Source organism: Planococcus liqunii (assembly GCF_030413595.1).
GTDB classification, from domain to species: Bacteria; Bacillota; Bacilli; order Bacillales_A; family Planococcaceae; genus Planococcus; species Planococcus liqunii.
Genome location: NZ_CP129238.1, coordinates 3,860,299 through 3,955,745, shown reverse-complemented (window position 1 = coordinate 3,955,745; position 95,447 = coordinate 3,860,299). Strand labels below are relative to the sequence as shown.

96 protein-coding genes and 2 riboswitches (1 of these 98 running past the window's edge) are annotated in these 95,447 nt (G+C 46.9%); of the genes, 69 read left to right on the top strand and 27 right to left on the bottom strand.

The genetic code is table 11. From position 1 onward, the window contains the following. The first annotated feature begins 577 nt into the window (after positions 1–577). The 15 genes from rpmH (at position 578) to QWY22_RS19475 (ending at position 14,271) form a co-directional block, all read left to right on the top strand. A complete protein-coding gene (rpmH, locus tag QWY22_RS19545; protein WP_006830546.1) occupies positions 578–715 on the top strand; it encodes a 50S ribosomal protein L34 in 138 nt (45 codons plus the stop codon). Positions 716–1,075: 360 nt separating this feature from the next. Continuing rightward, on the top strand, positions 1,076–1,417 hold the full coding sequence (gene rnpA, locus QWY22_RS19540; RefSeq protein ID WP_300982430.1) for a ribonuclease P protein component: 342 nt from the start codon (positions 1,076–1,078) through the stop codon (positions 1,415–1,417). Between the two features lie 61 nt (positions 1,418–1,478). After that, entirely contained in the window at positions 1,479–2,303 is an 825-nt protein-coding gene (gene yidC, locus QWY22_RS19535) for a membrane protein insertase YidC (protein ID WP_300982429.1), read from the top strand. Continuing rightward, positions 2,300–3,031 carry an RNA-binding cell elongation regulator Jag/EloR gene (gene jag / locus QWY22_RS19530; RefSeq protein ID WP_300982428.1) on the top strand — a complete coding sequence of 244 codons (732 nt, stop codon included), beginning with the start codon at positions 2,300–2,302 and terminating at the stop codon, positions 3,029–3,031. Before yidC ends, jag begins: the two co-directional genes overlap by 4 nt. 327 nt (positions 3,032–3,358) lie before the next feature. Continuing rightward, on the top strand, positions 3,359–4,744 hold the full coding sequence (mnmE, locus tag QWY22_RS19525) for a tRNA uridine-5-carboxymethylaminomethyl(34) synthesis GTPase MnmE (protein WP_300982427.1): 1,386 nt from the start codon (positions 3,359–3,361) through the stop codon (positions 4,742–4,744). Positions 4,745–4,766: 22 nt separating this feature from the next. After that, positions 4,767–6,656: a tRNA uridine-5-carboxymethylaminomethyl(34) synthesis enzyme MnmG gene (mnmG, locus tag QWY22_RS19520; RefSeq protein ID WP_036810857.1), complete on the top strand. Its 1,890-nt coding sequence runs from the start codon at positions 4,767–4,769 to the stop codon at positions 6,654–6,656. A gap of 302 nt (positions 6,657–6,958) precedes the next feature. Beyond that, the gene (rsmG, locus tag QWY22_RS19515) at positions 6,959–7,672 is read left to right on the top strand and encodes a 16S rRNA (guanine(527)-N(7))-methyltransferase RsmG (RefSeq protein WP_300982426.1); all 714 of its coding nucleotides are present in this window, start codon (positions 6,959–6,961) and stop codon (positions 7,670–7,672) included. Between the two features lie 109 nt (positions 7,673–7,781). Continuing rightward, the gene (noc, locus tag QWY22_RS19510) at positions 7,782–8,654 is read left to right on the top strand and encodes a nucleoid occlusion protein (RefSeq protein ID WP_300982425.1); all 873 of its coding nucleotides are present in this window, start codon (positions 7,782–7,784) and stop codon (positions 8,652–8,654) included. 171 nt (positions 8,655–8,825) lie between these two features. Then, positions 8,826–9,587: a ParA family protein gene (locus QWY22_RS19505; protein WP_036810866.1), complete on the top strand. Its 762-nt coding sequence runs from the start codon at positions 8,826–8,828 to the stop codon at positions 9,585–9,587. Continuing rightward, entirely contained in the window at positions 9,580–10,413 is an 834-nt protein-coding gene (locus tag QWY22_RS19500; protein WP_036810868.1) for a ParB/RepB/Spo0J family partition protein, read from the top strand. Before QWY22_RS19505 ends, QWY22_RS19500 begins: the two co-directional genes overlap by 8 nt. Before the next feature lie 73 nt (positions 10,414–10,486). Beyond that, the gene (locus QWY22_RS19495; protein WP_300982424.1) at positions 10,487–11,203 is read left to right on the top strand and encodes a DUF554 domain-containing protein; all 717 of its coding nucleotides are present in this window, start codon (positions 10,487–10,489) and stop codon (positions 11,201–11,203) included. A 109-nt stretch (positions 11,204–11,312) separates the two neighbouring features. Then, positions 11,313–12,122, top strand: a complete 810-nt coding sequence (locus QWY22_RS19490) for a mechanosensitive ion channel family protein (protein ID WP_300984440.1) — start codon at positions 11,313–11,315, stop codon at positions 12,120–12,122. A 41-nt stretch (positions 12,123–12,163) separates the two neighbouring features. Then, a complete protein-coding gene (locus QWY22_RS19485; protein ID WP_036810873.1) occupies positions 12,164–12,364 on the top strand; it encodes a DUF951 domain-containing protein in 201 nt (66 codons plus the stop codon). Positions 12,365–12,521: 157 nt separating this feature from the next. Then, positions 12,522–13,622, top strand: coding sequence for a redox-regulated ATPase YchF (ychF, locus tag QWY22_RS19480; protein WP_300982423.1), 1,101 nt, complete (start codon positions 12,522–12,524; stop codon positions 13,620–13,622). A 262-nt stretch (positions 13,623–13,884) separates the two neighbouring features. Continuing rightward, positions 13,885–14,271, top strand: coding sequence for a gamma-glutamylcyclotransferase family protein (locus tag QWY22_RS19475; RefSeq protein ID WP_300982422.1), 387 nt, complete (start codon positions 13,885–13,887; stop codon positions 14,269–14,271). Positions 14,272–14,291: 20 nt separating this feature from the next. Here the strand turns inward: QWY22_RS19475 and QWY22_RS19470 are convergent, their stop codons facing one another. Continuing rightward, on the bottom strand, positions 14,292–14,852 hold the full coding sequence (locus QWY22_RS19470) for a DUF3267 domain-containing protein (protein WP_300982421.1): 561 nt from the start codon (positions 14,850–14,852) through the stop codon (positions 14,292–14,294). Positions 14,853–15,026: 174 nt separating this feature from the next. On the opposite strand from QWY22_RS19470, the gene rpsF reads away from it, so the two are divergent. The 19 genes from rpsF (at position 15,027) to rlmH (ending at position 33,212) form a co-directional block, all read left to right on the top strand. After that, positions 15,027–15,314, top strand: coding sequence for a 30S ribosomal protein S6 (gene rpsF / locus QWY22_RS19465; protein WP_074511803.1), 288 nt, complete (start codon positions 15,027–15,029; stop codon positions 15,312–15,314). Positions 15,315–15,357: 43 nt separating this feature from the next. Further along, the gene (gene ssb, locus QWY22_RS19460) at positions 15,358–15,834 is read left to right on the top strand and encodes a single-stranded DNA-binding protein (RefSeq protein ID WP_074511801.1); all 477 of its coding nucleotides are present in this window, start codon (positions 15,358–15,360) and stop codon (positions 15,832–15,834) included. Positions 15,835–15,889: 55 nt separating this feature from the next. Beyond that, a complete protein-coding gene (gene rpsR / locus QWY22_RS19455) occupies positions 15,890–16,126 on the top strand; it encodes a 30S ribosomal protein S18 (protein ID WP_036810891.1) in 237 nt (78 codons plus the stop codon). A 179-nt stretch (positions 16,127–16,305) separates the two neighbouring features. Continuing rightward, complete coding sequence (locus QWY22_RS19450) at positions 16,306–17,256, top strand: YybS family protein (RefSeq protein WP_300982420.1); 951 nt, start codon at positions 16,306–16,308, stop codon at positions 17,254–17,256. A 14-nt stretch (positions 17,257–17,270) separates the two neighbouring features. Next, on the top strand, positions 17,271–19,247 hold the full coding sequence (locus tag QWY22_RS19445; protein WP_300982419.1) for a DHH family phosphoesterase: 1,977 nt from the start codon (positions 17,271–17,273) through the stop codon (positions 19,245–19,247). Continuing rightward, entirely contained in the window at positions 19,244–19,693 is a 450-nt protein-coding gene (rplI, locus tag QWY22_RS19440; protein WP_220629586.1) for a 50S ribosomal protein L9, read from the top strand. Before QWY22_RS19445 ends, rplI begins: the two co-directional genes overlap by 4 nt. Before the next feature lie 13 nt (positions 19,694–19,706). Then, positions 19,707–21,062 carry a replicative DNA helicase gene (dnaB, locus tag QWY22_RS19435; RefSeq protein ID WP_036811890.1) on the top strand — a complete coding sequence of 452 codons (1,356 nt, stop codon included), beginning with the start codon at positions 19,707–19,709 and terminating at the stop codon, positions 21,060–21,062. Between the two features lie 134 nt (positions 21,063–21,196). Continuing rightward, the gene (locus QWY22_RS19430) at positions 21,197–22,483 is read left to right on the top strand and encodes an adenylosuccinate synthase (protein ID WP_036810902.1); all 1,287 of its coding nucleotides are present in this window, start codon (positions 21,197–21,199) and stop codon (positions 22,481–22,483) included. Between the two features lie 114 nt (positions 22,484–22,597). Beyond that, positions 22,598–22,954 (top strand): hypothetical protein, encoded by a 357-nt coding sequence (locus QWY22_RS19425; RefSeq protein WP_300982418.1) that lies wholly within the window; start codon positions 22,598–22,600, stop codon positions 22,952–22,954. Further along, on the top strand, positions 22,872–24,302 hold the full coding sequence (locus tag QWY22_RS19420) for a peptidoglycan DD-metalloendopeptidase family protein (RefSeq protein WP_300982417.1): 1,431 nt from the start codon (positions 22,872–22,874) through the stop codon (positions 24,300–24,302). Before QWY22_RS19425 ends, QWY22_RS19420 begins: the two co-directional genes overlap by 83 nt. Positions 24,303–24,490: 188 nt before the next feature. Next, positions 24,491–25,198 (top strand): response regulator YycF, encoded by a 708-nt coding sequence (gene yycF, locus QWY22_RS19415; RefSeq protein WP_036810904.1) that lies wholly within the window; start codon positions 24,491–24,493, stop codon positions 25,196–25,198. A 5-nt stretch (positions 25,199–25,203) separates the two neighbouring features. Next, positions 25,204–27,027: a cell wall metabolism sensor histidine kinase WalK gene (walK, locus tag QWY22_RS19410; protein ID WP_300982416.1), complete on the top strand. Its 1,824-nt coding sequence runs from the start codon at positions 25,204–25,206 to the stop codon at positions 27,025–27,027. After that, on the top strand, positions 27,024–28,361 hold the full coding sequence (locus QWY22_RS19405; protein WP_300982415.1) for a YycH family regulatory protein: 1,338 nt from the start codon (positions 27,024–27,026) through the stop codon (positions 28,359–28,361). Before walK ends, QWY22_RS19405 begins: the two co-directional genes overlap by 4 nt. Next, positions 28,348–29,160: a two-component system regulatory protein YycI gene (locus tag QWY22_RS19400; protein ID WP_300982414.1), complete on the top strand. Its 813-nt coding sequence runs from the start codon at positions 28,348–28,350 to the stop codon at positions 29,158–29,160. Before QWY22_RS19405 ends, QWY22_RS19400 begins: the two co-directional genes overlap by 14 nt. Before the next feature lie 13 nt (positions 29,161–29,173). Then, complete coding sequence (locus tag QWY22_RS19395; protein ID WP_300982413.1) at positions 29,174–29,962, top strand: MBL fold metallo-hydrolase; 789 nt, start codon at positions 29,174–29,176, stop codon at positions 29,960–29,962. 138 nt (positions 29,963–30,100) lie between these two features. Further along, positions 30,101–31,303 (top strand): S1C family serine protease, encoded by a 1,203-nt coding sequence (locus tag QWY22_RS19390; protein ID WP_300982412.1) that lies wholly within the window; start codon positions 30,101–30,103, stop codon positions 31,301–31,303. Positions 31,304–31,425: 122 nt separating this feature from the next. Next, positions 31,426–31,929 carry a DinB family protein gene (locus tag QWY22_RS19385; RefSeq protein WP_300982411.1) on the top strand — a complete coding sequence of 168 codons (504 nt, stop codon included), beginning with the start codon at positions 31,426–31,428 and terminating at the stop codon, positions 31,927–31,929. A 549-nt stretch (positions 31,930–32,478) separates the two neighbouring features. Further along, on the top strand, positions 32,479–32,643 hold the full coding sequence (locus QWY22_RS19380) for a CxxH/CxxC protein (RefSeq protein WP_036810925.1): 165 nt from the start codon (positions 32,479–32,481) through the stop codon (positions 32,641–32,643). Between the two features lie 89 nt (positions 32,644–32,732). After that, a complete protein-coding gene (rlmH, locus tag QWY22_RS19375; protein ID WP_300982410.1) occupies positions 32,733–33,212 on the top strand; it encodes a 23S rRNA (pseudouridine(1915)-N(3))-methyltransferase RlmH in 480 nt (159 codons plus the stop codon). Between the two features lie 108 nt (positions 33,213–33,320). Here the strand turns inward: rlmH and QWY22_RS19370 are convergent, their stop codons facing one another. Next, entirely contained in the window at positions 33,321–35,246 is a 1,926-nt protein-coding gene (locus QWY22_RS19370; protein ID WP_300982409.1) for a sigma-70 family RNA polymerase sigma factor, read from the bottom strand. 629 nt (positions 35,247–35,875) lie between these two features. Between QWY22_RS19370 and arr the strand changes: the two genes are divergently transcribed. From arr to QWY22_RS19355, 3 genes are all read left to right on the top strand, one after another. Then, the gene (gene arr / locus QWY22_RS19365) at positions 35,876–36,289 is read left to right on the top strand and encodes an NAD(+)--rifampin ADP-ribosyltransferase (RefSeq protein WP_300984439.1); all 414 of its coding nucleotides are present in this window, start codon (positions 35,876–35,878) and stop codon (positions 36,287–36,289) included. Between the two features lie 181 nt (positions 36,290–36,470). Then, complete coding sequence (deoD, locus tag QWY22_RS19360; RefSeq protein ID WP_300982408.1) at positions 36,471–37,190, top strand: purine-nucleoside phosphorylase; 720 nt, start codon at positions 36,471–36,473, stop codon at positions 37,188–37,190. A 213-nt stretch (positions 37,191–37,403) separates the two neighbouring features. After that, positions 37,404–38,021 carry an NAD(P)-dependent oxidoreductase gene (locus QWY22_RS19355; RefSeq protein WP_300982407.1) on the top strand — a complete coding sequence of 206 codons (618 nt, stop codon included), beginning with the start codon at positions 37,404–37,406 and terminating at the stop codon, positions 38,019–38,021. An 89-nt stretch (positions 38,022–38,110) separates the two neighbouring features. Here the strand turns inward: QWY22_RS19355 and QWY22_RS19350 are convergent, their stop codons facing one another. Further along, complete coding sequence (locus QWY22_RS19350; protein WP_300982406.1) at positions 38,111–38,680, bottom strand: alpha/beta hydrolase; 570 nt, start codon at positions 38,678–38,680, stop codon at positions 38,111–38,113. A 37-nt stretch (positions 38,681–38,717) separates the two neighbouring features. On the opposite strand from QWY22_RS19350, the gene QWY22_RS19345 reads away from it, so the two are divergent. Both QWY22_RS19345 and QWY22_RS19340 read left to right on the top strand, forming a co-directional pair. Further along, entirely contained in the window at positions 38,718–39,668 is a 951-nt protein-coding gene (locus QWY22_RS19345; RefSeq protein WP_300982405.1) for a VOC family protein, read from the top strand. A 117-nt stretch (positions 39,669–39,785) separates the two neighbouring features. Next, positions 39,786–40,979, top strand: a complete 1,194-nt coding sequence (locus QWY22_RS19340; protein ID WP_300982404.1) for a DUF4317 domain-containing protein — start codon at positions 39,786–39,788, stop codon at positions 40,977–40,979. A 110-nt stretch (positions 40,980–41,089) separates the two neighbouring features. Here QWY22_RS19340 and QWY22_RS19335 read toward each other — a convergent pair whose 3' ends face one another. Together QWY22_RS19335 and fdhA are read right to left on the bottom strand one after the other, a co-directional pair. Continuing rightward, positions 41,090–41,506, bottom strand: a complete 417-nt coding sequence (locus QWY22_RS19335) for a GlcG/HbpS family heme-binding protein (RefSeq protein ID WP_300982403.1) — start codon at positions 41,504–41,506, stop codon at positions 41,090–41,092. Positions 41,507–41,554: 48 nt separating this feature from the next. Continuing rightward, positions 41,555–42,769: a formaldehyde dehydrogenase, glutathione-independent gene (fdhA, locus tag QWY22_RS19330; protein WP_300982402.1), complete on the bottom strand. Its 1,215-nt coding sequence runs from the start codon at positions 42,767–42,769 to the stop codon at positions 41,555–41,557. A 214-nt stretch (positions 42,770–42,983) separates the two neighbouring features. On the opposite strand from fdhA, the gene QWY22_RS19325 reads away from it, so the two are divergent. Continuing rightward, positions 42,984–43,355, top strand: a complete 372-nt coding sequence (locus QWY22_RS19325; RefSeq protein WP_300982401.1) for a winged helix-turn-helix transcriptional regulator — start codon at positions 42,984–42,986, stop codon at positions 43,353–43,355. A 450-nt stretch (positions 43,356–43,805) separates the two neighbouring features. On the opposite strand, the gene solA is transcribed toward QWY22_RS19325, so the two are convergent. Beyond that, entirely contained in the window at positions 43,806–44,948 is a 1,143-nt protein-coding gene (solA, locus tag QWY22_RS19320; RefSeq protein ID WP_300982400.1) for an N-methyl-L-tryptophan oxidase, read from the bottom strand. A 292-nt stretch (positions 44,949–45,240) separates the two neighbouring features. Further along, positions 45,241–45,345: riboswitch (SAM riboswitch) on the top strand. Positions 45,346–45,470: 125 nt separating this feature from the next. Between solA and QWY22_RS19315 the strand changes: the two genes are divergently transcribed. The 4 genes from QWY22_RS19315 to mmuM are packed head-to-tail and all read left to right on the top strand — an operon-like array spanning position 45,471 to position 48,756. Then, on the top strand, positions 45,471–46,286 hold the full coding sequence (locus QWY22_RS19315) for a transporter substrate-binding domain-containing protein (protein ID WP_300982399.1): 816 nt from the start codon (positions 45,471–45,473) through the stop codon (positions 46,284–46,286). A 21-nt stretch (positions 46,287–46,307) separates the two neighbouring features. Continuing rightward, positions 46,308–47,027: an amino acid ABC transporter permease gene (locus tag QWY22_RS19310; protein WP_300982398.1), complete on the top strand. Its 720-nt coding sequence runs from the start codon at positions 46,308–46,310 to the stop codon at positions 47,025–47,027. After that, positions 47,027–47,767, top strand: coding sequence for an amino acid ABC transporter ATP-binding protein (locus QWY22_RS19305; RefSeq protein WP_300982397.1), 741 nt, complete (start codon positions 47,027–47,029; stop codon positions 47,765–47,767). The genes QWY22_RS19310 and QWY22_RS19305 overlap by 1 nt, the downstream gene beginning before the upstream one ends. 41 nt (positions 47,768–47,808) lie before the next feature. Further along, positions 47,809–48,756, top strand: a complete 948-nt coding sequence (gene mmuM / locus QWY22_RS19300; protein WP_300982396.1) for a homocysteine S-methyltransferase — start codon at positions 47,809–47,811, stop codon at positions 48,754–48,756. Positions 48,757–48,961: 205 nt separating this feature from the next. On the opposite strand, the gene QWY22_RS19295 is transcribed toward mmuM, so the two are convergent. The 7 genes from QWY22_RS19295 to QWY22_RS19265 form a co-directional block, all read right to left on the bottom strand. Beyond that, on the bottom strand, positions 48,962–49,858 hold the full coding sequence (locus QWY22_RS19295) for an EamA family transporter (protein ID WP_300982395.1): 897 nt from the start codon (positions 49,856–49,858) through the stop codon (positions 48,962–48,964). Positions 49,859–50,033: 175 nt separating this feature from the next. After that, positions 50,034–51,581, bottom strand: coding sequence for an alkyl hydroperoxide reductase subunit F (gene ahpF, locus QWY22_RS19290; protein WP_300982394.1), 1,548 nt, complete (start codon positions 51,579–51,581; stop codon positions 50,034–50,036). Positions 51,582–51,593: 12 nt separating this feature from the next. Further along, the gene (ahpC, locus tag QWY22_RS19285) at positions 51,594–52,163 is read right to left on the bottom strand and encodes an alkyl hydroperoxide reductase subunit C (RefSeq protein ID WP_036810967.1); all 570 of its coding nucleotides are present in this window, start codon (positions 52,161–52,163) and stop codon (positions 51,594–51,596) included. A 460-nt stretch (positions 52,164–52,623) separates the two neighbouring features. Then, positions 52,624–54,078 carry an SLC13 family permease gene (locus QWY22_RS19280; protein WP_300982393.1) on the bottom strand — a complete coding sequence of 485 codons (1,455 nt, stop codon included), beginning with the start codon at positions 54,076–54,078 and terminating at the stop codon, positions 52,624–52,626. A 1-nt stretch (position 54,079) separates the two neighbouring features. Further along, complete coding sequence (locus tag QWY22_RS19275) at positions 54,080–55,261, bottom strand: glycerate kinase family protein (RefSeq protein ID WP_300982392.1); 1,182 nt, start codon at positions 55,259–55,261, stop codon at positions 54,080–54,082. Positions 55,262–55,517: 256 nt separating this feature from the next. After that, on the bottom strand, positions 55,518–56,087 hold the full coding sequence (locus QWY22_RS19270; protein WP_300982391.1) for a YdeI/OmpD-associated family protein: 570 nt from the start codon (positions 56,085–56,087) through the stop codon (positions 55,518–55,520). A gap of 143 nt (positions 56,088–56,230) precedes the next feature. Then, positions 56,231–56,578, bottom strand: a complete 348-nt coding sequence (locus QWY22_RS19265; protein ID WP_300982390.1) for a hypothetical protein — start codon at positions 56,576–56,578, stop codon at positions 56,231–56,233. A gap of 141 nt (positions 56,579–56,719) precedes the next feature. Here QWY22_RS19265 and QWY22_RS19260 point away from each other — a divergent pair, with 141 nt between their 5' ends. Then, positions 56,720–57,217, top strand: coding sequence for an LURP-one-related/scramblase family protein (locus tag QWY22_RS19260; protein ID WP_300982389.1), 498 nt, complete (start codon positions 56,720–56,722; stop codon positions 57,215–57,217). A 105-nt stretch (positions 57,218–57,322) separates the two neighbouring features. Here QWY22_RS19260 and QWY22_RS19255 read toward each other — a convergent pair whose 3' ends face one another. Continuing rightward, complete coding sequence (locus QWY22_RS19255; RefSeq protein WP_300982388.1) at positions 57,323–57,694, bottom strand: VOC family protein; 372 nt, start codon at positions 57,692–57,694, stop codon at positions 57,323–57,325. A 201-nt stretch (positions 57,695–57,895) separates the two neighbouring features. On the opposite strand from QWY22_RS19255, the gene QWY22_RS19250 reads away from it, so the two are divergent. The 3 genes from QWY22_RS19250 (at position 57,896) to QWY22_RS19240 (ending at position 61,961) form a co-directional block, all read left to right on the top strand. After that, positions 57,896–59,485 carry a histidine kinase N-terminal 7TM domain-containing diguanylate cyclase gene (locus QWY22_RS19250; protein WP_300982387.1) on the top strand — a complete coding sequence of 530 codons (1,590 nt, stop codon included), beginning with the start codon at positions 57,896–57,898 and terminating at the stop codon, positions 59,483–59,485. A 442-nt stretch (positions 59,486–59,927) separates the two neighbouring features. Further along, positions 59,928–61,448: a malate:quinone oxidoreductase gene (locus QWY22_RS19245; RefSeq protein ID WP_300982386.1), complete on the top strand. Its 1,521-nt coding sequence runs from the start codon at positions 59,928–59,930 to the stop codon at positions 61,446–61,448. 132 nt (positions 61,449–61,580) lie between these two features. Continuing rightward, positions 61,581–61,961, top strand: coding sequence for a VOC family protein (locus QWY22_RS19240; protein WP_300982385.1), 381 nt, complete (start codon positions 61,581–61,583; stop codon positions 61,959–61,961). Positions 61,962–62,060: 99 nt separating this feature from the next. Here QWY22_RS19240 and QWY22_RS19235 read toward each other — a convergent pair whose 3' ends face one another. Continuing rightward, the gene (locus QWY22_RS19235; RefSeq protein ID WP_300982384.1) at positions 62,061–63,149 is read right to left on the bottom strand and encodes an FAD-dependent oxidoreductase; all 1,089 of its coding nucleotides are present in this window, start codon (positions 63,147–63,149) and stop codon (positions 62,061–62,063) included. 16 nt (positions 63,150–63,165) lie between these two features. Next, complete coding sequence (locus QWY22_RS19230; RefSeq protein ID WP_300982383.1) at positions 63,166–63,747, bottom strand: CDP-alcohol phosphatidyltransferase family protein; 582 nt, start codon at positions 63,745–63,747, stop codon at positions 63,166–63,168. 161 nt (positions 63,748–63,908) lie between these two features. Here QWY22_RS19230 and QWY22_RS19225 point away from each other — a divergent pair, with 161 nt between their 5' ends. The 12 genes from QWY22_RS19225 to QWY22_RS19170 all read left to right on the top strand — a co-directional run bounded on the left by QWY22_RS19225 (position 63,909) and on the right by QWY22_RS19170 (position 75,074). After that, positions 63,909–65,792 carry an FAD-dependent oxidoreductase gene (locus QWY22_RS19225; RefSeq protein WP_300982382.1) on the top strand — a complete coding sequence of 628 codons (1,884 nt, stop codon included), beginning with the start codon at positions 63,909–63,911 and terminating at the stop codon, positions 65,790–65,792. A gap of 38 nt (positions 65,793–65,830) precedes the next feature. Beyond that, entirely contained in the window at positions 65,831–66,451 is a 621-nt protein-coding gene (locus QWY22_RS19220; RefSeq protein ID WP_300982381.1) for a TVP38/TMEM64 family protein, read from the top strand. 28 nt (positions 66,452–66,479) lie between these two features. Further along, the gene (locus tag QWY22_RS19215; RefSeq protein WP_300982380.1) at positions 66,480–67,727 is read left to right on the top strand and encodes an ABC transporter substrate-binding protein; all 1,248 of its coding nucleotides are present in this window, start codon (positions 66,480–66,482) and stop codon (positions 67,725–67,727) included. After that, positions 67,711–68,598 carry an ABC transporter permease gene (locus QWY22_RS19210; protein WP_300982379.1) on the top strand — a complete coding sequence of 296 codons (888 nt, stop codon included), beginning with the start codon at positions 67,711–67,713 and terminating at the stop codon, positions 68,596–68,598. The genes QWY22_RS19215 and QWY22_RS19210 overlap by 17 nt, the downstream gene beginning before the upstream one ends. Continuing rightward, positions 68,595–69,419: an ABC transporter permease gene (locus QWY22_RS19205; protein WP_300982378.1), complete on the top strand. Its 825-nt coding sequence runs from the start codon at positions 68,595–68,597 to the stop codon at positions 69,417–69,419. Before QWY22_RS19210 ends, QWY22_RS19205 begins: the two co-directional genes overlap by 4 nt. A gap of 4 nt (positions 69,420–69,423) precedes the next feature. Next, positions 69,424–70,503 (top strand): ABC transporter ATP-binding protein, encoded by a 1,080-nt coding sequence (locus tag QWY22_RS19200; RefSeq protein WP_300982377.1) that lies wholly within the window; start codon positions 69,424–69,426, stop codon positions 70,501–70,503. 218 nt (positions 70,504–70,721) lie between these two features. Next, the gene (locus tag QWY22_RS19195; protein WP_300982376.1) at positions 70,722–71,180 is read left to right on the top strand and encodes a PTS sugar transporter subunit IIA; all 459 of its coding nucleotides are present in this window, start codon (positions 70,722–70,724) and stop codon (positions 71,178–71,180) included. Between the two features lie 43 nt (positions 71,181–71,223). Next, positions 71,224–72,600, top strand: coding sequence for a PTS galactitol transporter subunit IIC (locus QWY22_RS19190; protein ID WP_176294324.1), 1,377 nt, complete (start codon positions 71,224–71,226; stop codon positions 72,598–72,600). Beyond that, on the top strand, positions 72,601–72,885 hold the full coding sequence (locus QWY22_RS19185; protein WP_176294323.1) for a PTS sugar transporter subunit IIB: 285 nt from the start codon (positions 72,601–72,603) through the stop codon (positions 72,883–72,885). A gap of 169 nt (positions 72,886–73,054) precedes the next feature. Then, complete coding sequence (locus QWY22_RS19180; protein ID WP_176294322.1) at positions 73,055–73,261, top strand: helix-turn-helix transcriptional regulator; 207 nt, start codon at positions 73,055–73,057, stop codon at positions 73,259–73,261. Then, positions 73,258–73,941, top strand: a complete 684-nt coding sequence (locus QWY22_RS19175) for a DUF3169 family protein (RefSeq protein ID WP_036811010.1) — start codon at positions 73,258–73,260, stop codon at positions 73,939–73,941. The genes QWY22_RS19180 and QWY22_RS19175 overlap by 4 nt, the downstream gene beginning before the upstream one ends. Positions 73,942–74,135: 194 nt before the next feature. Further along, positions 74,136–75,074: a Gfo/Idh/MocA family protein gene (locus QWY22_RS19170; protein WP_300982375.1), complete on the top strand. Its 939-nt coding sequence runs from the start codon at positions 74,136–74,138 to the stop codon at positions 75,072–75,074. 22 nt (positions 75,075–75,096) lie between these two features. Here the strand turns inward: QWY22_RS19170 and QWY22_RS19165 are convergent, their stop codons facing one another. Together QWY22_RS19165 and QWY22_RS19160 are read right to left on the bottom strand one after the other, a co-directional pair. Then, positions 75,097–76,026 carry an AEC family transporter gene (locus QWY22_RS19165; protein WP_300982374.1) on the bottom strand — a complete coding sequence of 310 codons (930 nt, stop codon included), beginning with the start codon at positions 76,024–76,026 and terminating at the stop codon, positions 75,097–75,099. A gap of 872 nt (positions 76,027–76,898) precedes the next feature. Then, positions 76,899–77,771 carry a LysR family transcriptional regulator gene (locus QWY22_RS19160; protein WP_300982373.1) on the bottom strand — a complete coding sequence of 291 codons (873 nt, stop codon included), beginning with the start codon at positions 77,769–77,771 and terminating at the stop codon, positions 76,899–76,901. Between the two features lie 230 nt (positions 77,772–78,001). Here QWY22_RS19160 and QWY22_RS19155 point away from each other — a divergent pair, with 230 nt between their 5' ends. Further along, the gene (locus tag QWY22_RS19155) at positions 78,002–78,751 is read left to right on the top strand and encodes a TerC family protein (RefSeq protein ID WP_300982372.1); all 750 of its coding nucleotides are present in this window, start codon (positions 78,002–78,004) and stop codon (positions 78,749–78,751) included. A 95-nt stretch (positions 78,752–78,846) separates the two neighbouring features. Continuing rightward, positions 78,847–79,464, top strand: coding sequence for an HAD family hydrolase (locus QWY22_RS19150; protein WP_300982371.1), 618 nt, complete (start codon positions 78,847–78,849; stop codon positions 79,462–79,464). Between the two features lie 595 nt (positions 79,465–80,059). On the opposite strand, the gene QWY22_RS19145 is transcribed toward QWY22_RS19150, so the two are convergent. The 6 genes from QWY22_RS19145 to pgeF form a co-directional block, all read right to left on the bottom strand. Continuing rightward, positions 80,060–81,616, bottom strand: a complete 1,557-nt coding sequence (locus QWY22_RS19145; protein ID WP_300982370.1) for a polyamine aminopropyltransferase — start codon at positions 81,614–81,616, stop codon at positions 80,060–80,062. Between the two features lie 13 nt (positions 81,617–81,629). After that, positions 81,630–82,025 (bottom strand): DUF350 domain-containing protein, encoded by a 396-nt coding sequence (locus QWY22_RS19140; RefSeq protein WP_036811021.1) that lies wholly within the window; start codon positions 82,023–82,025, stop codon positions 81,630–81,632. Between the two features lie 23 nt (positions 82,026–82,048). Then, on the bottom strand, positions 82,049–82,603 hold the full coding sequence (locus QWY22_RS19135) for a DUF4247 domain-containing protein (RefSeq protein WP_051413896.1): 555 nt from the start codon (positions 82,601–82,603) through the stop codon (positions 82,049–82,051). Positions 82,604–82,663: 60 nt separating this feature from the next. Further along, positions 82,664–83,335: a PspA/IM30 family protein gene (locus QWY22_RS19130; RefSeq protein ID WP_300982369.1), complete on the bottom strand. Its 672-nt coding sequence runs from the start codon at positions 83,333–83,335 to the stop codon at positions 82,664–82,666. Between the two features lie 19 nt (positions 83,336–83,354). Continuing rightward, positions 83,355–83,870 carry a DUF4178 domain-containing protein gene (locus QWY22_RS19125; RefSeq protein ID WP_300982368.1) on the bottom strand — a complete coding sequence of 172 codons (516 nt, stop codon included), beginning with the start codon at positions 83,868–83,870 and terminating at the stop codon, positions 83,355–83,357. Between the two features lie 243 nt (positions 83,871–84,113). Continuing rightward, on the bottom strand, positions 84,114–84,872 hold the full coding sequence (gene pgeF, locus QWY22_RS19120) for a peptidoglycan editing factor PgeF (protein WP_300982367.1): 759 nt from the start codon (positions 84,870–84,872) through the stop codon (positions 84,114–84,116). 288 nt (positions 84,873–85,160) lie between these two features. On the opposite strand from pgeF, the gene QWY22_RS19115 reads away from it, so the two are divergent. After that, a complete protein-coding gene (locus QWY22_RS19115; RefSeq protein ID WP_300982366.1) occupies positions 85,161–85,724 on the top strand; it encodes a class I SAM-dependent methyltransferase in 564 nt (187 codons plus the stop codon). Positions 85,725–85,906: 182 nt separating this feature from the next. Next, positions 85,907–86,971: a tRNA 2-selenouridine(34) synthase MnmH gene (gene mnmH, locus QWY22_RS19110; RefSeq protein ID WP_300982365.1), complete on the top strand. Its 1,065-nt coding sequence runs from the start codon at positions 85,907–85,909 to the stop codon at positions 86,969–86,971. Between the two features lie 41 nt (positions 86,972–87,012). Here mnmH and QWY22_RS19105 read toward each other — a convergent pair whose 3' ends face one another. Next, complete coding sequence (locus QWY22_RS19105) at positions 87,013–87,939, bottom strand: DMT family transporter (protein WP_300982364.1); 927 nt, start codon at positions 87,937–87,939, stop codon at positions 87,013–87,015. A 193-nt stretch (positions 87,940–88,132) separates the two neighbouring features. On the opposite strand from QWY22_RS19105, the gene QWY22_RS19100 reads away from it, so the two are divergent. Beyond that, positions 88,133–88,633 (top strand): Lrp/AsnC family transcriptional regulator, encoded by a 501-nt coding sequence (locus tag QWY22_RS19100; protein WP_300982363.1) that lies wholly within the window; start codon positions 88,133–88,135, stop codon positions 88,631–88,633. 15 nt (positions 88,634–88,648) lie between these two features. Then, positions 88,649–89,035, top strand: coding sequence for a MazG nucleotide pyrophosphohydrolase domain-containing protein (locus tag QWY22_RS19095; RefSeq protein ID WP_300982362.1), 387 nt, complete (start codon positions 88,649–88,651; stop codon positions 89,033–89,035). 39 nt (positions 89,036–89,074) lie between these two features. Here the strand turns inward: QWY22_RS19095 and QWY22_RS19090 are convergent, their stop codons facing one another. Both QWY22_RS19090 and QWY22_RS19085 read right to left on the bottom strand, forming a co-directional pair. Further along, a complete protein-coding gene (locus tag QWY22_RS19090; protein WP_300982361.1) occupies positions 89,075–90,901 on the bottom strand; it encodes an APC family permease in 1,827 nt (608 codons plus the stop codon). A gap of 213 nt (positions 90,902–91,114) precedes the next feature. Next, positions 91,115–91,257: riboswitch (cyclic di-AMP (ydaO/yuaA leader) on the bottom strand. Between the two features lie 131 nt (positions 91,258–91,388). Continuing rightward, the gene (locus tag QWY22_RS19085; RefSeq protein ID WP_300982360.1) at positions 91,389–92,453 is read right to left on the bottom strand and encodes a DctP family TRAP transporter solute-binding subunit; all 1,065 of its coding nucleotides are present in this window, start codon (positions 92,451–92,453) and stop codon (positions 91,389–91,391) included. A 129-nt stretch (positions 92,454–92,582) separates the two neighbouring features. Between QWY22_RS19085 and QWY22_RS19080 the strand changes: the two genes are divergently transcribed. From QWY22_RS19080 to dctP, 3 genes are all read left to right on the top strand, one after another. Further along, complete coding sequence (locus QWY22_RS19080) at positions 92,583–94,184, top strand: ATP-binding protein (RefSeq protein ID WP_300982359.1); 1,602 nt, start codon at positions 92,583–92,585, stop codon at positions 94,182–94,184. Then, entirely contained in the window at positions 94,174–94,875 is a 702-nt protein-coding gene (locus QWY22_RS19075; RefSeq protein WP_300982358.1) for a response regulator, read from the top strand. The genes QWY22_RS19080 and QWY22_RS19075 overlap by 11 nt, the downstream gene beginning before the upstream one ends. 112 nt (positions 94,876–94,987) lie before the next feature. Next, positions 94,988–95,447 carry the start of a C4-dicarboxylate transporter DctP gene (dctP, locus tag QWY22_RS19070; protein ID WP_300982357.1) on the top strand. Its footprint extends 839 nt past the window's final position, so only the first 460 of its 1,299 coding nucleotides appear in the window; the start codon lies at positions 94,988–94,990; its stop codon lies off the right edge, out of view.

The window sequence follows — 95,447 nt, the reverse complement described above, 5'->3', positions numbered from 1 at the left end:
CATCTTACCCACAGTTTGTGGATAACTTATTTGGGCTAAAAATTATTAACAAGTGAAAACAAGTCTATGTTAACAAAAAAACTGAGACATTACAAGAAGTACTTATACTTATCCACATTCCCTTTATTATGCACACTTAAGCTATCCACAGGGGCTTCTTATGTGCAGAAGTTGTAGATAAGGGGTGTGGATAAAATTTTTTCGAAAAATATTGGTGCACAATATTTTTTTGGTTTTCTGAAGCAAATGTGGATAACTCGGGAAGAAAAGGAGAACGAAAAATCCACGAGGAATTCAAGCGGTTTTGCGGATGGATTTTGTTGTTTCTTTCATATGAAGCAGCAAGGGCAAAATCCCTTTTCAAATCCGTTCAGTAAAAGAGGGAGCAGAAAATAAAGAAAGGCAAGGCGAAAAGGGGACGGTTTTGCTGGAGATCTGACAGACGGAGCGTGTATGCGGCAAAACCGGTGATTGTTTCTCCTTTTTAATAAGACATTGACATTTGAAGCATGCCGGCTATATAATAGTCAAGACTGTCTTTGAGAAAAGAGTTAACTTTTATTCAGGAGGTGTCACCATGACATTACGCACATACCAACCAAATACTCGTAAACACAGCAAAGTACACGGCTTCAGAGCACGTATGAGCACGAAAAACGGACGTAGAGTAATTGCTGCACGCCGTCGCAAAGGAAGAAAAGTATTATCAGCTTAAGTCCACTGACCGCATCAGTGGTCTTTTTTTCTTTTCTGAACGAAAAGCGGAAGTGCCTGTTTAGCTCTGAAAGGCCTAAGACGGACCAATGGAGTGGCGGTTTTTGCTACGTAATTGGATTGGCTTATATTCCGAAGAGCTAGGCACTGGAGTCTGGACAATGAGAAAAGCGCAAGCGCCCGTGTAGATTCGACGGGCATAAGACGAAGGGGCGAAGCGGCGTTCTTTGCCGCATAGCCAGAGTAGTTTATGACCCTAGAACCTGGGCGCTGGAGTCTGGACAGGGAAATACTCCTTTCTAAGATTTTTCGAGTTTAAAGAGCTATACTTTCTTGTAGAGTCGAATAAGCAGGTGAAAAAATGAATAAGCAACAACGGATCAAGAAAAACATTGAATTTCAACGGATTTTTAAAAAAGGAAAGTCCTTTGCCAATCGCCAGTTTATCGTCTACGTCTTAAAAAACGATCAGCCGGAATTTCGGGTGGGATTATCCGTTAGCAAAAAGGTAGGAAACGCAGTTACGCGAAACCGCATCAAGCGCTATATCCGTCAAACATTCCTCGAATTGAAAGACGATGTGCTGCCAAATGCGGATTACGTTATTATCGCCCGGCAACAGGCGGCCAATTTGGATTTTCACGAAAGCAAGAAAAGTTTGGAGCACGTTTTAAAAATTGCCCGTGCTTTGCCTCGGAAGTAGAAAGAGTTATTGCAAGAATGCTATTATAGAAGCAACTGAAAATAAGTTTGGGGGAAGAAGGTTGAATAAGCGAATAGTACTGCTTATTTCACTGGTGGCAGCGACCGTGCTGCTTGCCGGCTGTACAGAATTCAACGAGCCGATCAGTGGAAACAGTGAAGGATTTTGGAACGAATTTGTAGTTTGGCCTCTAGTCTCAGTCATTACGTATTTCAAAGGCTTGCTTGGAACATACGGACTTGGGATTATTGCAGTAACAATCATTATCCGTTTGGTGCTTTTGCCATTGATGGTGAAGCAGACCCGCAGCTCAAAACGCATGCAGGAAGTACAACCGAAATTGAAAGAGCTGCAAGCGAAATACAAATCGAAAGATGCAGTCACGCAGCAGAAATACCAGCAGGAAATGATGGCATTGTTCCAGGAAAACGGCGTGAACCCGATGGCGGGCTGTTTGCCGGTATTGATCCAAATGCCGATTTTGATCGGTTTTTACCACGCGATCAGCCGGATGAACAACACCTCGTCAATCGACCTTGGTTCGTTTTTGATTTTCCCGCTAGCTGAACCAAGCATTATTTTGGCTGTTATTGCTGGTTTGATGCAATTTATCGTTTTGCGCACCGGTCCTGCTATGGACAACCCGCAAATGAAAATCATGATGTATTTCATGCCGGTCATGATTATCGGATTTGGTGTCGTATTGCCATCCGCATTGACTCTATACTGGGTAATCGGAAACATTATTTCCTTGATTCAAAACCTGGTTATTTACAAGCCATGGGAGAAAAAAGAGCCGGTTCCAGCGGAGCCAGTGGCTGGACCAAGAAAAGAAGTGAAGCAACCTGTTAAGACGAAAGCGAAAGCAGGAGGGGCTAAAAAGTGAAACAGATTACGCAGACGGGTACAACTGTTGAAAACGCGATATCTGCAGCATTAGAAAAACTCCAAGCAACACGTGAACAAGTAACGGTCAATGTGATCCAGAACGAAAAAAAAGGATTTTTGGGCTTTGGATCCAAACCGGCTGAAGTCGAAGTCATCGTAAATGAACTGGAAGCTGCGCCGCTTGAAAAAGAGGAAGCAGTGATGGAGACGGCGGTGGCGGAACCGGAAGAAATTTTAGAAGAACTGGTGGAAGAAGCGCCAAAAGCAACAAATGAGCGAGCCATCCAGGAAACGAAAGATTATATTCAGTCCATTGCCAAAGGCATGATGATTGACGACTTAATCATTACGCATAAGCAAAACGGCAAACAAGTCAGTTTCTATCTGGAAAGTGAAAAAGTGGCCATGCTGATCGGCAAACGCGGCAATACGCTGAATTCCCTTCAGCAGCTTGCCCAGCTGGTGGCCAATAAATACTCCAACCAGTTTATGATGGTGGAGCTGGACGCGGAAAATTATCGGGAGCGGCGCCAGGAAACCTTGGAGCAGCTGGCAGACCGGATGGCGGATAAAGCGATCCGGACCGGCGGCCGCGTTCAATTTGAACCGATGCCGTCTTACGAGCGGAAAGTCATCCATCAGGCATTGTCTCGCCGGATGGACATTGATACGTATTCAGAAGGAAAAGACCCGAACCGTTATTTGGTCATTGAACCGCTGAAATAGTTCGGATGATTCCGCCACGTAACGAATAAAAAACGGCTTGCTCTATGCAAGCCGTTTTTTATTGGCGTTTTTTATGAAACTTTTGGGAAAACCAAGCGCTTCACCTTTCGGATTCCGGCCATTTATGCTATTGTAATATGTTAGAAAGTCATGTGCTTTTGCTGGTTGTCCACATGTGGACAACTTTTTTAGAGAGAAAAATTCTTTTTGTGCTTGAAAAAGTCTGGGGATAAGTTTTTGGCCAGGTTTTTTTTGTTTTTAATTCATTTTAAGTGCAGGTTTAATATAAGCTCCTGTACTTTTCTATAATAGAGAGGACGGAATACCATGGAATTCGATACAATTGCTGCAATCTCCACGCCAAGCGGTGAAGGCGCCATTGCCATTGTCCGCCTGAGCGGGCCGGAAGCAATCGGGATTGCGGATAAGCTGTTCCGCGCCCCAAGCGGAAAACAATTGGCGACGCAACCTACGCATACCATTCATTACGGGCATTTGGCGGATCCGTGGACGGAGGAAGTAGTGGAAGAAGTCATGGTATCGTTCATGAAAGCTCCAAAAACCTTCACCCGCGAAGACGTCATTGAAATCAATTGCCACGGCGGCATTGTGTCCGTCAACCGGGTATTGGCCCTTGTGCTTCGCGCTGGTGCACGGTTGGCAGAACCGGGGGAATTTACGAAACGGGCATTTTTAAACGGCCGTATCGACCTTTCGCAAGCGGAAGCAGTCATGGATTTGATCCGTGCGAAAACAGACCGGGCAATGGATGTGGCCTTGAACCAGATGGAAGGCCGTTTGTCGAAACTCATTGGGACGCTTCGCCAGGCGCTTCTGGAATCCATTGCACAAATGGAAGTGAACATCGACTACCCCGAGTATGACGATGTAGAGGAAATGACACGTCCGATTATGCTTGAAAAAGCCCTATGGGTGCGTTCGGAAATTGATAAACTGCTGCAGACTTCTTCGCAAGGGAAAATCTTGAGAGAAGGCCTTTCCACGGTGATTGTGGGGCGTCCAAATGTCGGTAAATCGTCTCTTTTGAACAGCCTGGTGCAGGAAAACAAAGCCATTGTAACGGAAATTGCGGGAACAACCCGTGATATAATCGAGGAATATGTAAACGTCCGCGGTGTGCCGCTGCGTTTGGTGGACACAGCGGGGATCCGGGAAACGGAAGACATTGTAGAACGCATCGGTGTGGAACGTTCACGCAAAGTGCTGAAAGAAGCTGATTTGATTCTTTATGTCTTGAATTATTCGGAAGCGCTGACGGAAGAAGATGAACGATTGTTTGAAGCGGTACGGGATATGGATTATATTGTAGTCATCAATAAAACCGATTTGCCGCAGAAAATCGATCTGGATTACGTACAGCAGTTGGCAGGCGATAAATTGCTGGTCACCACTTCGCTGATTGAAGAAGAAGGCATCGACCAGTTGGAAGAAGCTATTGCTGAACTGTTTTTTGAAGGGCAAATTGAAGCAGGGGACATGACCTATGTTTCCAATGCGCGCCATATTGCGCTGCTTCACCAGGCGCACCAGACCATTTCGGATGCCATTGAGGCGGCGGATATGGATGTGCCCGTTGATATGATTCAAATTGATGTCACTCGAACATGGGAAATTTTAGGGGAAATCATCGGCGATACGGCAGATGATGGGTTGTTGAACCAATTATTCTCTCAGTTCTGTTTAGGGAAATAAACTTCGAAGGGAATGAACGAACATGCCACAATACGAAGCAGGCACGTTCGATGTCATCGTCGTAGGAGCCGGACATGCCGGAGCAGAAGCTGCTCTTGCATCCGCTCGCATGGGTGCCAAAACACTTGTGTTGACGATGAATCTGGATATGATCGCATTTATGCCATGCAACCCGTCAATCGGCGGACCCGCAAAAGGCATTGTTGTACGGGAAATTGACGCACTTGGCGGAGCCATGGGGCGCGTTATCGATAAAACACACATTCAAATGAGAATGTTGAACACAGCAAAAGGGCCAGCTGTCCGCGCACTTCGTGCACAAGCCGACAAAGTGCTTTACCAGCAGGAAATGAAACGCCTGATGGAAGAAGAAAAGAACTTGACGCTGCACCAGGGGATTGCTGAAAAATTAGTAGTGGAAGACGGCAAAGTGACCGGATTGATCACGCAAGTAGGCGGCATTTACCGGGCAAAATCCGTCGTCATCACGACAGGCACTTTCCTGCGCGGCGAAATCATCATCGGCGATTTGCGCTACTCCAGCGGACCAAACAACCAGCAGCCATCAATCAAGCTGGCAGAAAACCTGGAAGAGCTCGGCTTTGAAACCGTCCGCTTTAAAACAGGGACGCCGCCGCGCGTCAACAGCAACTCCATTGACTACAGCAAAACAGAAATCCAGCCGGGCGATGAAGAACCGCGTGCGTTCAGCTACGAAACAACTGAATTCATCATGGATCAGCTGCCGTGCTGGCTGACGTATACAAATGAAAAAACCCACCAGATCATCGACGAAAATCTTCACTTATCGCCGATGTATTCCGGCATGATCAAAGGGACGGGCCCAAGATACTGCCCGTCGATCGAAGACAAAGTGGTGCGTTTCAACGACAAACCGCGCCATCAGATTTTCCTCGAGCCGGAAGGCCGTAATACGCGCGAGGTTTACGTACAAGGGCTTTCAACCAGTTTGCCTGAACACGTGCAAAGAAAACTGTTAGAATCGATTCCAGGGCTTGAGAAAGCGGAAATGATGCGTGCCGGATACGCCATCGAATACGATGCGATCGTACCAACGCAATTATGGCCGACACTCGAGTCGAAACAGCTTGAAAATCTTTATACAGCAGGACAGATCAACGGAACTTCCGGCTACGAAGAAGCAGCGGGGCAGGGCTTGATGGCGGGCATTAACGCGGCAGCCAAAGTACTGGGCAAAGAAGAAGTGATTCTGAGCCGCTCTGACGCTTATATCGGCGTGTTGATCGATGATTTGGTGACGAAAGGCACAAACGAGCCTTACCGTTTGCTGACATCACGAGCGGAATACCGTTTGCTGCTGCGCCATGATAACGCAGATATGCGTTTGACGGAACTGGGCCACCAAATCGGCATGATTTCCGATGAGCGCTATGCCAAATTCCTGGCAAAAAAAGACCGCATTGAAGCGGAAATCAAACGCCTCCGCGGCATGATGATCAAACCGAACGACATCACGCAGCAATTGATCCGTGATGCAGGCGGCAGTGAACTGAAAGACGGCATCCGGGCTGCTGATTTATTGAAGCGCCCTGAAATGACTTACGATATGATTGCCCAGCTGACAGCTTCTGAAGTGGAACTGGAAGATGAAGTGAAAGAGCAAGTTGAAATTCACATCAAATACGAAGGCTATATCGAAAAATCGCTTCAGCAAGTAGCCAAACTGAAAAAAATGGAAGACAAAAAAATTCCAGAAAACATCGATTACCATTCAATTTCCGGTCTGGCAACAGAAGCACGCGGCAAACTGGCTGAAGTGCGTCCGCTGTCGATTGCACAGGCTTCCCGGATTTCAGGCGTGAACCCTGCTGACATTTCAATTCTTTTGGTGTATATTGAACAAGGTAGAATTGCAAAGATTCCATCTTAATATAAAAAAGCGCAGGCGCCTATCCGGGGCCGACAAGCTTAAGGCAGAACACGCCGGAAATCCTGATTTCCAGAGTGGGGTGACTTAAGACCTCGAGGCCCCAGGCGCCGGAGCTGGACATAGAAAAGCGCAGGCGCCTATCCGGGGCCGAAGCTGTAGAAATAAAAGCGCAAACGCCTGATTAAGTAAAAAGGCGATAAGCTAGACACATAACAAATGGGCTGGCAGAGACCAGCCCATTTTTACATAATGAAATGCCTATCGGTTTACATATAGAACAAAGAAAAGAGGGAGGAAAAAAAGTGAACGAACAACAATTCAAAGACGCCCTCAGTGAAAAAGGAATCGATTTGACTCCGGCTCAACTCGATCAATTCCGCATCTATTTCGAAGAACTGGTTGAGTGGAACGAAAAAATGAATTTAACGGCCATTACAGACCAGCCATCTGTCTACTTGAAACATTTTTTTGATTCGATTACCGCTGCTTTCTACGTAGATTTCACGAAGCCGCTCAAAGTTTGCGATGTGGGAGCCGGGGCAGGATTCCCGAGCATCCCTCTAAAAATTTGCTTCCCTCATATTGAAGTGACCATCGTGGACTCATTGAACAAGCGCATCCAATTTTTGAATCATTTGAGCGATAAGCTGAACTTATCAAATGTCCGTTTCATCCATTCCCGTGCAGAAGATTTTGGCCAGTCCGAACACCGGGAAAGTTATGACCTGGTTACAGCAAGAGCCGTGGCAAGGCTTTCCGTTTTAGCGGAATTGTGTGTGCCGCTCGTGAAAAACGGCGGGCTTTTTGCAGCGATGAAAGCTGCATCAGCGCCTGACGAATTAAAAGATGCCGAAAAAGCCTTGTTGAAACTAGGAGTTAAAGAAGAAAGCATCCATTCGTTTAAATTGCCTATAGAAGAAAGCGACCGTCACATTCAGGTATTCCGCAAGTTTAAAGAAACACCTAAAAAATACCCGCGCAAACCAGGGGTGCCAAATAAATCTCCTATTGCCTAAGGCGAAAAAAGAGAACATGCAATGTTTCACGTGGAACATGGAAATTTAAGAAAAGCGATTAAAATACTATAAAGTAAGCAAGTGAGCTTTTAAAAGGTGGTGCTAGAGGATGAAGAGTCCTTTTTCCCGATTTTTCGGGAGCGGCGATAAAGCAGAAGAAGCAGAACAGGCAGCAGAAGTGAAACCAGTCAATAAAGCTTCGGAAGAAGTAGTCAAATTGCCGATTGCTAAAATCAGCGCAAATAAATTCCAGCCTCGTACAGTTTTCGATGAAGAGAAGATTGAAGAGCTGGCTCGCACAATTGAAATCCATGGCGTTATTCAGCCCATTGTAGTCCGGGCGTCGGAACAAGAAGGCGATTACGAAATCATTGCAGGGGAACGGCGTTTTCGGGCAATGTCTTCTCTCGGTTGGGAAGAAGTTCCGGCGATCATCCGCCAGCTAAGCGATAAAGAAACAGCATCGATTGCTTTGATTGAAAACTTGCAGCGGGAAGAACTTACGTCGATTGAAGAAGCAAATGCTTATCAAAACCTGCTGGAAATCCAAGGCATCACCCAGGAAGCCCTTGCACAACGTCTTGGAAAAGGGCAATCGACAGTGGCGAATAAACTTCGGCTGTTGAAATTGCCTGAAGAAATCCAGATGGCTTTATTGAATCGCATCATTACAGAACGGCATGCACGAGTATTGCTAAAAATCAAAGATGCAGATAAACAGAAAAAAATGTTTGATGAAACAGTCGAACAAGGGTTGAACGTCAAGCAGCTGGAGATGCGGGTTGAAAAATTGTTATCCACTGAACCGAAAAAGGCCAAGCCAAGGCGCAAAGCAGTCAGCCGCGATGTCCGGATTGCGATGAATACCATCAAAGAATCGTTGAGCATGGTGACCAAAAGCGGGATCAACTTGTCGGCTGAAGAAGAAGAACACGAAGAGTATTACCAGATTACCGTGAAGATCCCTAAGAAAAAAGCATAAAAAAGCTCTTTCCGATTTCGGAAAGAGCTTTTTTAATAGGACTGTAACGATAAAATGTTTATCGTTTTGTTACAATAAGGAAAGAAACTGTCATTATTTTTGTTTTTATAATGGAATTAGTTATACTTGAGCAGTAAAATGAGAGAAGTATGAAAGAAAGTTGGTGCAAGAGTGGGTAGAATTATTGCGATCGCCAATCAAAAAGGCGGCGTAGGAAAAACAACATCTTCAGTAAACTTGAGTGCCTGCCTTGCTTATTTGGGCCAGAAAGTTCTCTTAATAGATATCGACCCCCAAGGAAACGCGACGAGTGGGGTCGGGGTAAACAAAGGCGACGTTGACCAGTGCATTTACGAAGTGCTGATTGATGACGTGGATGTGAAAGACACCATCAAGGAAACGAAAGTTGAAAATCTTCACGTAGTGCCTGCAACCATTTCGCTGGCAGGTGCAGAAATTGAACTGGTTTCCACTATTTCAAGAGAAGTGCGCCTCAAGCATGCGCTCCAGGAAGTAAAAGAACTTTACGATTACATTATCATTGATTGTCCTCCATCATTGGGGTTATTGACGATCAACTCGTTGACTGCCTCGGATGCAATTATTATTCCGGTACAATGTGAATACTATGCATTGGAAGGATTGAGCCAGTTGTTGAGCACCATCCGCCTTGTCCAGAAACATTTAAACCATGACCTGGCAATTGACGGCGTCCTGTTGACGATGCTCGATGCACGGACGAACTTAGGAATTCAAGTAATTGAAGAAGTAAAAAAGTATTTCCAGGACAAAGTTTACCGGACGATCATTCCGCGGAACGTACGATTAAGCGAAGCGCCAAGCCACGGTGAACCGATCATTATATATGATCCAAAATCCCGTGGGGCAGAAGTGTACTTAGAATTAGCAAGGGAAGTGATTAAGAATGGCTAAAGGATTAGGAAAAGGAATCAATGCATTGTTCCCTGGCGAATCATTAAGCGAGACAGAAACAATCAACCAGATCAGCATCACGCAAATCCGCACTAATCCTTACCAACCGCGCAAAGTTTTTGATGAAACCGCTTTGCAGGAACTGTCGGAATCCATCAAAGAGCATGGTATTTTGCAGCCGGTTGTTGTCCGGAAATCCGGAAAGCATTTTGAACTGGTTGTAGGCGAAAGAAGATTCCGCGCGGCTAAATTGGCGAAACTGACTGAAGTGCCGGCACTCGTCAAGGAATTGACGGACCAGCAGATGATGGAATTGGCCATCCTGGAGAACCTTCAGCGGGAAGATTTAACGCCGATTGAAGAAGCAGAAGCTTATCAGAAGTTAATGGAAGCATTAAATATCACACAAGAACAATTGGCCTTCCGCCTTGGCAAGAGCCGGCCGCATATCGCCAACCATATCCGGTTGCTTGCTTTGCCTGCCAATGTGCGCGATATGATTTCAGATAAGAAATTGACGATGGGCCATGGCCGTACCTTGCTTGGCTTGCGCTTGAAAAAGCTCATTCCCGAAACAGCGGAAAAAGTAGTGAAAGAAAACTTGAATGTCCGTCAGTTGGAAAATCTGGTTCAGCGCTTAAATGAAGATGTTCCACGTGAAACAATCGAGAAAAAGAAAGACTTGTTTATTGAAGAAAAGCAGTCGGAACTGAGAGACCGTTTTGGAACAAATGTCCAAATTAAAAAAACGAAGAACAAAGGGAAAATTGAAATAGAGTTCTTTTCGGAAGAAGATTTGGAACGCATACTCGAACTTTTAAATTGATTCGTGCCTATTCCCTGTGAGTAAGGGAATAGGTTCTGTTTTGTAAAAGGAGAGCGGAAGGGGAAATTGAAAGATGGTTCTCTTGGGAACGTTGATCAACGCGGTTTTGATTGTAGTTGGAACACTCATTGGCCGGGCACTCCGAAACATTCCTGAGAAGATGAAAGAAACGGTAATGTACGCGATAGGTCTGGCAGTGGTCGTTCTCGGGCTGCAAATGGGTTTTGAAAGCCAGAATTTTATCGTAGTCATTATCAGTTTGGTCTTGGGTGCTGTGATCGGCGAATGGATGAATTTAGATGACAAGCTCAATAATTTTGGCCATTGGCTGGAAGATGTAATGGGCGCGAAAAAAGAAAGCAAAGGCAGTATTGCCCAGGGCTTTGTCACAGCCACCCTTATTTTTGTGATTGGCGCGATGGGGATCATCGGCGCTTTGGAGAGCGGACTCAGCAATGAACATGGTGTATTGATTTCCAAAGGGTTGATTGATGGTTTTACATCGATTATCTTGGCGTCGACGCTTGGAATCGGCGTCATGCTCGCCGCTATTCCCGTATTTGTTTACCAAGGGTTGATCGCGTTGTTTGCGACGCAGATTAGCTTAATCATTCCGGATGCTGCGCTTGATATGTTCATCACGGAAATGACCGCAACAGGAGGCGTCATGATTGTGGCTATTGGCTTGAACATGATCGGCCTGACGAAAATAAGAGTTGCTAATTTGTTGCCTGGAGTTTTGGTTGTGGGATTAATTGTTACGGTGATCTATAAGATGAACTTAGGTTAACCGGAGGTAGGAAGGTGTTACAGTGACTGCAAATACAGTAACTACAGAAACAGTAAAGAAAACAGAAGAAATTGTTGAACAAAGCAAGCAGATTCTTTTAGATCAAGAGATGTGGCTGAAGATAGGTTTTGTGGGCATTAAAGTGCTGCTCATTATTGTCGCCGCTGGAATCATCGTGCGTGTCGCCAAAATGCTGATACGCAAAACATTTGCAGTGCGCATTAAAGGGCCGTTGAAATACAACGAACGGCGGCAGCAGACGATGTCGAAGCTGCTGGAGAATGTCGTGGCGTATGTGGTGTACTTTATGGCGATCATTGCTGTATTGTCCGCCTTTACGATTGATATTACTGGGTTGATTGCCGGGGCCGGGGTGCTTGGCCTGGCTGTCGGGTTTGGCGCGCAAAACTTAGTGCGCGACGTCATCACCGGATTTTTCATCATTTTCGAAGACCAGTTTTCAGTCGGTGATTTTGTGCGCATCGGCCCTGCAGAAGGGACGGTTGAAGAAATCGGTCTGCGGACAACAAAAGTAAAAGGGGCTACAGGAGAGCTGTTTATCTTTCCAAACGGCAATGTAACCGACGTCGTCAATTTCTCGGTCCATAATTCCATCGCAGTTGTAGATATCAATGTTGGCTATAATGCCGACATCAACCAAGTGGAACGGTTGATTCAGGAGTTTTTAGACACCGTAGAAGAAAAATACGAGCAAATCATCAAGCCGCCTGAATTTTTGGGGGTGCAGAGTTTAACGCCTACCGAGATGGTGGTGCGAGTGATAGCAGAAACTTTGCCGATGCAGCATTTTGCCGTGGCTCGTGGGCTTCGACGGGACTTAAAGGAATACTTAGACCAGAACAATGTAGAAGTACCGCTTCCTCATATGGTTATGATGCAGCGTCCTGTTCAAAAATAATACATCCGTTATTGCCAAAAAGTAATGAAGGAGACAAAACGATGGACAAGAAAGAATATGGCCTGAATGATGTCGTGGAAATGAAGAAAGGGCATCCTTGCGGAGCAAATGCTTGGAAAATCATCCGCATGGGCGCAGATATCCGCATCAAATGCGAAGGCTGCCAGCACAGCGTCATGATTCCACGGGTTGAGTTCAACAAGAAAATCAAGAAGGTTTTAGTGAAAGCAGAAGAAGAATAAAAGAAAACCTTATATGAGTATAAAGACAATACTTATATAGGAATAGTAATGAATTTATATAAGTTTTGAAAAATGGACAGAATGATATTTCATTCCTATAATGGAATGGTTGCTTAAAAAATAATTCGTTTTAGATAAAGGAAAGGTCGTGAATCCTTTGGCATTAACTGCAGGGATTGTAGGTTTACCAAACGTGGGGAAATCCACATTATTCAACGCTATTACTAAAGCGGGGGCTGAAGCAGCCAACTACCCGTTCTGTACGATAGATCCAAACGTCGGGATTGTAGAAGTTCCGGACGAGCGCTTAAACAAATTGACAGAACTGGTAGTGCCAAAGAAAACCGTGCCGACGGCTTTTGAATTCACGGATATCGCCGGCATCGTAAAAGGCGCCAGCAAAGGGGAAGGGCTTGGGAATAAATTCCTTTCGCACATCCGCGAAGTGGATGCAATCGTTCAAGTCGTCCGCTGCTTTGCTGACGAAAACGTTACGCATGTATCCGGGAAAGTTGATCCGATTTCAGACATTGAAGTCATTAACTTGGAGTTGATCCTTGCGGACATGGAAAGCATCGAAAAACGAATTGCTCGTGCTGCTAAATTAGTGAAGCAAAAAGACAAAGATGCCGTTGCTGAAGAGCCGGTGTTGATGAAACTTCATGAAGCATTTGAAGCTGGAGATTTGGCGCGTTCAATTGATTTTACTGAAGACGAATTGAACATTGCGAAAAACTTGAATCTGCTGACATTGAAACCGATGCTTTACGTAGCAAATGTGGCAGAAGATGAAATTGCTGATGCAGAAGACAACGAATACGTACAGAAAGTCCGCGACTATGCCGCTCAGCAAAATTCAGAAGTTATCGTTGTTTGTGCGAAGATCGAAGAAGAAATGGCTGAACTTGAAGATGAAGAAAAAGAAATGTTCCTGGAAGAACTGGGCATCAAAGAATCCGGTTTGGACCAATTGATCAAAGCTTCGTATAATTTGCTTGGCCTTGCTACTTACTTTACTGCCGGCGTGCAGGAAGTGCGTGCTTGGACATTCAAAAAAGGCATGAAAGCCCCTCAATGCGCAGGCGTCATCCACTCGGACTTCGAACGCGGATTTATCCGTGCAGAAACCGTAGCTTACGAGGACCTTATCGAAACAGGCTCCATGGCTGCTGCTAAAGAAGCCGGAAAAGTGCGCCAAGAAGGAAAAGAATACGTAGTACAAGACGGAGACGTCATGCTCTTTAGATTTAACGTTTAAAAGCGGAGGCGCCCGTTCAGTCCTGACAAGTGCTGGAAGGTTTGCAGGGAATGGCGGTCTTTGCCATTTTAGGCAAAACTGAAGCGTCTCGAGGGGCTGGGCGCCGCAGCTGGATAGTTTAAAAGCGAAATGGCCGTTCCCTTTCGAAAGTTCATTCAATAAGATAAGCAAGTCCGAAAACGTAAAGACCCCTTAGCCATGGATAAAACTAAAAAATGACCGGATGCCTAACCGCATTCGGTTTTTGAATAGGAGGATTAAAATGTTATTATTTGTATATGGAACATTGAAACGCGGCGGCAAGTACCACGATTACCTAGGAGAAGCAGCATTAGTAGCAGAATACGCAGTAACAAAAGGGGATCTCTATGATACCGGGCTTGGCTATCCGGCAATGGATGTAAACGGCAAAGGCGAAGTGCAAGGGGAAGTCTACGACATTCCGGAAGCGCTTTGGCCGGCGATCGACTACCTGGAAGATTACTCAGGCGGAGCTGCCACAGATCTTTTCAATAAAGTAAAGATCAACGTGAAAGCGGACGGAAAAGTTTTGCAGACCGCCGTCTACGTAGCCACCATGAAAGAACAATTAAAAGAAAAAGTAAAGAGCGGCAACTGGGATGTATTAGCAGTTGAAGGCGCATACTGATTTATATAAAAAAGCGTTGATCATCGATCAGCGCTTTTTTGATTGGGATTTTGCTCATATATGTGCAGCCGGGGCAATTCCGGATCGTCCAGCACCCAGGCATCGTTGCGTTCTTTAAGGAGCGCACGGTACATGTAAAAGTCGCCGATGGCACCGGCAGCGAGCATGGCGCCAAGCAGGGCCAGCACCTGGCTGTCCAGCCAGAAGCCAAGGACCGTCGGGATGACAGCAGTGGTCCAAAAAGGAAGCAGCAGCGCTTTTTTCATGGCTTTGTTGCGAAGAGCGGTAGTTGTAGTGGCATAGGCGATGCCCAGCTTTAAATTGACGCCGTATTTCAAGGAAGCAAGGGTTGCTTTGCCAAAGAGCATAAAGCCGATCAGATGAAACGCTTCATGAAGCACAATCAGGGCGATATAGCCGAACACAAACAGCAGAACACCCGTTAAAGAAAAGCGAAACGACAACGGTTCAGCCAAATAATGGTAGGCAGCGGCAAAAAGCACCACTAAAAGGATGTTGATCCATAACGCTTTTGGTGCGATTTCTTCCATCTTCAGTTCAATGGTATGCGTCGGTTCCATCCAATCACTTCCTTTGTTAATTGCTTTCAGTATAGCCCATCCATGGTTGAAAAACATGCTTGCGGGGCATCTCCAACTGTGATACAATACATTGATGTGAGTAATAATATGAATTGCTTGCTCCTTGCCCGCTGGAATCAGCAGGGCCCAAGTCCATGAGGAGGTGACAACACGATGAGAGAGTATGAATTAATGTACATCATGCAGCCTGCAATTGAAGAGGAAGCGAAAAAAGCGCTAGTTGAGCGTTTTAACGAGATCCTTACTTCTAACGGTGCTGAAATCATCGAGTCGAAAGAGTGGGGTAAACGTCGTTTAGCTTACGAAATCAACGATTTACGTGAAGGTTTCTACCAAATCGTAAAAGTAAACGCTGGTTCTGAAGCTATCAACGAATACACACGTCTTGCGAACATTAACGAAGACATTATCCGTCATATCGCTGTACGCAAAGACGCGTAAGCATATGAAGCTGTAAATATTGACTAAAGGAGGTTGAATTCTGATGATTAACCGAGTTGTTTTAGTCGGAAGACTGACAAAAGATCCTGATCTTCGCTATACTCCAAGCGGAGCGGCGGTGGCCCGTTTTACACTTGCTGTAAACCGTACCTTCTCCAATGCGCAAGGCGAAAAGGAAACGGATTTTATCAATTGTACTGTTTGGCGCAAACAAGCTGAAAACACAGCGAACTTCCTGAAAAAAGGAAGCTTGGCAGGTGTGGAAGGCCGCATTCAAACCGGAAGCTACGAGGGACAAGACGGAAAACGCGTTTATACGACTGAAGTAGTCGCAGACAGTGTTCAATTCCTTGAACCGAAAAACTCTGGGGCTAATGCAGATCGTTCACAAGGACAACAGCCGTCCTATCAGCAGAACAATCAATCGCCAAGTCAGCAAAACTATACGCGTGTAGACCAGGATCCATTCTCAAGCGGCAGCGGCCCGATCGAAGTATCGGATGACGATTTGCCGTTCTAAGACGGACTGGACTTGCGATGAACGAAAAATTCTACTAAAAGGGAGGTAATTCGATATGGCACCACGTCGCGGAGGAAAGAAACGCAAAAAGGTTTGTTATTTCACTTCTAACAACATCACATTCATCGACTATAAAGATACTGACTTGTTGAAGAAATTCATTTCTGAACGAGGAAAAATCTTGCCACGTCGTGTTACAGGCACAAGCGCTAAATGGCAACGTAAGTTGACAATCGCTATCAAACGCGCTCGTATCATGGCACTTCTACCGTTTGTTGCGGAAGAAAGATAAGTAAGAAAAGCAATTATGCTTTTTTGCTATCGAAAGAAAAGACCGGGAAACCGGTCTTTTTTTTGTGCCTTAAATCGGCTCCCCCTTTCTTCCGGGACTTCCCTTTTTTGTTCCAAAACCTTAATCATGTTACAATTATAAGGATGAAATCAACCCGAAAGAAGGGGAAAAACAAGCAAATGCAAAATCAACAAACCAGTCAACTTACTCAAGGGGCATTGATGGCAGCTGTCTTTACTGTATTATTGGCCATCTCTGTTTATGTGCCTCTTTTAAATGTCGTCACGACATTATTTTTAGCGGTTCCGATCGCCTGGTACAGCGCGAAGTATCCGTGGCAAGCATCGGCTCTATTTTCAGTGGTCTGTTTGATCTTGTCGGCGATTGTCGGCGGTTTGCTCGCCTTGCCGATTGCGCTGATCCACATTCCGCTTGGCTTTGTCATCGGCTTGTCGATTTATCATAAAAAAAGCAAGCTGTTCATGTTTATGGCTTCAAGCATTGTGCTGCTATTATCGCTGATGCTTCAGTATATGGCATCCATCTGGCTGTTTAACATCAATGTGATCGAAGAAATGATGACCGCAATGGAAGCGTCTTTTAAACAGACCAGCGCCTTAATGGACCAGATCGGCGCTTCTACGGAAGAGTTCAATGAAATGGCCAATCAGCTGACGCTGACGTTTGAGACTTTGCTGCCGGCGTTGCTGGTGCTGTCGGTTTTCATATCGGTGTGGTTGTTGCTGCTGATTCTGCTGCCGGTGTTAAAACGCCTTGGCATTGAAGTTCCAAAATTTCCGCCTTTTCGGGATATGAAATTGCCGAAAAGTGTATTATGGTATTATTTAATTGTTTTACTCGTTTCGCTGCTGTCAGATTTGCAGCCGGGAACGATGCCTTATATGATTTTCATGAATGCATCCGTTGTTCTTCAATTCCTGCTTTTCCTGCAAGGTGTATCTTTTTATCATTTTTACATCAAGCAAGAAGGCTGGCCAAAGTGGGTGGCTGTTCTTGTAACGATTCTGGCATTTCCATTGCAGTCGTTTACGAGCATTGTCGGAATTGTGGATCTCGGATTTGATATCCGGGGATGGGTAAAACGGGCACATGACTTCAAAGGAAAATGAGGAGCTGAAAAGAAATGTCGGCTTTTTTTAGACAAAGAAAACTTCGACTCCCTTTATTGGCGCTGCTGATACTTGGTTTGGCAGCGGCAATTTTGATCTCGCTGAGGTCAGAATGGGTAGGGGGCATATTCATCATTCTTTTCGGTGCACTGTTTGTCTATGCCTGGGTTACCGAAAAGCGGGTGTACGAAGCAACCGAAAAACACATAGAAACGCTGTCTTACCGGATGAAAAAAGTCGGCGAAGAAGCGCTGCTGGAAATGCCGATCGGGATTTTGCTGGTCAATGAAAACTTCGATATTGAATGGGCAAACCCTTATATGACATCGATGCTGGAATACGACACATTGATCGGAGAATCCCTTTACAGCTTATCGGATGAATTTCAAACATTGGTAAAATCCGAAGAAGCCGGGGATATGATCATTGCTCTTGGCGAACGCAAATACCGGGTTTATTACAAAGCGGATGACCGCTTGTTTTATTTATTCGATATTACCGAACAAGTGGAAATCGAAACCTTGTATTACGCCGACCGGACAGTGATCGGCATCCTGTTTATCGATAACTACGATGAACTGGCCCAAGGGATGGATGACCAGACGCGAAGCAATTTGAACAGCCTCGTAACGTCGCTCATCAACGAATGGGGCGCGCATTACGGCATTTTCGTCAAACGGATTTCGTCAGACCGGTTCATGGCCGTTTTCAATGAGTCCATCTTAAAAGAGCTGGAGCTGTCGAAGTTCGCCATTTTAGACGACATCCGGGAAGTGACATCAAAAGACAATTTGGCGCTGACGCTGAGCATCGGGGTAGGTGCGGGATCCGCATCGCTTGTCGAACTTGGCAGCATGGCGCAGTCCGGCCTCGATTTGGTGCTCGGGCGCGGCGGCGACCAAGTCGCGATCAAAAACCCAAGCGGCAAAGTGAAATTCTACGGCGGCAAAACGAATCCGGTCGAAAAACGGACACGGGTGCGGGCGCGCGTTATTTCACACGCGCTTCGTGATTTGATCCAGGAAAGCGACCACGTTTTCGTCATGGGCCATAAATTGCCGGATATGGATGCCATCGGGGCAGCCGTCGGCGTCTCAAAAATGGCGGCGATGAACAAAGTCAAAAGCAGCATTGTGCTGGATTTCAATGAATACGACCGCTCGGTTATGCGCCTGATGGAAGAGATTCGCCAGGACGATGAGCTGTTTGACCGGTTTATCACACCGGAAGAAGCGCTGTCCGAAATGACGGACAATTCCCTGCTGGTCATTGTGGATACCCATAAACCGTCGATGGTGATCGACGAACGGGTGCTTCAACGGATGGAACGCGTCGTCCTGATCGACCACCACCGCCGCGGAGAAGAATTCATCACCAATACGATGCTTGTTTATATGGAACCTTATGCATCATCGACCGCGGAACTGGTTACCGAGCTGATTGAGTATCAGCCGAAACACGAGAAGCTGTCGATGCTGGAAGCGACGGCCATGCTTGCGGGCATTATCGTCGATACCAAAAGCTTTACGCTGCGCACCGGCGCCAGAACGTTTGAAGCCGCTTCTTATTTGCGTTCGAACGGGGCCGATACAGTGCTTGTGCAGCGTTTGTTGAAAGAAGATTTGGATACGTACGTCGAACGCGCCAAAATCGTTCAGACGGTTGAATTTGTCGGCAACGGCATTGCGATTGCCCGGGGTGAGGCGGGACGGATCTACAGTCCGGTATTGATTGCCCAGACAGCAGATATCCTGTTAACAATGAAGGACGTTAATGCGTCATTTGTGGTTGCGGAACGCAGCGAAGGCGGAATCGGCATTTCAGCCCGCTCACTGGGTGAAGTCAACGTCCAGATCGCCATGGAAAACCTTGGCGGCGGGGGCCATTTAACCAATGCAGCCACCCAGATGCCTGGCGTGACGATAGACGAAGCAATCGCTCAATTGAAACAAGTGATCACGGAACAGTATGAGGGAGGAAAAGTGGAATGAGAGTAATATTTTTGAAAGACGTAAAAGGCAAAGGCAAAAAAGGCGAAGTGAAAAACGTAGCAGACGGCTATGCACATAACTTTCTGCTGAAAAACAATTTGGCGAAAGAAGCGGACCAAGCGGCAATCAGCCAATTGGCCGGCCAGAAGAAAAAGCAGGAAAAAGAAGCAGCCCAAGAGCTGGAAGATGCAAAAGCGCTGAAAGAAAAACTGGAAAGCCTGACGATCGAACTGAAAGCGAAATCCGGTGAAGGCGGCCGCCTGTTCGGTTCCATTACGACAAAACAAGTAGCGACAGCGCTTGAAAAAACGCACGGCATCAAACTGGATAAGCGCAAGATGGAATTGGATGACGCCATCCGCGCGCTAGGCTACACGAACGTTCCGGTTAAATTGCATCAGGATGTCACGGCTACGCTTAAAGTCCATGTAACAGAAGAAGCGTAAGCCCATGAACCAAATGAACGAAACAATAGATCGAGTCCCTCCGCATAACCATGAAGCCGAGCAATCGGTTATTGGGGCCATCTTTTTAGAACCGCAGTCGCTCATCTCCGTGGCTGAAATTGTCATGCCGGAAGATTTTTACCGCATTGCGCACCAGAAAATCTTTCAGACCATGCTCAATTTATCGGACCACGGCAAAGCGATTGATGTTGTAACGGTTACAGAAGAATTATCCGCCAAAAAAGAACTGGAAGACGTCGGCGGCTTGTCTTATTTAACGGAAATTGCCAATGCGGTTCCGACCGCAGCGAACGTGGCGCATTACGCCCACATCGTGGAAGAGAAATCGCTTCTCCGGCGCCTTATCCGCGTAGCGACTTCGATTGTGGAAGACGGCTTTACACGTGAAGACGAAGTGCAGGCGCTGCTTGCTGAAGCAGAGAAGAAAATGATGGAAGTGTCGAGCCGAAAAAATGCCGGCGACTTTATCCACATCAAAGATGTCTTAGTGAAAACCTATGACAACATCGAATTGCTGCATACGCGCAAAGGAGACGTTACAGGCATTCCTACGGGCTTCCGTGACCTGGATAAGATCACGGCAGGGTTTCAGCGAAACGACCTGATTATCGTGGCTGCACGGCCTTCTGTCGGTAAGACGGCTTTTGCGTTGAACGTGGCGCAGAACGTTGCCACCAAAACGGATGAAAACGTTGCGATTTTCAGTCTGGAAATGGGAGCCGAACAGCTAGTCATGCGTATGCTTTGTGCGGAAGGAAATATCGATGCACAGATTATGCGGACCGGGGCGCTCCAGAACGAAGACTGGCGCAAATTGACGATGGCAATGGGCAGCTTGTCCAACGCCGGCATTTTTATCGATGATACGCCCGGAATCCGGGTCAATGATATCCGTGCGAAATGCCGCCGCCTGAAGCAGGAATACGGCCTTGGCATGATCATGATCGATTACCTCCAGCTGATCCAGGGACCCGGAAAATCCGGTGAGAACCGCCAGCAGGAAGTATCGGATATTTCCCGCTCGCTGAAAGGCTTGGCGCGGGAACTGGAAGTGCCGGTCATCGCGCTTTCCCAGCTGTCCCGTGGCGTTGAGCAGCGGCAAGACAAACGGCCGATGATGTCGGATTTACGTGAATCGGGATCGATTGAGCAGGATGCCGATATCGTTTCTTTCCTGTACCGTGAAGATTACTACGACAAAGAAACCGAAGACCAGAACATGATTGAGATCATTATTGCCAAGCAACGTAACGGCCCGACCGGTACGGTGAAACTGGCCTTTGTGAAGGAATACAATAAATTCGTCACCATCGACTGGAGCCAGCACGAATCCGGCGGTGACTTTTAAAAAACACGAACGTATGAATGTGACTATGCATTCATCGTTCGTGTTTTCTTCTGTTTTTCATTGACTCGGAGTCCTTTGCTTGATACAATTGAGTCTGTTGAAACAAGGGCATAAGCCTAACGGAGGTGCGGACGATGACATCAGTCGTAGTAGTAGGAACGCAATGGGGAGACGAAGGAAAAGGGAAAATTACGGATTTTCTATCCGAACACGCAGAAGTGATTGCGCGTTACCAAGGCGGCAACAATGCCGGACATACCATCATTTTCGGCGGCGAAACGTACAAGCTGCATTTGATTCCATCAGGGATTTTCTACAAGGACAAAATTTCAGTGATCGGCAACGGTATGGTAGTGGATCCGAAAGCACTTGTAAAAGAACTTAAAGCGCTGCACGCACGAGGCGTCACAACTGAAAACCTGCGCATTTCCAACCGCGCACACGTCATTCTGCCTTACCACATCAAGCAGGACGAAGTGGAAGAAGCAAGACGTGGAGCCAACAAAATCGGAACCACAGGAAAAGGCATCGGGCCTGCTTATATGGACAAAGCGGCGCGTGTCGGCATCCGTATGGCGGACCTGTTGGATCATGTTGTGTTCGAGGAAAAGCTTCGCATGAACTTGAACGAGAAAAACCGGATGTTCGAGAAGTTTTATGAAACGGAAGGATTTACGGTTGAAGAAATCATGGAAGAGTATTATGAATATGGCCAGGAAATTGCCAAGTATGTAACCGATACATCAAAAGTATTAAACGATGCCATCGATGACGGCCGCCGCGTTCTTTTTGAAGGCGCACAAGGCGTTATGCTGGATATCGACCAAGGTACATATCCATTTGTTACTTCATCAAACCCGGTTGCGGGCGGTGTGACAATCGGTGCCGGCGTCGGCCCGACAACCATCCAGCACGTCATCGGCGTATGTAAAGCCTATACGTCACGCGTCGGCGACGGTCCGTTCCCGACGGAATTGTTTGACGAAATCGGTCAGCAGATCCGTGAAGTCGGCAAAGAGTACGGCACGACAACAGGGCGTCCGCGCCGCATCGGCTGGTTCGACAGTGTTGTTGTCCGCCATGCAAGACGCGTCAGCGGGTTGACGGATTTGACGGTTAACTCGATCGACGTATTGACAGGCCTTGAAACGGTGAAAATCTGTACCGCTTACCGCTACAACGGCGAGTTGATCACAGAATACCCGGCAAACCTGCGCATGCTTGCAGATTGCGAACCGGTCTACGAAGAACTTCCAGGCTGGTCGGAAGATGTAACGAAATGCAAATCTTTGGATGAACTTCCGGAAAACGCACGCCATTATTTGGAGCGCATTGCCCAATTGACAGGCGTCCAGATTTCCATCTTCTCAGTCGGCCCAGACCGCAACCAGACGAACATCGTAACAAGCGTTTGGCGTTAAGAAACAATAACGTAAATTGAATATAAAGAGCTGAAACGAAATCCGTTTCAGCTCTTTATTTTTGATTAATGGCGGATTTAACAGAAAAGACACATTTCCCGTCGTATTCCTAGCGTGAAGTATGACAAATATTACAGAAAAGTGATAGTAAAACTTGCTTTTATTAAAGTTTGGCAACAAAGATTGCTACTTTCTACATGGAAGAAAACAGGGAGTTCTTTTTGCTTTCTCGACTTTTTAGAAGGATTTGGCAAGAATGCTTCAGTTGGATTACAGGCGCAGAAATCGGCTAATTTGAAGGCAAATTATGCTAGAGTGGGAAAGGTTCATTTAAATCAAACGAAAGCCAGCGGGCTTTACATAGATATAAAAGGAGTACCGAATACTTATGAAGAACATTCAACAACCGGCAGCCGGCCGGGCGTTTTTAAAGGCAGCGGCCGCCTCGGCATTGTTGCTGACAAGCCTTAGCTTCACGCCAGTGTTTGCAACGTCTGAAGATAAGCACAGCCTGCAGCCAGTTTACCACTTGTATAATGATGGGCAGTACCTCGGCACAGTATCTGATGAGCAGGCAGTGGAAAATATGATGGATGAGAAACGCAGCAAGCTTCAGCCGCAATATGCTGCTTTGGATCTGGAAGTGGACGAAGGCTTCAAGATTGTGGAGGAGAAGGTGTTCGAACGCAGTTTGCCGAACGAGCAGGAAACGTTGGCGGAAGCTGCTAAAGAAGTGGAAATCCAAGCTTCCGCTTTCGCGTTATCGGTCAATGGGCGCGAAGTGCTTCAAGTGAAAGACCAGGCGGCATTTGAGGCCCTGATCCAGCAATTGAAACTGGCCTATGCCACGCCGGAAGAGCTGGCAGCTTGGGAACAGCGGAAAGAAACACAAGCGCCTTTGCCGGAGTTGGAGCCGGGACAGGCGAATCTTATCGATTTAACAATCACAAAGAACTTGTCGGGAGCTGCAAAACAGACAAATCCGGCGGGTGTCATGGAACCGGACCAGGCTGCGAAATACTTGCTGACTGGAGAGCGTTCTTATAGTGTCCGTGAAGGCGATGAAGCCGAAAAGCTAGCGGATGCGTTCGGAATGGAAACAGAAGAACTTGCTGCTTTGAATCCGAGCATCAACCTGGCTCAATTAGCCCCCGGTACCCAGTTGAATGCATCAGCAGCCGGACCTTTGGTGACGGTGCAAGTGAAAAAACAGCAGAAACAGATTGCCCTGATTCCGCATAAGTCCCTGAAAGAAGACGATCCCAAGTTATTGAAGGGCAAAACAAAGCTCAAGCAGCAAGGGAAAAATGGCAGAAAGCATGTTACCTCTGCAGTGGAAACCGTCAACGGCCAGGAAATTTCGAGAGAAGTCGTAGTCGAGCAGGCCACGCTAGAGCCGATTGACCACATCGTTTCAAACGGCACAATGCCTCCTCCATCAGTCGGCACCGGAACATTTGCGTGGCCGGCAGAAGGCGGTGAAATCACCAGCAAAAGAGGCCATCGCTGGGGGCGTCTCCATAATGGCATCGACATTGCCCGTTCAAGCGGACCGGCCATCAAGTCGGCCGACCACGGCGTAGTAAAAGCGGCCGGAGCGGCTGGAACATTCGGGAACCGGGTGGTAGTCGACCATCAAAACGGGTATGAAACCATCTATGCCCATTTGTCTTCGATTGACGTCAAAGCCGGAGACGTGGTCCCGCAAGGAACGAAATTGGGGAATATGGGGAATACCGGCCGTTCTACCGGCATCCATCTGCATTTTGAAGTCTCTTTGAACGGTGTTACGCAAGATCCGTTAAAATATATCAATTAACCATCTATAGGCCGGACGCCTTTTAGCGTCCGGCCTTTTCATTTCGTCTCCCCGCTATTTCCCGGGAAATAGCGGATAGGCAGTGAGAGATGCGAAACCGCCAAAACAGTGATAAAGTAAAGGGTAGAAAAGAATGTACATCGGAGGAAATTCCATCAGTAAATGTTGGGACTAAGGGGGAAAAGAAAATGAGTAAAACCATTTTGGTTGTTGACGATGAAAAACCGATTGCAGACATTCTGCAGTTTAATTTGAAAAAAGAGGGCTTTAATGTCTTGTGTGCGTACGACGGCGATGAAGCCATCAAAATAGCGGAAGAAGTGCAGCCGGATTTGATGCTTCTGGACATCATGCTGCCGAACCGCGACGGTATGGAAGTATGCCGGGAAATCCGCAAAAAATTCGACTTTCCGATTATTATGCTGACGGCAAAAGACTCGGAAATCGATAAAGTGCTGGGCCTTGAGCTGGGAGCGGACGATTACGTCACCAAGCCGTTTTCGACACGCGAACTGATTGCACGGGTGAAAGCCAACCTGCGCCGCCAAAATGTCGTGCCGCTTGAAGAAGAAGGTCCGAATTCGAACGATATTGAAGTCGGGTCATTGATCATCCAGCCGGACGCTTATTTGGTCCAAAAGCGCGACGAAACGATTGAATTGACGCACCGCGAATTTGAATTATTGCATTACCTTGGAAAACACATCGGCCAAGTGATGACGCGCGAGCATTTGCTGCAGACTGTCTGGGGCTATGATTATTTTGGGGACGTTCGGACAGTTGACGTAACCATCCGGCGCCTTCGTGAAAAAATTGAAGACAATCCGAGCCATCCAGCATGGATCGTTACCCGCAGGGGAGTAGGGTATTACTTGCGGAATCCTGAACAGGAGTAGGTTGAATGCAAAAAGTAAGTTTTTTTAAATCGATTCATGTGAAATTTGTGTTGATCTACCTCTTGCTAATCCTGTTGGCGATGCAGATTATCGGCCTTTATTTTGCGCAAGAGCTTGAGGAAACTTTGACGATGAACTTCAAGGACTCCATCGAAGAACGAATGAATATTGTCGAGTTCAGTGTGCGGGAAGAAATGGTCAAACCGCGGACCGAAGAAGAATCGACGATTGAACAAAGCCTGCGCTCGGTACTGGCCGGTTTTCAGTCATCGGATATTGATGAAATCCGCGTCGTCGATGCCCGGTACCGGATTTTGGCTTCATCGGCCACTGACAACCAGTCTTTGGTCGGCCAGCGTTCCACACTGGACATCGTGACGCAGTCCATTGTCGCTGAAACACCTGATGAACGGACATATGTAAACAGCCAAGCAGACCGAGTATGGGTCCGAACTCAGCCGATCATCGCAGAGGGCGGCGAAGTGCTCGGTACTTTATATATGGAAGCAGATATTGAAAATGTCTACGACCAGATGGATGACATCAATGCCATTTTGGCTGTCGGCACCGCCATTGCCCTGGCCGTAACGGCAGTGCTCGGCGTGCTGGTGGCCCAGACGATTTCCAGACCGATTTCCGACATGCGGCGGCAAGCCCAGGCGATGGCTAGAGGGAATTTCTCCCGAAAAGTCCGCGTCTACGGAAATGATGAAATCGGGCAATTGGCGAAGTCATTCAACAACCTGACCAATCGGCTGCAGGAATCCCAGCAGTCCACAGAAAGCGAACGCCGGAAATTGGCGTCCGTACTTGCCAATATGACCGACGGGGTTCTGTCGACCGACCGGAGAGGGCGCGTCATTTTGATCAACGATCCGGGACTCCGCCTTTTAAATGTTTCACGTGAAACGGTCATCAACCGGCCGATCACTTCGGTATTGGGCTTGGATTCAGAATATACATTTGAAGATCTGATCCACTTAAAAGATGCCATCACATTGGATTTCAGTTCTTATGACGAAAGCGCGCTCCTGCGGGCTAGCTTTTCGGTCATCCAGAAAGAAACCGGCTTTGTGAACGGCGTTATCGCGGTATTGCACGACAATACCGAACAGGAAAAAATCGATATGGAGCGCCGGGAATTCGTGGCCAATGTTTCGCATGAATTGCGGACTCCATTGACGACAATGAGAAGCTACCTTGAAGCGCTTGCTGACGGTGCATGGCAGGACCAGGAACTGGCGCCGACGTTTTTGAATGTCACCCAGACCGAAACGGAACGGATGATCCGCTTGGTCAACGATTTGTTGAAGCTATCAAAAATGGATGCCAGCGAAACGGAAATCAACAAAGAAATGGTCGAGTTTAATGTCTTCTTCAACCGCATCATCGACCGTTTTGAAATGTCGAAGTCGCAAAATGTTTATTTCGAGCGCGAACTTCCGGAAGAGCAGTATTTCGTCGAAATCGATCCGGATAAATTGACGCAGGTTATTGATAACATCATTTCCAATGCGCTCAAGTATTCACCGGAAGGCGGGAAAATCCGCTTTGCCATGACAATTGAAGACGGCTTTATCCTCATTCGCATCGTCGACCAGGGCATGGGCATTCCAAAAGAGAATGTGGATAAGATTTTTGATCGGTTCTACCGGGTTGACCGGGCACGTTCCCGGGCAATGGGAGGCACGGGCCTTGGCCTTGCCATTTCAAAAGAAATGATCAATGCGCACGGCGGCCATATCTGGGCAGAAAGCCAGTACGGAAAAGGAACGACCATTTTCTTCACGCTGCCATTTGAAGAGGATGTCGGAGGTGAGTGGGAATGAAGTATATCGAATACATCAAATCTATCGCTTTGTTTTTGCTTATTGCTCTTAGCCTTTTCCTGACCTTCATCATTTGGACGTTTACACCAGGATTTGACCGGATTGAAACGACGCCGGCCATCGAAGTGGCTCTTGGAAAGACGAAAACCGTGGAAGAAGTCATCCAGCCGAGCAAAGTCCTTTATCATTACAATGATGTGGTCACTGGAACAACCGAAAAAGAGCAGGTCGATCTGCTCCTGGAAGTCATGAAGCAATGGCAAATCCGGGATGTGCTGTCGCTTGCTGAAGAAGCACCGATGAATGTATTAAAATCGTATATGCATGAACCGAACCGTGCCGTCTTGTATTTCCCGGGACCGGTACCGTTTCCGGTTTTTGATACGATCATGGAAGTGTCAGCTGACAGCATTCCGGAAGCATCGTTCGACCGGCTGGTCATTGAATGGGGCGAAACGGAAAATACCGATTTCACGCTTTACTTCATCAACACCCGAACCGGCCGCGTGCTGCAGGCAAATGTGTCCGCTTCAGAGCTGGAGCAATTCCAATCGAGAGTAGTGGAGCCTGCTTTTAATTACGAAACCTTTATCACCAATGAAGACATTAGCACTTTGCCGATTTATGTGCAGGAAAATGCGCTCGAAATGAACACGTACCGTTATTTGCAGGAAGACATCGTTAGCCAGAAATTTGTAGACGGGCTGTTCGAAAATCCCGGGCGCGTCCAATCGACCGGCGATTTGGCGAACGAGGAATACAGCGACGAATCCGATGCGTTGATGAGCGTGGACAGCAGCCATAAAAGCATCAATTATGTCCAGCCAAAAGCGGAAACACAGGATCCCGCGATTCCATCCGAATTGCTTTTTGAGACGGTCGACTTTATCAATGGCCATAGCGGCTGGACAAATGACTACCGCTACTTTGCGATGAGTCCGCTGAACCAGCAGATCGAGTACCGGCTTTACTTGGACAATATGCCGGTATTCAGCCCGACGCTTTCAACCGAGCTGGAGCTGGTCTGGGGGATTGATGCGGAAATGGAGCAGGTATTCCGCTACAAACGCCCTTTCTATGTATTGGAATCGTGGGCGGAAACCGGTGCAGCTACTTTGCCTTCCGGAAAAGCGGCGCTGCATGCCATTTCGCATTTGAAAGAGCAGGACTTGAAGAAGATTACCGATATCTTGCCTGGCTATGAGCTGACACTCGACGATAAAGATCCGGCACGGCTGTTGAGTTTGCAGCCGGCCTGGTATTTTAAATCTGAAGGCGTATGGACCCGCTTAACGAAAAAAGAGTTAGGAGGTGGGCAAGTTGGATTGGAATAAAACCAAATCCATTTTCATCATTGTCTTTGCCATACTCAATGTGTTTTTGTATTCTCTTTATTTGGAGCGGTACAAAGAAGCGGAAAGCGTGGTTTTCCTCACAGAGTCTTCTAATGAAGAAAAACTGGAAGCGGAAGGCATTACGTATTCCAATTTGCCGGAAGCTGCGGGCAAACTGCCTTATGTGACCGGAACGATGAAAACATTTGTAGCGACTGACGTGCCGGGTGTAGACTTGAAAGAGAACCGGAGAAATGATAAATTATTGTCCGTCAGCTTTACGGAGCCTATGGCGCTCGATGACAAAATAAGCACGGAAACACTGGAGGAATTCGTGGAAGAAACCATCTACGAAGGGAAACAGTACGGCTTGTGGAAGATTGAAGAACAAGAAAAAAGAGCGATGTTTTTTCAGGAAATCAACGGGGAGCCCTTGTTCTACAGCGATAGTGGAAACTTGACGGTTTACTGGAACGACGATGGAGAAATTACGCATTATGAACAAGCCCTCTTCGAGAATATAGTCGAAGGCGAGCAACAGAAAGACCTGATTTCACCTGTCCAGGCTATCCATAACCTTTATCAGAAAAGATTCCTGCCATCCAATACAGAGATTGATTCAGCCGAACTCGGCTATTCGGAATACGTGACGGTATCGGAAAATACTCAAATGTTCCTTCCGACATGGCGCATTCAGGCGACGTTTGAAGATGGCAGCGAAGAAGAGTTCTTCGTGAATGCGGTAAAAGGGGATGTCATCGAACTGAAGAAGACAGAGCAGGCAGAAGTTACACAATAAGGAGATTTTTATTATGCGGTTTAGTGTATTAGCAAGCGGCTCAAGCGGCAATGCTATTTATATAGAAAACGACCAGCATTCGTTTTTGGTCGATGCAGGGCTCAGCGGACGGAAAATGGAAGAGCTGTTTGCCACGATCGGCAAAAAAATGAATAACCTGGATGGCATTCTGGTGACGCATGAGCACAGTGACCATATTAAAGGCCTCGGAATTGTGGCACGGAAACACAAAGTGCCAATCTATGCCAATGCGAAAACCTGGCAGGCCATGGACGGGCTGGTTGGCGCGATTCCTGCGGAGCAGCGCTTTCACTTTGACATGGATACGGTCAAGAGCTTCGGCTCGCTCGATATTGAATCTTTTGCCGTATCGCACGATGCAGCCGATCCCATGTTTTATGTGTTCCATGAAAATGGGCGCAAATTGGCGCTGATCACCGATACGGGCTATGTCAGCGACCGGATGAAAGGCATCATCCAGGCATCCGATGCGTTTGTGTTTGAAAGCAACCACGACGTCGGCATGCTGCAGATGGGCCGCTACCCTTGGTCCGTCAAACGGCGCATCCTGAGTGACGTCGGACACGTGTCGAACGAAGATGCAGCAGTGGCGATGAGCGAAGTCATGGCGGAAAAGCCGACGCGCATCTACTTGTCGCATTTAAGCAAAGACAACAACATGAAAGACTTGGCGCGCATGAGCGTCGAACAAACCTTGCAAACCAAAGGTATTATTGTCGGGGAATACGTCGATCTGCTGGACACCGACGCCAATGTGCCGACAGAATTAGTAGTTGTGTGAGTGAAAAAACCGGAAGCGGCGATGCTTCCGGTTTTTTTATTTTCATTTCCGCCATAATTACCGCTTGAATTAGCTGTTTCGCCTTCTTAAACTAAGGCTATATAAGAGTATAGGAAAAGCGAAGAGAGGATGAAACGAATGGGATATTACAATAATCCATCAGGACAGCCGAAACCGCGCCGTGCGGGCACATTTCTGGCAGGCCTGGCGGGAGTGGCAATCGGTGCGTTGCTGGTGTGGCTGCTGTTTTCTTCAGTTCCAGGGCTTGCACCGAAAAATGATAATGCAGCTACCAGTACACAACTGACGGAAACGGACCGGCAGTCAGCGACGGCTTCCGTTGAAATCACGACAGATGTTACCGATGCGGTGGAAAAGGCGGCGGATGCAGTAGTCGGTGTGACGAATTTGCAGGCGGCCAATGATTTCTGGTCACAGGGCCAAGGACAGGAACAGGCAGTTGGGACCGGTTCCGGCGTCATTTATAAAAACGAAGGCGGCAAAGCGTATGTGGTGACGAATCACCACGTCATTGAAGGCGCAAGCGGCATTGAATTGACCTTGTCAGACGGCACGAAAGTCGAAGCGACGCTGGTCGGCAGCGATATCTGGACCGATCTGGCGGTACTGGAAATGGACGATGCCAATGTGCCGGATGTGGCGGAACTGGGCGATTCGGATGTATTGAAGCGGGGCGAAACGGTCATTGCCATCGGCAATCCGCTCGGACTTGATTTTTCAGGTTCGGTCACGACCGGCGTGGTTTCCGGGACAGACCGGGCAGTTCCAGTCGACTTGGACGGCAATGGCTCAGAAGACTGGCAGGCTGAAGTGCTGCAGACAGATGCAGCGATCAACCCAGGCAACAGCGGCGGCGCCCTTGTCAATTTGGCTGGGCAATTGATCGGCATCAACTCGATGAAAATTGCGACCGATGCGGTTGAAGGAATCGGATTCGCCATTCCGATCAATTCAGCGCTCCCAGTGATTGAGTCGATTGAACAAAACGGCGAAATGATTCGTCCGGCAATGGGCATCACGTTGATGGACTTGGTACAAGTGCCTCAGGCGCAGCGTGAAGAGACCTTGAACCTGCCAGCGGACGTCAAGGAAGGTGTAGTCGTCAACTCGGTTGTAGACGGCTCAGCAGCAGCCAAAGCAGGCATGCAGCAATTTGACGTGATTGTCGAGATGGATGGTGAACCGGTCGGCGACATCATCGAACTTCGCAAGCATCTATACAACGAAAAGAAAATTGGGGATACGTTAGCCGTCAAAGCTTACCGAAACGGCGAATTGATGGACTTTGAACTGGAGCTTGTTGATAACTCCGCATTGTAAAAAGTGAAGGGGCTGTCCAATAAGTCGAATGATAGACTTAATGGACAGCTCCTTTTTTTATGCAGGAAAAGCGGATCTTTTCACGAATAAAGTACAACTAAAGACAAGACGGGAGGAATACGATGTTTACCAACCTGGAAGACTTTTTTACGGAATGGCATGAGGAAGCGAAATTGACCCAGCAGATTTTGGATGCCTTGACCGACGAGTCGCTCCATCAACAAGTAGCGGATGGCTACCGGACACTTGGGCGTTTGGGGTGGCATTTGGTGACGACATTGGATGAAATGGTCAGCCATACGGGCCTTCAATTTTCAAGCGCGAAATTCGGCACGCCGGTGCCGGAGACGGCGGAAGAAATTGCGGAAGTGTACCGTTTTTCCAATCAATCGATGGTGACGGCGATGAAAGAAAATTGGACGGACGAGACCTTAAAAGAAGAATATGACATGTACGGCGAGATGTGGAACGGTGCAACGGTTTTAAAGGTGCTGTATGCGCACCAGATTCATCACCGCGGCCAGATGACGGTGTTGATGCGCCAAGCCGGGCTGAAGGTGCCGGGGCTGTATGGGCCGGCAAAAGAGGAATGGGCGGCTATGGGCGCACCACCTCCAGAAGTTTAATAGAGGGCGAAGAGACCACCAAACGTTTAGCGGCGTTTGGTGGTTTTTAATTTAACTGGATTTGGGTTGAGAAATCGCTCCTGATGGAAGCTAGCGCAGCGATGCAACGCACTTTTATGTCTCGAAGCTAGCGTAGAGATGCAGAGACAGGAGCAGCATGTTTGCCTTCGCCGTCATTCGCTCATTCTTTAGAAAGAAAGGAGCAAATTGAGAGGAAGCAGTCCTTGGTTTTTGTCTCTATTAGAATTATTTAAAGTGCTGATTATAGAAATCATTGGAATGATTGCATCATAAATTAAGTGTTTTTCTTTGTAATGCTATTGTAATATTTATTAAGTCTCTCTTAATAAATAGTAACTATCGTTCGTGAAAGCAGAAAAGTGACATGTGGATAACTTTTGGGATTAACGGGAGTTACCAACTATCCACAGCTTGGTGAAAGCTTCGCTATCCGGAGGGTTTGACTTCTGTTAAAATAGATTGTGGATAAAGGTGAATAAATTGTGCATAACTGTGTGGAATATTCGGAAATCGAAAGGATGAGAAAATATGAAGATAATGTGCTGTAAAACCCACGTGGAGCATGGCTTGGACATGTTTGTGGCAGAGACAAAAAGTTATCCTATTCTTACAGAATTATCAGAACAAGAAAAGTTATCCACAAAATGCGATTACTGTGAAGAAGCTGCGTTGTATCTTGTGGCGAACGAATGAGCGGGCACAAGATGTAGAAAATGCTGTGGATATGTGCATAACATTTGTGGGTAACTTGTTTGTAAAATTAGCGTAAAGGGGGATAAGTTGTGAATATCTCGATTATCAGTGTCGGAAAACTGAAAGAGAAATATTTAAAAGCCGGGATTGAAGAATATACGAAGCGGCTTGGAAGCTACGCAAAAATCGCTGAAATCGAAGTAGCGGACGAAAAAGCGCCGGAGCAGTTAAGCGAGGCGGATATGGAGATCGTGAAGAAGAAGGAAGCGGACCGGATTCTGGCAAAAGTCTCGCCGGATGCTTACGTCATCGCACTGGCGATTGACGGCAAGATGAAAACTTCTGAAGGGCTGGCAAAAGACATCGAATCGCTTATGACCTACGGCCGTAGCAAGATTGTCTTTGTCATCGGCGGATCACTCGGCCTCCATGAGGAGGTATTGAAGCGGGCGGATGAGAAATTGTCGTTTTCAAAAATGACGTTTCCGCATCAATTGATGAAGCTGATTTTGGTGGAGCAGGTGTACCGGGCTTTCCGGATTATGAAGAATGAGCCTTATCATAAATAGAACCGTTTTTTAATATAACCCCTTGGATATGCTTAACCGGCATTTCCAAGGGGTTTCTGCTTTTATAAAGGCTGGAGTTCTCTTTTACTACCTGTTGATTTTAGCATTTTAAATATTACTGACAATAAGATCTCCTGTCCTTGCATCTATTCCAACAACCTGTTGTTTTGTTTCGATTTGCCCCAGTTTGTATGCTAAGACGTCATCGGGTTCGTTTTCATCGTACTTTTTAGACCACTGCAAGAAGGGCTCGACTTTCTGCAAGGCGGATTTAATGTCCTCGAAAGGTTGGATAGTTGAAGCTTCAAAGGATTGAAGTTCGGCTAAGTCCATTCTCGGAGACCAGAAGATATCGATAAACCCGGTGGTCCTGTTGACGCCGACGTAAAAACGTTCACCCTCTATTTGCAAATCTTGGACTGCGTACAGTGGGAAAGTAAAAAATACACAATGGACTCCGTTAAAGGAAGGTTTCTCGATTTTTAATTGCAGATAAGGAAGATACTCTTCAAAATAAGTGGCAATAAATGTACAAGCAATATCACGGCAATCTTCAAACGAAAGATCGAGTTCACCTGTACGTTCTTTAAACCACATGAATTCTTTTAGCCTCCCGGAATGTTTATCCACTTTAGCTTTTACCGTATCTTCCATACGGTCAAGAAAGAGGCTCTCCATTGTTTTGTCTTTCGGCGCTTGCCACTCCCTTTCCCGCCATACGGCGACGAGTGTATTTTCATCTATTTCCACTTCCCGCAGCTTGATCATTTCCTCCGGCACGCCGATTGCTTCTTCAATAGTTGCTTGTTTTTCAACTGCCGCAACATTTGGGAACGGGATGAATGTGTCAGGCTCTTCAGGTTCATGTTCAAAGGCAGGCAGTCCATTTAGGGCATTGAATGAATGATAAACAATCGGACTCTCATAAACCGGGTACAGACCAGCCTTTGGAACAGAATAAATATCACTCGCTAAATATTTTAACGATAACTTCCATGGTGCTTTATGCAGTTGTTGCAAAATAGCCTCTTCTCCAACAAGCTGCGCTGGAAATACCGGGGGTGTTTTCGTATATCCACCATATTTAAAATCAACAATTTCACCATATGTGGAAACGGAGATTTGAGTGGTATAGCTCGCAAGAGGATAGCCTCCTGCATATTGTTTATAAAAAAATCTGCTATCACCTTCTTTTTGAATTACATTAGACAGCGATAAATAATCGAGTGCTTCCGCGTATTGCGATGTTAGAAATTGTTCTGCAATCGTTTCCTGCTGCTCTATTGTTGCGAGTGTTCCATTGGTTGAAGGCAATCTGGTCAACTCGATTAATTTTCCGTTTTGATCGAGGGTTACGCCAATTTCATCGACTAACTCGTCTGTCGCCCATATGAATTTTGCCTGCTCATTTGAATAATCTTCGACAAATAGTTGATAGTCCTGGGGAATCGATACAAAATTCAACGCGGATTGAGCCAGTTGTTCTTTTAACATGTAGATCACTTCTTTCTCCGTAACCGGTAAGTTCATCTGTTGTTCCAGCTGCTTTTTTAATTGATTGCGGCCGCGATGCAAATGCATTTTGATCGTATTGATGGGCTTATCTAGTAAAGAGGCGATTTCTCGTACGGGAAAATCATAAAAATAAAACAACACAAGGACGGTTTGATAATCTTTTCGAAGTAAAGATAATGCCTCATGGACGAATTCATAGGCAGCGGGTTGCTCATGCTCTGTTAACTGTTGCTGTATGAGTTCAGTTTCCACGACGAGTGTTCGCTTCCTTTGCCGAATAAAAGCAAAGCATTGCCGGATTAAAATTTTGAATAGCCAGGTAGAAAAATATTTAGCTTCTTTTAGTTGATGAATTGATTTATACGCCTGCAGCAATGTTTCTTGTACAATGTCTGATGCGTCTTCTCTATTGCCGACATAGGAGTAAGCTTTTGAGAGAAGCTTAGACTTCTCGGTTTCTATTAACTGTTCAAATGCTTCTTGCTGACCTCCGATAGCGGCTCTTATTAATTGTTCCATTAAAATACCTCCTATATAGTTAGGGGAATAAATAAGAAAAAAGGTTTCACTGCAGGTTATTTTTTTAAAACATCCTGATTAGAGGGAAAAGCGGGTTTAAATGAAGGCAATCAATTTGTCTGAATTCTTCTATCCGGCAAGTGATTACTGCTGTTTCTTTATTATATAATATAAAAAATTAGCAATAAGATTCTGTAAGGAGCTTGCCAGGATGAGGTCTTCTTTCAATACTAAGTGCAGGACAAGAGGATGGAAAATGCTACTACCAAAACATTCAGTTGGAGGGAACTTCTATGAAGACAAAATTCAGCCCAGCTAATGCCGTTGTTAAACTTTGCATGAAGGGGATGGCCCTGGAAGACAGCGGGAACGCAGAAGAGGCAGCCGAGATTTTTCAGCAAGCCTGGCGTGAAGCAACTGATGACTATGAAAGGTTTATCGCAGCTTATCATTTAGCCCGTCGGCAAAAGAGTGCCGAAGAAAAATTGAAATGGATGGAAATGTCCCTTCAGTGTGCACTGAAAATAGATGATGAGAATGTGAAAAGTGCGTATCCGGCATTATATAAAAACATTGCCGCCTGCCATAAAGAATTGGGCGATCTTGAAAACGCAAAAAGAAATGACGAATTGGCCAAATCATTTGAAGGCCCGCCAACTGATACGGGCCCGTTTTATCATGGAACAAAAGCGGATTTAGCAGTCGGTGATTTATTGACCGCTGGCGGCAATTCAAATTACAGAGACGGGCTCAAGATGAACCACATCTATTTCGCTGCAAATGCCAATGGGGCGGGGCTTGCAGCTGCGCTGGCCGCAGGGGAAGGAAGAGAACGCGTCTATCTAGTGGAACCGACAGGCGAATTTGAAAACGACCCCAATGTGACGGACAAAAAATTTCCTGGAAACTTAACGCGTTCGTATCGCTCGAAAGAGCCTTTGCGAATTATTGGAGAAGAAACGGAGTGGACGGCGCTGACAGATTCTGAACTGCAAAAATTGCGGGAGGGTTCAGCGAAGAAGACAGGTGAAATTATCAATTGAGCGGAGCAGCACCGAAGAATATCGCTTCCATTCGATTATTAGAGAAAATGGGTTTTTCAAAAGTGGAAGCGAACGATAGGGAAGTGGTTTATTCACGGAATTTCGAAAACTTCAGCAAGTGAGTCCCAAAAATCTCTGGTACGCTTGAAGCAATAGATTAAAGAGAAAAGGAGCGATTCAAATGACCAACAACGAAGCAAAAGAAACTCCGCACATCAAGCCCAACGGGAGAGAAATCGCCGAAACGATCCTGCTGCCTGGAGATCCGTACCGTGCCAAATTCATCGCGGAAACCTTTTTAGAAAACCCTGTTCTGTTTAATGATGTTAGAGGAATGCTCGGATACACAGGCGAATATAAAGGAAAGAAAGTTTCGGTTATGGGTACGGGTATGGGTTCGCCAAGCATGGCCATTTATTCATGGGAATTAATTAACGTTTTTGGAGTGAAAAATTTAATTCGTATTGGTTCGTGTGGAGCGATGCAAAAGGATATCAAATTATATGATCTGATTTTTGCTATGGGAGCAGCAACGAATTCAAATTATGCGCACCAATGGAATCTGCCGGGCCAATTTCCGCTGACAGCCTCTTTTGAGTTATTGGAGAAGGCTAAAAAGGTGGCGGATGAAAAGAACTATAAAGTCCATATCGGCAATGTTCTATCAAGTGATGTTTTCTATAATGCTGATGAAACAGCAACAGAAAAGTGGGCGAATATGGGGATATTAGCGGAAGAAATGGAAACAACAAGTTTATACATGAATGCTGCCAGTGCGAAAGTTAACGCCTTAACCATTTTAACAGTAAGTGATCATATGATTACGCATGAACAAACAACGCAAGAGGAAAGGCAAACCTCATTTACACAGATGGTTGAAATCGCTTTAGATATCGTGTGAAAAATAGAGCTTTACGAGTTAGTGCTTAATGAAAGCTTTATTAAAGGCGCATAAAAGAACAGGCAGGCGTTAAAGTTGAGTATGTTAAACCTTATTCAGTTACAATACGGAGAACCTTATCATAGGAATTGAAAGTTTTTCTACCCGTCTCTTCTCTTGAACAATATTCTCTCCAAAAGACGGCATACTAACAGGAAAGAAGAGGTGAATTCCATGAAAATAATCGTATTCGGTGCAACCGGCGGCGTCGGAAAATCCGTCGTGAAGCAGGCAGTAGATAATGGTTTTGAAGTAACGGCGTTTGTACGGACGCCGTCCAAGCTGGAAGTCACACATGAGAATCTGAATGTTGTTCAAGGAGATGCCTTCAATCCAGCGGAAGTTTCCGCTGCCATCGCGGGCCATGACGCGGTTGTGTCTTGCCTGGGCTCCAGCCAGGGGATGAAGAAATCGTCAGAGCTCGAAGAAATGGTGAAAAACATTGTGGCCGGCATGGAAGATCACGGCGTGAAACGGATCGTCTATACCGCATCAGCAGGAATCTATCAGGAGCTTCCAGGCGTCAGCGGGAAATTGATGATGGGCATGCTGAAAAATGCCCTGACAGATCACCGGGTTGCGGTGGATTGGATTGAAGCGCACGGCTTGACCTATACCATCGTCCGGCCGATGGGCCTAACGAATGGCGCCTTTACCGGCAATTACCGGGAAGCTGCGACAGGTGTTCCGGAGAAATCCAAGTCGATTGCCCGAGCAGACGTCGCTCATTTCATCTTGAAGGCATTAAACGATGCCCGATATGAAAATTCGTCGATCGGCATTGCCACGTAAATCACTAAAATTCTTTAACCGCCTTTGATTTCCGCTGGAAGTATAGAAAGCGAAAAAGATCATGCAGAAAAACGTTCTGCATGATCTTTTTATGCCAGCTGTGCCCGGATAAACTTCACTTCTTCATCCGTGAGTTCGTGTCCGTGATCAAACAGCTTGAACGTTGTTTGCGGGAAATGCGCAGCGAGTGTTTTGGATAGTTTCAAGGATTCGCCTGGACTGGATATGGTATCGCGTGCGCCAGCTGTCAAAATAAGCGCTGTCGTTGAAGTCCTCGAAAAACGGTACGTTAAGTTGGAAGGATGCAAAAGAACGACTGTGTCTGCGAGGTCGGGCTCTTTTTCCAAAAGCGCCAGCAGGAAATTGGCGCCGTTTGAATAGCCCAGCATGATCACTTTGCCTTCAGGCTTTTGCTGCGGCCAGTCTTTCAAAAACTTCACAACACGCCTTTCAAGATCGGCGCGATCCACTTGGCCGTTTTGCAGCGGTGCAAAAAAGCGGCGTTCCTTTCCTGTGGCGAACTCACCGATATATGCGCGGATATGGGCAGCCGGATCGATATCGCCCACCGCTTGCAGCAAGGAATATTCGTTTCCGCCTGTACCGTGGAAGAGAATAAACGATGTATTAGAGTTTCCGGCTATGTTAAACTGTTCCATAATTCATTCTCCAATCTGAAGGAAGGTTGTGTGCCTTATGGCGAGCCCACTTATTCACCATGTGTCGGTCATTAACCGTGACCGGTATGTTGCCTTTGATTTTTATCATAAGCTACTCGGTTTGGAATTTCTATTAAAAACCGTAAACCAGGATGAAGTGGATATGCTTCATCTGTTCTTCGGCGATAAAACAGGCCGTCCCGGCACCGAGTTCAGTGTATTTGAAATGCCAAATGCGCCGCAAAAACAATTCGGCACGAACAGCCTGGAGCGCACCGTTTTTGCGGTTCCATCTGAAGCCTCGCTCCAATTTTGGCTGGCCCGCTTTGAAGCCATCGATGTCTTCAATTGTGAAATTGAACACTACCAAGGCCGAAAGTACCTGCATTTCGAAGACCGCGACGGAATCCAGCTGGCATTGACGCCTTTAAGAAAAGGCGATGCATCGGAGCACGCCCCGCATCAGTCAGCGGATATTCCGCTGGAGCATGCCATTTTGGGCATCGATTCGTTCCAATGCCGCGTCCGTTACGCAGAAGCTTCTGCCCGCGCTTTTATGAATATGCATGGTTACCAAAAACTGGAGAGTTATGAACACAATCAGCACGAAGTGACCGTACTGGGTGCAGAGGATGTTTTGTTCGGGCAGCAGGTCCACCTCATTGAAGACCGCACCCGTGACATTGAAACACAAGGGATCGGTTCTGTTCAGCATATCGCACTGAATGCCAAGGACCGCACTTATTTGCATGAAGTGGAGAAAATGATTCTCGACATCAATTTCCGGTATTCCGGCATCAAACAGCGTGACTTCTTTGAATCCTTGTATTACCGCGAGCCGAATAATTTGTTGATTGAAGTAGCAACAGAGCAGACAAATTTCGTCAAACCGGAGGCGGCGACAGAAGATTACGATGCTATCCCATTATTCCTGCCGGATTTTTTAGAAAGCCGGCGCAGTTATATCGAGAACGAGATCAAGCGCTAAAAAACGGATACTCTGAAAACTTGTTATAATAAAGGAGCGCCAAAAGCAGAACAATCGCTTTGGCAGCTCTTTTTTGTATTTTGAGGATCTTAATTAGCCAGGGAGTTGGAAATAGCAATGAATACTAAAGATATAGCCGATATTCGCAAACGATTTAAACTGGATACCGATTTACTGAAAATCGCGGAAATTTACAATGTATACATCCAAGGCGAGAGCACGGAAATCTTTCATGAAGAGAACCGTTCATTTTCCCTTCTGGACCGGGAGCAGCAGGAGCTGTTCCTTAACAATTTCAAGAAAGTGTTGGGCGGAAAACTCGACCAGAAGCTGTTTGAAGTGAAATTCCAGCCGCAGGAAGAAGGGCAGGCAGACCATACACAGCGGCTCTTGTACGAAGGGCTTGAGGCAAAGGAAGTAGACGAATGGAAAGAAAATATGCAGCGCATCGCCTTGAAAATGGTGGAAGAAACTCCTTATGAAAAGGATATGGTCGTCACTTTCATTCGCGGGACGTATTTCAAGACGATGAAACGCCAGCAGGATGAAACGGAAATCGATATGCGGGATGAAGTATTTACGACTCCTTTTATCCTCTGCAGCATGAACCAGACCGAACTGCCGAAAAGCTCGCTTGTATTTGATTTTGTGGGGAAAGAATTCAAGTCGAATGTGCTGGTCGATCCGGTTATTAAACTGGCTTCCCCGATTGGCGGCTTCCTGTTCCCGAGCTTTACGGACAACGCGGCAGACGTCAACCACATCGTTTATGCTTCTGGCAAAGTGAACAAACCCGATTACCGGTTTATCGAGAACGTATTAAATGGCGATGAAATCATGACAGCAGAAGAAGATAAAGTGGTGTTTGAAGAAATCGTCAAAGCCGTGATTGGGGAAGAAGTGAATTCGAGAACCCTTGCCGGGCTTTACGATGAAATCAACCTCATGCTGGAAGTGGAAAAAGAAGCGGAGAAGGAAGACGCAGAAACGCCGGTTTTGGATACGGTGGAAGTGACGCGTGTCTTAAAGGCGAGCGGTGCCAAAGACATCAGTCCGGAAAAAGTGGAGAGGGCTTTCCAGCAAGTCGTGGAAGACAAAAATTACGAAATAAAAGCAAGCCATGTCGTTCCCAGCTATACATCCAAATCGATCAAAATCAATACGAAAGTAGCCGAAATCAAAATCAGTCCGCAAGACTTACGTTACGTCAAAGGCGTCAATTACAACGGCAAACGCTGCATTCTGATTGAAGTGGAAGAAGATGCGATGATTGAAGGATTCAAGCTTCTTGAGGAAGAGCAGCTCGATTAGGCGAGCGGGGGAAAGGTAAATCCCCGATCCTTTGTTTTGTTTGTCCCAATAAAAAGAGAGTCAGTTCATATACTGACTCTTTTTTTATATAAAGATGTAAGGTTTTGTAACTACGTTAGTTTGCTATTGAACGCCTTTACGCCTGCTTCCGCCACTTGAACATCGTGAGGCACGGTACTTCCACTGACTCCTATGGCTCCTACTACTTTATCTTCAACGACAAGAGGGATTCCTCCGCCAAAGACGACAAGGCGCCCATTATTGGTCGTGTTTAACCCGTAGAGTTCAGCTGCTGGAACTGTTGCTTCCGCCAGGGCGGATGTAGGCATTTTTAGCGCTACGGATGTCCAGGCTTTGTTTTGCGCAATGTCAATGCTTGCCAGCCAAGCATCATCCATCCGGTGGATCGCAACCAGGTTTCCGCCGTCATCGACCACAGTAATAACCATAGCAACTCCGATATTTTTTGCTTCTTCTTCCGCACCGGCAATAAGTTCTTTTGCCACATCTAAAGTGATTTTATTCACAGGGACGAACCTCCTTGTTTTTTATCGGCATATAGAAGAATGCCTTATTTACTTAAGAATTCCGTGGGGATCAATGACAAATTTCTTGGAAGCTCCCTGATCAAATTCAGCGTAAGATGCAGGTGCCTGGTCCAACGAAATTACCGTGGCATTTACCGCTTTGGCAATTTGTGCTTTTCCGCTTAAGATGGACATCATTAAGTCGCGGTGATACCTCATAACCGGTGTTTGGCCCGTTACAAAAGTATGTGCTTTTGCCCAGCCAAGCCCTAAGCGCACTTTTAAGGTTCCGATTTTCGCATCCTCATCGACGGCTCCTGGATCCCCCGTTACATAAAGTCCCGGTATACCAAGGCGTCCACCAGCGCGAGTAACTTCCATAATGGAATTCAGCACAATAGCTGGGGCTTCACCGGCTTCTGTGCCGTGGCCATGAGCTTCAAAGCCGACGCAGTCAATGGCGCAGTCAACTTCCGGCACACCCAAAATTTCAGCGATTTGCTCACCCAAATCCGGATGTTCTCTTAAGTTCACTGTTTCACAGCCGAAGCTTCTGGCTTGTGCAAGACGCTCATTATTCAAATCACCCACGATGACAACAGATGCGCCTAAAAGCTGGGCAGAGTGGGCAGCTGCTAACCCTACAGGACCAGCCCCCGCCACATAGACAGTAGATCCTGGTCTGACACCCGCACTCACTGCACCATGATAACCCGTTGGAAAAATATCAGAAAGCATGGTTAAATCGAGTATTTTTTCCATTGCCTGTTCTTTGTCCGGAAATTTCAGCAGCTGGAAATCTGCGTAAGGAACCATGACATATTCGGACTGGCCGCCGACCCATCCGCCCATGTCCACGTAGCCATAAGCAGAGCCGGGACGATCCGGATTAACATTCTCGCAAATATGTGTGTCTCGCTCTTTGCAGCTGCGGCAGCGGCCGCAAGCGATATTAAAAGGTACAGATACGAGGTCTCCTTTTTTAATGAATTCGACATCACGCCCTACTTCAATGACTTCACCGGTAATTTCATGGCCTAACACAAGCCCTTCAGGAGCGGTTGTGCGTCCGCGCACCATATGTTGGTCACTTCCGCAAATATTCGTGGTAACGATTTTTACAATCACGCCATGATCACATTTGCGCCCTACATTTAAAGGGTTTACCCCAGGACCGTCTCTAATAATTAATTCCGGGTAGCTGATATCTTCGACTGTTACCGTTCCTGCACCTCGATAGACAACTGCTCTGTTTCCTGCCATTCTTCCATCTCCTATCCTTTTTTTTCAAATACGGGATTTGCGTTTATGCCAATCTCGTCTTACCGATGTAAAAAGAAACAACTTTGCGGACAAATAAAATTCATTATATTCTATATATTCTAAAATATAATACTTTTTATTGGAAGAAGGCACTTTTTTGTGAGAAGGTTACCAAAAGGATACTTTTGAGAACCATAAGGAAAGGGGAAGCCTAATGGATGAATTACGATCGGAGATAAAAAGGAAAATTGAAAACGGCGAATTTAATTGCGAGAAAGAATTCACCATGTCCCTCATTAGCGGCAAATGGAAAATTGTTATTATTTATCATTTGGCAACAGAAGGTATTTTACGATTTAGTGAGATTAAACGATTGCTCCCAAAAATCACACATAAGGTATTAACCAAACAGATCAGGGAGTTAGAAGAAGATGGCATTGTTCACCGGGAAGTATTTCCCGAAGTTCCTCCAAGAGTGGAATATTCTTTAACAAACTTAGGGGAAAGTCTGATGCCGATTGTGCTGCTGATGTACGAATGGGGGAAGGAAAATATAAAACATTATACATTTATAAAAAACACATAAGGATTCCGGGAGCCAGAATGATGGAAATAGAAATATACAATAGAGATATAAACGATATCCGCAGCTAATTTAATATGCATCGACTAAAATCAATAAAAAACCACGGAAATTCGAAATAATAATCCGCAAGACTTACGTTACGTCAAAGGCATCAACCACAACGGCAAACGCTGCATCCTCATCAAAGTAGATACGATGACTGAAGGGTTTAAACTGCTTAAGGAAGCAGCTGGAGTAAGGGGATTGAACAATTCCTTAGCCAGCGAAAATATGCTGGCCTAGGGCATTCAAGTCTTGTATATTTCTCGGGAAATAAATCAGTTGCTGCTGATGGCCGTCACGCATTCTCTTTTGGCTCCTTTCGGCCATTAAATATATACCGTGAAAAAAAGCATCTCCATAAGAGGTGCTTTTTTCCGGCTGTATTTTTCAGTGAACAGAAAAGAAGAATCACGGCTTGAACCGCTTGAGAGAGAAGATGGAAATATCAAAGGCGCTTCGGCCCTCCAACGCCATTTGGCTCAATACTTCGCCCAACGCGCTGCCGAATTTAAAGCCATGCCCTGAAAAACCGCAGGCAAAAATGACATGCGGGTGGTCCGGATGGTAATCAACGATAAAATCATGGTCGCTTGAATTGGTATACAGGCAGGTTTTTCCTTGCTTCAATGGGCCGTTTGCTTCCGGCATATAGGTGTGGAGCATATGCCTTAGATCGCCTTCATCGCTTTCATACAATCCGAAGTTCTGGGTGTGCACGTCCGGGTCAATCGGCTGCCCGCCATCCGATTTGCCGATTTTAAGGCCGGCGCCGTCCAAGTTAGGGAAACCATACGCCTTTTTGTCACCGTCCTCGATAAAGAAGGCCGGAAAGTGGGCATCGCTGTACAGATTGGAAGGTGCATCAAACCAGCCGACGGCTTTGCGTGTCGGCTGAATCGGAAGGCTTAACTCCGGCAATAATTTAGCAGCCCAGGCACCGGCCGTGATAATCACTTTTTTTGCATAATAGGCCGAGTGGCCGGTCGAAATTTTTACTCCATTTGCATCATTCACGTCAATGTGCCGAACGGGTGTATTAGGAACAAGTTCCGCACCGTTTTGAAGAGCGGTGTCCTTGTAAGCCCGGATGGCGGACTCGCTGTAAATGATTCCCGATCCTTCTTCAAAGCAGCCGATAAAGTGATCCGGCACTGAAAAGCCGGGCCATCTCTTTTGGATTTCCTTGGCATCCAAGATTTCCAACGGGAGGTTGTATTTCTGGGCGGCAGCGATGGTTTCCTGAAGAAAAGGCGAGTCTTTCGGGCCGAGGCCAAGAACGCCGGTGTTTTTAAAAATTTTACAGCCGGTCTCCTGTTCGAGCTCTTCCCATAATTGCTGGGCACGCTTCACAAGCGCCACATACTGCCTGCCTTCGCCGTAAGCATGCCGGATCAAGCGGGTATCGCCGTGGTGGCTCCCTTTGATGTGCGGCGGATCGAAGGCATCGATCAGCAAGGTCTTTGCGTTTTGCTTCGCCAGAAAGGCACCGGCAGCCATTCCCATTGTTCCCGCGCCAACGATGGCTACGTCATAAACCGTTTCTTTTGTCATTGCTGATTCGCTCCGCTCTTCGTTAAATTTGGGCCATTCTTAAAAAGTCAGGACAGCGTAAAGTGAATTAATAAAAGCCTTACGAAGTATTATTAGATAGTATTTAAGATTCAGACTATTGTCAATTGGCTGCTCGAAATTTAAAAAGGCGGCAGAGAAATCCTGTTTTTTTATCGCTCTTCACCTTTCTTTTTTAGTAAAAAATAAGTGATAAAAATTCAAAATAGAAAAAAATGTATTTGACAGAACAGGCAATGTAAAATACTATCTGTAATATGTTAAAAAATTAAATAACTTATCAAGAGAGACTGAGGGACAGGCCCAATGACGTCCAGCAACCATCATTTCATATGAGAGGTGCTAATTCCTGCAGAGCGTTTGCTCTGAGAGATAAGATGTAGATTAAAACCTATTTCCTATCGGAATGGGTTTTTTTGTTTTTATTGGCCGCATTCAAGCAGCGCAAAGCTTTCGGGCATGAAAGAACTTTGCGACTCTCTTTACCAACAAAGGAGTTTTATCATGAAAAGAAAACCGTACATATCCCTTTCTCTGGTTTTATTGCTGGGCGCAGGCGGCGTTCTCAGCGGATGTTCGTCGAAGGAAGCAGCCAGTGCTGCAGGCGAGCAAGTGATCACCGTTGGAACGCAAAACGACTATCCGCCTTTTGCATTTGCAGATGAGAACAACGAATTGACCGGATACGATGTGGAAGTGGTCAAAGCGGTCGATGAGAAATTGGACGGCTACACGTTTGAATTTACTGCCGTGCCGTGGGACAGCATGTTCCTGGCGCTGGAATCCAATAAAATCCAGGCCATCGCCGATCAAGTTGCGAAAACGCCGGAACGCCAAGGCAAATATTTGTTCACCGATGAATCCTATTTTGCAGCTGAAACCGTTATTGCGGTGAAGGGTGGAAGAGAAGACATTCAAACCATTAAGGATTTGGAAGGTAAGAAAATCGGTGCCTTAGCCGGGGATTCTTACACCTTATTGCTCGAGGAGTACAACAAAAAAGCAGCAAAGCCGATTGATTTGAAGTACAGCGAAAGCGGCAATCCTTCAGAAATTTTGCAGGATGTGCAAAACGGCCGGATTGATGCTTACGTAAACGATCCAATCATGATCGATGCGGTTTTGAAAAAGAATGATTTAGACGTGGAAATTGTCGGCCAGCCTTTGGTGAATGACGACATGGGCATCGTCTTGAAAAAAGGGGAGCAGGGCGAAGAATTGAAAGCGCTGATTGATCCTGTTTTGGAAGAGCTCAAGCAAGATGGCACTTTAGCTGAACTGTCGAAAAAATGGACTGGCGGAGAGTACATCCCTGAATAGGTTTGTGGAGGGGAAGAGGCAATGGAAAATTTACTGGATATCAATTTTTTAATAGAGAGTTTTCCTGCAATTATTTCACGGCTGCCCGTCACCATAGGGATTGCAGTCGGCTCATTGATTTTAAGCTTATTTATTGGCGTAGCCACCGCCCTTATTAAAATTTACCGGGTGCCGGTGTTGAGGGTGATTTCGGCCATTTACGTATCTTTTATCAGAGGGACGCCTTTATTGGTTCAGATCTACCTGGTGTTTTACGGCATACCGAAAATCATTTACTACGTGCAGATCGAATACGGCTGGCTCCAATCGGCGGATGTCAACAGCATTCCACCCGAAGTTTATGCGCTATTGGCGTTTTCCGTGAATCTGGGAGCATATTTGTCTGAGACGATCCGCTCCGCAATTGAATCGGTTGACCGAGGACAGTTTGAAGCGGCCAAATCGATCGGGATGACGCCGGCCCAGATGATGCTCAAGGTCATTTTCCCGCAGGCCTTAGCCACAGCTATACCGAACCTTGGAAATATGTTTATCAGCACGATTAAGGATACGTCTCTTGTGTTTATCATTGGCGTCATTGACATCATGGGAGAAGCCAAAATTCTCGGTTCGCGCGGCTTGGCATTTTTTGAAGTGTACATCGCGGTCTCAATCGTCTACTGGATTCTTTGCATAGCGGTGGAGCGTTTGCTTGTAAAAGTGGAGAAACGGGCACGCAGATATGAAAGAGGGATTGCCTGATGATTAAATTGGAAAATGTCCATAAGTATTTCGAGCGCCAGCATGTCCTGAAAGGCATCGACTTGAACGTCCAGAAAGGCGAAGTGGTCTCGATTTTGGGGCCAAGCGGCTCTGGCAAATCAACGCTCCTGCGCTGCATTAATTTTCTGGAGGAGCCAACCCGCGGAATTGTGGAAATCGGCGGGAAACGAGTGGATGCCCAATCCGCCAAAAAAGCGGATATCGTTTCCTTACGGAATTCGACAGGCATGGTGTTCCAGCAATACAACCTATTCAAGAATTTTACGGTGCTGCAAAACGTCATGATCGGGTTGACCAGCGTCAAGCGAATACATAAAGCAGAAGCCAAAAAACAGAGCATCGAAATTCTGGAACGGGTCGGACTGGCGAACCGGCTGGACCATTATCCCGCCCAATTGTCAGGCGGGCAGCAGCAGCGGGTCGGCATTGCGCGGGCACTCGCGCTGGACCCGGAAGTATTGCTGTTTGATGAACCGACTTCCTCGCTGGATCCAGAGCTGGTGGATGAAGTGCTGGCAACGATCCGAAAAGTGGCGGACGAAGGAAACACGATGCTGATTGTGACCCATGAGCTCCAGTTTGCGCGTGATATTTCCGACCGCGTTGTTTTTATGGAAGACGGGAAGATCGTCGAAGAAGGAACGCCGGAACAGCTTTTCAATAATCCGAAAGTGGAACGGACGAAGCAGTTTTTAAGCAGAGCAAACAGAAACAATTAAAGGCAGAAACCTGATTTTGGACATGGAAAGGAAGTGGCAGCATGAACCCGATTGAACGAATTTTAACTGATTTTCCGGTCCTCATTCTCGACGGCGCCATGGCGACAGAGCTGGAAAATTACGGCTGTAATTTGAATGACCGGTTGTGGTCGGCGAAAATTGTCATGGAAAATCCGGAAATGATCAAAAAAGTCCATCTGGATTATTTTGAGGCGGGTGCAGACTGTGCCATCACGGCAAGCTATCAGGCGACAATCCAAGGTTTCCGGGAAAGAGGGTTGACGGAGAAAGACGCGGTCGGCCTGATCCGAAAGTCGGTCCAAATTGCCGTCGAGGCCCGCGATGAATTCTGGGCAGGCGTTGAAGACAAAACCAACCGGCCGAAACCGTTAGTGGCAGCTTCTGTCGGTCCCTACGGCGCTTTTCTTTCGGACGGTTCCGAGTACCGCGGCAATTATTCATTGACCGAAGAGGAACTCGTGACTTTCCATAGAGACCGGATCAAAGTGCTGGTGGAAGCAGGGGCCGATATTTTAGCATGTGAAACCCTTCCGTGCCTGATAGAAGCTAAAGCCATTGTAAAAGTGCTGAAGGAATTCCCGGACGTTTATGCCTGGTTCAGTTTTAGCGCCAAAGATGGCCGCCATATAAGCGACGGAGAAAAAATGTCCAATTGCGCGGAATGGCTGGATAAAGAAGAGCAGGCAGCTGCAATCGGCATTAATTGTTCAGCACCTGATTTTATCGAATCGCTGATCCAAGAGGGAAAAAGCCGAACATCTAAACCGATAATTGTTTATCCAAATTCCGGTGAAGCGTATGACGCCGTAAGCAAGACTTGGGAGAAAGAGCCCTTAGCAAATCATTTTGCTTCAAGTACAAAAAGCTGGTACAACGCTGGAGCCCGTCTGATTGGAGGCTGCTGCAGAACAACCCCTGATGACATTTCAGCCATTGCTGCATGGGGCCGTAAAAGGAGCCAGCAATAGATAAAGCAAGGTAAAAGAGCTTCTTGTTTCCAGGGAAATTGAGCGCTTAATCCTATGCATACTTGATAAAATGTAATAATTCCATATGCTTTTTTATGAATGGATTATGTCACCGTATGAAACCAGATGGCAAAAGGGCAGCCGGCATCAAAACGATGCCGGCTGCCCTTTTTACGCGGTGCTTTGTTTTTTAGGATACGTTAAGTTAAAAGAACTTTTTGATGCGGAAAAGGTTGGGACTGAGTTCGTTTAAGGCAATAGCGGCTAATATAATCACAATGCCGAACCATTGGAACGGCGATACGGCTTCCGACAGAATAAGGCTCGCTGACAGGATGGCGATCGGCAATTCGATGGACGTTAGGATATTGGCCATTCCGCCTGAAACCAAAGGGGCGCCAGCTGCAAAAAACAATGGCGGCAAGACGGCCCCGAACAGCGAAACGCCAACTGCTGTGGTTACCAAATCTTTCTCCAAGGGCAGCACAGCGGGCATATCCCCCATGAATACAACAAGCACTAAAATGGTTGAGCCTGTCACCATCAAAGAGCTGCGCGTCCACGGATCTACATTCACAGCCACCTTGCCGCTGCAGAAGATGAATCCGGCATAGGTGAAGGCAGACAGAATGCCAAAAACGAAACCTCTCAGCGGCAATCCATTTATATCGCCATTTACAAAATTCGAAGCAAAAAAGACCCCGACCAAGATTAAAAGAATGGACAATACCGTCAGCTTGGAAGGTTTTATTTTACTGAAAATCCATTCTAAAATGATTCCGATCCAAACGAATTGGAACATCAAAATAATGGCCAATGAAGCAGGCAAATACTGCATCGAGCCGTAATAAAAAATACTGGTTAAACCGATAAAACAACCGGTCACCATGACTTGGAGAATATTTTTCCTATGGAGCCCTTTAAAACTGGCGCGTTTAATGAGCGTCAAAGACCATAGCAAAATGAAAGAAATGATCATTTGGACGATATTGATCTGGCCAAGTGAATACCCATGGCTGAATCCGATTTTGGCAAATATCGGAGTAAAACCAAAAAAAGACGCACCTATTAATATATATAAAACACCTTTATTGAATTTCATCATATAAGCTCCTTCGCGCCAAAGCGCAACTAAGTTATCATATCATATCTGAACCGAAGAGTAGCCGCAGACCATGCATAAGAGGATAAACGAACGCTTCCTCAATCGTTCACACAAAGCAAAAGGACTGTTGAGAGGAATTTATTCCCTCTCAACAATCCTTTATTTTTATCCGTTATGCCAAAACCGGAACTTCGCTTCTGATGAGGTGGTCGAACGCACTCAATGAAGCTGTCGCGCCGGATCCCATCGAAATGATGATCTGTTTGTACGGGCTGTTTGTGCAGTCGCCTGCAGCAAAGACGCCCGGGATGTTCGTTGAGCCGCGCTGATCGATGATAATTTCACCGAACTTATTGCGGTCAACTGTGTCGCCTAGCCAGTCGGTATTTGGAACAAGGCCGATCTGGACAAAGACGCCGGACAGTTTGACATGCTTTTCTTCTCCTGTTTGAAGGTCAATATAGGAGATGCCGTTCACTTTGTCCGTGCCGGTAATTTCCTGTGTACGGGCGTTTGTGAGAATTGTAACGTTCGGCAAGCTCTTCAGGCGGTCCTGCAGCACAGAATCCGCTTTTAGCTCTGCATTATATTCCAAAACGGTTACGTGGTTCACGATGTTTGCCAGGTCGATGGCTGCCTCGACGCCGGAGTTGCCGCCGCCGACCACTGCTACATCTTTGCCGGCAAACAAGGGGCCGTCACAGTGCGGGCAGTAAGCCACGCCTTTGTTCTTGAATTCAGCCTCGCCCGGCACGCCAATATTGCGCCAGCGCGCGCCTGTGGAAAGAATGACGGTTTTGCCTTTCACGACAGCGCCGTTTTCAAGTTCAAGTTCGATGAACTCTTTCTTTTCCAAACGCTTGGCGCGCTGCAGGTTCATCACATCAATGTTGTACTCTTTCACATGCTCTTCAAGGCTCGCAGCGAACTTCGGCCCATCTGTCTGTCTGACGCTGATGAAGTTTTCGATGCTCATCGTATCCAGAACCTGTCCGCCAAAGCGTTCCGCAACGATGCCTGTCCGGATGCCTTTGCGCGCAGCATAGATGGCCGCACTTGCACCCGCCGGCCCGCCGCCGACAACAAGAACATCATACGGGTCTTTGTCTGCAAACTCGGATGCATCCGGTGCACTGCCGAGTTTAGCAAGCAATTCTTCAAGCGACATGCGTCCGCTGGAGAACGGTTCGCCGTTCAGGAAGACCGTCGGGACCGCCATGATGTCTTTGCTTTCAACCTCTTCTTTGAATGCTCCGCCGTCAATCATCGTATGCGAGATATTCGGGTTGAGCACACTCATCAAGTTTAGGCTCTGGACCACTTCCGGACAGTTTTGGCAGCTTAAGCTGATGTAAGAGTCGAAATGGTAGTTGCCTTGGATGCTTTTGATTTGGTCGATGACTTTCGCGTCGGCTTTCGGAGCCCGCCCGCTTACTTGCAGCAAGGCAAGGACCAGTGAAGTAAATTCATGGCCAAGAGGGATGCCGGCAAACGTGATGCCGGTGTCTTCGCCGATGCGGCTGACACTGAAGCTCGGCGTTCTTTCAAGCTGTGCATGTTCCACTTTGATGCGGGCAGACATTGCGGATAGTTCATTTACCAAAGCCAACATGTCGCGGGAAACGTCGTCCGATCCTGCGCTGACTTTCAGCAGCACATCGCCTTCCAACAATTCTAGGTATTGAGCTAATTGTGCTTTTATATCTGCATCTAATATCATGATCAGAACTCCTTATATTTTCCCTACAAGGTCAAGGCTCGGCTTAAGTGTCGCACTGCCTTCTTCCCATTTAGCCGGGCAAACTTCACCTGGGTTGTTGCGGACATATTGAGCCGCTTTGATTTTGCCGACAAGCGTGCTTGCATCACGGCCAATGCCGTCTGCATTGATTTCTGCAGCTTGAACAATGCCGTCCGGGTCAACGATGAATGTACCGCGCTGTGCAAGGCCCGCTTCTTCGTCCAAGACATCAAAGCTGCGGGAAATGCGTTGAGACGGGTCGCCGATCATGATGTATTCAAGTGTGCTGATTGCATCTGAATGATCGTGCCATGCTTTATGCGTGAAGTGAGTATCTGTTGAAACGGAATACACTTCCACGCCCAGATTTTTAAGGGTAGCGTATTGTTTTTGAAGATCTTCAAGTTCCGTAGGGCAAACAAATGTAAAGTCTGCAGGGTAGAAGCAAACCACACTCCATTGGCCTTTCATGTTTTGTTCCGATACCTCGATAAATTCACCGCTTCCGGCGTTGTAAGCTGAAGCTGCGAATGGTTGAATTTCTTTTCCGATCAAAGACATATTAAATTCCTCCTAAATGTTTTTTTAGAATGCTCATAGCCGATAACCCCATAAAAAAATATTAATCAAAGTGGTTCGCCTCAATTAATATGATTATCTAACTATAATGATTCTAATCCTATCTTCAATGTTATAGGAAATAGATTTTTTGTCAAAGGATACCCTGATATTAAATTGTGTCCAATTAATAACTAGTGAAATTCGCTAAAACAGCAAGGGCTGCAGCTTTTTTAAAAAATCATCACAAATGCCGATATGGAAATTTATAGTATTTCGAAATAATTTTAATTTTCAAATTGCTGAAAGGGTTCTCATATAGAAAATGGCAATTGAGAGAAAGGTTCCGGCTTGGCAAAAAGAAATAATTGAAAAAGAAGCTGAAGTTGCTGCCGTAGTGAATTCACTCGAACCCATAAAAAGAACAGAGCCGGTGCTGCATGGCTCTGTTTTGGGTCATTCTTTACAGCTGCAATCCGGTCCACTGCCAATATGTGAAATAAAACAGCATCATCAGGGCGATATAGAGCGGCATCAAGACGGCACTCAGTTTGACCAGGCTGCCGGCATCGTACGAAACGCCTTCGTCTTCGTCTTCGTAAAACAGCAGCAAGGCTTTGGAGCTGACCGGAAACGTCACGCAATAGTTCATGCCGATTAAACTCAAGAACACCACGGCGGAAGGGTTGGCGCCAATGGCTTCGCTGAACAGCAAGAACGCCGGGATAAAGACAATGGCCCGGGTCGTATGGGAAGTGATGTACAAATGGCTGGTCACCGATACAAACAGAATGACGAAAACGATTTGCCATTCCGGTGCATCCGTAAACGACTGCAGAAAGTTTGCCATGCCTCCTTCCAGCCATTCCACAACGCCGGTATCCACCAAAATTTTCCCGAGTGCTGCAGCAGCGGCCACAAACACAATCAAATTCCAAGAAACGGATTTCATGCCTTGTTTCCAGGTGATGACGCCGCAGTTTGGCGCCATGACCAGGATGGCGCCGATCATCGCCACAAATGCGATGTCATAGCCATGCAGGCTTTCGGTCATCCACAAGACGATCAATGCACACAGCAGGATCAGCGTCTTTTTCTCAATCGGTTTCAGCTGCTTTTTCACAAGGGAGGGGCCAGCAGCTTGTTCAATTTCCAATCGCTTTTCTCCGTGTTTCGGCCAAAACAGCCAGTTTGCAACCAGGAAGGAAAGAAGCGTCGCCACGGCGGCAAACGGCAGTCCCCAAACGAACCACTGGATGAACGAAATGGATTGCTGGGCGGTGCTTTCAAGAAGTCCGATGCCGATTAAGTGGGAACCTGCCCCGATCAAGGTAGCGGATGTGCTCATCAGGATGACGACGGGCGCCAACAGAACCAGCACCCGCTGTTCTTTTTCCGTATATTTTTGGCTTAATTGGCTGATGATCGGCATGGCGAGTGCAGCCCGGCCGGAAGTGGACGGAATGAAAAAGACGGTGGCGAACAAAACGGCGCTGACTCCTGCTAGCGCTTGTCCTTTTTCCTTCGATTTACGGAGCAGAAAGAGCGTTAAGCGTTCCGCAAGTCCCGATTCTTTGACGGCCTGGCCGATGATGAACGACCCGATCATAAGCCACACTACTTCCTCGGAAAGCGATTCGTACAAAAGTTCCGGTTCTGCTGCATTCATCAGGATGACGAAGGCAATAAGGGAAACGGCGACGAATCCGGCGGGGATTTTCGTAGCTATCCATAAAACCATCGCCGACAAAAACGCGAATAACGAAATTTTGGCCGGGTAGTCCAAACCATCGGCCAACAAGATGGCTGCCAGAAAAAGCACATGCAAGCCCATGAGGACAGTCGGTTTTGAAAACAACCGATCTCTGGAAAGGAACAGCCGGTTCTTTTGGAGTTGTTTTTCCAATCCTTCCATCATATTAGCTGGACACCTTCTTCAACCCGCCTTTATTGGTCATCCGCCAGCCGATGGCGACTTTCCGCAGCACGGAATAGGTGCTTTCCTCGATCCATTTCGGCGCGTTTTTCATTGCCAGTTCCAAAGAAACAGGCTTTTGGATGATACAGCTGTAAGCGTCGATGCCTGCCTTGTAATTAAGGTCGGCGCCTTCACCGATGGTTCCGGTCAAGGCAATCACCGGAATATGGCTCATTTTGGCGATCCGCGCCACTTCCGATGGAATTTTTCCATTCGGCGTCTGGAAATCCAAGCTGCCTTCTGCGGTAAAGACGATATCAGCTGTGGCAATTTCCTCATCGATATTGATAAAGTCCATGATGATTTCAAAACGGGGATGCAAGGTGGCGTTGGTAAATGCCAGTAATCCGGCACCTAATCCGCCCGATGCGCCGCTGCCCGGCAAGGTGCGGACATCGAGCCCCGTCGCTTGCTGAATAGCCCCGGCATATTGCTCCAATGCTGAAGAGAGAAGAACCACCTGCTTTGGCGTGGCTCCTTTTTGCGGCCCAAACACGCGTGCTACGCCTCTTTCGCCGCATAAGACGTTCTGCCAATTGCATGCCACGTCAATTGTGATGTCCTCCAACCGCCTGTCTACGTTCGCAGTGAGAAGGGAGTCCACTTTCAACAAGTCTTCCCCGCCGCTGATGTGCACGGGTTGCTGGTACTTGTCCAAAAATTGCACACCGAGTGCCTGGGCCATGCCGGCTCCGCCGTCTGAAGTGCCGGAGTCGCCGCAGCCAATCAAAATGCGGTCAACGCCATAGTCAAGGGAAGCCGTTATCAATTCGCCGACGCCGTAAGTAGTCGTTTTTAGCGGGTTTCGCTCAGCGCGGGGCACCAGTTTCAGCCCGGCTACCGCCGCCATTTCAATGACTGCAATCCGTTTGCCGTGTTCTTTGTAAACGCCGAAATAGCTGCTGATGGGTTTGCCGACGGGCCCTGTCACTTGCTTTTCCACCAAGGTGCCGCCTTTTAAGCGGATAATCGTTTTGACAAATCCTTCCCCGCCGTCAATCATCGGAATGACGACCGTCTCGATTGACGGATCAAACCGTTTAACGCCCCGTTCCATTGCTGCTGCTACATCTTCTGAATCCAGGCACTCTTTAAAACCTGAAGGTACAATGACAATTTTCATCTCTAAACTCCTCCTCCACTTCTGATACTCTCTAAGTTACCCTGCGATTATGAGAAAATTATGAGAACGGCATGAGAATTTGAGTAGAATTTAGGAAAATATTAGAAAAATAATTTGGCTTTATTTGTAATCATCCAAAAAATTAAACAGAATAGGAAAAACGGCAAAATTAAAAAAGGCTTTTGCAAGCCTTTTTAATGAATGGGAGATAGCAGAACAATTCAGAGAGGCAGTAAAAATTCCTCAACTCCATAATTTAATAATCCATCAAGCGGCCGTTGTCATTCCACTGGCCATACATGTTGTTTTCCTTCGTATTTTCAATGAATTTCTCCAGTTTCTTATTAAACACATCCGGCTCGTTCCGGTAGCTCTGGATGGTGTCAATCCGGATCCGCCTGTACAGTTCCGGGAAACCGAGAAAGTTTCGGTATACGTTTGGGTCTTCTTTCAGGCGTGATTCGATTTTGGGGTCGATCACAAACGATTCCGGCCGCATATCCGGGAGAACTTTCAAGCCTGCTTCTTTCATCAAGCCCAATTTCTCCAGCCTGCGGATGCGCTCTTTGTTCAATTCGGTGAAGTTGCTGTTCTTCTTCCGCGGAGAAAGCCTTTGCGCCACTTCCGTGTCCGATATGCGCTTTTTCGTGCTGTCGATCCAGCCGAAGCACAGGGCTTCTTCGACGGCATCTAAATACTGGAGGACGCCGGGCCGAGGAGCCACGCTGACCACGACCCAGCAAAACTTCTCAGCTGCTGCATTTGCCTCCAGCCAATTCCTCAGTTCCTGCCGGGTTTTTACTCGGATTAAATTCTCGATTTCCATTTTGAACAAATCCTTTCTGAAAGGAATAAGTGCCTTTAGTGTAATGTCTGATCTGGTTCTAATAAACAAAACCGAAAGTGAAGACAACCGCGGGTTATGAACAATAGGACTGGACGGCCTTCAGCTCAAAAGCTTCTAGATTTTTATTTTAAACGCAGCTCCCTTTTTAATTCTTCATATTCCCTTGCAGCGTCAGCGTCTCTTAGACGGGAGATATGATTCTCCAGTTCTTTTCGCTTAGCGAGAAGCACTGGATGAAGTTCTGTCGTATCTGCCTTTCCGTAGAAACAATTCAAATAAAAGATGAGTTGAGAGGCTAGGAAGCCATCCGTTGTTAAAAGGACGGCTTCAATCATATAAGGAACAAACTCATATGCTTCCCTGCTGCTTTTCTCAGCGAGGAGCCGATCGAATGAGTGAACCAAATAGAACTCATCTCGATTTATTTGTTCGACCCAATTATCTAAAATGTGTGCGAGGGAGTTATGCATGAAACCATCCTTCTCTGTCTTAATTTCATTCTCAAGCAACTATATCAAAAATAAACGAAGCTTTTTTGAGTTCGATACGTATAAAAGTTTATAGACAATGTTTTGCATTTTTTCTCACCAATTTACAAAGGAGGTTCATCCATGAAGCAATTTTATATCAAGCAAAAAGTCTTCAGCCTAAGCGGCAAATTTACGGTGAAAGATCAGCAGGAACAGGACGTGTATTACGTGGAAGGCAGTTTTATGCAAATTCCAAAGACGTTTTCCATCCTGAACACGAAGAGGGACGAAGTTGCCCTGATCACGAAAAAAACCTTCAGTTTTCTTCCCAAGTTTTTTGTAGAAGTGAATGGCCGAGAAGCACTGACGATCAAGAAGGAGTTCACTTTTTTAAAAGCCCGCTACACGATTGAAGGGGCAGGCTTGGATGTTCAGGGGAATTGGTGGGACATGGATTTTCAAATCCTGCAAAACGCTGAAGTGGTCGGCCAGGTGAGCAAGGAATGGTTCACTTGGGGCGACAGTTACAAAGTGCAGGTGCTGGATGAAGAAATGGAGGCCGTTGTCATTGCATTGGTGGTAGCCATTGACTGCGTCAAATCCGATCAGGCGGCAGCTTCTTCGGCAGCTGCGACGTAAGGGAAGGGTTCCAGTTTCTTTCATCCATCTCTGGTTCGTATAGAAAAGGCAATTGGCACCCTGCTGATAGGGTAAGCTAATTGCCTTTTCATTTTTTAAGCTTATTTATCGATGCTGATCAAACAATATCGGATTCCCGTCCGGATCTTCGATGAAAAAGCTGGCAGGGCCTTGCGTTGTTTCATTGGCTTCGGCAGTGAAGGAAATCCCTTCAGCCTTCAGCTTTTTTTGAATGTCGCGGATGTCTTCAAAAACATCAAGATTGTGTGCATTTTCATCCCATCCAGGGTTAAACGTTAACATGTTTTTCTCGAACATCCCTTGGAATAAGCCAATCACCGTTTTGCCGTTTTTCATGATGAGCCAATTCTGCTCAATGTTGCCGCTGAATGTTTCAAATCCGATTTTTTCATAGAACTCTTTGGATGCGTGAATATCTTTTACATTTAAACTGATTGAAAAAGCTCCTAATTGCATGAATTCGCCTCCTTTTCAGCTTGTACCGCTGTTTAATTTTAGAAAAAGCCCCTTCTGCTTTATTCAAGAACAAACACTCCTATTCCTGCACCGGTTCTTTTCAATTAGTTTGTATGCCGCTTCCTATAAAAACGGCGTTTTTCTTTTCGGAATGTGCTACATTAAAAGAAAAAATGCAACTGAAAAAGAAGGTAACGACCCTTGACTTCCAACTTGACCGCCTACATCACCTTAATGTGCACATCTGGTGTGCTGAATTTGTATTTATGTTCATACGTCTTTTTAAAACGCCATCATTACAATAAGATTGCGCTCTTTTTCATGCTTTATACAGCATCCATCACCATTTACTGTTTTGCCGCTGCGATGGGGCTATTGGCCGCCAACTTAGGGGAGATGAAGTTTTGGACAACCGTACAATATATCGGCATGCCGGTTTCTTCCCCGTTGGGCTTGTTATTTATCATGCAGTACCTCGGCATCAAGGTAAGCTGGAAAAGAGCAGTATCCCTTATCTTGGTTCCGACTTTATCTTTCATCTTGGTGGCTACGAATGAATGGCATCACTTGCATTACCGGTCTTTTGAAATTGATGCCGCACTCGGTATTCCTTTCATTCAACAAGAGATCGGGCCCTGGTACGCCGTCCACGGTATATTTACATTTGCGTGCATGTTTGCGGCTTTTTCCTTGCTGATTTTCCATTGGAAGGAAACGGCCAAGGCTTACCGGCTGCAGCTGATTGCATTGATGCTGGGGCAATTGATACCAATGATGACTGCCTTTTTATACTTAATCGGGGCAGCGCCTCAGGGAATTGATCCAGTGCCGATGGTGCTGTGGATTTCTTCTGTTTTGTATTTATGGGCCATTGGTTCGTCTCGGTTATTTACAATTATGCCAATAGCAAAAGATGCTATTTTCAATGGCATCAATGATGGGGTTATAGTGCTTGATGAATCGAACCGGCTCATTGAGTTTAATCAAGCATGCCAACTCAATTGGCCAAACTTGAATCAGTCAATGTATGGCATGGACTTTGAGTCCGTCTGGGTTGAATTGGCCGGATATCCTTTCCCCTTAAGACTCGAAGGGGATTTAAAAACACAGGAATTGAAACTTCTGAAGTCCGAACAAGTTTTCCAAGTGCGGAATTCACCACTCGAGCAATCTGGAAATACAAAAGGGCAATTGCTTATTTTTACAGACATCACCGAACTGAAAAAGCTGCAGGAGAAACTGCAGCATCAGGCCTATACGGATGAACTGACACAGGTTTTTAATCGCCGTGCCTTTTTGCAATTATGTGAGCAGGACTTTATTGCTGCAAAAGAACAGTCGACGCCTTTTAGTGTGATCTTGTTGGACATCGATCATTTTAAGCGGGTCAATGATACATATGGGCATCAAGTAGGGGATCAACTGCTGGTTCACGTAGCGAAGGTCTGTAAAGCTCAATTGGAAAAAGACCAGATTTTTGCCCGCTATGGCGGGGAAGAGTTCGTTCTCGCACTAAACTCTTATACCGGAATTGAAGCGGAAGCATTGGCCGAGAGGCTGTGTAAAGAAGTGGAAAGCCAGCCGATTTTTTTGGATGGAGAAATGATTTCAGTCACTCTGAGTTTGGGCGTAGCAGAAATGGAAGTTTCGGAAGACCAGCTTTTCCACTTATTGAACCAAGCAGATGAAGCTCTATATGCGGCAAAGAAAGAAGGACGCAATCGGGTATGCGTCTATGCAGGCAGCCATGAAAATAAGAAAGCGGAAATAAGGGAGCAAATAAAAAGTTGAACAAGTAGAGGCCGTTGTCATTGCATTGGCTGCGTTAAATTCACTCAGGCGGCAGCTGCGACGCAAGGGGAATGTTGAAGCAGTTATTTTGAGTGCCAGGCAGCTAAAACAACGACCAAGCTGGAATTTTAAAATTTTAACAGACCGGGCTTGCCGTAATCTTTTTGGTTCCAGCGGAAAACAGAAGGCAATGATTGAAGAAGGCGCTCTGCGAGAGGGCCTTTTTTGTCTGTTTTTCAAGCATTCCATAAGGACTTTTTTATCTAAATCACGTATAATAGAGGATGTTTGAATACGTAAATAATAACCATTCACTGTGATATAGTTAGTATAAAGACAGAAAAGATGCAGTTTTTGGCCATTTCGGGATTTCCGAACAATTTCCTGGGCCGGAAGATTTGCATTCGATCTGCCAACAATAGAGTAGAAAAGGAAGGTTATAATGGGCAACCAACAAAATAAGAAAGACATTATTTTAATCGGTGCTGGAATTATGAGTGCTACTTTGGGATCAATGATTAAAGAATTGGCACCGGAATGGAACGTCAAAGTATTTGAAAAGCTTGAACAGGCAGGCGCAGAAAGTTCCAATGAATGGAACAACGCCGGTACCGGCCACGCTGCACTTTGCGAGCTGAACTATACGCCTGAGAAAGAGGACGGCACCGTTGAGATCAAAAAAGCGATTAATATCAACGAACAGTTCCAGCTTTCAAGACAGTTTTGGTCTTTCCTTGTGAAAAACAAACGCATTGCCAACCCGCAGGATTTTATCATGTCTATTCCGCATATGAGTTTGGTGCAGGGAGAAGACAACGTAAGCTTCCTGAACAAACGTTTTGAAGCCTTGTCGAAAAACCCGTTGTTCCATGGAATGGAATTTTCCGATAACCCTGAAAAACTGAAAGAATGGATTCCTTTAATCATGGAAGGCCGTACGGTAGATGAGCCGATTGCTGCAACAAAAATCGACTCCGGAACAGACGTCAACTTCGGTGCTTTGACTAAAATGCTATTTGAACATTTGAAAGAGCAGGATGTGGAGATCAACTACAACCACACGGTAAAAGACATCAAACGCAGCGGCGACGGCAAATGGGAAGTTAAAGTGCTTGATATGGCGGACGATAAGATCAAATATCATAACGCTGACTTCGTATTTATCGGCGGCGGGGGCGGAAGCCTTCCATTGCTTCAAAAAACAGGCATTCCTGAATCCAAGCATATTGGCGGCTTCCCGGTAAGCGGGCTGTTCCTAGTATGCAAAGATCCGGAAATCGTCGAGCAGCATCATGCAAAAGTATACGGCAAAGCGAAGCTCGGAGCTCCGCCAATGTCCGTTCCTCACTTGGATACACGTTTTATCGACAACCAAAAATCCTTGTTGTTCGGACCTTTTGCCGGCTTCTCTCCGAAGTTCCTGAAAACAGGTTCAAACATGGACTTGATCGGATCGGTTAAACCAAACAACGTCTTCACGATGCTTGCGGCAGGAGCGAAAGAAATGTCGTTGACCAAGTATTTGGTGCAGCAAGTATTGCTGTCGAATGAAAAGCGCGTCGAAGAACTGCGCGAATTCATCCCGAATGCTAAAGTGGAAGATTGGGATGTCGTTGTCGCTGGACAGCGCGTTCAGGTCATCAAAGACACCGACAAAGGCAAAGGAACGCTTCAGTTCGGTACGGAAATCGTAACAGCTGAAGACGGATCGATTGCAGCACTACTTGGCGCTTCTCCAGGTGCTTCAACAGCTGTGCATGCGATGCTTGAGATTTTTGAAAAATGCTTCCCTGACCAAATCAACAGCTGGGAGCCGAAAATCAAAGAAATGATTCCGTCTTACGGCGTTTCGTTGATGGAAAATCCGGAACTTCTACGTGAAGTCCACAAAACAACCGCTGAGACGCTTCAGTTGAAAGACGAACTTGAGGCGATGGCGAAAGAAGAAGTACTAAGCAAATAATACGCAAAAGAACTTTCATTCCTTTTCGGGATGAAAGTTCTTTTTTTATTCATCGAGAAGTTGTTTACATGTTCGTTTAATTGTTTTAATATTCTGGATATATATGTTTAATTAACGGAGGAGGGAAAACCAATGATCGATAAACTTGGGCAAGTGATGCTGTATGTCAATGACCAGGAGGAGGCTAAACGGTTTTGGACGGAGGCAGTCGGTTTTCAAGTGGTTGCAGAACAGGCAACAGGCGGCATGAGATGGGTTGAAGTTGCGCCGAATAGCGGAGCTGGCACAACGCTTGTTCTACATAACAAAGAAGCTGTCGCGAGCATGTCGCCAGGCTTGAACCTGGGAACGCCTTCGCTGATGTTTTATACGGACCAGCTCGATCAATTGCATAGCCGCCTGTCGGAACAAGGCATTACCGTTGGTGAAATTGATGACATGCCATTTGGGCGTGTGTTCAATTTCGCTGACCGGGAAGAGAATTATTTTGCAGTGATGGAGAAAAAGGCATAGCGCAAAGAATTTATAAGTGAAAAAAGGACAAAAAGAACGTTCGCCGAGGATTGGAAACCGGTGCGGACGTTCTTTGCTTTTCCATAAAGAAGGCTTGGCTTATTCATAAAGTGTTTTAAAGCGCTGCATGAACTTTTGGTCGATCCGCTGTTTCAGCATCCAAGGCAGTTTTCCGTGGACAGCCTGTTTTCCGTACATCAGAAAAGCTTCGCTCCCGCCTGTAGACAAGATGGATAAGAAATTTTTCTGGGGCGTGAAAGCAGCTAGTTGTTTTCCGCCTAACTGGTTTTTCAGATTGTTCCAAAGCACAGAGCCTTGGCGGACTGCATAGACGCCGTTCTTAGCAAGCGCAGGATAGCGGTCAATGGCAATGCAGTCGCCGGCGCCAAAAAGGTCTGAATGTGACAGGCTCTGCAGGGATTCGTTGACGAGCAGAAAACCGCCGGCATCTGTCTTCAATCCGGAATGCTTGAAAAAGCCGGGGCTTTTAGGGCCGGTCAGCCAGAGCAGATCCGATTGCGGAGAGGTTCGGCCGCTTTGGGTCGATACGGAGTGTTCATCAATCGCTGCAATTCGTTCATCAGTGAAAAAAGGCAAGGCTTTTTGCCTGGCAATGGCTTCAATTTTTTGGACGGCTGTCGCCCCTTGGCCAGACAGCAAAGAAGAGGAACTGAACAAAGATACATTGGGCGGCAAGCCGTTCTTTTTTCTCCAGGCCAATACGGCAAACGCCATTTCAACTCCGGAAGCTCCGCCGCCGGCAATCACCGGATAAGCGGTTTCCCGAAACTTCAACAAGGCTTCCGGAAACCGGTAATTCGGTTTGATCTTGGAAACCCGCTCAGCCAATTCAGCCGGAATATCGTTCTGTGAACCAATATCGAAAGATGCCACATCAAACGGGTAAACGCCTTTTGTTCCGGCCAGTCTTTTATTGTGTCCGTCGACACCGGCAATTCGGTCTTTGATAAAGATTGCCCCTACTTGTTCACAAAGTTTTTGCAGATCGATCCGGATGTCGTCCAATCGGTAAATGCCTTCTGCATAGCCTGAGAACATGCCGGAATAATACTGATGGCGGGAAGGAGAAATCAATACGACCCGCCAGTCTCTTTGCGGCTCTTTTTTCAATTGCTCCAGGCAATGCAAATGTGCATGTCCGCCTCCAACCAGCGTTAATGTCTTCATCCTTTGAATCTCTCCTTTACTTCAAAAGGCGCCTAGCTTCGGCCATGCGCTGGCCGATCGTAAATACTTGGACTGCTAAAAAAAGCAGCGTAAATATCGTTAAATGTGTTGAAAAAACAATCATTAGGGTAAACAGAATAAAGCCTTCTGTCCTTTCAGCAAGCCCCGCTTGGTAGTAAAAGGATTTCATTCCTTTTTTATCAGACAAGGCGCCGACTGTCAGGAAAACGGTCATGGCGATGACAATGGAAGCGCTCAAAAGCAGCAGCGCCCACATTGAATCCGGAAAACGGAACGCCAGTCCGATAATGACGCTGAGTTCGACCAGACGGTCAAAACTAATATCCAACAGGGTTCCCCAGGGGGACGGTTTGGTTTTCCGCGCCATGGTGCCGTCGACGACATCAAGAAAGCCGGAGATCCACAAAACGAGCACCGCCAAAACTGGCTGGTCCAAGTAAATGAAGGGCCCGGAAGATACCCCGATTACAAAGGCGGTTTTAGTGACGCCATCGGCAGTACATCCTCTTTTCAAAAGAAAATCAGCTGTTTTTTCCACTAATGGCTGCACGTGTTTTCGGGCATGTGTATCGAGCATCCGCTTCACCTTTTCGTTAATAAGATAATTCCAGTATATATCAGGTTCGGTTTTCTAACCCGCGATCGCACTTACGTGCCGAAACAGCAGGCGCTGTACCGCTTTAACGTGGTTTATGGTTTGAAATATAAAATTCAGCACTCAGAAAGGAAATGGTAAACATGGTAAAGAAATACGATATCGCAATAATTGGAGCAGGGGCAGCTGGATTGACAGCTGCTTTTACAGGAGCAGGCTTTTCTAAAAAAGTCGTATTGATCGACAAAAACCTGCCGGGCGGCGAATGCACATGGTCAGGCTGTATTCCCAGCAAATCGTTGATCAACATCGCGGAAGAAGTCCACCACGCCAAAAAATACACCCCGGATTTAAAAGTTGATACCTCAACCGTGTTAAAAGATATCCAGGATATCATCCAAAAAGTATATTCAGGCGAATCTCCTGAAGTGCTGCAGAAATCCGGCATCGATTTCATCAATGGGTATGCGAAATTTGTAAGTCCACACGCAGTAGAAGTGAACGGAGAGCATATTGAAGCGAAGAAAATCATTCTTTCCACCGGTTCGTCGCCGATGGTTCCGCCAATCGAAGGGCTCGACAAAGTATCTTATTTAACAAATGACACCATCTTCAAGGAAAAATCTTTCCCGAAATCGATGACCATTCTCGGCGGAGGTGCGATTGGCGTCGAAATGGCGCAGGCCTTGAACCGTCTAGGCGTCAAAGTGACGCTTGTCGAGAAATTTGAACGGATTTTGCCGAAAGACGAAGAAGAATTGGTCTTGATGATCCAGCAGCGCCTGGTTGATGAAGGTGTAACGATCCATACGTCAGCTACTGCTGTGAAAGCAAATCAAGAAGGCAGCCGCATCGATTTGATCATTGAAAAAGGCGGCAAGGAAACGACTGTTTCTGGAGAAGGGCTGCTGGTGGCGCTTGGACGCAAAGCGAATGTTTCGGGATATGGGCTGGAAACAGCAGGCGTCCAATACGATTCGAAGAGCATACAAGTGGATGAGCATCTGGAGACGACTGCCAAAGGCATCTACGCAATCGGCGACGTTGTCGGGCCTTACCAATTATCCCATATGGCCAATGTGCAAGGCATTACCGCCACACAAAACGCCATCTTGCCGATCAACAAAAAAATGGACTACGAGCATGTCACCTGGTGTACATACACAGATCCGGAACTAGGCAGATCCGGCTTGTCGGAAGAAGAAGCGCGGGAAAAATACGGCGATTCCATCCGGGTCTATGAACACGACTACGCTGATTTGGACCGGGCGAATACGAAAAAAGACAGCATCGGCAAAGTGAAAATCATTTTGGATAAAAAGGGCTACATCCTGGGTGCCAGCATTTTGGGGGACCGTGCGGGTGAAATCATCAGCCAAATCCAGACCATTAAGTCGCTGAACATCAACTTGGGGAAATTATCAGGCGTCATCCATCCGTATCCGACCTACAGCGAAGTGCTGGTGAAAATCGGCAAGAAAGTCTATGTCGATAACCTATTGAACCAGCCGGTCGTCAAAACTTTCAACAAGGCAAAAGCCGGGGAACTGCCAGCTAAAAAAATAGGGATCTATGGAACGGTTGCAGCAGCCGGCATCAGCATCGCAAACATGGCCATCAAAAACAATATCCAGCCGAAACTGGGTGTGGAAAACGGCCGCTTACAAGCAGTTCCATCAACACCGAACGCGGTTTCTTCCCAGTCGGCGAAAGCGGACAAGTTTGTGCCGGCCTGGCCTTACAATGGCAGCAAGGAAGAGGCGAAGAAAAACTTGATCGGCATGCTGAAAGGCTATGAAGGCGTATCGATCGTTCAAGTTCAAGAGAACTACGTCCATGCGATTGCGAAATCGAAAGGATTGAAGTTTAAAGACGACATTGAATTTTATTTTAATGATGCAGCCCAGCAAATCGAATTCCGGTCCGCTTCACGCGTCGGCTACTCAGATGCCGGAGTCAACCGCAAGCGTTATAATGAAATGAGAAACCGCTATATCGGCATTTCAACGCATACCCGCAACGCGTGAATACGAATAGGGCTGTAAAGGCGGGAAAATGGCTGCTGGTGGCGTTTGCTGTGGGGGCTGCGGTTTGGTTTAGCCGCTCGGTTCTCCAGTTTGATGTGGACAGCCTCCGCAGCTGGATTTTGTCGTTCGGGCTATGGGCGCCCGTCGTATACATTGCGGCATACACGATCCGGCCTTTGTTGTTCTTTCCTGCTTCGATCCTGTCCCTCGCTGGAGGCTTGGCCTTCGGCGCCTGGATGGGCACCCTCTACACCGTTATCGGCGCATCACTGGGCGCGTTTCTGTCGTTTTTCGTGGCCCGAAAATTGGGCGGCCTGGGCAAAACCAAGTGGACCGGCAGCGCCGGGAAAATCCAGTCCCAGATGGAACAAAACGGCTTTTTTTATGTCTTGTTGTTCCGGCTGTTTCCGGGATTGAGTTTTGACCTGGTCAGTTATGCGGCTGGCGTTGCAAAGGTCCGCTTCGGCTCGTTTGCACTGGCAACGGTCATCGGCATCATTCCGGGAACATTTGCCTTGAACTTTTTAGGCAGCAGTTTTGTCAGCGGCAATCCGAAAATCGTGATTCTGGCCATCGTATTATTTAGTATGGTAGCGGGCGTTCCACTCGCGCTTCAGAAGAGGCGGAGTCGGCTCAGCGATTCGGCAAGCAAAACGTAATTTATCAAAGAACATAGGAAGTGGACGAATGAAGAAAATTTCACTGATGGCTTCAGGATTGCTGGTGCTCATGCTTGCTGCCTGCTCCATTGAAACGGGAAAAAGCTCGCCGGAAGAAGCGGACAGTCTGCTAAAAAGCGATTGGAAAAGCGTAACCGAAGAGGCTACCGGCCAGGAAGTCAATATGTACATGTGGGGCGGAAATGAAAACATCAACCGCTACCTGGATGAATGGGTGGCTCCTCGCCTTCAGGAAGAGCATGACGTTGAATTGAACCGGGTGCCGGTGAACGATGCGCAGGACTTCGTCAATCAATTGGTGGATGAGAAATCAGCCGGCAAGACTGAAGGCAGCATGGACATTATTTGGATCAACGGCGAAAATTTCAAAGCCGCCAAAGACAATGGCTTGTTGTGGGGGGATTTCACCGGCCTATTGCCCAACTTCCAGGATTACATCGACCCGGAGGCGCCTGAAATCGCAGCCGATTTTGGCGAGCCTGTAGAAGGTTTGGAAGCGCCTTGGGGGAAAGCCCAATTTGTCCTCGTCTACGATGAAGACAAGGTGAAAAATCCGCCAAAATCGATGGAAGAACTGGCCGCATGGGCAAAAGAAAACCCGGGGAAATTCACATATCCGGCTTTGCCGGATTTTACAGGCAGTGCGTTTATCCGCCATGTGCTTTATGAAACCACAGGAGGGCATGGGCAATACCAGCAGCCGGCAGCGGAAATAGCCGACTTGGATAAGCGCATGGAACCGATGTGGCAGTATTTGAACGAGATTGAACCTTATCTGTGGCGCGAAGGGGAAACCTATCCGGAAAGCCTGGCAAAACAGGAGCAATTGTTTGCGAGCGGCGAAGTGTGGATGACCATGAGCTATGACCCGGCGCTTGCGGCCAGTGAAGTCCTGAAAGGCCGATTCCCTGAATCGACCCGCACTTACGTGCTTGACGGCGGGACACTGGCAAACACCCATTACTTGTCGATTCCATTTAATTCGTCTCAAAAAGCCGGTGCGATGGTGGCTATCAACGAAATGATGTCGCCTGAAGCACAGACGGCAAAACTGTCTCCAGAAAACTGGGGCGATTTATCCGCCTTGGATTTTGAAAAGTTGTCTGCAGAACAGCAGCAAGCCATGAATGATGTGGATTTAGGCGCTGCCACATTGCCGATCGAAGAATTGGAGCAAAACCGGCTTCCCGAACTTTCATCGGATTATATTGAAATCATCGAAAAAGGATGGATGGAAAATGTCGCAAAAGATTAAACCATATCTCTTGCTGTTTCCAGCCGTCGCAACGATTGTCCTCCTTTTTTTTGGAGGGCTTTTTGATGGTTTCCTGAAAAGCCTCGGCTATTTCCCGGCGATCGGCGAAACCCGCTTTGGCATCGCCGCCTATCGCAATTTGTTGAATTCCGAGGCATTCTGGGATTCCCTTGCCCTTACTTTTCGGATTGCTGCATTGTCTTCACTGATTGCCGCTCTTTTAGGTGCGGCGATGGCAGTGGCGCTGTTTATGCTGCAGGCTTCTGAAAAAGGCCGAAGCTCCCGGTTTTGGCAGCGCCTGTTTCAATTGCCTCTGACGATTCCGCATCTTGTTGGAGGCTATATTGTGGTGCTGTTGTTTATGCAAAGCGGCTTTTTATCGAAAATTTTAGCCTCTGCCGGGTGGATTGATGAAATAACGGATTTTCCTGTGCTGGTCAACGATTCATTTGGGTGGGGCATCATACTGGCATATGCCTGGAAAGAAGCTCCGTTCGTTTCGCTGATGATGTATCCAGTCTTGGCGCGGATTCACCGCTCCTGGCGGGATGTTTCGCGGGTTTTCGGGGCAGGGAATTGGGATTTTATCCGTGACATTGTGCTGCCGGTGATGATGCCGGCCTGGACCATTGCCACATTCATCGTGTTCGTCTTTACTTTTTCGGCATTTGAAGTTCCTTTTTTATTGGGCGTCACTTATCCGAGCGTCCTGCCGGTGTATTCGTATCAGCTGTATACCAGCGGCACGCTGGCTGACCGGCCGGAAGCATTGGCGGTCAATATCATTCTAGCGTCTCTGACGATTCTTCTGGGGCTGGTGGTCTATTACTTCAGCAAACGCTGGAATGTGCTGAGGGGGTGGGATGGATGAAAAGTCTCACACGCTTTACAAAAGCTTTGTTCTTCCTGTTCCTGTTTTTCTTCATCGTTTTCCCATTTATTCCGTTGGTCTTGTCCAGCGTCTCTTATGGCTGGCAATGGCCGCATGTGTTGCCGGAATCGTTCAGCCTGCGGGCCTGGGAGTACGTGCTGTTCGGCAGTTCGGATGCCTTTCGGGCCATCGGTATGAGTTTATGGATAGCCCTGATTGTAACCGCCGTTAACGTAGTGCTTGCCGTGCCTGCTGCCAACGCACTGGTCCGCCACCAAATAAAAGGCAAGTGGCTGGTGGAAGCCATCCTTTTTGCGCCGATTGTCATTCCGCCATTTGTGGCAGTCATGGGGATTCATCTGACCTTTTTGCGCCTCGGATTGACGGAGACCATCTTAGGGGTTGTCCTGGCTCATATTTCTCCGACCTTGCCGTATGTCGTGCGGGCGGTCATCATCAGCTACAATACCTTGTCAACCGACTGGGAAGACCAGGCGCGGATGCTTGGAGCCGGCGCATTTTCACGTTTTTACCACGTGGTGCTGCCGCATTTGCTGCCGGGAATTGCAGCGGGCGCCAGTTTGAGCATCCTGATTTCCTTAAGCCAATATTTAATCACATTTATCATTGGCAGCGGCCAGATGGTGACCGTGCCGATTCTGTTGTTTCCATTTATCAGCGGAGGAGACCCGGCAATCGCTTCGGCTTATTCGCTGGTGTTTGCCGCTATGGCGATTGCAGCTCTATTGGGACTGGACTTCGCATTAAAGAGTTATTACCGCAATAAGAAAACGGCGGCCGTAAAAACCGTAGAGGAGTGAAAACGTGAGTGAGCTGCGCATAGTCAATATCGAAAAACAATACGGATCGCTTCAGCAGGCCGGAAGCAGTGCCTTTTCCTTAAAGCCGGTTGATCTGGCCATCCAAGAAGGCGAGTTCTTCTCTTTGCTTGGCCCATCCGGCTGCGGCAAGACGACGCTGTTGAAGCTGGTGGCCGGGCTTCTCGAGCCCGACAAAGGAGAATTGTGGGTGGGAGATGCCGATTTAACGAAAGTGCCGCCGGAAGCTCGAAAGTTTGCCATGGTCTTTCAGCAGCCGCTGCTTTTTCCGCATATGACGGTGGAAGACAATGTCGCCTTTGGCCTGAAAATGCAAAAGTCCGGCAAAAAGGAACGCCTCGAGCGTGCCCGAAATATGCTTTCCCATGTTGGGCTGAAAGGATACAGCAGCCGTTTTCCAAATGAATTGAGCGGCGGCCAGCAGCAGCGTGTAGCGCTGGCCCGGGCTCTTGTCGCGGATCCCCGTTTGTTGCTGATGGATGAGCCGTTCAGTGCGCTGGATCCAAGCCTCCGCGAAGAGATGAGGGAGTTGCTCGGCCGCATCCAGAAAGAGCTCCGGGTCACAGTGGTTTTTGTGACTCATGACCGCGAAGAAGCGTTTCATCTGTCAGATCGGATCGGGATCATGAGCGAAGGAGAACTGCTGCAAGTCGGCACCGCTAAAGAGCTGTACGAACAGCCCGCCAGCACAAAAGTCGCCTCGTTCTTAGGAATGAAAAATATCATTCCGGGCACCATTGCGGGAGGCCGGTTTGCAGCAACATCCGCAGGCTTTGATTTTCCAGCTGCAGAAGCTGGCTTGAACGGACCGGCTTTTTTGATTCTTCGGGCAGAAACCATTCAGCTGATGCACGGCAATGTTGACGATTCCCGTAAAGACCGGTGGAATTTTGAAGGCATTGTCCAAGGCCTGCGGTTCAACCACGGATTTTATACATGCAAAGTAGAGGTGGGTGGCCTGGAGCTGGAATGCAGCCTTTCCGGCCAGCAAGCACAGCGCATTTCAAGGGGCCAGACCGTTCAGTTGGCAGTGGATTTGAAAGACATGCACTGGGTGATTCAATGAATTTCGGAACTGCAAAAGAGGATCCTTCTCAGATTAAAGGAGAAGGATCCCCTTTTATATTTATCATTTTTTAAATATTGCAAATGTTTATTGCTTATTTGTGAAAGCGCTTTTATAATGTAAGTGACATCAAATGTGCCGTGCTGGAACAATTGTAAGTGAACGGAACATTTCTAGAAGCACTGCGCTGATTTACACGGACAGGAGGGGGAGTGAACGTGAAATTAGACAAAGAATTGACGCTGATCAATGTGGAAGCGGTTTCCAAGGAAGAAGTGCTGGAACTGCTCGGAAACAAATTGCTGGATAAAGGGTTTGTAAAAGAAGGGTTTGTGAAAAGTGTTCTTCAGCGGGAAGCGTCCTACCCGACAGGATTGCCGACTCAGCCTTACGGGGTTGCGATTCCTCATACCGACGGAGATATGGTCAATGAATCGAAAATCGCTTTTGCATCCTTGAAAAATCCGGTGAGGTTTACGGCTATGGGGCAGGGAGATGTAGAAGTGGAAGTAAAGCTGGTGTTTATGCTGGCGTTGAAAAAACCGGCTGACCAATTAGAGACGCTGCAAAAACTGGTCGGCTTATTCCAGGATGCGGAAACCGTATCCCAATTGGCCAGCGTGAAAGACGCACAAGAGCTGAATGAACTGGTCGCAGGCAAGGGAAGCAAAGCTTAAAAAACGCTTAGAACGCAAAAAATTGAATTAAGGAGGGAACACGATGGGGTTTCTGCAATGGTTCGTTGATCTGGGTGCCACAGTCTTACTGCCAATCTTAATTTTCATTTTTGCGCTGGCTCTGGGAACAAAACCGGGGAAAGCGCTCCGTGCCGGGATTATTGTCGGCATTGGGTTTGTCGGAATCAACCTGGTCATCGGTTTGCTGGTAGATAGCCTCGGGCCGGCAGCTCAGGCGATGGTCGACAATTTCGGGTTTAACTTGAGCACAATTGATGTCGGTTGGCCGGCAGCTGCGGCGATTGCGTATGGAACGTCTCTCGGCAGTCTGGCGATTCCGCTTGGCGTCGGCGTTAATATCCTGCTGTTGACGTTCGGTTTGACGAAAACCTTGAACGTCGATATCTGGAACTTCTGGCATGTCGCATTAACCGGGTCGTTGGTTTACGCTTTGACGAACGATTTTTGGCTCGGCATCCTGACCATCATTGTGCATTTGCTGCTGCTGTATCTTATGGCGGATGTATTGGCCAAATACATTGAACGCTTTTACGGCTTCCAGAACATCACGTTTCCACACGGAACTTCCGCACCATCGGCCTTTCTGGCAATCCCGATGAACTGGGTATTCGACCGGATTCCGGGCTTTAATAAACTGGAGGCAGATCCCGAAACCATCCAGAAACGGCTTGGCATTTTAGGGGATTCGACCATCATTGGTGTGCTGATCGGGATCCTGATCGGGATTCTGGCCGGCTATGACATTCCGGGCATCCTTCAGCTGGCTATTCAGACCGGTGCTGTCATGGTGCTCCTGCCGCGCATGGTGGCGCTGTTGATGGAAGGGTTAACGCCTGTGTCAGAAGCAGCCGGCGCATTTGTTAAAAAGCGCTTCCCGGGAAGAGACTTGTATATCGGGATGGATAGTGCCCTGGCAATTGGCCATCCGGCGGTTTTGTCATCGGCGCTGCTGCTGATTCCCATTACGATTTTCCTGGCGGTGCTGCTGCCTGGGAACTCGGTGCTGCCGTTTGCCGATCTGGCTTCGATTCCATTCCTGATCTGCTTGATGGTGCCGATTTTCAGAGGGAATATCATCCGTACCGTCATCGGCGGGACCGTCTATATCGGAATCGGCTTATACATCGCTACATGGATTGCACCGCTGTTTACAGAAGCGGCAATCGCTTCCAACTTTGACATGGGAGAGAACAGCAGCATTTCTTCGTTGATTGACGGAGCGGTATGGACGACCTTCATATTCGTATGGATTCCGAAAATCCTCAGCTGGTACGGCATGTCGGCGCTCGGGCTGCTCATTCTGTTCGGTTTGATTTACCAGAACAAGATCAAGCCAAAGCGCGATCATCCAGATGCAGAAAAAGTAAAAGATGAAACAGTGGAAGGGAAGAGGGTTTAAATGAAAAAACTATTGATTATGTGCGGAACGGGCATTGCGACGTCAACCGTTGTAAAAGGCAAAGTGGAGGAATGGCTGAAAGAAAACAATTTGAGCCAGGAAGTGAAGATTTACCAGTCCAAAGTAAGCGATGAGATCAACCGCATCGATGAATACGATGTCGTCCTGTCGACCACATTGGTGCCGGACAAAATCCGCGACAAAGTCATTGACGGCGTTCCGCTTCTGACCGGCATCGGCATTGAAAGCATGTACGAGAAAGTGTTGGCAGAGATTAAACGGTAGAACAAATAAAAGACCCTTATCATTCATTGATGCCTTCTTTATGGAGTGCATCAAGCCGAATGGATAAGGGCTTTTTTTATTATAAAAATGACAAACAAACAGCTCTTTTTGACAATTTTACTTGTCATTTTGAAAGGTTTATTGTACACTTTCGTTAAGAGGTGAGCTTATGAGAACAAGATTGAAGGAATTGCGTGCACGCGATGGTCTGAATCAGACGGAGCTGGCGAAACGGGCGAAAGTTTCCAGACAGACCATTAGTTTGATTGAGCGTGAAGAATTTGTGCCGTCTTTGCTCATTGCCGTCCGAATTGCGCGGATTTTTGACGAACAGATTGAAAATATTTTTATATTTACAGAGGAGGAAGTAGAATGAAGCAAATTTTTCAAATACTGATCGGCGGAGTTGTCGGCTTCTTTGGAATGTATTTCGCACTGTCCATTGACTTTACGAGTGATTTTTCAAGTTTCGGGTTGGAACTGACGCTGCTTATAGCAGGCATCGCCGCGTTGTTGCTGGTATTCAGCATGGCAACTATCCTCCGGGTCAAGAAAAAAACGAAACTTCAGCTAAAAGGCGAGGAAGAAGACGAACTCGATTCGAAACAATACAAAAGCTACAGTGACATTACCTTGGGTTCCGTTGTGGCAATGGTGCTCAGTGTGGTGGCTATAGGAATTGCCGTTATTACCGAACAGCCGGTGTGGGCAGTAATTGCAGCGGGTGCAACATTGATCGGTGCCATCGTGGTTTCAATCGTCGCTTCGGGATTGATCCAGTTGATTTATCCAGAACGCGACTTGCCGGAACCAGGGGAGAAAGATTATGCCAAGAAATTATTGGCGGTTTCAGATGAAGGGGAACGGCACGTCATGTTGGAAGGGCTGTACCGTACACATAACACCATGAATCTTGCTTTGTTTATAGCGCTGCTTTTGTTGATCATCTATTCTGTTAGCACAGGCGTTTCTCAACTATTTGCAATTTTCGTCGTTGCGCTTATTCTCATCATTGCCAATGTCCAATACACTTTTTCGATCCGCAATAAAATATAAATTGAAAAGAAGCATCAACGGCGTAGCGCATGCAGTTGGTGCTTTTAACATCAAACTTTGTCGGTCTGTTAGTATTAGTCCAGGTGTATATTTAAAAGAGCATGGAGACATCTTGCAGAAACTGGCTAAATTTTTAAGAGCTTAGTATATTGGAAAAAGAATAAGTTTTAGAACCAAGAAGGGGAGAATAGTGGATGAGATTCGGCATTATCGGAACAAACTGGATTACCGACCGGCTGCTTAAAGCGGCAAAAGATTTGCCTGAGTTTAGTGTGGGGGCTGTTTATTCCCGAACGGAAGAACGGGGCAGGGAGTTTGCGGAAAAATACGGCGTGGAAGCCGTGTATACGGATATGGCCAAGATGTTCCAAAGCGGAAAAATCGATGCGGTTTATATTGCATCTCCCAATTCGTTTCACGTGGAACAAAGTGTTTTGGCGTTGGAACACGGCATTCACGTGCTATGCGAAAAGCCTGCAGTGATTTCTGAAGCGGAAATGGAGCGCATTGTGGAAGTTTCCCGAAAACACCAAACTACATATATGGAAGCGATGAAATCGACGGTTGCGCCGACTTTCTTGAACTTGAAAAAGAACCTGCATAAGATTGGCCAGATACGGCGTCTTGTGTTCCATTTCAACCAGTATTCTTCCCGCTACGACAAGTACAAAGAAGGCATTATTGAAAACGCCTTTAAACCGGAATTCGGGAACGGCGCAAAAATGGATCTTGGGGTCTACTGCATCGCGCCAATTATCCATCTTGTCGGTGAACCGGAAAAAGTCCTGGCGAATAGCTATTCCTTGTCGACGGGAGCAGACGGGCAAGGCAGCATGATCCTGGCCTATAAAGAATTTGAAGCAATCGTCATGTATTCGAAAATCACCGACTCGTATGTGCCGTGCGAAATCCAGGGCGAAGAAGGCGTCATCGAAATCAATAAAATCAGCGACCCGCGCCAAGTTATCATTAAATACCGCGACGGCCGGACGGAAGACCTTTCCATTCCGCAGGATTATGAAACGATGTATTACGAGTTAAAGGAATTCATGGATTGCGTAAAAGCTGGCCAAGTGGAATCGGCCATCAATACACATGATATTTCGCGGCAAGTTGTCAAACTGCTTTCATAAGCGCCAGTCCCACAAAGTGGAGCTATCCTGGAAATAATATTTTTGCCGAATAAACAATTACAGTCACCGTAGCAATGCTGAATACAGTAGACATCAGCACAGCCTGCGCAGCGTATTGGGGATGATTTCCATATTCCAGAGCGAAAAGAGAACTGTTTCTGGAAGTCGGAAAAGAGCTGGCGATGAATAAGGCCTGTGCTGTAGTCCCTTCAAGGCCCAATGTCAAAATCACCATGATGGCGATGACCGGGGAAAGAATCAGGCGGCCAACGATACTTAAAATCAGCGGCAACGAAAACCGGATCAGCTTTAGCGAGGCGCTCTGTGCGCCGAGTGTGACCAAAGCTAGTGTCAGAAATGCAGCAGCTAGATTTTCAATCGGCGTCCAGACAAAGCCTGGAATCTGGATGGATAGAGAGTGGCAAAGAAGGCCGGCCAAAAAAGCGTAGATGACCGGATTTTTCAGGAAGACCTTCATTGCCTGCAGCCCCTTGGTATTGACCGATACGGAATTATACAAGCCATATGTATAAGTAAGCAGATTCTGGAAAATCAAGACGATAATCTGAATGGACAACCCTAAAGGGTTTTGATGAAAGACCAGCTGACTGATCGGCAAGCCAAAATTGCCGGAATTGACGAGGACCACGCTATTTTTAAAAGTCGCGGAGAGGCTATTATCGAATTTAGCCGCTTTTGCTATCCCGGCACTCAAAGCCATCAAACAAAGGCTTTGGAGGATTAAAAAGCTGAGGACATGAAACAGCGTATGGGCATCTATTTCATTCTGATAAATATTAACGAAGCTGAGGGCCGGCATTAAAAGATACGTATTCAATTTTGCCAAGGTATTCATATCCAGTGAATAGCGGATATGAAGAACAGCGCCTGCACCAATCAGCAGAAAGACCGGCAAAATGACGTTGACGATAATGAGCAATAAAACTTCCATATGCGGTTTCTTCCCTTCCGAAAAAACGATCAATGCTTCTGGTTTCTAAGTTATCCATCTTATTTGGAGTTCTGCTATTAATCATAAGCCGATTAAGAAGCTAATTAAAATACCGATAGTGGATGGATAGGCATAGAAAAAAGGAATAGCGGAAGGCAGAAGAAATTACATAAAAAAAGAGCGGGGAATAAATCCCCGCTCTTTTCAGCTTGTCGAGAAAGACATAACTTATTACCCGATATTCCGCAACCCAGCTGCGCTTGCCGCGGGCGAGCCGCCAAGCCTCCTCAGCCGCTGCGAAAACCTTGTGCTCCTGTTTCTGCATCGCTTCGCTAGCTTCGAAACATGAAAGAGCGTTGCATCGCTGCGCTAGCTTCGTCGCAAATGATTGGGCAAAGCCCAATCATTTCTTGCGGGGGCTCGGCTGTCTCGTCGCTTACGCTGCCCCGCAGGCAAGACATTAGCCGAAGCCTGCGAGGCTAAGTCTTTGCGACGAGCTTGCGCAGGAGCAGCAGTGTTTTCTACGCTGATTTGCTCCATATCGAAGGAGAGCAATGAATAAATAACATGCCTACTCTTTCACTTTTTATAATAAAAGGGAACTTTATTAAAACAGTGAACGGAATGAAGCGGAAAGTGGCGAGGGCAAACATTGTGCTCCTGCATCGCTGCGCTAGCTTCGTCGCAAACAAGTCTGCTTCGCAGTCTTGTTTCCTGCGGGAGCAGCACGAGCTGAAGACCCTGGACGGAGCGCAGCGAAGGAAGCGGCTGAAGCCGTGCCCGCGGAAAGCGTCCATTTGGAGCGAAATGAATAAAGGCTTCACTTGTTTCTCAACAGCCTAAAAAGAGCGGGGAATAAATCCCCGCTCTTTTTATAATTGATTTTTAAAATCGATTGTCTGCACAAACTGAATAAATTCTTTAGCTGCTTTCGATTGAAGAGCTTCTTCATGATAAAGCAGCCATGTTCTTCTAACTAACGGATTTCCAAATTCGTCCTTCAAGTTGATTTGATGAAGGCCTTCCGAATGTTCAACAAGAACACTGGGAAGAATGCCGTACCCAAGTCCATTCAACACCATTTCTTTGCAGGTGTCTGCTTTGTCTACTTCCATTCCAAGCAGCGGCGGCTTTGAAAATGTGCCGCTCCACCAATGGTCGATCATCTTTTTTAAAAGACTGTCTGTTTCATACTCAATCCTCGGCACGGAAGGCAAGTCATGAAGAACGATTTTTTCTTTCGAAACGATGCAAAGATTTTCTTCGAACAAAAGCTGTTTGGGTCCGGACCAGTTATAATCACCGCGTACAATTCCGGCATGAACTTCCTGGTTATAAACAAGGTTAAATACGTCCCGGCTCCAACCTGTGTGTACTTTATAATTCACTTTCGGGAATTGTTCTCCGAATAGTTTGAGCAGGACGGGCAGTTTGTGCCGGGTGATATAATTTGAAACACCCAACCGTAAAGTGCCGCTGACCTCCTCGCCCATGTCTAGGATATGATCCTTAATCCGGTAAAGGCGCTCGAGCATTTCATCTGCGCATTTTGCCAGGTATTCGCCTTCTGCGGTGAATTGGACGCCTTTCGCTCCGCGGACAACAAGAGTCCGTCCGTATTCCTGTTCTATTTGCTGAATTCGTTTGGTTAAGGAAGGCTGAGAAATATACAAACTTTCGGCCGTTTTTGTGATATTCTTTTTTTCATATAGCACTTTTAAAATAAGCCAGTCGCGTTCGTTCATTGCTTTTTCCCCTTACTTCTTATGGCATCCTCGACTATACCGAAACATTACCATATAAAAGCCGGAAAAAGAGCAGGAAAAGATAATATTCATCTGCCTGCCAGATTTTTTTCTATAAATATCAGAAAGTTTGGTTAATTTTTCTGTTTCCTTAGTATAGTATAGAAAAAAGGTTCTTTAATGGCAGACAATCACTTTATCAGATGTCCAATCCTATGGGAGGAAAAAGAATGGGAGCCATTTTACTGGAATATGCTTGGGTCCTGCTGGTTCTGGTGGGGCTGGAAGGAATTCTGGCTGCGGATAATGCCGTCGTCATGGCAGTGATGGTCCGGCATTTGCCGGGAGAGCAGAAAAAGAAAGCGCTGTTTTACGGGTTGGCTGCCGCTTTTATCTTCCGGTTTTCCGCTCTTTTTATGATTACGCTTTTGGTGGGCGTCTGGCAAATTCAGGCACTGGGAGCAGCTTACTTATTATTCATTGCGTTTAAGCACATATACGACCAGCGGAAAGGCCGGGGAGACGGCACGGTCCTGAAAGTGAAGAAAGGTTCCGGCTTTTGGACCACGGTATTAAAAATTGAAGTCGCGGATATTGCTTTTGCCGTCGATTCGATGCTGGCCGCTGTTGCGTTGGCATTGACTTTGCCGCATCTCGGAAATGCGAATATCGGCGGCATCAATGCCGGACCTTTTGTGATTATGCTGAGCGGCGGATTGATTGGCGTGGTCATCATGCGGTTTGCCGCGCATAAATTTGTCCAGCTGCTCGAAACTTATCCGCAGCTGGAAACCGCGGCTTTCATTATTGTCGGCTGGGTCGGCGTCAAGCTCTTGGTCATGACCTTGTCCCATGAAAAAATCCATGTCTTGCCGCATGACTTCCCGCATTCATTCGCCTGGACAGCCATTTTCTGGAGCGTTCTGGTCGGAATCGTGGTTGTGGGCGCCTGGGTAGGATTAAGGAACAATAAGGAATAGCGTTCTTTCGGCAGAAGCAGGCGGGGCAACATGGTTTGGTTTCCCCGTCCGAAAAGGGTAGAATGGAGGCATATCAGTTCAGAGGAGAGGGTTTAATGGACAGCATTATTTTTGACTTGGACGGAACGCTGTGGGACTCACGGGAAACCGTCGTCTTGGCATGGAACAAAGCGATTGAGCAGAACGACAAAATAGATCATACGCTGACAAAGCAGCACTTGAAAGAAACGATGGGGCTGCAGATGCATGAAATCATGCAAAAACTGTTTCCGCATCTGAATGCCGAGATGCACAACGAACTCATTCAGTCCTGCGGTGAAATCGAAGGCGATTTTATCAGCGAACGGGGCGGCATTCTTTATGAGAACCTGGAAGATGTGCTCCGTGCCTTATCGGAGAAATACAGATTGTTCATCGTCAGCAATTGCCAGGAAGGCTATATCGAAGCCTTTTATGACTATCACGGCTTGGACAAATACTTCCAGGACTTTGAGAACCCAGGACGCACCGGGCTATCAAAAGGAGAAAACATCAAACTGATCATGGAGCGCAACGGCTTGAAAGATTCGGTGTATGTCGGAGATACGGCAGGGGACCGGAAAGCGGCCAAAGACGCGGGCATTCCTTTTGTCTTTGCGAAATATGGGTTCGGCGAAGTGGAAGACTACGACTACGCCATCGATGAATTCAATGAGCTATTGGAAATATTTTAAGCATTAACGCGGATTGTTTGAATAAATCCTAATAAATGATAAAGGTGCTGAAGCTTTTGCGCTTCAGCACCTTCAGCTTGTTGAGAAAAATATAGAAAAAATTTCTCTTAGAATATCTCCGATATTCCGCAAACCAGCTGCGCTTGCCGCGGGCGAGCGCCAAGCCTCCTCAGCCGCTGCGCGTCTTGGGGGGTCTCGGCTGTCTCGCTTTCCCGCAGGCAAGACAATGGCTGAAGCTTGCGAAGCCATGTCTTTGCGACGAGCTTGCGCAGGAGCAGTAGGGTTTTCTTCGCTGGTTTGCTCCATATCATTAGAGAGCTATGAATAAATAGCATGTTTACTCTTCCACTCTTTCTGATAAAAAGAGGTTTTTGTAAGAAGCGAGAACCAAATGAAGCGGAAAGTGGCGACTCCTGCGGGAGCAGCACGAGCTGAAGACCCTGGACTGAGCAGCGCGAAGGAAGCGGCTGAAGCCGTGCCCGCGGAAAGCGTCCACTTGGAGCGAAATGGCTTAGAAAATGGAATGTTTTCCGACAGCCTGAAGGTGCTGAAGCTTTTGCGCTTCAGCACCTTTTTGATTTGCTTTGTTTGCTTATTAATAATTCGTCCAGGACTTCTCGTAAATCCCAATCAGATTCGGCCGGATCAGCGAATTGGGTTCCAAGGCGATGATCTTGCCGTTGGCGTCTTCAATTATGGCATCTTCATCTTTCCCGAACGCAGTGAGTGCCGGCAGCAAATCTGTAGTCAGATACTCTGTTTCTTCAATGATTTCGAGGCCTTCTGCCTGAACTTCAGCGCGTGATGCCAGCACGTAGCCCCAGCCGCCGAAACTTGGAATGTCGGCGTGCAGGTTTTCCGTCTGGAGGCCGGTTGACTGGATCGTCTTATCGATGGTCCAGTACACTTGCGGCGCAAATACGGGGCTTGTTGCCTGGACCATCATGGCGCCGTCGGGATGCAGGTGATTGCGGGCAAGCGAGTAAAATTCCGTCGTATACAGCTTGTTGAGCGATTCGTTGTTCGGGTCAGGCAAATCGATGATGATGACATCGTAGAAGCCGTCAGCGGTCTCCAGGAAACGGAACGCATCCTCGTTTACCACATTGACTTTCGGGTTGGAGAGGGAACCGCCATTCAGTTCCGTCAGCAAATGGTTGCTTTGTGCAAGTTCGGTCATTTTCGGATCCAGGTCGATTAAATCGACTTGTCCAAGATCGTCATATTTCAGCAGTTCGCGGACCGCCAATCCGTCGCCGCCGCCAAGAACCAGGACGCGGTCATGTCGGGCAGCTGCAGCCATCGGAGGATGGACGAGGATTTCATGGTAGCGATGCTCGTCCAGCGAACTGAACTGCAGCTGTCCGTCCAGGTACAGACGGGTATCGCCTTGCTGCTTCGTCAAAATAATTTTCTGGTAAGAGGTCTGCTCGGAAAAAATCACCGGATCTTTGTAGAGCTGCTGCTCAAAATGGAATGCGGCCTGTTCACCAAACAAAGCGCCGACGATCAAAACGGCCAGGAAAAAAACACCGAACGCAGCATGTAGCTTGAACCGTTTGAGTTCGTGCTTAAAGCGGAAGACAATCCAAAGGGCCACAGCCACGTTGATCAGGGCGACGAGAAAAGACGTTTTCACCAGACCGAAATAAGGGCGCAGCAAGAACAAAAAGAGCAGCCCGCCGACAAGCCCGCCGGCATAGTCGGAAAACAGCACTTTAGCAGCGCTTTTTTGAAGGGATACCCCGATTTCGTTCGCTTTTCGGATTAAAATCGGCAGTTCCACCCCGGTCAAAGAACCGACAATCAGGATAACGCTGTACAAAAACAGCGAACCTGTGCCCGGCGGCAGGTAGGCGGTGACGCCAAAGAGCAGCATCGCCGAAAAACCGCCGATGATGCCGATGGAATATTCAATCCAGATGAACGACGCAATCAAATGGCGCGTCATTTTCTCGCTGATATAAGCGCCAATGCCCATGCCGGTTAAAAAAAGAGAGATGGTGAGCGTGTATTGCTTCACACCATCTCCTAAAATGTAGGAACCAAGCGCTCCGAATAATACTTCAAAGATGATGCCGCAGATGGAAACGATCCCGGATGCATAGTAAATCGCCCGGCTTTGCCGGACGGATTCTTGTTGTAATACCATTCAAAACACCGCCTTATGTAATCGAGGCGCCGATGACGAACGCCAATCCAACTGAAACGGCGAATGAAATGATGCCTACCGCAGTATTGCGTTCTTTCAACTGAACTTCCACTGAAAAGCGGGGAGTCAGCAGTTCGAACAGGAAGTAAGCGATGAATTGCAGAAGCAATCCGAAAAGCCCCCAGACGACGGTTTCCAAAATGGTGTCATTGTGCAGGATAGAAAAAGTAAGGATGATACAGGTACCGATAATTTTTCCAGCAATCGACAAAGCGACTGCCGTATTGTTTTCTTTGATTTCTTCCCAGTCCTTGTATTTTCTGGTCAATAACTCGAAAATGACCAATCCAACAAGAACCACAGCAATCGCTGCGAGGAAATACAAAAAAGTCAGTAAGAATGAATTCACGGGTCAAGCTCCTTTGCTATGATTTATTTTCCAACACCCGGTCCGCCTCCGCGGAATGTCGAACCGCGTCCAGTGGTGGCTGAAGGAATGGAATTATAACCGCCTCCGCCCGAATAGCATCCACCGCGTGCACAGCGGGTTGCCTGTGACTGGTTCCAGCCGGATCCGAACCGGTTGCTTAACAGAGACCCAAGCAACATCCCTGAGAAAAAGCCGGGATTATAATGGGTTCGGACAAATTCCTCATCCGCCACTTCTACCAGCGTAGTGCCGGGATTGTCCGGGTCTTCTGTCAAAATGATGAAATCATCATTATAGACGAGTACTTGCCGACCCTCAATTTCTTCTCCGACTTGATCCGGTTCCTGGGCTTCACTTAACTCTGCTACCGTCCCGGCCAAATCTTTATCGGACCGGTACAACATGGCGCTGCTGTTTGAGCCGCTGTCACTTTGAACCGCATTGACAAAGGTATAATTGTTTTCCACGTAGTCCTCTGCTTGCGACAGGCTGCTGCCGCATGCCGACAAGAAGAGCACTGCAGCCAAAAGGCCCGTTAGCCATTTCTTTTTTTTCATTGCTCGCACACTCCAAATGAACGGGAACGGCCTGCCCGCAGAAGAGCAGACCGCAGTTCGTTATTCTTTTCCAAGCTGTTTTTTAAGCGCTGCCAGTTCATTGTCCACTGAGCTGCCTTTTTTAAGGTCTTCAAATTCATCGTCCAGGCTGCGCGAACCAGAACGCATATCTTCAGATGTCTCGGCTTCCGCTTCCAGGTGCATGACTTTTTCTTCCATCCGCTCGAACCCTTGCCGCGATTCATCGCTTCCAACGGAGCTCATGGTGCGGTTGATTTTCGTCCGCGTTTTCGCCGATTCGGCGCGTGCTTTCAAGGAATCTTTTTTAATTTGCATTTGTTCATATTCACGTTTCATTTCCGCCAATTTTTCGCGCAGCACCGTCGAGTCGCTTGCTGCCCGTTCGTGGGCTTCTTTCATGGAATTCGCCTGAACGACATGGTTCTGCTTGTCTTCGAGCGCACGGCGGGCCAAGTCCTCATTTCCGGCTTCAATCGCTTCCACAGCTTGCTGCTGGCGTTTTTCGACCATGCTGCTGGCATCGTCGTATTTCTTTTTCAATATTTTTTCGTTGGCCAGCTGTTTGGCGACGGCTGTTTCGGCTTCCCGGATATCCAGTGCCATATCCCGCATAAATTGATCCAGCATTTTTACCGGGTCTTCCGCTTTATCAAGTGCTGCATTCAGTTCGGATTCTACATAGGTTTGCACACGCTTAAAAAATTGAAACATATTCTCTCCTCCAGTTTTGTTAGCTTCCTGCCAGAATGGTGACTTCGTATTCTTCAATTTCGTATCCTTTGCTGACTTCCACTTCGCTGCCCCAAACTTCCACGGATAAATACGATTCTCCGGCTTCATCCAAGTATTCGTAATAGGCCATTTCTGCCCCGTTTACATTTTCACTGCGGCCGAATGAAGTAACATAAGCGCGTCCTTGTTCTTCAAGAAAATACGTTTTTCCGTCGTAGCTGATTTCCTTTTTGCCGGGTTCGAGCCCCGGAATCCGGATCTTTTCGAACACGCCGACTTCGAGCTCATCATCCATTTCCACGCTGAGCCAGATGTTTTTTCCGGCAGACGCCAATTGATAAGCGTCCCAGGTGTAGCCGCTGTCGTTGTAATGGATTTTTCCGACCACTTCGTAGTCGATCAGGTCATACGTTACAAAATCTTTAACCTGCAGATTGCGCAATGTCCGCTTTTCAACGGCCGGCCCTTTTTTGTCTTTTTCTGTCCCGTAAAATAAACGGCTTAAAAATCCCATCTTCTCACCTCATTTAAAAATACGAGCACACCGCAAAGAAGTTTCATTTTTTAGAATATAACAGATTCTGACAGCGAATTAAAGCTGTAATCCTCTTTTTGCCTGCACAAAAAACGGAACCAATTTCGCTTTAGTTTACCCTCTCCAAAGGTAAACTAAGCCTGTGCCGGCCCTATATTGAAGAAAAAAAGCCGGCACCATATTTTACGGAGGCCGGCTTTTGCTTGCAGAGTGTCAATTTCGTTATTTTTTTATAATGAAGCTTAAGTGCCGGCCGCTTTTCTTGTCCTCCCGGTAGGAAAAACCATCGGGGCTTTTAAGCGTGCAGGTGCGGTCGATGTGAATATGATCGCTTGGGATGCCGGCGAGTTCGCATTGCTTTTTGACAGCCAGCTGGTTGTCAATGTGGTATTTGCCGCTTGCTTCGTTGAAATACATGAAGTCCGCTGCATAGCCCAGGTTCTTGAATTTCAAATAGACGTCTTCGTCCACTTCAAATTTTTCCTGGCTAAGGGCGGAACCGAGCTGGACGTGAAAATCTTCCGGGCTGCAATGTTCTTCCTGCTTCAAATGTTCAAACAGCTTCAATGTAATTTCTTTGACCGTTCCTTGCCAGCCGGAATGGACAACCCCGATGAGACCTTTTGTTTCGTGGAAAAACATCACCGGTACGCAGTCAGCGGAAAAGCTCGCCAATAATAGGTCGGGCTCATACGTATACAAAGCGTCCGTGTCTGCAATGGCGGTCTCCTGCCGGTCAGCGCCGCGCCCTTTGTCTGCGGCAGCCACCCGGTGGAAATTTGCGCTGTGCGTTTGATGGGCACAGACAAAATCATTCAGCTCAAGGCCCAGGGATGCCGCCAATTTTTCACGGTTTTCCACAATATGAGCCGGATTTTCGCAGACATGGAGTGCCATATTGTTCCCTTCAAATTCAGCCGGGTCTTTGAGTGTCATGCCGGCCGTGAATTTTTCGTTGTCCAAATATATTGTTGTATTCATCTAATCACCATCCTTGTTTCTATCATACCGTTTTCGTGCGGAGTAGGGATGTTCCAAAAAGGGCTTCTAAAAACTTGTACCCTTGCGGTCAGTTTTTTAACAATGTTCCGCAACTTAAGGCCCAAGGAATAGATTGACCCGCTTTTTTCAAGGGTATATGATAAAAATAACATTTTACAGTTTTTTTGAAAAAGGATAAAGACAGGTATAGAAACGGCTATATTTTGAATGTGTTCTATTTAACGAGTTTGATTGCAGCCACACCAATGATGAACAGGGGGCCAAAAAATGACTACGAAAGAATACGTGAAAAATCTGATCAAAGATCCGAACATCGCTTCGATTACACCGACCTCGAAGACAGGTGTGAAGAAAGTATGCGGGAAAATGGACCTCAGCAAGAAAGTGGTCATCATCGAATACGGACCGGCTACCGGTGTGTTCACCGATTATCTGCTCGAACACATAACGGCCGATTCCATGGTCATTGCGATTGAACAGAACGAAAACTTTGTGGATTACTTAACCAAAAATACGAGAGACGAACGCTTGAAGGTTCACCATGACAGCGCAGAAAACGTACATAATATCGTCAAGCAGTACGGGCTTGGAAAAGTGGATTATGTGATTTCAGGCATCCCATTTTCATTGATGGATGAAGAAGTTCGGGAAGACATCGTGAAAAGGACCAGCCATGTGTTAAAGCCAGGCGGAAAGTTTTTGCCATACCAGACTTTTTTCCAGAAAGACGAGCACCTGATGGTTTATTTGCAGGATTACTTTTCTGAAGCTCGTGATAAATACCTCCTGCGCAACCTCCCGCCGATGCGGCTTTATGAAGCGATTAAATAAGGAAAGATTCGAAAAGGCGGGACTGCGGCAGCAGTCCGTCTTTTTTATTTGCCGGATGAGGATGGAGGTTTGAAGCAGGAAAGCTTCAAAGTGAAATCAATGGGTGTATACTTAAAAAGTGAACTTGAAAAAATTAGGACAAACGACAAAGCTCTTCGGAGAGCTTTTTGGAGGAAAAATAGATGTATAGCAATATAAACGTAGAACAATTGATACCGGTCATTGAAAACCGGAGCATGACGCTTATTGATGTCCGGTCGCCATCTGAATATAAGAATTTCTCTATTCCGGGAAGCATCAATATTCCTTTTTTTGATGATGCGGAACGGGCAGAAGTAGGGACCCTGTATAAACAAGTCAGCATAGACGCGGCAAAAGAACGCGGGTTGGATATCATTTCAGCGAAGCTGCCGGAATTTATCCGTGCCTTTAAAAAAATTGAAGGAGAAAAAGTGGTATTTTGCTGGCGCGGAGGCATGCGCAGCAAGACGACCGCCACGCTCCTGAGCTTGATGAACGTCCATGTCAGCCGTCTGGAAGAAGGCATCCGTGCGTACCGGAAATGGGTTGTGGCCGAACTGGAAACAATGCAGGCGCCTGAAAAAGCGTTTGTTTTGAATGGCTATACCGGGGCAGGAAAAACCCGAATTCTGAAGGCATTGGAGAAAGAAGGCTATCCGGTGATTGATTTTGAAGGGATGGCCAACCACAAGGGATCGATTTTCGGCCAGATCGGCTTGGAACCTCATAACCAGAAAGTGTTCGATTCATTGTTGGTCCACCGATTGAGAGCGCTGAAAGATGCCCCGTACGTATTGTTCGAAGCAGAAAGCCACCGCATCGGCAAAGTAGTGATTCCACCGTTTTTATGTGATTTGAAAAACAGCAGCCAACAGTGGATCGTCGACATGCCGATGGAAGAGCGGGTCAAGGAAATCCTGTTGGATTACCGGCCCACCGAACACCAAAGCGAGTGCATGGAAGCCTTCCAATTGATCAAGTCGCGCATCCATGTGCCAGTAGCTAAACAGATTGAAGAAGATTTGGAAACTGGCGATTTCGCTTCGGCCATCCAATTGCTGCTCGAACATTATTACGATTCCCGCTACAAACATACCAGCCTTCAATATCCGGATTCGCAGAAACAATTTTTGCCGGTCGGCAATATCGAAGAATCTATCCAGACCGTGAAAGACAAGCTTCCGCAATTGAGCGGAAAAAACAAGCAAATGCAGCCAAGCAAATAAACGGCCTTTGCGGCGATAAAAAAACCCTCTGGCAAAACAGGCTACACCTGTTTTGCCAGAGGGTTTATTACGTCTTGAGAACGTGTGGCGGACGGTTTCACTGTGCCGAAATAGCTGAAGAGGATACATCCGCCAATCACCACGGCGCTGCCCAGCAACTGGGCTCCTGTCATTTGTTCGCCAAGAATGAAAAACGCCAAAACGGCGGTGAAGACCGGATTGAAGTTCAGGAACAAACCGGACGTGGTCGCGCCCAATTTTTTGACGCCGATGTTCCATAGCACAAAACAGACAACGGTCGAAATGACGCCGGTGTACAAAATTGAGGAGACAAAAGAAGCATTGATATCCGTTACCGTAAAGTCCGTTAAATTAAACGGCAGCAGGACCAGGACGCCGAAAATGCCCGAATACAAAGTGGCCATTGCCGGAGAAGTAGAAGCCATCGCCCATTTGCTGCAGACCGAGTAAAGGCCCCAAACTGCAACGGCTGCTAGCATATACAAATCGCCTTTGTTGAACTGCATCGAAAAAAGCAGCGCCGTGTTTCCTTTTGTCAGAACCAAAATGACGCCGAACAGCGATAATCCCATCGCGGCAGCTTGGAGCGGCCGGATTTTTTCTTTCAGCAAAAAAGCTGAAAAAACAGCAATGGAAATCGCATTTAACGTGGAAATCAAACCGATATTGGTGGCTGACGTATTTTCCAGTGCAAAAAACTGCAGGATATTAAACAGCGCGACTCCTGTAATTCCCATGGAAATTAGAGGCATAATCGCTTTTCGCGGCGGCAGGATCTTTTTTTCTGTTATCCAGACAAAGGGAATCAGGCAAAGGACCGCAATCATCCAGCGAAGGCTGGTCAAAGTCATAGGAGACGCATGGCCCACCAGCCATTTGCCGACCACGAAATTGCCTGCCCATAAAAAGCTGGTAAGCAGCAATAATAAATAATAGAAATAACGCATGCACAACATCCTTTCAACCTTTGGAGGTAAGAGAAAAACCGGTTTATTGATATGAATAATTTTATCATTTACGAGCTTAAAACTGATTGATATTCTGTAAGAGTTCAGATATTTGGAATTTATTAAAATAATAGAATGTGTTATCTTTAAATTATTCATATAAGATTTTAAAAACCTCCAAGCGTTGAAAAAAATGAAAGGAGGGAAAGCGGTGGAATCGATCATCCGCAAAGTACTTGACCCGACAGATATCGAGATTTTGGACATTTTGCAAAAACAGGCAGACTTGAACAACACGGAAATCGCGAAACGGGTGAATTTGTCGTCTCCTGCTGTCCACTCCCGGATTAAGCGGCTGGAGAGCGAAGGGTACATCAGCCGGCAAGTTGCCATACTAGACCAGGAAAAGCTCGGCTTCGATTTACTGTGTTTTATTTTCATCAGCACAAACCTCCATCAGGCGGAAGAATTGAGCACACTGGAAGGTGCCTTGATGAAAATGCCGGAAGTGCTGGAATGCCAGTGCATCACCGGAGAGTACGATTATTTGCTGAAAGTCGCAAACCGGAACCGAAGTGATTTGCAGGCGTTCATCCGGAAGTTGAATGAACTTGGCGTCACTAAGATCCAAACCAATTTGGCGCTTCGGGAAGTCAAGTACTCGACGGTCTTGCCGATAAAGGCAAGCGATTGAAAAAGGAGGCAGAAAATGAAGGAAGCACAGGCATTTGCAAAGCAGTACCAAAAAGAAATGGGCTGGAGCATTGAAGACGGGGATTATGAAAAAAACCGGGCTTCGCTATTGAACAACTACATGCTGCTGACGACGGAAGTGGCCGAAATCGCGGAAGAACTGCGTAAAGCGTTTAACCTGACTTATAAATATGTACAGAATGGCATGGATAAAGAAGAGGCGTTTCGCTTGGCGTCGGAAACCGTAAAAGAAGACATCGGTAAAGAAATGGCCGATTGCCTCGCTTACATCATGAAGTTTGCAAACTTCTTTGACATTGATTTGGAAGAAAGTTTTTATGGCAAGATGGAAGAAGTCAAAAACCGGCAAAATAAAGATGCATCAGCCAAAACTACTTCATAAAAAAAGCAAAGTCCGCTTTATTTGGCGGACTTTGTTTTTTTATTTTTTCAAGTGAAAAGGCACTGTGATGACAATCAAGTTCTTCCGGAGCAGCAAAGCGGCCCGGATGAGAAATCCCGACTGGTTATGGAGGATATTCTGCCACCCTCTTTTAGGAATAAATTGAGGGATGACTACAGTCACCCGGTAATGCAGTTCATTGGCTTTGTGCTCGACGGTATCGAGAAACTTCATCAGCGGATGAATCACGCTCCGGTAAGGGGAATACAGCGTCGCGAGCCGGACATCGGGCTGCCACTGTTTCCATTTGGCTTCAAATTTCTTTTCATCTTCTTTATCAAAGGCGATGTAAACAGCGATAATCTGATCCACTTTCAATGAACGGGCATAATCGATGGAAGTCTGCACGACTTGAGTGATGCCGGCCACCGGAATGATCATGACATTCCCTTCAACTGCCACTGCAAGGGGCTGTTCTGAAATCCGCAGCTGTTCCGCCACTGCCAAGTAATGGCTCTTGATCCGGTAGAAAACATAAAGGATGATCGGAAGGAAAACAAGGACCGGCCATACTTGCGTGAATTTCGTCAGGAAAAAGATGATGGTGACGGTGAAGCAGATCAAGGCCCCTGCTGAGTTGATAGCAAACTTCAGTTCCCAGCCTTTCGGTTTTTCGCGGATCCATTTCATCATCATTCCGGTCTGGGATAATGTGAACGGGATGAAAACCCCTACGGCATAAAGCGGAATCAGCTGTTCTGTATGTCCGCCGAATGCCACAATCAGCAGGATGGAAGCCAGCCCCAGAATCAGAATCCCATTTGAGTAGCCCAGCCGGTCGCCGCGTACCGTAAACATCCTTGGGATGAATTTATCGGTCGCCAAATTGACCGCCAGTAAGGGAAACGCAGAATAGCCGGTATTGGCTGCCAAAATCAAAATCAAGGCGGTTGTCCCTTGGACGAAAAAGTACAGGAAGTTGCGGCCGAATGTCTCTTCGGCAATTTGGGAAACTACGGTCACTTCCGCAAGCGGTGAAATGCCGTAGTAATAAGCAAGAAAAACGATTCCTGAAAACAGCAGCCCCAATAGAATTCCCATGGCTGTCAAGGTTTTGGCGGCATTGACAGGAGCCGGATCTTTAAAGTTCGGAATTGCATTGGAAATCGCTTCGACTCCGGTCAGTGCGGAACTGCCTGAGGCAAATGCGCGCAGCAGGATAAACAAACTGATGCCCGCGACAGGCGCGCCAAGCTGAGGGTGCAGATCAGCAGGCACCGTGCCGGTCAGGATCTGATAAATGCCGACGCCGATCAAGACAAAAAGCGCCAGGACAAATAAATAAACCGGGTATGCCAAAACCGATGCTGATTCTGTTACGCCCCTTAAATTCAAGAGCGTAAGAAACACCACAAACGCCACAGCTATTGCAACATTATGGCCATGCAACCCTGGAAAAGCAGAAGTGAGCGCATCCGTTCCGGCCGAGACGCTAACGGAAACGGTCAATATATAATCGACCAGCAAAGAACCGCCGGCGACCAGGCCGGGATTGGTGCCCAAATTCTCTTTCGACACAATATACGCTCCGCCGCCGTGAGGGTAGGCGAAAATAATTTGCCGATACGATAAAATCAGCACCGACAACAGCACCAACACGGCACAGGCAATCGGAATCGAATACCAAAACGCCGTGGCGCTGACAGTGATTAAAACAATCAGGATTTGCTCCGGTCCATAAGCTACAGAAGAAAGTGCATCGGAAGAGAGAATTGCCAAGGCTTTCTTTTTATTGAGTTTTTGTTCGCCCAGCATGTTGGATTTTAACGGCCGTCCAATAAAGAAGCGTTTGATTGCAGAGACCATGATGTACACCTTCCATTTTTTAAGTGTGTAGCTGTAATTAGTTTTTCTGTTGATTTACCGCGTCAGTGGCGTCATTCTACTTTTTCTCATCCCGGCTCTCCTGCGATGTTTGAACGGCTCCTCTTGCTAAAAGCAGGCATAACAAAAAGACCTGCATTTTTTCGGGATTTTTTTGCGTTCTGCAAAAAAGCATCCCGAATAAAGGGGTCCTTGGACCTCCTTCGCTTTAGCCGACGAAGTTAGCTGACGGGCAGGATGGCGAAAGAGTTGCTCTCATCCCTTCTGCAAAACCGCAGAATTAGCCCCAATAAATTGGTTCCTCCGTTCCTTTTTCAAGGATTAGGCCGAGGTATTTAGTTCTCGATGAACGTTATTCTACTCCGCTTTTTTTAAAAGTCAATCTTAATATATTGAAGGAAATAAAGAGCAGGAAATTGTAAAAAGGACCTGCTTGAAAGCAGGTCCCTTCCTGTACAGCTGGCAAAAATTATTCTTCATGAGTGTAGCACTTTTTTAAATCTTGCAGATCCTCCATTAATTCCTGGCCAATTATTTCTTCGTATTCTTCGTATAACGGTTCGAGCCGCTCCATCCACTGCCGCTGCTCCGCTTGGGACAATTCGTGGATTTCGATGGAAGAATTTTCTCTGATAAGAGCGAGCTGCTCTTCGTTCAGCTTTTTTGCATTTTCATCGTTCCAAGCGGTGGTTTCTTTCATCGCTTCCAGCAGGATTTGCTGGGTTTTGTCGGATTGCCGGTCCCAGACATCCTGGTTCATCATGACGGCATATCCCAAATATCCATGGTTGGTGATTGTCATATGCTTTTGAACAGTATAGAATTTCCTCGAGTAGATATTGGAAATGGTGTTTTCTTCACCGTCCACTTTTCCTTCTTCAATCAATTTAAATGTCGAGTTAAACGATTCCTGCTGCGCAATGGCACCCAGCATGCCGAACTGTGCCTGAATGATTTTGCTCTGCATAATCCGGAAATTCTGGCCAGCGAGGTCTTCCGGGCTGATCACGGGACCTTTATTGGTCGTAATCTGTTTAAAGCCGTTGGGCCAGTGCGCAAGCCCCTTGATCCCTTCTTTCTGCAGCGACTGCAGCAGCTTTTCGCCGATCGGTCCGTGTACGCCTTCCGCAATTGCGTCATATTCCGAAAAAGCGAAGGGAAGATCCAGCACGCCCCACTCTGGAGAAAGCATATCGAGTTTTGACGTAGAAGGGGCAATCAGATGAACCTGTTCATCTTTTAACGCATTGATTTCTTCAATATCGGAATATAAACTGCCGTTAGGGAAGACTACAATCTGGATGGTGCCATTGGATTTTTCATCAACAAGTTCGGCAAATTTCGCTGCCGCCTGTCCTTTCGGGGTATTCTCGGCAACTACGTGGCTAAATTTGAAAATGAGCTGGCCGTTTAATCCCTCCTGGTCATCATCGTAAGGCGGTTCTGCTTGAGGGAATAAGTTTTGATAGCCCAGGTAAACAACAAGCACGATGCTGATGCTCAAAAAGAGCACGGCAATGGAAGACTTCTTCATAGCGGACCTCCTTGTAGGAACTTCAATCAGCCGAGGCTTTAACCCTCACTGTTCGTTATAGTTAGGGAAAATCTTTACTGTAAGCATAATCACCAGCCCTTCATTCGTAAAGGGAAAGGAGCATAAAAGATGAAACAGTTGCCGATCCGCTGGAAGATAATGATTCTGTCATATGCCGTCGTCATTTTCTCGCTGCTGATTGGCGGCATTGTAATCGTTGCGAATATCCAGCAAACCGAAGAAAGAGATTTGAGGCTCCGGTCGATGAACACCGCACGGACCGTTGCGGAATTATCCGATATAAAAAGCGCTGTCCAGCAGCCCAGCGGATGGACAACAGTGGATCCGGTGGTTGATGAAATCCGGATCATAAACGAAAGTGATTATATCGTCGTCATGAATATGGACAAAGTCCGTTTTTCCCATCCCGTGAAAGAAAAGATTGGGACCCTTTCCGCAGGGGCAGACGAAGATCCGGCATTTGCTGAGCATATATATTTTTCAAAAGCAAAAGGCGAAATCGGCACCGTCATCCGCGCTTTTGTGCCGATCAAAGACGCTGACTTGAATCAGATTGGCGTTGTTGTCGTGGGGAACAAAATTCCTGGCGTCGTCGATATTATGGCAGGATTATCAAAGGAGATCGGCCTGATCGTCTTATTGACGCTGCTGTTCGGGCTAGCGGGTTCTTTTCTGTTGGCGAATCATATCAAAAGGCAGATGTTTCAGCTGGAGCCCTTCGAAATCAAACGGATGCATGAAGAACGGACCGCTACTTTTCATGCAATGAATGAAGGGGTCATCGCGATAGACAACAATGAAATCATTACGATTTTCAATGAAAAAGCTAAGAAGGTTTTCAATGTGAAAGGATCGTTCGTTGGCAAGCCGATCCGTGCTGTTCTAAGCGATACACGCCTGCCTGAAATTGTTGAAAAAAACGAAGCCGTGTACAATGAAGAAATTAAAGTAGGCGGGAAAGTGATTGTCAGCACGCGCATCCCAATCCGGAAAGACGAGGAACTGATCGGAGCGGTGGCGATTTTCCAGGATCGCACGGAAGCGGCAAAACTGGCAGAAGAACTGACCGGCGTAAAAAATTTCATAGAAGCCTTGCGGGTCCAAAGCCACGAGCATATGAATAAGCTGCACACCATCGCTGGCCTTATTCAACTGGGCAAGCCTGAAAAAGCGCTGCAGCTTGCACACAATTCAGCGGAAGAACAAGAAAATGTCACCAGCTTTCTGAACGATAAAATCAACAATGATGCAGTTGCAGGCCTTCTGTTAAGCAAGATCAAACGAGGGAAAGAACTCGGCATTGATATGGAAGTTGATCCGAACAGCCATTTTGCCGCATTTCCAAACGAGTTGGATCAGCATGATTTTGTCCTGCTTCTCGGCAATTTGATTGAAAATGCGTTTGGCTCATTTGAAGGGATGGAAATTGATCCAAAACGGATCGACATCAGCATCGAGCAGTCAGAAGGCATGTGTGCGATTCTTGTAGAAGACAACGGTTCGGGAATCCAGCCGGAACACTTGCCCAAGCTTTACGAAAAAGGATTCACTGCCAATAAAGCGGATGGCACCGGGTACGGCCTGTATTTGGTGAAACAGATTGTCGACAAAGGAAGAGGGGAAATCGAGGTGTTATCTCAACCGGGTGAAGGAACTTCTTTCACCATTACTTTCCCGATGGACGAGGAGGACAAAGCATATGCCGGTTAACAACGGAGTGACGGTTTTACTGATAGAAGATGATCCGATGGTACGTGAAGTCAACAAGGAATTCATCGAAAGCGTCGAAGGGTTCCGCGTGGCGGCAGTCGCTGGAAACGGCGAAGAAGGACTCGCACTGATCAAAGAACTGAATCCGGATTTAGTGATTTTGGATGTCTTCATGCCGAAAAAAGATGGCATTAAAACTTTGCAGGAAATCCGGAAACAGAAGCTGGAAGTCGACGTTATTGTAGTTTCAGCGGCCAAAGACAGTGAAACGGTTAAGTTGATGCTGCAAAACGGCGCAGTGGATTACATCATGAAACCCTTTAAGCTTCATCGGATTCAGCAAGCGCTGGAAAAATACCGGAATTATCGCATGAGCTTGGCCCTTTCGGAAACGGTGTCACAGGAACAGCTGGATTCCCTGCTGTATTCGGAACAAGCCAAGAAAAAGGAAGAAGCCTATTTGCCCAAAGGCTTGAATGAATTTACATTGAACGAAATTACGGCTACGATCCAATCGCAGGAAGTACCGCGTTCGGCTGAAGAAGTGGCGGGAGCCATCGGAATCGCGCGGGTAACGGCACGCCGCTATTTGGATTATCTGGAGAAAAACGGCGTTATCCGTCTGGATGTGCAGTACGGAGGAGTCGGCCGGCCGGTAAACCGCTACGTTTACAATAAAGAAAAAAGTTAAGACCAAAATGACCAAAACATCCATTATGACCATAAGCTATTCCTCTCCGGTTGAAAGCGTTATCATTTGAAGAAATCTAAATGACTAACTATTCACACAAGGAGGAGAACAAATGAAAAAGCGAATTTATAAAAATTTAACCTTTCAGGTTTTGGCTGCTATCGTATTGGGTGTGCTTCTTGGCTTGATTTGGCCAAATATCGGAAAAGAAATGAAGCCGGTCGGAGACACATTCATCAACGCTGTCAAAATGGTCATCGCGCCGATTATTTTCTTGACAATTGTACTGGGAATCGCAAAAATGGGGGACATGAAAAAAGTAGGGAAAGTTGGAGGGAAGGCTTTTATCTATTTTGAAGTAGTGACCACATTGGCACTTGTTATCGGTTTAATCGTTGTCAATATCGTTAAACCGGGAGCCGGGCTGAATTTCAGTGAACTGGAAAAAGGCGATGTGTCCCAGTATACGGAAAACGGCGGACAAGGGATCAACTGGATTGAATTCGTAACGCATATTGTTCCTTCAAATATGGTGGATGCTTTTGCAAAAGGCGACATTCTGCAAGTCTTGT

Excerpts from the sequence above, each read along its gene's own strand:
- rpmH (WP_006830546.1), top strand. The coding sequence starts at position 578 with ATGACATTACGCACATACCAACCAAATACTCGTAAACACAGCAAAGTA.
- rnpA (WP_300982430.1), top strand. The coding sequence starts at position 1,076 with ATGAATAAGCAACAACGGATCAAGAAAAACATTGAATTTCAACGGATT.
- mnmE (WP_300982427.1), top strand. The coding sequence starts at position 3,359 with ATGGAATTCGATACAATTGCTGCAATCTCCACGCCAAGCGGTGAAGGC.
- mnmG (WP_036810857.1), top strand. The coding sequence starts at position 4,767 with ATGCCACAATACGAAGCAGGCACGTTCGATGTCATCGTCGTAGGAGCC.
- noc (WP_300982425.1), top strand. The coding sequence starts at position 7,782 with ATGAAGAGTCCTTTTTCCCGATTTTTCGGGAGCGGCGATAAAGCAGAA.
- QWY22_RS19500 (WP_036810868.1), top strand. The coding sequence starts at position 9,580 with ATGGCTAAAGGATTAGGAAAAGGAATCAATGCATTGTTCCCTGGCGAA.
- QWY22_RS19495 (WP_300982424.1), top strand. The coding sequence starts at position 10,487 with ATGGTTCTCTTGGGAACGTTGATCAACGCGGTTTTGATTGTAGTTGGA.
- QWY22_RS19490 (WP_300984440.1), top strand. The coding sequence starts at position 11,313 with ATGTGGCTGAAGATAGGTTTTGTGGGCATTAAAGTGCTGCTCATTATT.
- QWY22_RS19485 (WP_036810873.1), top strand. The coding sequence starts at position 12,164 with ATGGACAAGAAAGAATATGGCCTGAATGATGTCGTGGAAATGAAGAAA.
- QWY22_RS19475 (WP_300982422.1), top strand. The coding sequence starts at position 13,885 with ATGTTATTATTTGTATATGGAACATTGAAACGCGGCGGCAAGTACCAC.
- QWY22_RS19470 (WP_300982421.1), bottom strand. The coding sequence starts at position 14,852 with ATGGAACCGACGCATACCATTGAACTGAAGATGGAAGAAATCGCACCA.
- rpsF (WP_074511803.1), top strand. The coding sequence starts at position 15,027 with ATGAGAGAGTATGAATTAATGTACATCATGCAGCCTGCAATTGAAGAG.
- ssb (WP_074511801.1), top strand. The coding sequence starts at position 15,358 with ATGATTAACCGAGTTGTTTTAGTCGGAAGACTGACAAAAGATCCTGAT.
- rpsR (WP_036810891.1), top strand. The coding sequence starts at position 15,890 with ATGGCACCACGTCGCGGAGGAAAGAAACGCAAAAAGGTTTGTTATTTC.
- QWY22_RS19450 (WP_300982420.1), top strand. The coding sequence starts at position 16,306 with ATGCAAAATCAACAAACCAGTCAACTTACTCAAGGGGCATTGATGGCA.
- QWY22_RS19445 (WP_300982419.1), top strand. The coding sequence starts at position 17,271 with ATGTCGGCTTTTTTTAGACAAAGAAAACTTCGACTCCCTTTATTGGCG.
- rplI (WP_220629586.1), top strand. The coding sequence starts at position 19,244 with ATGAGAGTAATATTTTTGAAAGACGTAAAAGGCAAAGGCAAAAAAGGC.
- dnaB (WP_036811890.1), top strand. The coding sequence starts at position 19,707 with ATGAACGAAACAATAGATCGAGTCCCTCCGCATAACCATGAAGCCGAG.
- QWY22_RS19430 (WP_036810902.1), top strand. The coding sequence starts at position 21,197 with ATGACATCAGTCGTAGTAGTAGGAACGCAATGGGGAGACGAAGGAAAA.
- QWY22_RS19420 (WP_300982417.1), top strand. The coding sequence starts at position 22,872 with ATGAAGAACATTCAACAACCGGCAGCCGGCCGGGCGTTTTTAAAGGCA.
- yycF (WP_036810904.1), top strand. The coding sequence starts at position 24,491 with ATGAGTAAAACCATTTTGGTTGTTGACGATGAAAAACCGATTGCAGAC.
- walK (WP_300982416.1), top strand. The coding sequence starts at position 25,204 with ATGCAAAAAGTAAGTTTTTTTAAATCGATTCATGTGAAATTTGTGTTG.
- QWY22_RS19405 (WP_300982415.1), top strand. The coding sequence starts at position 27,024 with ATGAAGTATATCGAATACATCAAATCTATCGCTTTGTTTTTGCTTATT.
- QWY22_RS19395 (WP_300982413.1), top strand. The coding sequence starts at position 29,174 with ATGCGGTTTAGTGTATTAGCAAGCGGCTCAAGCGGCAATGCTATTTAT.
- QWY22_RS19390 (WP_300982412.1), top strand. The coding sequence starts at position 30,101 with ATGGGATATTACAATAATCCATCAGGACAGCCGAAACCGCGCCGTGCG.
- QWY22_RS19385 (WP_300982411.1), top strand. The coding sequence starts at position 31,426 with ATGTTTACCAACCTGGAAGACTTTTTTACGGAATGGCATGAGGAAGCG.
- QWY22_RS19380 (WP_036810925.1), top strand. The coding sequence starts at position 32,479 with ATGAAGATAATGTGCTGTAAAACCCACGTGGAGCATGGCTTGGACATG.
- QWY22_RS19370 (WP_300982409.1), bottom strand. The coding sequence starts at position 35,246 with ATGGAACAATTAATAAGAGCCGCTATCGGAGGTCAGCAAGAAGCATTT.
- deoD (WP_300982408.1), top strand. The coding sequence starts at position 36,471 with ATGACCAACAACGAAGCAAAAGAAACTCCGCACATCAAGCCCAACGGG.
- QWY22_RS19355 (WP_300982407.1), top strand. The coding sequence starts at position 37,404 with ATGAAAATAATCGTATTCGGTGCAACCGGCGGCGTCGGAAAATCCGTC.
- QWY22_RS19350 (WP_300982406.1), bottom strand. The coding sequence starts at position 38,680 with ATGGAACAGTTTAACATAGCCGGAAACTCTAATACATCGTTTATTCTC.
- QWY22_RS19345 (WP_300982405.1), top strand. The coding sequence starts at position 38,718 with ATGGCGAGCCCACTTATTCACCATGTGTCGGTCATTAACCGTGACCGG.
- QWY22_RS19340 (WP_300982404.1), top strand. The coding sequence starts at position 39,786 with ATGAATACTAAAGATATAGCCGATATTCGCAAACGATTTAAACTGGAT.
- fdhA (WP_300982402.1), bottom strand. The coding sequence starts at position 42,769 with ATGGCAGGAAACAGAGCAGTTGTCTATCGAGGTGCAGGAACGGTAACA.
- QWY22_RS19325 (WP_300982401.1), top strand. The coding sequence starts at position 42,984 with ATGGATGAATTACGATCGGAGATAAAAAGGAAAATTGAAAACGGCGAA.
- solA (WP_300982400.1), bottom strand. The coding sequence starts at position 44,948 with ATGACAAAAGAAACGGTTTATGACGTAGCCATCGTTGGCGCGGGAACA.
- QWY22_RS19315 (WP_300982399.1), top strand. The coding sequence starts at position 45,471 with ATGAAAAGAAAACCGTACATATCCCTTTCTCTGGTTTTATTGCTGGGC.
- QWY22_RS19310 (WP_300982398.1), top strand. The coding sequence starts at position 46,308 with ATGGAAAATTTACTGGATATCAATTTTTTAATAGAGAGTTTTCCTGCA.
- QWY22_RS19305 (WP_300982397.1), top strand. The coding sequence starts at position 47,027 with ATGATTAAATTGGAAAATGTCCATAAGTATTTCGAGCGCCAGCATGTC.
- mmuM (WP_300982396.1), top strand. The coding sequence starts at position 47,809 with ATGAACCCGATTGAACGAATTTTAACTGATTTTCCGGTCCTCATTCTC.
- QWY22_RS19295 (WP_300982395.1), bottom strand. The coding sequence starts at position 49,858 with ATGAAATTCAATAAAGGTGTTTTATATATATTAATAGGTGCGTCTTTT.
- ahpF (WP_300982394.1), bottom strand. The coding sequence starts at position 51,581 with ATGATATTAGATGCAGATATAAAAGCACAATTAGCTCAATACCTAGAA.
- ahpC (WP_036810967.1), bottom strand. The coding sequence starts at position 52,163 with ATGTCTTTGATCGGAAAAGAAATTCAACCATTCGCAGCTTCAGCTTAC.
- QWY22_RS19280 (WP_300982393.1), bottom strand. The coding sequence starts at position 54,078 with ATGATGGAAGGATTGGAAAAACAACTCCAAAAGAACCGGCTGTTCCTT.
- QWY22_RS19275 (WP_300982392.1), bottom strand. The coding sequence starts at position 55,261 with ATGAAAATTGTCATTGTACCTTCAGGTTTTAAAGAGTGCCTGGATTCA.
- QWY22_RS19270 (WP_300982391.1), bottom strand. The coding sequence starts at position 56,087 with ATGGAAATCGAGAATTTAATCCGAGTAAAAACCCGGCAGGAACTGAGG.
- QWY22_RS19265 (WP_300982390.1), bottom strand. The coding sequence starts at position 56,578 with ATGCATAACTCCCTCGCACACATTTTAGATAATTGGGTCGAACAAATA.
- QWY22_RS19260 (WP_300982389.1), top strand. The coding sequence starts at position 56,720 with ATGAAGCAATTTTATATCAAGCAAAAAGTCTTCAGCCTAAGCGGCAAA.
- QWY22_RS19255 (WP_300982388.1), bottom strand. The coding sequence starts at position 57,694 with ATGCAATTAGGAGCTTTTTCAATCAGTTTAAATGTAAAAGATATTCAC.
- QWY22_RS19245 (WP_300982386.1), top strand. The coding sequence starts at position 59,928 with ATGGGCAACCAACAAAATAAGAAAGACATTATTTTAATCGGTGCTGGA.
- QWY22_RS19240 (WP_300982385.1), top strand. The coding sequence starts at position 61,581 with ATGATCGATAAACTTGGGCAAGTGATGCTGTATGTCAATGACCAGGAG.
- QWY22_RS19235 (WP_300982384.1), bottom strand. The coding sequence starts at position 63,149 with ATGAAGACATTAACGCTGGTTGGAGGCGGACATGCACATTTGCATTGC.
- QWY22_RS19230 (WP_300982383.1), bottom strand. The coding sequence starts at position 63,747 with ATGCTCGATACACATGCCCGAAAACACGTGCAGCCATTAGTGGAAAAA.
- QWY22_RS19225 (WP_300982382.1), top strand. The coding sequence starts at position 63,909 with ATGGTAAAGAAATACGATATCGCAATAATTGGAGCAGGGGCAGCTGGA.
- QWY22_RS19215 (WP_300982380.1), top strand. The coding sequence starts at position 66,480 with ATGAAGAAAATTTCACTGATGGCTTCAGGATTGCTGGTGCTCATGCTT.
- QWY22_RS19210 (WP_300982379.1), top strand. The coding sequence starts at position 67,711 with ATGTCGCAAAAGATTAAACCATATCTCTTGCTGTTTCCAGCCGTCGCA.
- QWY22_RS19205 (WP_300982378.1), top strand. The coding sequence starts at position 68,595 with ATGAAAAGTCTCACACGCTTTACAAAAGCTTTGTTCTTCCTGTTCCTG.
- QWY22_RS19190 (WP_176294324.1), top strand. The coding sequence starts at position 71,224 with ATGGGGTTTCTGCAATGGTTCGTTGATCTGGGTGCCACAGTCTTACTG.
- QWY22_RS19185 (WP_176294323.1), top strand. The coding sequence starts at position 72,601 with ATGAAAAAACTATTGATTATGTGCGGAACGGGCATTGCGACGTCAACC.
- QWY22_RS19180 (WP_176294322.1), top strand. The coding sequence starts at position 73,055 with ATGAGAACAAGATTGAAGGAATTGCGTGCACGCGATGGTCTGAATCAG.
- QWY22_RS19175 (WP_036811010.1), top strand. The coding sequence starts at position 73,258 with ATGAAGCAAATTTTTCAAATACTGATCGGCGGAGTTGTCGGCTTCTTT.
- QWY22_RS19170 (WP_300982375.1), top strand. The coding sequence starts at position 74,136 with ATGAGATTCGGCATTATCGGAACAAACTGGATTACCGACCGGCTGCTT.
- QWY22_RS19165 (WP_300982374.1), bottom strand. The coding sequence starts at position 76,026 with ATGGAAGTTTTATTGCTCATTATCGTCAACGTCATTTTGCCGGTCTTT.
- QWY22_RS19160 (WP_300982373.1), bottom strand. The coding sequence starts at position 77,771 with ATGAACGAACGCGACTGGCTTATTTTAAAAGTGCTATATGAAAAAAAG.
- QWY22_RS19155 (WP_300982372.1), top strand. The coding sequence starts at position 78,002 with ATGGGAGCCATTTTACTGGAATATGCTTGGGTCCTGCTGGTTCTGGTG.
- QWY22_RS19150 (WP_300982371.1), top strand. The coding sequence starts at position 78,847 with ATGGACAGCATTATTTTTGACTTGGACGGAACGCTGTGGGACTCACGG.
- QWY22_RS19145 (WP_300982370.1), bottom strand. The coding sequence starts at position 81,616 with ATGGTATTACAACAAGAATCCGTCCGGCAAAGCCGGGCGATTTACTAT.
- QWY22_RS19135 (WP_051413896.1), bottom strand. The coding sequence starts at position 82,603 with ATGAAAAAAAAGAAATGGCTAACGGGCCTTTTGGCTGCAGTGCTCTTC.
- QWY22_RS19130 (WP_300982369.1), bottom strand. The coding sequence starts at position 83,335 with ATGTTTCAATTTTTTAAGCGTGTGCAAACCTATGTAGAATCCGAACTG.
- QWY22_RS19125 (WP_300982368.1), bottom strand. The coding sequence starts at position 83,870 with ATGGGATTTTTAAGCCGTTTATTTTACGGGACAGAAAAAGACAAAAAA.
- pgeF (WP_300982367.1), bottom strand. The coding sequence starts at position 84,872 with ATGAATACAACAATATATTTGGACAACGAAAAATTCACGGCCGGCATG.
- QWY22_RS19115 (WP_300982366.1), top strand. The coding sequence starts at position 85,161 with ATGACTACGAAAGAATACGTGAAAAATCTGATCAAAGATCCGAACATC.
- mnmH (WP_300982365.1), top strand. The coding sequence starts at position 85,907 with ATGTATAGCAATATAAACGTAGAACAATTGATACCGGTCATTGAAAAC.
- QWY22_RS19105 (WP_300982364.1), bottom strand. The coding sequence starts at position 87,939 with ATGCGTTATTTCTATTATTTATTATTGCTGCTTACCAGCTTTTTATGG.
- QWY22_RS19100 (WP_300982363.1), top strand. The coding sequence starts at position 88,133 with ATGAAAGGAGGGAAAGCGGTGGAATCGATCATCCGCAAAGTACTTGAC.
- QWY22_RS19095 (WP_300982362.1), top strand. The coding sequence starts at position 88,649 with ATGAAGGAAGCACAGGCATTTGCAAAGCAGTACCAAAAAGAAATGGGC.
- QWY22_RS19090 (WP_300982361.1), bottom strand. The coding sequence starts at position 90,901 with ATGGTCTCTGCAATCAAACGCTTCTTTATTGGACGGCCGTTAAAATCC.
- QWY22_RS19085 (WP_300982360.1), bottom strand. The coding sequence starts at position 92,453 with ATGAAGAAGTCTTCCATTGCCGTGCTCTTTTTGAGCATCAGCATCGTG.
- QWY22_RS19080 (WP_300982359.1), top strand. The coding sequence starts at position 92,583 with ATGAAACAGTTGCCGATCCGCTGGAAGATAATGATTCTGTCATATGCC.
- QWY22_RS19075 (WP_300982358.1), top strand. The coding sequence starts at position 94,174 with ATGCCGGTTAACAACGGAGTGACGGTTTTACTGATAGAAGATGATCCG.